The sequence below is a fragment of the Cupriavidus sp. 2SB genome (genome assembly GCF_005503625.1).
Lineage (GTDB): Bacteria > Pseudomonadota > Gammaproteobacteria > Burkholderiales > Burkholderiaceae > Cupriavidus.
Genome location: NZ_SCMX01000012.1, coordinates 1 through 114,201 on the forward strand (window position 1 = coordinate 1; position 114,201 = coordinate 114,201).

A 114,201-nucleotide genomic window follows, 5' to 3' on the forward strand; every position below is an offset into this window, starting at 1 on the left:
TGATGGAGGAGGGCATCCACCACGGTCTTGTCACCTTGGACGACATTGAACACGCCGTCGGGCAGTCCCGCTTCCTTGAGCAGGCGCGCCATGAAGAGCGATGCGGAGGGATCGCGCTCGCTCGGCTTGAGGATGAAGCAATTGCCCGTTGCGATCGCAACCGGGAACATCCAGCACGGGACCATGCACGGGAAGTTGAACGGCGTGATACCTGCAACCACGCCGAGCGGCTGGCGCAGCGTCCAGTTATCCATGCCGGTCGACACCTGATCCGTGAAGTCGCCCTTCAGTAGTTGCGGCACGCCACAGGCGAATTCGATGATGTCGATGCCACGGCTGACTTCGCCCGCTGCGTCGCTGAGGACCTTGCCGTGCTCGGCGGTGATGATCGCCGCAAGCTCGTCTTTGTGCTGATTCATAAGCTCCAAAAACTTCAGCATCACCCGGGCGCGTCGAATGGGCGGCGTATCTGCCCACTTGGGAAATGCCGCGACTGCCGAGGCGACTGCGGCGTCGACGTCTTCGACGGTCCCCAGGCGAACCTGCCGTGCTACCGCGCCGGTGGCGGGATTGAAGACGGCCTGCGACCGCTTGCCATTGCCTGCATACGGCTCGCCGGAAATGAAATGAATGACCTCGGACGTATTGGTATAGGGCGCAGTCATGGGCATCTCCTGTCAGTGCGGGGCGGGAGGAATCGTCCTCCGCGTTGTGGATGCCTGCAGTGTATGGACCGCCCTGAGCCCTCGGTAGTCCGGTGGCGCCGAACTTACTGTTCAGGAATTTGATCCGGTGGCATGCTACGGCTACGAAATATCGACCGAATATGTGCGGTTTAGGGAGCATGGGGATGCGCAAAGAGAACGTCGAAGAACTCTGGGAACACCTGCATTGGCTGGTTGTTCTGCAGCAGCAAGGCAGTTTCAGCAAGGCCGCCGCGCGTCTCGGCGTCAGCAAGGCGTCCATGAGCCAGCACATTACCGACCTTGAAAAGGCAACCGGCATCGCGCTGGTTCAGAGGACCACGCGCAGCGCGAGCCTGACCGATGCTGGTCGGCAACTGGTGGAGTCGATGCGCGGCGCCTTCGAGCAGATCGCCACGGGCTACGCCAATGTTCGAGACCTGGCCGGGGCGCCAAGGGGATTTCTGCGCGTGACCGCTCCCGTGGCATTTGCCAGACAACAGCTTGTGCCTCGTCTTCCGGAGTTCCTGCGGAAGTATCCCCAGATCCAGTTGGAACTGGATATGTCGGATCGCCTGCGGCCGCTGGCGCAAGAGGGCTTCGACATCGCAGTCCGACATACGTCAGCCCCGCCGGAAACCCACGTCGCCTGGACGCTGTCATCGACGCGCGCAATTCTGGTCGCGAGCAGGGCGTACTTGCGCACCCGAGGGTCTCCCGAAACGCCGCAAGCCTTGGTTGACCACGCCTGTTTGCACTATCCGAGGCGGCAAGGGGCGACTACCTGGACGTTCGTGCCGTCGGTGGCAAGTCCGGGGTCGAAGCATGCCGATCCGGTAACCGTCCCAGTCACCGGGCCGCTGACCGTGAACAATAGTGAAGCATTGCGTGATGCAGCGATCGAAGGGGTGGGCATCGCATTGCTTCCGGACTTCAGCGCCCAATCCGCTCTGGAGACCGGCCGCCTGGTCGAAGTGTTGCCGCAGTGGCGATCGACTGGGGCATTTGGCGATTGGTTGTACGCCATTCGCCCTTACTCTGCGCACGCTTCACGCGTGTCGCAGGTGTTTGTGGATTACCTGCGAGAGATCTATTCGGATGGTTTTGCATCCACGCCACCGGCGCTGATCTGAACCATGCAGAAACAAGTAGCGGACAGCACGAGCATCGCCAGATTCTGGATGCCATTGTGCGACGCGACGCTGACCGGGCAGAGCAACTCGGTGCATCGCATACCAATCTCGCGCGCAAACGCGTCACCGAATACATCTCGCAAAGCGCCATTGGCACAATGTCCTTGCAGGACATGACAGGAAATGCCGGTGTGGCCTTGAGCTTGCCTCTGTGAAGTAGGCGGATTCAGCGGCTTCTTCCTGTCTTCCTTGTTCAGTCAGACGACGAGAAAAGTGATGGGGTAAAATCTGATAAGAATTATCTACTTACGTAGACTTTGTCGCTGCATTCAACACATATTTTCGTCTTTTTTGGGGATGAAATATTCTATCGGTTCTACGCCGAAGATGTAATTGTGTGTCTTTTTCGGGAGCGACCGCAGCCGTTGTCATGCTGCCTATGTCTCCGCTGGCGTGTGAGCGCCGCCTACCCGCCCCTACCTCCCTTGAGCTTGCAGGCAAACGGCGAAAGCCTTGGTTCTGCGCTCTTGTCTCAGAGCTCCTAGTAATCGCCTGCAGTTCATGGAGTTCATTCCGCTCCACTCCACACATTGTCCCCGCAACCGAAAGTATTTTTTTGGGGAAAGTCCTTGGGTTTAAATGCGAATTTTGCGATTTTCTGATAATAAAAAATATTAAAATTATGCGCACTATGCAACCAGTTTCATAGGGTTACTGATACCGTTATCTACTCACAAAATTTTCTACCATATATTCTCCAAGACTCGCCGTTGTGACTCATCATGTATCACGCCGCAGACCAGCACAGATTGAGCCCGGCTGAATTTGTTAGAAATCCAAATCGCGGCCACGCGTCGGTCTATTTTTTTGATTCCCCAAAAAATGATCGTCGCTTTGGCATTTTCGGCGTGGTTGCATTTTCGCATTTATTGCTAGCCGAAGGAAATCCTGAAATACTGTCGTATCTTCCATCCAGGCCACCAAAAGAAAAATCTGAAAAAAAATACAAACAAACAGTTGATGTTTTATATCAGTCTGGCAAGACGGAGTGTTGGCACTTCAATCACTCTAGGAACGGGGAACCCACGCGACACAAGAATAGGATAACCAAGACCGAAGGCGAAATCCGAATGGCGCAATGGCTGCCCCATAATTGGATGTTGCTATGTTCCTATCGAACACGCGTTAGAGGAGCTATAGACCCGAATCCCAGGGCCCTCCCAGGATTAATTAGCGCCAGAAGTAGCTTCACGCTCCAGGAGGTTCTCGCACTAGAAGATTGTGATCCCGCACACTTACTTGCTAGTGTGGCGCGCTACTTGGCAAACGGGAAACTTAAAACCGAACTTCGTACTAGCGCATTTCACCGACGTTCCCTTCTAGAACGGGTTGAATAATGGGCGGGGGCGCGCGGAGATCGTTGATTCAACAATATCACGGTGAGCTTGTCGACTGGCCCCATCCCGATATCACCGTTCTTGACGATGCGACTCGTCGAACGTTTCTGAATCGAAAGCTTGCCGTTGAGTTATATGCTGCCGATATTCCCTACGGTGAGATTCAAGAACAGACAAAATTCTCGCCAAACGAAGTGAGGCGCTTGCTCCGACGATGCGTGGCATCAGCAGGGGAGGGGTGTATTGTAGGATTTTATGCGTTGCTTCCGAGTTTTCGCATTAAGCCTTACTTCAGAACGAAACCCATTATTGCGAAGCATCCATTGGCCGATCAACGCTCTAGTGGTTACGCTGGCGCGCTGGCGCAGTTATTCGAAAAGTTTCCTGATGTCAAGAAAGATTTAATACAAAAATTCTTTCTGCAGCCGGATAAACAAAAGAAGTCAAAAAATAGCCGTTCGCCGCAGTTAGGGCCGCAGCCTTATATTGAAATACATGGCGAGTTTCTTTCTGAATTACGGACAAAAGGGGTTGGAGAGAATGAATGGCCCTTCCTGACGGAAGACAAGGGTAGACGATCCCTTTTGCGCTTCCTTCATTCTTTGAAGAATGAAAGATCAGAGCGTGCGGTAAAAGCCAGAATGGGTGCTGAGGCGACTAACAATCTAGGACATGGTATGGGTCCTAATGCTCTCATATCGCCACTTCTCCCGTTTGCAGTCGTAGAGCTTGATTACACAGTTATTGATATTCCCACTCATGTTAGGGTGATTGATCCCAACGGTACAGGGCATTTGATACCTATATCTCGTTGGTATCTAGGGTTGCTGGTCGAGGTAAAAACAAGCGCAATTTTGGGCGCACATATCTCTCTGGAAGTTAACCCGAGCGCCGATTGTGCGTTGCAGACGATGTTGAGCAGTGTGCCTGTCGTGTTAGACGCACGGAATTCTGGTGACGTTCGCATTGAGGTACGTAGCACCAATATGGATTTTGTTGCACGCGGCCCCACCTTGATATGCTCGTTGATACCGCAGTTGGCAGGGCAAGCATTCAGTTTGCTTAGGGTGGATAACGGTTGGTGCAATATTGCAAATGATTTTGTAAATAACGTTATTGATGTATTTGGTTGTGCCATTGAGTTCGGCCCCCCACGTGCCTGGTGGGGAAGGTCGTTAGTCGAAAGGATCATTGGGGTTTCAAAAGAACGCGGAGAGCATCGCCTGAAGGCCACATACGCGTCGGGCCCCGACGATGTTCGCCGGCCCCCCGATGTCGAACAGCTCGGTTTAAATGACGGAATCGACCTTGATTTTGTGGTCGATATGTTGAATGCCGTTGTCCGTGAACATAATACTATCTCAACCGGTGATCGACTTAATGGTGCAACTGTAATTAATGTTCTGCAAAGATTCGTAGATAAGCATGAGCTTCTATGGGTTCCACAGCCTCTACCAAGATCTATCAATTCAAATGATCGACTCCTTATGCACCGACGAAAGGTGGAGGTTAGGGGAGAATGGGGCGTCCATACGCGTAGGCCGTACATTAATACGGCATACTGCCGATATACAAATCCTCGTATCGCTTCTGATTTTTCTATGATAGGAAGAAAAGTGTTTGTCTACATCAATCGTCTCGATGCGAGAGAGGCATGGGCAAGTGACGCGGAAACTGGCGAGAATTTGGGCAAGCTATACGGTGAGGAAAAATGGGAAAACTGGCGATGTGCATTGCGGGTCAGAGAACTGGTAGGCGCAAAAGCAAAGGGACGGCCCCGAGGCCGGAGCCCCGATATTTATGCTAGATCCGGAAAAGTAGATTATGAGTTTGTAACGAGCGAAAATAGCGGCGAAAATATCGGAAAAAAAACTGCGCTTGCGATAGCGAAAGTAGCTCGGGATAGCTTTACTGGTTCGAAATCAGCATCCCTAAAGCCGGCCGAAGAAGATAACCACAATAATAATGTTGGGAGTGATAACGATCTGCTTCCAAATATAAATCCGCGCGGAATATTCAAGCTGGATTCGGGGAATAAGAAATGATTGCGTGCGATCGTGGAGAAAGAAATGGATGAGGGTCATCTTCGAGCATTAATGCTGCAGCACCCGATTATATCCAAGAAGAGCAGAGCGGAATCACCATTATGGACACTCCCGATATCGAATTTTTATGACAACGCCAGAACTTTATTGTTTCTCAGGCAAAGTTTTTTCATAGAAGAGATCGCTGGCGAGGGAAAAACCATCATGATGAATGTCCTTCGTGAGCGGTTACCAAGAGATCTCAGCGAAATTCACGTACTCTCTTATAGAGGCTTAAATAGGGAAATATTTTCTCATGGTGGATTTGTGAGGGATTTGCTTTATACGGTTAATCATGCTGCTCTTGATGGAAATTCATACGAATTAAGTCGGAGATTGATTAATGACATTGTGGCTTCTGCACTGGAGACTAATTGGAAGCTAATTGTGATGCTGGTTGACGAAGCGCAGGCCCTTCGTCCTATAGATTTCGGTTTTATCAAAGATCTGCATAATGAATTAGAAGAGGTGAGGATTGATTTCGTCGTGATTTGTTGTGGCGAGTCTCCAAAAATTCGTGAATTATTCAGAACCTTATCCAGTGAGCAGCAAATAGGCTGCCTGGATCGGTATTTTAGGCATCGGCTGAGACTCAGCGGATATGGATTGGAAGAGCTGCAAGATCTGCTTGAGGTGATCGACGTGAAAAGATGGCCGACGGATTTTGGACCAACATGGACAGAATTTTGTTTTCCACTCGGATATGCCTCTGGCTTTCGCCTAGCTAATCAAGCCAGTTTATTTTGGCAGGCAATGAAGGAGGTACATCTTATAAGAGACGATAAAATATCAGAACCAAGTCAAAATGGAAAATTGCTTTCGAGGCGTATTTTCGATGCTCTTGGGTTTTTAGCGTTTAAGGGTATGGATAAAGATTGCCCAAACTTCGAGTTTCCAAAGGAAGATTGGCAGAGTGCCGCTAAGTTTGCAGCTAAATCGGCCTGGGATGAAAAACCGGATGCCACGGATAGACCAGACTGCTCTCAAGCTTAGGCATGAAAGACGCTCACTGGTGCGGTGGTGGATTAGATTCGATACCAAATGAGTCTTCATTCGGGTATTTTCATCGGTTGTGTTGGCTGAATGCAGTTGGCATGCAAGCCGCAATGAGGTTACTCGATGCTCCGAATTTTCCCACGCGCACGCAGACTTTTTTCGGCAAGCTGAAACGAATCCGCCATGTCATAGAGCGAGTTAACTTCAATAGTACTAGGTTTCCAGAGGAGCGTTCGCTGGTGGCTGGGGAGGTTTCAAATTTGTTGGGCGCCATTTTTACTAGTCGCCTTAGATTTTGTCCCGTTTGTTTGGAGTCCGGATATCACTCGATCTGGTTTCAGTGTAGCAAGTTAGCGCGATGCCCGATTCACAATGTTGATATACATGATCGTTGCATGAAGTGTAGTAGCCTTCTCTCCGATATAGGTATTTTGGAAAACTTCAGAGAGGCGCTTCATTGTCCGGTATGTCACTGTGCATTATCGGGGGCGCCCCTTAGTCCAGGAGTTTTTGTCGAAAGCTACCTCCACGAACATCGAACCCACGTAAAAATATATCGACAAGCATTCTCTACGTTGAATGAGTGGGTAGAGGATGTCTCCGCTCGCGGTGACAGTTGGATCGCCTACTCCAACGTCGAAATATGGGCCGCGGATGCGGAATGTGCCTTTGCGATTGCATGTGCGCTGGCAAAGCCTCCGGAGATATTGGAACGGCCATCATGCAACGGCGTAGCCCTGTTCTGGCAACGACATTTGGCGGGAAATATGTCATTCGTGCCTTTGTTTACTATTAGACGGCGCGAAGACGAGCTTATACGCGTTGTCTATTGCTGCACTTTGCGGCTTCTGCGTTCTTATGCTGCGGGTATTGCGAGCTCCGGGAGGGTTCCGCTGAAGCAATTTGTCGTCTTCAGGAAGGGCGACGGAATACAAGTCAGCACAGGGGATGCACGAGTACAGGCCTACCTGCTGCTACGCTATTTTGTGGAACAACCTGCCAATAGTGTTATCGCGCTTGATTCAGCAGTAGAACAGGTGTCGCCAAGTAGAGATTTGGGATGGTTTCTCTCCAGGGACGAGAACTCGAGAGCATCGACCCGAGCAGGAATTCTATTGGCGTATGCGACAATGCATCGTGCGATTCGAGAAGCAGCGACCTCCGGATTTGTGAAATGGGATCGTCTGATCGAACTGGTACAAGGTGTCGTCATGGCCCATCAATACTCGGAGACTGTCGAGCGGGGAGTCGTAGTATTCCGGATGCCCGTGGGAATGCCTTTGGCTCCGTTTCGGCCTTTGCCGAATCTTCCCCGCATTTCTGCGTAAGAAATCTGAAATCGGGCATCGCACGGTGGTGGTCGGAGTCATGCGCCAACTCGCCAGCAGCGAAAGCACCTTGAAAGCGGGAAAGCCAGCACGCCCCTTATGATCCCGAGAGGGCGTGGTCGGACCTTCAACGGGCCGATATTTGAGGCTGTGTGGCCGAAGGAAGCACAGTTTAGACGTCCGGCCGTTTCTCATGAACTCGCCGGGCTTTGCGTCAGTGCCGCTGCAGCGTTTCGAGCTTCCTTGGCGGGTATCCGCCATCACTTTGTTTTCGTTGGAGGCAGGCTGGAACGAAAACTAGTTCCGGAGGTAGCGAATGTCACCCGATCGGCAGCGATGTCTTGCCTCGAACTGTTATGGATTCTGTGCGGGCCAGCTTCTCCAGGGCATACCGACCAGTAGGCCGAGTGCCCGATCAACTCTCGGCAACTGACCCAACGTTGGACATTGATCGGCGCTTTCAATGGCTGGAACGCCGCCGCACGCTCCAATACGAGTGATTCTAAGAAAGCTGACGGTACATGCGACGTGAGCCACTCCGCGTACGCGCTGGTTGCGCTAGCGTAATTCGTATTGTGCAGAGCCGGTCCAACCCTGTGCATGGGAGCACGTGCGATACAACTTGTTGCCTCGGATTTCATATTGAGGAACTGCGCTCCAGCTGTCTGCATGCGACACGGTACGGTACACCTTATCGCCACGGATCTCATACTGAGGCAGGCCAGTTCAACCGCTAACATGGGACACCGCCCGGTAGACCTTGTTGTCGCGAATCTCGTATTGCGGGAGGCCAGTCCAGCCATCGACGTGGCTCACCGTTCGGTAGCTTTTTGCCATCACTTTCGCCAGATATGTCCCACACCAAAGCCACATCGGCCCAGTCATTCGGCAATGCCTGACGCGCGTGCTAGGTCGGGAGCGTCAGGGAGGCTTGATAGCCGCCGCCAAACGCGCCCTCGAAGTCATACTCATACAAGGTTGTTCGTCCCATACCCGGCTGACGCTGGCCCAGGAAGAACGTAAAGGCGTTGGGCGCCGCAATAAAAATATGCATTGGAGGTTTCACGTCCTTCCGCTCCATATTGATGCGCTGAACCAAGGCTTCGGCGAGTTCGAAAGCGTGCCTGCCGCTTGCGACCGACTGCGCTCCCGATCCGCACGACGGTTTCGCGACTAATAGCTTGCTGACGCCAGGCAAGGCGGTGGCAATATAGCCGCGCACCGCGTCGGGAATATCGTGGGTGAGCGCAACAGCCACGGCCATCTCTCCTGACTCTGACGTCAAGTCTTCCACTTCAAAGTTCCACGTCGGCCAGTCTGGATTGGTGAAAGTGTCCGTCGCGCTCCAGCTTTGCCGGTCGATCGTACGCTGCTCGATTTCCACGTGCCGTCCAGACTTGATGTTGACGACGGACCCAGCGGCAAACGCCAGCGTCAAGTGGGCGTCTAGCGCCAGGAGTAACGGTTGCGGTTCGCGCGCCGCGTCAATGAGAAAGCGCTTGAGCGCGGGGTACAGGTTGCCGGTCCAATCTTGCTGGTCGCGAATGGCCCGATCGTTGAAATACGGTATCAAGTCCAGGACGGTGCTGCATCGTTCCTCTAGTCGGTCGAACGCGTGCTCGAACGACTTGACACCCACTAGTGTCCTTGGAGAGTTCCTTTTCGCAAACAGATTCTCGCGCTGGCAGGCGTCCCGAAAGGTGTCCCGCGTGAACTCGAGGCGACCCTGGGCGAGCCATTGGAAGACGATGTCGTCATACCGGAAGCTACTCTCGTTCAGCGGTATGCGAAGCAGTCCCCGGTTCTCGAAGTGCATGTCCAACAGTTCGCGGAGGTCATCCAGCGATGTGGAGTCGGTGTCGAGCGAAAGCGTGCGGGCCAGTAGACGCAATTCGGCATCGTCGATGCCCAGATGTTCCCGCCACAGTTTCCGGATCCGGCCTGTCGCCGACGCATCGGTCTTCGTGCCAAACAACTGCTCCAGGCGAATGGCTTTGTGACGCTGATGGATAAGGGGTCGGAGCGGGTCGGTCTGCGCGATCCGCCAGTTGGTTAGCAATTTGAATCGGACCCCGATCCCGTCTTTCGCGTGGGCGTGCTGAGCATTTCGGGCCCGCTGAAGAAAGGAAAAACGATTGGCGTTGATCCACTCGGGATCTATGAGGTCGCTATGTCCGAAGTCGCTTACCGAAACGTGCCACTTGCATTGCGTGTACTCCCGCAGGATTGGTTTTCCTTCTGGGTCATTTGGTGCACGGCTGGGGTCATATTCCACCCATACGTCGTCGAAGCCTTTGGGACCGGATTCGAAACCCACGCGAATGACGGGGCTGTTAGGGTCAAGCAGGCAAACGGCCTTGCGCCAGAAAATCCGGGCCTGGAAGTTGTCGCCGTCCCGACGCACAGGCGCTTTAGTTATCGGCAGTCGATAGCTGACGCGCGGCGGGACATGCATCCGCATCGATGCCGTAGCCCAGCAAATGCAGGGCCGCGGCATGGATCGACGCGTGTTCGTTCGATATAGCTCCCGCGAAGCTTCCATAATTGCGAACTTACGATAATTTCGATTATGGAAGGGCTTCCATAATCGAAAGGCATGGCTCTTCGCAGACACCGTGGCCGGCGCCAAGGCAAGCGCCATGATCTATAGCCTGATGCTGACGTGCCGGGCCTGTGACGTCGAGCCATATGCCTATCTGCTCCACGTGCTCACAGAGTTGCCACAGCGAACGCCAGACGCCGACATCAGCGACCTGTTGCCGTTCAGCTTCGCCCCGCCGAAAGCCGCCCCGCCGCATCCTGCCTGAATACGCTCGTCGCACTCAAGGTGTGCCGAAACTGGCGCTTACGATGGGCAAGCCCTTTCGATGCCGGGCGCCATAGTTGACCAACGTAGACGCGTTGCTCCGCAGGTACCCGCAGACCTTATCTAGATTCCACCACAGCGTACTGAATTCATACCCCGCTCTGGTCAGGAGCTGCGCGTCCAATGCCTTGATGCGCTCCAACGCTTTGCGGCCCTTGCCATGCCACGCGAGCCACTTGGCGTGCGTGATTTCGGTCTCTATCGACTCTCGTTCCAGTGAATCGATAACCTTACTGCCGAACACGGAACGCTGCGCCGCTTTGAACTTCATAGCGATGTGGAACCAATCGAGAATCCTGCCGCGTGCGAGCTGACTGCCCCGGATGGTCTTCTCAAATTCACCGGCGTCGTCGCTGATCACGGTAACGCGCTCGTCGGTCGCCACACCGTTTCGAGTGAGAAATTGATCCAGCCGCGCTACTGCCGAGGTAACTTCCCGGTGCACATAGGCATAGAACTTTGGCGGCCTGTCGGTGAACGTCGCTCGTCCAGCGATGAGGTTGACATGTCGGCCAAGGCCCCTCACCGAGTCGCAATGCCGCAACCACGCCGAGTCAACGCTCACGGTCGCGACATGGCTGGATTCGCGAACCTGGACGCCTCCGTCGAAAGGGGGCAGCTTCGCAATATCACGCTCGATGTCAGCGTCGAGTTGCTTTCCGATAGCACGAATCCGATTTCGAGTGCCGCTGAACGAAATGCCCTTGTCCAGAGGCAGTATTTCCTTCAGCATCGCCGTGGCCTGCCGATATGGCAGATGGCTTGCCCACTTCGCCTGGAGGTATTCCAGCTCTGGCGTGGCGCGATTAGTCAGCGCTTTAGACAAGGGATGGATCACGGATCGTGGCGTCGGCACAGTCCGTTGGCAAGCACACGACCACAGCCTCGGACTGTTCACCATCACCTTGCCATACACCGTGCGCACCACCGTCGAGCGCTGGTCCTTGTGGCTCAAAGCCGCCCCGCAACTCCTGCAATGAGTCTGGCCCGAAAGCCATCCCGCGACTTGTTTCGAAACCAGCTCGGTCTGAACCTTGGCCAACAGCGAGCGGCCCTCCGCGAGGGTCAGGCCCAGATCCGCAAGACTACCGTCACGGCGCTCGATCACTGCCAAAACGCCCTCACCGGCATGGCCAATATCGCTGCCCTCGTCCGCCAACCTGGCTTCGATGATCAACCGCATGGCTTGCTCCCACCGTTGCGATACCGATCAGCCTAGTTCACATACAACCGGCGCGGTGCCTAAGCGGCACTTTCTTGGTGTCCTCCCCAACCTTTGCACGCTCTCCAACGGATAGCGAGAAGATGTTGTTCGAGCGTGAGAAACGCAAATACAATGCGATGCATAGGCCAGTCTGTTCTGGTTGTCGTGTGGCGCCTGGAAAACATCGCACGATATCAGAGCAGTACTGGCCTTCCTTATGTCCGTTGCGTCTCGCGCTGATTGCGGAGATGTTCAGAAAATCGCCCCAGCCGTTCGCGGGATAAACGGCCCTCCCCAAACCTCAGATTGCGCGGGACGTAACAACCCGCAGCCGCAGAAGCTCGATATTGGCGCGGCCATACATTTGGCGCTTGAGGAGCTTGAGCCTGTTGACATGACCCTCCGTCTGGCCATTGCTCCATTGCAGCCTGACACGCGCGGTGGAGCCTGCATGCCCCCATGCCCTTCATGTCGCCTGTTTGGAAGCACAATCCGTTTCTGCCGCGGGAAGAACACTCTCGGAGACGCTGCGCAGCTTGTGAAGCAAGGCAACAGAGTCGCGCTCAATTCGCTTACGCAAAACCAGCCGATCAGCCATGCGGGCCACCACACTGGAAAACCGATACTCCAGCGTCCGCACGAAGCGCGTGCCAGTGGCTGTGCCGATGCACTCATACGTGACGAACATCTCAAGACCCCGGTTGCCACGGGCCCGGGTTCGCCAGAGCCGATCCGGAAGACTTTCCACGACTTCCCACTGCAACTTGCCTGCACGGCCGCCGACGTACGCAAAGTGGCTCCCAACCGGCAGCGACCCTCCCTGCCCGGTGATCGCTACGTGGTAAGGATGCCACTCGTGCCAACGAAGCGGAGTACTCACGTAGGCCAGTACCTGGCTTGGCGTCCGGGCGATATCAATGGAATGCTGCATCTTGACGGTGGGGACCAGGCTCTCGCTTGCTTCTTCGGGCTCCCAATGAAGGGTTCCATAGATCCAGTCCCACAGTGGAAACACTACGGCGAAGTTCTTGGTCTGCATCAGGTCACGGCGGTGATGCAACTCATGCAACCGCCGCATGTGGCGAATCCACGGCAGGCGACAGATCGGATTCTGCGGCGGGAGGTGCTCGCAGGCATGAAAGATCTCGTAGCTGAGATAGCCGCCCAGTAGCGTGGCGGCAAACAGCGCAGCGACGTTCGCATTGACCAGGCCGATGATCGACCAAGCGAGCAGCGCGCCAATGCTGTAGACAACGATCAGCCATGCCGGGAACAGAATCACCCGCCAGTCCTTGGCGAACTCGTAGCGCATCTGGTCATCTGCGAAAAAACTATGATGGTCGCCCGTGTGGCGCTGGTAGAACGCCTTCGCGAATCGCTTCTTGTTGTGCCCGAGACCCTTATGGGTGCGGTACTCGCCACTGCTGTAGAAAATTAAGGTGGCCGGCACAGTTAGCCACTCCACCGCGCTGACGTGGTCCAACTTGTTCAGCAAGAAGAGGATCAAGGTCACGCCGAAAACAAGAACGAAGCCAGCATGCAGCCAGGGGTTGTAGTAAGGCGAAATGTTCGCCCGGTATTTCTTCCGGAAGGTTTGGGTATCAAAAGACATGATCGGCTCTCAAAGACTGTTGCGCTGTCGGGCTCGCGATACGTGGCCAGTTCCGCCAAGCCCCCGCGGACCTTTCTGACGTCTGGCGCCAGTAGGTCGCTTGGTGTTGTAGTCTATTGGTGCGATCATTTTCATTCCAATGGATATTGATGATGAGAATTATTGATGAATCAGAATTTGCAGCAGATTGATCTCAATCTCCTCTTCGTGTTCGACATGCTGATGCAGGAGCGCAACCTGTCACGCGCGGCCGAGCGACTGCACAAGAGCCAGCCGGCGGTGAGCAATGCGCTCAGTCGTCTGCGCGAGCAACTGGGGCAACCTCTTTTCCGCCGTACCGCTAAGGGACTCGAGCCCACTGCCGGGGCGATGACGCTGCACGTGCCGGTACGGCAAGCCCTGCGCTTGCTGCAGGCAGGGCTTGCCGTTCAAGAGAGTTTTCAGCCGGACACGGAGCGAACCTTCCGACTGTCGATGAATGACTATGGGCAGCTACGGCTGTTACCGAGCCTGATGACCCGGCTGATGGCGCTGGCGCCGCAGGTGAAGCTGCAGGTACTGTCGGACGAAGGTGCCCTGATCCCGCAGCGACTGGCCAGCGGAGATCTGGACTTGGCGATTGATTACCTGTACTTCGACGACGCCGATTTGCTCTACCAACCGATTCACGAAGAGCGCCTCGCAGTTATCGGCCGACCGGGCCACCCTGCATTCAGGGAAGGCCTCGACAAGACGGCGTATCTGGCCGCACAGCACGTCTCGCTCTTGCCGCGAGCCGGCCGCGGCAGTCCGCTCGAGATCGTCCTGGGCTCGGCCAAAGTGCAGCGCCATGTGCAGTTGCAAGTTCCGCACTACCTGACCATTCCAGCCATCGTCGCCAGCACCGATTTGCTGGGTACCGTGCCCTGGCACTTGGCCAGGCATTTCGTGCACAACTATGGCTTGCAGCTCGCGGAGCTTCCTTTCGAAACGCCTGCGGTGCAGGTCAGCTTGATATGGCACCGTCAACAACAACACATGTCTGGTCTGCAATGGCTGAAGGAGCAAATTGCGCAAGTTGCACAGACCGAATCGAGCTGATGTGGCGGGCCTCATTGGGCTGCCTGCGCGATGGATCTTTGAATCCATAGTGGCGCTGCCTGCGCTGTGTCGGGAAATCGGGCGGCGCGTTCGAGCCCTGCAGCCGCACCAATAAAATCAAGGGTTTACAGGGGTTTTCCTGTAAACCCTTGTGCATTTTGCGGTCTATGTAACCGCCATGTAACCCGATTGGATCGCCGCGATCCATCTGGAACCATGTCCTGCCTGCGCCTACAGTTGCTTCGTGCCCCATTTGCTCGTGTGGCACATAGGTCTCGCGCGATAAAATCCTACCCACTGCATCAAAGGGGACCGGGGTCGTGTCACAAGCAACAACGCCACAAGAATGCGTCGCTGCCGCAAGGCAGCTTTATGCCGTTTTGAAAGGGCATCTCGATCGTCCAACTTGCACCAGCAGGATGTGCGGAATTCCCTCGTGAGGCGATGGGCCTCGATGGAAGACCGTTCAACGTCATCGACCGTCAGACCAAGGCTCGCGAAATCATGCGGCTATGGGAAGCCTTGGGACGATCAGGACAGTAATGCATGATGGCAAGGTGTTGCACTTTTGATTTGAGGCCGCCATTTATTGTCGAGGTGGCGCAGTACTTTCGCGAATTACTAGGTCAGGCTCGAACTCGGTCTGGATGTTTTTGGCTCCTCCTTCGATCTGCTCAATCAAGTTGCGCGAAGTAAGCTCGCCAATCAGAACGGGATTCGAGTGCACTGTCGTTAGCGCGGGTGTTACCAGTTCCGCCATCTGCCAGTCGCCGAAGCCTGTGACAGAGATGTCGCTCGGAACCGAAAGTCCCAATGTGCGGCACTCCGCGATCGCCGCCACAGCAATGAAGTCATTGATGCATATCAGGGCGGTCGGCTGTTCCCGATGCAACAGCAAGTCCTTGCGCTGCAGGCAGACGCGCACCGCTTGTCGCACAGCAGATGCATCGTAAGGGGTCGGAAAAATGCGGTTATCGGGTAAGGAAATGTCGTTCTCGCTGAGGACGTCTCGGATCCCCAGAAGCCGTTGAGACGATAGAAACTGAGTTTCGAGAGGACCTGGGAGCACTGCAAACTGCCGGTGTCCTTGTTTGACTAAGTAGGTGGTTAGCCTGCGCATAGCCAAGCGGTTGTCATACCCCACCGTCGGATGCATCCCTTCGCGGTCCACGGCCCACATTAGTACATACGGGATAGCGTGCTTGTGTATCAGCGAGAAGACTTCGGGATGATGTTGTGAACCGATTATTGCGATCCCGTCCACTCTACGCTCCAATAGGGCGCGGGCGCAGCGCAATTCGGTCTCACTGTCGTCCCGATGGCAAGTCAACAGAACGGTATATCCAAGCCGGTCGAGCTGGGCCTCCAAGGTATCTACTGCTTTGGCGTAAAGTTCATTCATCAGTGTCGGCGCAATTATGCCCACCGATCGCGTGCGCCCCTGACGTAGTTCGCGAGCCGCCGAGAAGGGAACGTAGTTGAGGCTTGCAATAGCGTTCTGCACTCGCTCCAGCGTGTCAGGTCGCAGCCTATCCGGCGATGTCAGTGCACGGGAGACTGTTGCCGAGGAAACGCCGGCGAGGAGGGCGACTTGCTTGACATTCACCATATCGGGTCAGATGTTATCTTCAGCCGGAATGACGGCCGTCTGCCATCCATTGTAACGATTGGTAGTCGAAAGCAGTTCCCGTCGTTGGAGGGTTCCCGAAGACGGATCGACATCCCTGGTGAGGCTAGTCGAGCCGGACCTTTGCTGAATCTGCCACTCGCTTCCACTTCGAAACTTCGGCGCGAAGCAACGCATTGAACGCCTCAGGCGTGCCGCCTGCGATCTGCGCTCCTTGAGCCATCAGCTTGTCGCGGACCTCCGGATCCTGAAGGGCTTTGTTGAACTCGCTGTTCATCTTAGCAATGATGGCCTGTGATGTCCCGCTCGGGACCATGAACCCGCCCCAGGAAACGGCTTCGTAGCCGTTTATCCCGAGTGCTTCATCTACCGTGGGCACATCGGGCAGTGACGGTAATCGAGTCTTGCTCGTGACCGCGAGCGCCCTGAGCTTTCCACTCTTGACTTGCGGCATTCCCGCGAGCGAGGTGGGAAGGGCAACATTGATCTGCTGACCGAGCACGTCTGTGAGCGAAGGCGCGTCTCCCTTATAGGGAACGTGGTTCATCTTGACGCCAGCCATGGTACTAAGGAGTTCCCCGGCCAGATGGCTGCCCGAACCATTGCCGGCGCATCCAAAGGTGATCTGCCCTGGCCTAGCCTTTGCCATCGAGACTAGTTGGCGCAGGTCCTTTATTGGCGAATTTGCTGCTGTGACGATAATGAGCGGCACCGTTGTCACTAAGGAATTGCTGATCAATGAGGTTTGCGCTTGATGTTGCACAAGCCAAGGACTTCAGCTTTCGCAATCCGGGAGAGATGGGCCGATTCAAGCCGTCTTTCTCGCGTTTCGCACCTTTCCTGGTCGCGCTTTTGCGCGCTCAGGACGGATTGCTCCCCTCTAAGGACAACAACAGCCTCCTGGCGAACACCAGATTCGCCAAACCAAACAGGCTGAACAACTGCGCCGTGTTCTTGAACAGGCCCTTGTAGCGAACCTTGCGATGACCAAACAGATTCTTGATAACGTGGAACGGATGCTCAACCCGCGACCGAATCTGTGCCTTGACCCGCTCGACGGCGATCAGCAAGTCCTTGACGGCTCCGTCACACATCGCCTTGATCTTGCCGCGCTTGACGGCCACCTGCCACTTCACGGTCTTGCCTTGCATCTCCTCGCGCTTGTCCACGCCCGTGTAGCCCGCGTCGCCAAACGCATGCTCCTCGTGGCCATGCAGCAAGGCATGGGCCTGCGACACGTCCGACTCTTGGCCGCTGTGCCCACCACGCTATGCACCAGCCCAGAGGCCGCATCCACGCCGACGTCGGGTAGCAGCGGCGCATTTCTGCGCCACTGCCCCCTAAGGTAGGGTCGAGAACTGGCGCGCGCACCTTCAGGTGCCGGTGGTGATTCCACCGCTTTCGCGATGGCCCGCAATCCGGCGACCATAGTCACGTTTCCAACTCCCGCCACGTCAAACGCAGCATGCGGTTTTCCCGCACTACGCTTTCCTGTTTGCTTCATGTCAAGGTATATGGGACCTATCATGCCGGGGCCGCTTTCGTCGATGGTCGACGACGAACCCGATAGCCGTTGAACAGCTTCAGTTCGTCATAGAGCCACCGCCTACTCCACGTCTTCCAGCCGAAGCCCCGACGATTCCGGGAGCGCTCCAGATGGCGCCTGACCTTCTTTTCCACCCAGTCCTGGATGAAGCTGAAGCACTCACTGGAGTGTCCGACCGCGAAGTAGTTCACCCAGCCACGTAGCACCGGATTTATCAGTTGCACCACCCGATCCACCGGCTGCGACTGGTATCGCCTGAACACCTCCTTGAGTTTGCGCAGCAACGCCGTGCGTTTCTTCAACTTGGGCGTATAGTGCGCTCGCCACACCTGTCTCTTTATGCTGCGCAATCGACGGAAGTCGAATCCCAGAAAGCCAAAGCTCTCACCGCAGTCCAAATCCACCGTGCGACTCTTCTCTTCATTGACCTCGACCTGCAACTTGGCAAACTCTTCCCGAAGCCGTCGGCTTTCGCGTCAGTTCATGCTCGACGAGCAGGCGGCGAAACTTCAGCAGCGTGGTCGCGTCTGGCACCGCCTCGACTGCCAGGTCGATCCCGGCAAACGCCCGCATCGCCATGCTGTCGTACAGCGCGTCTTCCAGTGCCTCGTCCGACAGCCCGTACCACTGCAGGAGGAAGTAAATGCGCAGCATCCGCTCAAGGCCGATCGGCGGCCGGCCACGTTTGCCCTTGGGGTAGTACGGCTCGACCGCCGCAATCAGGCGCGCCCACGGCACCACGCTCTCCATCTCCGACAGGAAGCGCTGGCGGCGCGTCACACGCTTCTTGCCGTGACTTTCCGCTTCCGCAAAACTGATCTGTCGCTTCATCACAGGACCTGAATCATGGACACGCTCATGACAACGCGCTCACCCAATGCCTCGATGACTCGCGCACTGATTTAATCAGATGGTATGGACGCCTCCCCCCGGCAACGGGGCGCCGCTTACCTGCAAGAGTAACTGTAAGGGTCCTCGCTGCCATGGCATCCCTATGCCAAAGTGGAGGTGTCGATTGCAAACGACCCTGATCGGGACGATCCAAAATGAAGCTTACCGTCATCGGCATGGATATTGCCAAGCATGTCTTCCAACTTCATGCGGTGAATGCCAACACCGGTGAAATCGAGCGCATCAAGTTGAAGCGGAGCCAGGTCACCGACTTCCTTGCTCAGCGGGAGCGTTCACTCATTGCCATCGAAGCTTGCGGCAGCGCCCACCGTTGGGCACGAGAACTGCAGAAGCTCGGCCACGAAGTGAAGCTCATCTCTGTGCGATCGGTTCGTCCCTTTGTGTTGCGTAATAAAACCGACGCTGCCGATGCCAGAGCTATCTGGACAGCAGTCCAGCAGCCCGAGGCGCGGTTTGTTGCGATCAAGAGCGAGCAGCAACAGACCATTCTGGCGCTGCACCGCATCCGGGCTCAACTGATGAAGTTCCGGATCATGCAGACGAACGCATTGCGCGGCTTACTCTATGAGTTTGGTGAAGTCCTTCCGGAAGGATCTCGGGAATTTGCCGAAAAAATTTCTGGTGCGCTTGCCAAGATCGCGAATCGCTTGCCAGCCATACTGATCGACAGCCTACGAGAGCAATGGGCACGCGTGCAGGCAACCGACAAGGAAATCGCTGTGCTGGAACGTCGGCTCAAGGTTGCGCTTTGCGACAATCAGGAATGCCAGAAGATCGCTGAAATTCCTGGCGTGGGGCTGCTAACCGCCACGGCTGCGGTGGCTGCGATCGGCGATGCCAAAACGTTTCGCTCCGGGCGTGAGTTCGCTGCCTGGTTAGGCTTGGTACCGAAACAAACGGGCACCGGTGGTCACGTGCGCCAGCTTGGCATTAGCAAGCGAGGTGACACCTACCTGCGCACCCTACTCATACACGGCGCCAGATCGGGTGATCATCAAAGGCGCATGAACCGCCTGGCTCGACGGATTGCTTCAGCGACGTCCTTTCAATGTAGTGGTGGCTGCCGTAGCCAACAAACTCGCCCGGACCATCTGGGCGGTGCTAGCAAGGGATACGAGATACACGGCACCCGCCATGGCTGCATAGCCAGGTGCGTGGCCCGCCTGAACTGACTTCTTCTCAAGGAGCGCAAGCATTGATCGCATGATGGCTAACAGGTTGGACCGGGGCGAGGAAAACCCGATAGGGAATGTGAGCAGCAACGCTCGATGATCAGATGAGGACCTCGCCAGCGAATTCCATATGGGCCAGCAGGCTGAGCGGCCTGCACAAAAGGGCCGGACATAGGCGTGCTGCCTTCACCTGTCGACCACCATGTCAATCGGCTTGCAATCCGGGAGGCGTCCACATAAGGCGATTCCCTAGTGACGGATCGCGCCGCAGCAACTATGACAGTTGTGCATCGCCAGAACACCGGGTTGTCGCGCCATCATCAGTACGAGCACGCTGACAACCAAGGTGGCCGCATTGATCTGGAGTATCGGATGCGGGCTCAAAGTACTGGCTACTGAGCGGCCCCAGATCTCAATGCCTTTACGTTGACCGCCAGCCAAAGCGGCAGTGTCGCAGACACCACGCATCAGAACAGCTTCGAAGATTGATCCTGCCCGGCAACTTTCATGTCGCAGAATCGTCTGCGTAGCTAGGTACGCCTCCGCTACTCCCAAATTAGGGCGTCATCTCCTGGATGCAGCTTGATGCGGGTTTCAACGTGCGTTCCTTCGGCGCGAGTATGCCTGCGGACGGTCCATTCTCGATCGTCTGTTGCGAAGATATTGGCGCCAACATGGGCGTTGCCGTACGGGGCGTTAGTATGCGCAAGTGATCTGCTAATGCGATTTCCAGCGTCCCATTGCCAGTTGCAGCTAGTAGAACGACCACGCCTGGGTTACGGTGAAATGGGAAGCGCTGATCATCCAAGAAATCAGAATCGTGCGTCAGTATGATGCGTCGCGTTTCACAAGCCGTCGCGAAACTGGCCTCGTCGGCGTGTCCAATGAGCGCCATGCTAGGGTAAGCCGCCTACTTTTCCGATGAGAGTAAGGCGTCCGGGCCAGCCCTTGCGCCCGCAGCGCTCGTGCCGCCGTGATGCCGTGATGCCGTGATGCCGGCGGCGGGTGTCCCGACGACTACGATGTGCTCACGGGAAATCATCAGAGATCCTCGTGAACCTCGATTGCAAGCGCCGGACAGATCCCAGCGGCCAAGCGGGCAGATTCGTGTTGATCAGTCGACGGTTCCGCACCCGGGGCGATGAGCGAACTCCCTACGCTGGCCCCATCCCAACAAGCCTTGAGACCATCGCTGCGGCATTCTGAAGTGTTGGAATGATTTCATTCTCGATCCTTTCGGGTGTCGCCTCGGCTGGCGATGTGGAAATCCCGATAGCCAGCTGGCGGTTGCCAACCCGAGCAAGCGGGACTGCAACTGAGATCTGATTGCTCTCTGGATACTCGACCATCGCCCATTCACCGACCCCGAGGGTCAACGCCTGTGTGAGCGCGCTACTTGGAGGCAGGATGCTTCCAACCCGGAGATTCATCACCACGAGGCGACGGCGTTCCGCGAGTGCCATCGCCCTTCCAATAATGATCACCCCGTCGGGGTTCGCTTCACCCAGGTTGGATGTTCCTGCGTACGTGTCAGCCAGTTGCTGGAGCATCTGCTGAACCGAGTCTGTCACTCCCAAACTTTCCAAAGCAGCAAAGCCGATTTCGAAGACTCGGGTAGTCAAGCGCCATTGGTTGCCCTCGCGCGCGACATATCCCTCCTCCTCCAAAGTCAATAGAAAGCGCAGAACGGTCGGGTGCGGCAGGTCTACGGCACGCGACAACTCCGCCAACGTAGGTCGCCCGTTCTCTCGGAAAGCGCGCAGCACCGCTAGACAGCGTTGGATCGATCTATTATTCTTCATTCGTACACCCTGTGTACCGCTAGTTCACCTAGTGAACATCATAAACCAGGTGCCCTTGAGATGCAACCTGCTTCTTGAGGTCAGGAGACAACGAATGAAACGATGGATATTGGGCTTTAGCGCCGCTGTGGTGGGGTGCTGGGCAGCGACCGGTCAATCTGTTGCGAACGCCAGCGAGTCCTGGCCGAGTCGCCCGATCAAGTGGGTCGTGCCGTATCCGCCGGGCGGCACCACTGACATGCTGGCACGTATCGTCGGTGCCAAGCTCTCTGAACGACTCGGGCAGCCCGTGGTGATCGAGAACAAGCCAGGCGCTGGGGGCGATGTTGGCACGGCCTATGTTGCGAAACAGCCCGCTGATGGATACACCATCGTTATGGGCAATATTGGTCCTATTGCCATCAACCCCACGCTTACTCCCGACGCTCGCTTTTCTCCCACGCGAGATCTCGCGCCGGTGACGCTCCTGGCGGAGGTTCCCAACCTGCTGGTGGTCAACCCGCAACTGCCGGTCAAATCGGTGAAGGAACTCGTTCAGTACGCGAAGCAACAGCCCAATCCCTTGTCGTACGCAACGCCTGGCAACGGAACATCTTTGCACTTGGCGGGTGAACTGTTCGCTTCGACAGCGGGCCTGCGCATGGTTCATGTGCCATACCGCGGTAGCGGCCCCGGCCTGAACGACACGATGGCAGGCCATGTACCGATCATGTTTGACAACATGCCTTCGGCATTGAATCTCGTAAAAGGCGGAAAGGTTCGCGCACTCGCCATCACGAGTGCTGTCCGTTCCCCGTTGCTGCCGGACGTCCCAACGATGACTGAAGCTGGTCTGAGCAACTATCAGATCACTGGTTGGTTCGGCGTCTTGGTACCTGCCGCAACGCCGAAGCCGATCGTCACCCGTTTGGATGCCGAAATTCAAGCTGTACTCAAGATGCCTGACGTCCGCAGCAAGATTGGCGACATCGGCGGAATCATCTCTGGCGCAGGACGAGATGAGTTCGGCCGATTCATCCAGCAGGAGTCGGCGAAATGGCAAAAGCTCATTCGTACCGCGCACATCACCGTGCAGTAGGTCAGTTACTTTAAGGAAGAAGCAATGTTGAACTCGGTTGACAGAATCCTCGTTGCGGTGCGCGACCTCGATCAAGCAGAGCAGAACTACAGGGAAGTACTTGGGGCGCAGTATCTTGATGAGCTTGCAAGCGACCATCTGAATGCCCGTGGCCGTAGCCTGGTAATCGGCGAAAGCACGGTCGAACTTTGGACCCCGCGGGGAGCAGGGGTCGTAAGTGATCATCTTGATAGCTTCGGGGAAGGCCTCTTCTTTGGAGGGGTCTCGACAGCTAGCCTGGCTGAATGCCAGAGGTTCCTTGCCGAGCAAGGTATCCGATTTGCTGAAGCCGACGGCCGTCTCTATTTGAACGCGGGCGGCCTCTATGGCATGCCACTCGTTGTCAGCGAAGCGGCAGCGCGGGTTCGAGCGAATGGTCCTGTGTCGTTTCTGTACGAGCTCACCATGGTTCTCAGCACCGACTGGCGAGAAGTCGCGGATTGCTACGCGCGAAAACTGGGCCTGCAGCGCGACAAGGCAGTAGACATCACGTTCGCGCGATTTGGCTATGAAGGCACGCTGCTGATGTTCGCGCCGGATCGTCTCGATCGCATCGAATTGGCTGAAGCGCATGATCCCGCCTTTGCCATGGGCAGGTTTTCGGGCAAGCGAGGTGACGCACTTTACATGTGCTACATCGAAACGCATGATTTGGCGGACGTAATCAGGCGACTCGAATCGCGCAACGCAAAGTGGACCCGAAGGACCGACACGGGCAAGCCCGAGCAGGACGGCCTCTGGATCCATCCGAGCGCGCTGAATGGCGTCCTACTTGGTGTATCCCGAACCTCGTTGGCGTGGGGATGGTCCGGTAGCCCCGAGAAAGTCGAAGAGATTTCAGAGGTGCAGTCGTGATGCCGGAGATCTTCGATCAGCAATACATCGGGGGATCGTGGCGCCGTGCTTCTGGCACACAGCTCATCGACGTAGAGGACCCGAATACTGGCCTGGTATCGGCCCAAATTCTTCCAGGTACCGAGGAGGACGTCGGTCTCGCCTTGGGTGCCGCGCAGAACGCATTGGCCAGCTGGTCCGCAACATCCGTGTCGGACAAATGCGCAATTCTTAATCGCCTAAAAGACCAACTCACAAATCGGCAGGAGTCGTTGGCCGATGCTATCGCGGCTGAGGTTGGCACGCCCTTGAAGATCTCACGCATCGTTCAAGTCGACTCGCCCATTCGGAACATTGGGAACTTCGTAAAGCTGGCGGAAGGATTTCCATGGCAATCGCGAACGGGCCCATCTGTCATCGTCCGGGAGCCATTCGGCGTCGTGGCATGTATCACGCCATGGAATTTCCCGCTTCATCAGATCATTCTGAAGGTGGTGCCCGCGCTTCTGGCCGGGAACACAGTCGTGCTCAAACCAAGTGAATTGACGCCCCGAACAACGCGCCTTATCTGCGATGCCATCAATGACGCAGGCTTTCCTTCGGGCGTGGTGAACGTTGTGAACGGCTTGGGTGCGGTAGTGGGCGCAGCGTTGGCGCGAGCTGACGGCGTGGACATGGTTAGCTTCACAGGATCCACGGAAGCGGGTCGTGCAGTGTCTTGCTTGGCCGCGTCGACCATTAAGAAGGTGACGCTGGAATTGGGCGGCAAGTCGCCTTCCTTGGTATTGCCGGGTGCGGACCTGACTGTGGCCGTCAAGGGAACGCTCGCTTCCTGCTTCCTCAACAACGGTCAGACTTGCAGCGCGCTGACCAGGTTGATTGTTCACTCGCGTGATGTGTCGGCCGTCGAAGCCCTGGTGAAGCAAGAACTCGCCAAGTTCTCTGTCGGATCCAGCCTCGTCGAAGGCCATCGGATCGGCCCGCTCATTTCTGGCAAGCAGCGTGACCGCGTGCAGGAACTAGCGGAAAAAGGGGTAGCGGAGGGCGCCACGCTCATCGCGTCAGGCCAGGATGTTCCGCCTGCAGGATTCTTCGTCAGCCCGAAGGTGTTTCTCACAGATCAACATAACTATCTGGCCAAGGAAGAGGTGTTTGGCCCCGTGCTCTGCGTGATTCCCTACGACGAAATCGACGACGGCATCCGCATCGCCAACGCAACGGTGTATGGCCTGGCGGCGGCCGTTTGGGGCGATCCTGACCTCGCACTCGACGCCGCTAAGAAGATTCGTGCAGGACAGGTCGATATTAACGGCGCCCGATTCAACCCCGTAGCGCCCTTCGGCGGCTTCAAACAAAGCGGTGTTGGCCGGGAGGCGGGTCACGTCGGTTTGGATGAGTTCCTCGAGTACAAATCTATCCAAATGAACGAGGGATGACGGGATGTCTCTTATGCAGAAACAAGCTCTAGGGAACATTCGCGTATTGGATATGACGCGAGTGCTCGCAGGGCCATGGTGTACCCAGATGCTGGGCGACATGGGAGCCGATGTCATCAAGATTGAGCACCCATCGCGAGGGGATGATACGCGGCAGTGGGGGCCGCCGTATGCGATGACGAGTGAAGCGGAAGTGCTTGAGGATTCCACCTACTTCGCTTCCGCAAATCGGAACAAACGATCGGTTGGCGTGGACATCGCCAACCCAGACGGTGCGGATCTGATCCGTAAGCTCGTTCTTGAGTGCGACATCTTTGTAGAGAACTTTAAGGTTGGTGATCTGGCTCGTCGAGGGCTTGACTACGACAGTCTGAAAAAGATCAATCCGCGCCTGATCTATTGCTCTATCACCGGGTACGGCCAATCCGGGCCGTACGCTGACCGCCCCGGCTACGACTTCGTTTTCCAGGGGGAAAGCGGGCTGATGAGCATAACGGGCGAGCGTGATGACGAGCCTGGTGGTGGGCCACAGAAGGTCGGGATCGCCATTGCTGATCTGACGACGGGACTGTATGCGACGGTCGCGATCCTCGCCGCGTTGAACCACAGGAATGTCACGGGAGAAGGTCAGCACATCGATTTGGCACTGCTCGATTGTCTGGTTGGCTTGTCGTCGAATCAGGGATTGTCGTGCCTGATCAATGGCGCCGAACCGCACCGGTGGGGGAACGCGCATCCGTCTCTCGTACCGTATCAAGTCTTTGATACGGCAGACGGTAAGGTGGTAGTTGCTGTGGGGAACGATTCCCAGTGGCAACGCTTTTGCCAAGCGATCGACGCCAAAGAACTGGCCCGGGATTCGACGTTCTATTCCGCATCCGGACGCATTCGGAATCGAGAGGCGCTAATTGCGCAGGTGTCGTCGGTTCTTGCGGCGCGCCAAACCGAGCATTGGCTTGCCGCGTTCTCCGCAGCGGATATCCCGCACGGTCGTATCAATACCTACAAGGAAGCCTTTGCTCACCCACAGGTCATCCACCGTCAGATGGCGATCGACGTGCCGGTTGACAAAGGTATCGGCTCGGTACGGGGCATCGCCAATCCCATCAAATTCAGTAAAACGCCGGTGCACTACGTTCGGGCGCCCGCGAAACTCGGTCAGCACACAGAAGACGTGCTTTCCGACTTGCTAGAACTTTCCGCGGACCACATCGCCGGTCTCGAAGAACGTGGGGTGATTAGTTGCCAAACGTCAAAAAAGACACTTCAGGAGCAATCATGAGCATCCAAGCTAATAATGTCGGAAACGTCCTGGAGATTTGCATTGCGCGTCCAGAAAAGCGCAATGCGATCAGCGCCGCGATGTACCAGGAACTGACCCGTCTTCTGGATGAGGCCAACGCGGACAAGGAATGTGCCGCAGTCATCGTGCATGGTGCGGGCGGACACTTCACTGTCGGTGCCGATATCAATGATTTCCAGACCCGGCGGGGTAATGAAGATTCCCCTGCTGTCACGCTTCTCCGGAAGATGGCCGCGATCGATGTGCCGCTAATCGCAGCAGTCGAGGGACTGGCGATTGGAATCGGCGCCACGATGCTGCAACACGTCGATTTTGCCTACGCATCCCAAGATGCGCGCTTCCGCATGCCGTTCGTATCGCTGGGTCTGTGCCCCGAGGGCGCATCCAGCTACCTGCTCGAATCGCTGGTAGGTGTCCGGAAGGCACGTGAGTGGTTGATGCTTGGAAAGTTCTTTGATGCAGAAGAAGCTTTCGATGCCGGGCTTCTGACGTCGCTGACGCAGGACGGGGAAGCCCTTGCACGGGCGCGCGAAACGGCTGCCGAACTGGCAAAGCTTCCCAAGGCTTCGGTACGCGCGACAAAGCGGATGTTGAACCACGAGAATCGTGCCGCTGTGGGTTCTGCGCTCGACCTGGAAGTGAAGATGTTCGCCGAACTCTTGAATACCGAAGCCACTCAGGAAATCTTCAAATCCTTCCTGAACAAGAAGCGTTAAGAACGCCATGGCCGAGTTGATAAAAATCGAATCAGAAAATTTCGTCCGGGTCATTACGATGAATCGGCCGGATAAGAGAAACGCGCTGAACTCGGAAATGTGCGACGCGTTGCACGACGCGTGGCAAGACTTCGCGGGCTCAGAGGATCGCGTTGCCCTGCTACGTGCAGAGGGGTCGGTGTTTACGGCAGGCCTCGACACGAACGATCCACCGGATTCCTTTTGGCATGCCATTCCCAATGTCGCATTTGACATTGGAAAGCCGGTTATTGCAGCGGTTAATGGCCCCGTGATAGCGGCGGGCGTATCGATGCTTGCATTCTGCGATCTTTGTGTAGCGACTTCGGCAACGACCTTCGTTTATCCCGAAGGTCGCCTAGGCATGGCAGCCGGCTTGATTAGCTCGCTGGTCGGTCGGATTCCCCACAAGATCGCGATGGAGCTCATGTTGACCGGGCGCCCGGTATCCGCCCAACGGGCCTATGAAGTCGGATTCGTAAACGAACTCTGTGAACCAGGAAGCGAAACAGAGGCAGCTCTAGTGACAGCGCGTCAGATTGCGAGCGCAGCGCCGCTGGTACTGCGTTTCCTCAAACAGGCGGCGAGACACTCGATTCCGGTAGGACTGGTTGAGGCAGGCTATAGCGCCCAGTACCAAGCTCAGATGCTGGCCAGGAGTGAAGACGCCCGGGAAGGGGCGTTGGCGGCCAAGGAGCGTCGCGCTCCCGTTTTCGTGGGCCGCTAGGACTAACTAACACAGTAGGGGACTGAGAAATGGATCTGAATTTCACAGAAGAAGAGCAGGAATTTAGAAAAGAGGTACATGCGTGGATCGACGCCCATTTGCCGAAGGAGATCTCGCACAAGGTGCACAACGGACTGCAGCTATCCCGCACCGATATGCAGCGTTGGCACCAAATTCTGGGGAAAAAGGGTTGGCTGACGTATAAGTGGCCAGTCGAGTTCGGCGGCACGGGCTGGACACCAGTGCAGCGGCACATATTCGAGGAAGAGTGCGCGTTGGCAGGAGCACCGCGACTCGTGCCCTATGGGCCTGTCATGGTGGCACCAGTCATCATGGCATTTGGTAACGCTGAGCAACAGGCGCGCTTCTTGCCCGGCATTGTGACGGGCGATGTTTGGTGGAGCCAGGGTTACAGCGAGCCGGGATCGGGTTCCGACCTGGCTTCGCTCAAGACACGAGCGGAGCGAAAGGGAGACAAGTACATAGTCAATGGTCAAAAGATCTGGACCACGTTGGCTCAGTACGGGGAGTGGATTTTCTGTCTCGTCCGGACCAATACAGAAGGGAAGCCGCAGGCAGGGATCAGTTTCCTGCTCATTGACATGCGTTCGCCTGGCGTCACGGTTCGGCCCATTAAGCTGCTGGACGGCGAGTGCGAGGTCAATGAGGTCTGGTTCGACAATGTTGAGGTCCCCGTTGAGAACCTGATTGGCGAAGAAAATAAGGGCTGGACCTATGCCAAACACCTTCTCAGTCACGAACGCTCGAACATTGCAGAAGTCGGGCGTGCCAAGCGTGAGCTCCGACGCCTGAAGCGAATCGCGGCTGCAGAAGGCATGATGGACGACCCTCGTTTCAAAGACGAGGTTTCGAAGCTCGAGGTAGATATTATCGCGCTCGAAATGCTGGTTCTTCGCGTTATCTCGGCAGAAAAATCCGGGAAGAATCCATTGGATATCGCAGGCCTACTGAAAATCCGAGGCAGTGAGATTCAACAGCGCTACAGTGAATTGATGATGCTGGCTGCAGGTCCCTATAGCCTCCCATTTATTCAAGACGCTATGTTGACGGAGTGGGATGGCGAGTTCCCAGGTGGAGAGCGACGGAACGCTCCGCTTGCCGCGACATATTTTAATCTGCGGAAAACCACTATCTACGGTGGCTCCAATGAAGTGCAGCGTAACATTGTTTCGCAAGTGGTCCTCGGATAAAGGAGTAGAGCATGGATTTCGAATTCACTGACGACCAGGACCAACTGCGAGATGCAGTAAGAAAGTGGGTAAAGCGTAGCTATACGTTTGAGCACCGTCGCAGTTCCGAGAGCAGCGGCGGATTTTCCCCGGACGCGTATTCGGAGCTTGCGGAGCTTGGGCTGACTGGACTTTACGTCCCAGAAGAGTATGGCGGCGTCGGTATGGGGCCGGTCGACGTTATGGTGGTTATGGAGGAACTGGGGCGGGGCATCGTACTCGAACCGCTGGCGCAAGTTCTACTTGCGGGTGCAGTGCTGTCGAACTACGCCGAAGCAAGCGTACGTGCGGCGTGGCTGCCTACGATCGCTTCTGGAGAAAGTCTGGTCGTACTGGCCCAGCAGGAGCGCGCGAATCGTTATCGCATCGATACGTGCGAGACGCGAGCAGTCGAGACGGCGGAAGGTTGGGAGCTTACTGGGAGTAAGAGCCTCGTGCCGGTTGGCGATCATGCTGCTGCGTACATTGTACCCGCCATGATTGCTGACACTCTCGGAGCGTTCCTTGTGGAGCGCTCCGCCCCAGGTGTATTGGTACACCCTTATCAAACTGTCGACGGCTCGCGCGCCGCGGAGCTGACGTTGTCGAAGGCGCCGGGCACGCTAGTCACCCGCGAAGGCCAGGATTGCCTGTCGTATGCCGTGGATCTTGGCATTGCAATGACGTGTGCAGAGGCCGTGGGCGTGATGGACGTAACCCTGGAGGCTCTGGTGGATTACATGAAGACGCGCAAGCAGTTCGGCGTCGCTATCGCGAGCTTCCAAGCGTTGCGTCACCGCGTCGCAGATATGAAGATGAGTCTAGAGCTCGCGAGGTCTATGAGCTACTACGCCTCGCTCAACGTCAACGCGCCGGCGAACCAGAGACGTCGCGCCATGGCACAAGCGAAATATCAGTTGGGCGGGTCGATGCGATTCGTCGGCCAGCAGGCCGTGCAATTGCACGGTGGGATTGGAATGACGGATGAGTATATCGTCAGCCACTATTTTAGACGCCTTACCCAAATGGAATCGGTGTTCGGAGATACGCTGCATCATCTGGCGCAGATGTCGGACTCCATGCATCCCGAGCTTGACAAGGCTGCCTAAGGCGCCGCGAAGAGTAAGTGCTCGATGAATTGCGATGGCGGGTGACCCTCATCGTTTCCGGCAGCGCGGTGGTACATCCTCGCGCTGCTCATAGTATCGGACCGGGATAGTAGCGTAATTGATGCAGACGCAACTTCAGTCACGAAGCCAAGTCGGGATCCATGATATTTTTCTTCCAATTCCAATGAAAGTGACTTCGTTGAGTGGCGAGCAGATAATCATCCGACAAGGCTATTCACGCGTAATTAAAGAGGGGAAGTTCGTGAAGCTCCCCGCTTTTTCTCCTGCGAGTCTGTTCTTGGGCGGCTCTATTTTTAAGAGCTCGCATTGCAGCTTCGATCTGGATGTAACTAGTTATTCTGTGGTGCGTGATCAACCAATGCACGATCTGTGGGATTCCAGGCCGCTTTGGGAGGCAATTTCATTGTCGGTGTTTATGAATCCAAAGGAAGCTTGGAATATTGCAGATATAGCGGATAGTTTGCAGACAACATCCTCGAGAGTCAGGCGGACCCTCTTCAGCCAGGGCAATTGCTTCACGGAAATATGTAACACGCAGCGGCTTATGCGTTCGCTGTTCGAATTGGCAGGACTGGAAAGATCTATACCGGATATTTCGAACAGAATTGGGTGGAGCCAATCCTATGACTTTGAGTCATCTTTCTATAATAGATTTAAAGTTTCGGCAGATGTTATTTGCGGAATGAAATTTTATGCCCGCTAGGCGATCTATTTAGAGGAGCTCTACTGAACGTTTGCCAGCCATCAACCGCTTCGAAAGAGATGGGCGGCCGTTGGGCAGGCCGCCCTCTTTTGCGATGGAAGTACCATCCGCCCCAGCCTCGCGCGCGCAGGCTGCTCGTGCCGCCGTGATGCCGGCGGCCGTTGCCCCGATGACTACGATTTGCTTAGGGGAATCATCAGAGAGCCTCGTGAATCTCGATTGCCAACGCCGGACAGATCCCAGCAGCCAAGCGTGCAGATTTTGTATTGATCGGCCGACGGATCGGCATTCAAAAGAATGACGATTCCGTCATCCTTTTGGTCGAACAGATCCGGCGCATTGACGACGCATTGGCCGGAACCGCAGCATTTTTCGGGATAGATTGTGATTTTCATCGTGATTCGCCGTAGTGGATTTACCAGCTAACGGGCAGTGCCCTAACACCATACATGAGCGAATCGCTCTTGAACGCGAGGCTCTCGATGGGCACGGCCAGCCGAAGATTCGGCAGGCGCTTCAGTAGGGCGGTGAACATGATCTGCATTTCGACTCTGGCGAGAACTTGTCCCATGCACTGATGCGGGCCGTATCCGAATGCGATCTGTGTCCGGGCATCACGGCGGAGGTCAAAGACGTGGGGATCTTTGAACTGCTCCTGGTCGCGATTTGCGGAAATACTAAGCACGACAACGGGATCACCGGCTCGGATCAATTGCCCATTCACGACAACGTCCTCCAGTGCGACACGTCGCGTCCCGGACTGTATGACATCCAGGAAGCGTAGCATCTCCTCCACCGCGTTTGGAACGAGGCTTGGATTCTGGCGAAGCTCTTCCCAGATGTCCGGCCTCTGAAGTAGGAAGAGCACCCCCATCGACGTCGTATTTGCCGTCGTCTCGTGCCCGGCAATCAGCAGAAGCCTTCCAAGCGAGACCACGTCTGTTTCAGTGATATCGCCCTTCCGTACATGATTAACGATAAGGCGACTGAGGATGTCCTCCCCGGGGCTTTCGGATCTCTTCGCCACCAGTTCACGCAGGTATTCGCACAACGCTTGATTCGCGGCGCTAGCCTCTTCCCTCGTCGCGGTGCTCGACGTCATGATCATCGCCTGTTCTTGGAAGAAGTCGTGATCGTCGTATGGAACACCAAGCAACTCTGAGATAGCCAATGCTGGTGTCGCCAATGTAAAGGCGCTAACCAGGTCAGAAGGCTGCGGCCCCATCGCAAAATCTTCCAAGAGCTTGTCCACGATGGCCTGAAGTCGCGGCCGCAGATTCTCGATCTTTCGGATCGTGAATTCGCTGGTCAGCATCCGCCGTTGCTCTGAATGCTTGGGTTCATCCATGGTAATGAAGGTCCGGTTACTACTCCGAACAACCTTTACTGCGGCGCTGGAAGAGGGAAATCCCGGATGTGAGACGTCGGAGCTAAAGCGAGAGTCCGACAAGACAGCGCGAACATCGTCATAACGCGTGACAAGCCAAGCGATCTTTCCGTCCCAAAGCTTACCTTGTGCCAATTCGCCCTTCTGTTGCATCTGGAAGAACACCGGCGGCGGCGCCAAGGGATCTACGCGCTTAGGGGGGAAATCTGGGATTCCGCCGCTGTCGCCCTCAGCGTGAAAAGGACACGCTGATTTCGGCTCGTTCGCAGCCGCATCAAAAGGACAGCGCCCTTCTACCGCGGAAGATGGGTTGGAGGAAGGGGTGGGAGCAGGCGACTCCGTCATGGAAATATCTCCGAGGGCGATTGGTGGCTAATGTTAGGTAGCCTACCTATGTGGCGCAAAGGGGGGTTTACCCTCAACAACAGAATCGAAGGTCGACCCGTAGACATCAGAAGAAAGCGGAGAACCCATATGTGGCGATATGCCCGCCGACGTTGGAGTGCTTGCCCGCCCGCAACACCATCGCCATGGCATTCCAGCGCGCCATGGCGGCCAGTCGGCGCTCGATCGAGGTGTCGCCTGGGTACGGCTGCTCGCCCGATTCGGCAATCGTATTGACGTAGGGCGTCGTGATTGCGCCATGGAAATCCCCGTGTCGGGCCGCGTCCGATTCATGCAGGCGGCCGATCAGGTAGTGGGCGCGTTCGCGGCCTTCCACTTCGGTCACGGCGGCCAGGGCCTCAATCCATTCCTGGGTTTCCTGCGGGTCCACATCCAGCGGCAATACGTGTAGCGGCAACACCGGGGCATTCATCTCTGTCTCCATGGGATTGACGGGGCTTCGGTTCGCATCAGGCCCGGTCGGATAGGCGTGGCCATTGCGCTTCAAATAAATTGCAGTTGCAATCGTCTGGGCATTGTGAGCGCTCTGCGGCATAATTGCAACTGCAACTATTGGAGATACCATGTCGACTGAGAAGCCGGATTTGTGGTTTTCGTTTGTACGGTCGCACCGGGCCTTGATACGTGAGGTGGATCGGCGTCTTGCCGAGGCTGGACTGCCTGTCTACGCGTGGTACGACGTGCTGTGGGGGATTGAAAGCGGGCCGGAGGAAAGCCGCCGGATGCATGAGCTGGCCGATGTGCTTGCCATCGAGCGGTACAACCTGACTCGCCTGATTGACCGGCTGGAGCGTGAAGAGCTGGTGACCCGTATCCGGTCAGAGGAAGACGGCCGCGCCGCGTTCGTGTCCGTCACACGGCAAGGTAAGGCCTTGCGCAAGAAGATGTGGGGCATCTACGAGGCGGCGGTCAAAGAACTGTTTCTGGCCGAGTTCCGGCCGGAAGACATCGGGCGATTTTCTCGTGCGCTGGATGCGGCGGCAGCCAAAGCGGGGTGGCCGAAATAGGTTCGAACTCCCTTTTCGTGCGGTGACGCTTCTGGCTCGCGCCGGAGGGGACGAATGTGTCCGCTTTTTGGGACACGTTCGACTTAGTTGGCAACGGCGGTACCCTGACGCCTCAATCAAAGGTCAGTGGCATGACCGGCGCTTACCGGCCCACCCTAAGCGGACATCAGGATGGAGCAGAGACTGATATCCATTAGGCGCCCCGCATGACTGAAGAATTCCCTCAGAACGTTGTCTGCAACGCTTCATTTAATAGCTGGACAACGTATGCTTCGACCGCTTTGTGCCCGGTGAGGGCCTAGCTAGAGCGACGGCTGAGTTCCGTCCGTAGCGACAAAACGTAGTTTGGCTCACCAACTATTGGGGCGGCGCCGTACTTTCGCGAACTACAAGGTCAGGCTCGAACTCGGTCTGAATGCGTTTGGACCCGCCTTCAATCTGATCAACCAGGTTACGAGAAGTAAGTTCGCCAATCAGAACGGGATTCGAGTGTACGGTCGTGAGTGCGGGCGTCATCAGTTCCGCCATCTGCCAGTCGCCGAAGCCTGTAACTGAGATGTCGCTCGGAACCGATAGTCCCAATGTGCGGCACTCCGCGATCGCTGCCACAGCAACGAAGTCATTGATGCATATCAGGGCAGTCGGCTGTTCCTGATGCGGCAGCGAGTCATTACGCTCGAGACAGGTCCGAACCGCTTGCCGGACGGCAGATGCTTCGTACGGTGTCGGGAGAATGCGGTCGTCGGGTATCGAAATGCCGTTCTCACTGAGGACGTCTTGGATGCCCAGAAGTCGTTGAGAGGAGAGAAATTGAGTCTCTAGTGGCCCTGGGAGGACGGCAAACTTTCGATGTCCCTGTTTGACCAAATAGCTCGTCAACCTGCGCATCGCCAAGCGATTGTCATATCCCACCGTGGGATGCATACCCTCACGATCGACGGCCCACATTAGGACATACGGAATGGCATGCTTGTGGATTAGCGAGAAGACGTCAGGGTGATGCTGTGACCCGATAATGGCGATTCCGTCGACTCTGCGCTCCAAAAGCGCGCGCGCGCAGCGTAGTTCTGTCTCACTGTCGTCCCGGTGGCACGTCAATAAAACGGTGTATCCGAGCCGATCGAGCTGCGCCTCTAAGGTATCGACCGCTTTCGCGTAAAGCTCGTTCATCAGTGTCGGCGCAATGATGCCGACCGATCGCGTGCGCCCTTGACGCAGGTCCCGAGCCGAGGAAGACGGGACGTAGTTGAGGCTTGCGATGGCGTTCTGCACGCGCTCCAGCGTGTCAGGTCGCAGCCGATCCGGCGATGTCAGTGCACGGGAGACTGTTGCCGAGGAAACGCCGGCGAGGAGGGCGACTTGCTTGACATTCACCATATCGGATCAGCGGTTATCTTCAGCCTGGGATATCGGCCGACTGCCGTCATTGTAACGACCTTGGTAGTCCACAGGCAGTTTCCGTCGTCGGGGGGTATCCCGACGACGGACCGGCATTCCCGGTGAGGGCTAGTCGAGCCGGACCTTTGCTGAATCAGCCACGCGCTTCCATTTCGTAACTTCGGTGCGCAGAAACGCATCGAATGCTTCCGGGGTGCCGCCTGCGATCTGCGCGCCTTGAGCCATCAGCTTGTCGCGGACCTCCGGATCCTGAAGGGCTTTGTTGAACTGGCTGTTCATCTTAGCAACGATGGCTGGTGAGGTCCCGGTCGGCACCATAAATCCACCCCAAGAAACGGCTTCGTATCCGCTTATCCCGAGCGCTTCATCTACCGTCGGCACATCGGGCAGTGCCGGCAATCGAGTCTTGCTCGTGACCGCAAGAGCCCTGAGTTTTCCACTCTTGACATGTGGCATTCCAGCAAGCGCGGTGGGAAGGGCAACATTGATCTGCTGACCGAGCACGTCTGTGAGCGAAGGCGCGTCTCCCTTATAGGGAACGTGGTTCATCTTGACGCCAGCCATGGTACTAAGGAGTTCCCCGGCCAGATGGCTGCCCGAACCGTTGCCTGCAGATCCAAAGGTAATCTGTCCTGGCTTGGCCTTTGCTAATGAGACCAGTTGGCGCAGGTCCTTCACCGGCGAATTTGCTGCCGTGACGATAATGAGCGGCACCTTTGTCACCAAGACAACTGGCGTAAAGTCTTTCAGCGTGTCATAAGGAAGTCTCCCGTATACGGCCGGGTTGATGGCATTCGGCCCAAGGTTGGCCATCAGCACGGTGTAGCCGTCAGGCTGCGCCTTCGCAACGGCTTCATTAGCGATGATGCCGTTTGCGCCAGGCCGGTTCTCCACAACAACAGACTCTCCCCATGCCTGGCTAAGCTTAGCGCTTAGGAGCCTGGCGGTCACGTCTGAGGCGCCGCCAGGGGGATATGGAAGAACGACCCGAATCGGCTGGACCGGCCATTCCTTAGCGTGGGCGGCGGCCAGACCGATGGTCAGTGTCACTCCGCAAACGGCTAATGCCCCCGCAATTCGTAGCAATCGATGCATGTCTGTCTCCTTTGAACGTGATCTTTATGGTGATCACTGTGGTCGGGCGGATTACACGTCAGATCGTCCCATCGCGGCGCATTGCCTCAATTTGCTCCACAGACTTCCCGAGCTCATTTTTCAGGATGGTTTCAGTGTGTTCGCCCAGCGCTGGGGGCGCGCGAAGGTAGTCGATACTGCTGCGAGAGAACTTGATAGGGTTCGCAACCTGGGGCGCGCTTGCACCGCTGCTGTGGGGCAAAGAGAAAACCATTTCACGCGCCCGGATATGGGGATCCTCCAGTGCTTCTGGAATGCTCTGGATCGGGCCACAAGGTACGCCGACCGATTCCAGCAGTTTGAGCCACGTGTCTCTCTCTTCTTCTTCAAAGCGAGCCGAGAGCACCTCCACAAGACTTTCACGGTTCTTTAGACGATCCGCATTGCGTCGATAGCGGTCATCATCCGGAAGATTGATTAAACCCAGCGCTTCGCACATGGCTCGGAACTGCCGGTCATTACCGACTGCTACGATCAGAGAGCCATCGCTTGCAGGGAATGACTGATAAGGTGCGAGATTGGGGTGCGCGTTGCCCCAACGACGCGGGTGGCTCCCGCCCACCAAATAGTTCGAGGCCTGGTTTGCCAGCCACGCCACCTGCGTATCCAGCAGGCTCATATCGATGTACTGCCCGCGGCCACTGCCGACTCGCTCAAATAGCGCGCTGACAATTGCAACGCTTGCATACATGCCAGTCATCAAGTCCGATATGGGCACCCCGCATTTTTGCGGGCCGCCACCGGGGACGCCGTCGCGCTCGCCTGTGATGCTCATCAGCCCGCCCATGGCTTGCACCACGAAATCGTATCCAGCCCGCTTGCGGTATGGGCCCGTCTGCCCGAAGCCGGTGATGGAGCAGTAGACGAGCCGAGGATTGATCTCACTCAGGGTCTTGAAGTCCAACCCGTAACGTTGCATATCGCCGAACTTGTAGTTCTCAACGAAGACGTCGCAATCTTTGACTAGCTCGTGCAGCAAATCCTGACCGACCTTGCTGCTGACATCCAGAGTGATCGAACGCTTCCCGCGATTGGCGCAAAGGAAGTACGCCGACTCTTCCGTCGTCGTGCCATCCTCACGAGTAAGGAACGGCGGGCCCCAAGCTCGCGTGTCATCGCCGGTGCCGGGACGCTCAACCTTCATCACGTCAGCGCCCAGGTCGGACAATAGTTGCGTGCTCCAGGGTCCAGCAAGGATCCGGCTCAAGTCTAGGACCTTGATACCTGCAAGGGGGCCTGCCATATCTCCTACTCCTCTTTTTTGAGTTTCTAACTAATTAGCTCGGGTCGAACAGCACGCCAGGGTTCAAGACCTGGTGCGGATCAAAGGCCTGCTTGGCGGCCTTTAGCGCGGTGCAGAACAGCTCCGGCCGTTCCTTGTCGTACCAAGGGCGATGGTCCCGACCAAGCGCATGGTGGTGGGTCACCGTACCGCCTGCGTCCACCATGGCTTGCTCTCCAATGCGTTTGATCGCTTGGAACTGCTCGGGCAATCGAGCCTTATCGCCATAGGCAAACCACGTGAAATATGGCGCAGGGCCATCAGGGTAGAGGTGGGTAAAGCGGCAAGTCACCGAACCCGGGCGGCCGGTAACTTCGCGAATGGCCCGATGCGTTTCTGCCTTGACGTGCGCGTGAAGAGCGGCGAACTTGTCCCACGTGCACGCGGTTTCCATGGTCTCGCGCATGACGCCGCGAGCAATGGCGTACTCGCGCAGGTATGGGCCGCGCAGGAACTTGTTTCGCCAGCTCGATGTCGCAGCGTCCGCACCACCTTGGTTTCCGCTGACCGGATCATCGTCCCATTCGCCGCCGCACTCCGCGCAAATTTCCAGTGCTCGCTTCAGGCGTGCCTCGACCGGGTGGTCGGCGGACTCGAATCCCAGCACGAGAATGTCATAGCTGCCGTCGCTCGAACCCGTGTACAAGGCTTCTTCGCGTTCCACAAGGCGGGCATTGGCAGGGTTCAGTCCAGATTGAGACAGTACCCGTGTGGCCTCGACAGCGCGCGCATAGTCACGGAAACGTACGGTCACCTGCTTGCGGAAGACCGGCCGGCGGTGAAGCTTGACCCACGCCTCGGTAATGATGCCCAGTGCGCCTTCGGAGCCGAGGAAAAGTCGATCCGGATTGGGCCCCGAGCCGGACACCGGGAAACGGCGGGATTCGATGGCACCTTGGGGTGTTACGACCCGCATGCTCTCGATATGGTCGTCGATTTGAGTGAACGCCGTTGCAAAGTGGCCTGCTGCCCGTGTTGCGATCCAACCCCCCAGCGACGAAAACTCCCACGCTTGCAGGAAGAATCGCATGGTCAGGCCGGTGGGCTTGAGCTGTCGCTCCAGATCCGGGCCAAGGACGCCCGCTTGAATGCGGGCGGCCTGCGATGCCTGATCTACTTCCAGCACCTTGTCGAAGTGCTTCATGTCGATGGAAACTACGCCGCGGTAACGATCGTGCTCCGGCGGATTGACTCCGGCCACGACACTGGTGCCGCCGCCGTACGGAACTGCAGCAACGTTCTGGCGCCCGCACCAGTCGAACAGGTCCACGATGTCCTGCTCAGTGCGCGGGTAGGCGATGACGTCCGGCGGGTTGGAAAATTCCCGGCGCATTGCGCGCGCAACATCCATGGTGCCCGCGCCGTAGGTGTGATACAGGCGGTCGTAATGATCGCTTGTGCAGATTTCGCGAAGCGACGCGGGCAGCTGTACGCGAGGTTTGCGCAGCGAAATTTCTTCGGGCGTCGGAAAAGGTGTCGCTTCGAAGTGCTCGACACCCAGCAAGCGTGTCCACGCTGCCTCGAACTCCCGGATTTCGTCCGGCGTGACGGTGTCACCCTCATAGCCCCACCCGTAAAACTTACGACGACGTTCCTGCATTGTTGCCTCCTGTGTGATGTGGTAATCGATTACATACGTTACGGTAACCTGCATCAGAGACTGTAAATAACCAATGCCAGTACGGTGATGAGGCGAAAACAGCACTGCGTGCAATCGATTACATAAGTTTAGATTGGTGCGGCATAATGTCAAGCAGTTAACGCAGTCGCGGCCATGGGTTGGAGCAGGAGTCGACGAAGAGATCGGATCGCTAAGAGACCTTCCCGCGGCGAGGTCACTGTGGGTTGGAGAGCGACTTACTTGGTGGTCTTCCCTTGCAGGGCGTCACGTACGTCCTTGCCTGAGGACCCAGTGAGTCGATCCTGAGCAAGCAATCTGGGGGCGCTTGCTCGTTGCAGCGTTGGCATGGTGCTCGAGCGACAGAGCAGCAAGAAGTGTGGCCGCTCCCTAGGCCTCAAGCGATGACATGCGGCATATCCGCCCTGGGTAGCCCACCAAACGGAGAGAAGATATGGCCCTGCAACACATCCCGCCCATTCAATGTCTTGTCACCTTCGAGACGGTTGCAAGGCTTCGGAGCGCCACACGTGCCGCCGACGAGTTGTGTGTAACAACCAGCGCCGTGAGTCATCGAATCCGCCAGCTTGAATCTCACCTCGGTGTTGAACTCTTCGGGCGGAGTGACTTCACGCTTTCTGCACATGGTGCAGCGTACCTGGCGAATGTCCGAAGCGGCCTCGCTGCGCTACAGCAGATGCCGGTCAAAAATGGAAAAGCCTCTTCCACGCGACTGCGGGTCGCGGTGACCCCAACTTTCTCCAGGCAGTTCCTGATGCCCAAACTGGAACTGTTCCGCAACAAGTATCCGGACATCGACCTTATCTTGCAGGTCTCCATCCCATTCCTGGACGTCACAGCCGAGCCATCCGATTTGGAAATCCGGTACGGCGCCGGCGGATATGCGGACGTCGATCATCGCGTCGTTCTCTCGGAGGAGGTGGCGCCGGCTTGCAGCCCTACCTATCTCAACGAGTTCGGCCCCTTCGAAGGCTTCGAAATGGCGGGTGAAATCGACCAGGCGCGTCTGATACGTAGCCCGCTTGAGCCTTGGACGACATGGTTCTCCTCATGTGGATTGACGAGAACGGAGCCGCATGTGGGCGCTCAATTCAACGATCTAGGGCTTCTCTATGACGCAGCCGCGTGCGGGTTCGGCGTGGCACTAGTGAGGACCCGTATGGCGCAGTCATGGCTAGAGGGGGGGCGACTCATCCGCATATCGGATCGATCCGTGCCTTCACCGATGGCGCACTACTTATGCTGGGAACCTGGGGCCCTGGAGAGATGGGAGTGCGCCGCCTTTATGGAGTGGCTCACCGACTCGCTAAGTTGAGCGGCCCAAACACGGCAATCAAGTTTTCTGCAACTCAACCGCAAATAACTCTCAACCTGCTATATCGCGTGATTGTCTACAGTCAAGTCATGGCGTCTCGTCGACGCCTTTGACAGAAGTGTATTAGAACCTCCCCACACAATGCATCGCATTCATCGCTCAACGTTTGAGCCTCAGCGCCCGGAAGCAACGCTCCGCCTTGGAGCTGCAGCATCCGTCCAGGCTGATTGCGCGGTTCGCCGGCTCGCTACGGTCGCGCCGTCGCTCCGCACTGATTATCCAATAGACCGGCACAGCACGACGCAGCTTCATCGCACCAGGAGGGCAAAGTCATGAATGCGACGCGTGACGGCTGGTTGGCACATCCTACTGACGCTGAGCGGAGGGAAGCCCGGCGTGCGGAAGTGGTTTCCGCGCTAGAAGGCGTGCTGCCTAGGGACCTTATCCTGTCGCAGCGCGAGGACACCCAGCCATTTGAATGCGATGGCCTTACGGCCTATCGGGCGCAGCCGCTCGTCGTGGTGCTTCCCGAAACAGAAGAGCAGGTTGTTGCCATTCTGCGAACGTGCAAGACGCTCGGTGCGCCCGTCGTGGCTCGGGGCGCAGGCACGGGATTGTCAGGCGGTGCGCTCCCACATGAGATGGGCGTGCTCCTTTCGCTCGCTCGTTTTAACCGGATCGTCAGGGTAGATCCTGTGAGTTGTACCGCAGTGGTCCAATGCGGTGTACGCAACGCCGCAATCAGTGAGGCAGCCGCTACGTATGGGCTGTACTACGCCCCCGATCCGTCCAGCCAGATTGCCTGCACGATCGGTGGAAACGTGGCCGAGAATTCCGGAGGCGTCCATTGCCTCAAGTACGGACTCACGTTGCAGAACGTAATGAAAGTACGGGGATACACCATTCAGGGCGAGGCGATAGAGTTTGGATCGGAAGCCCTTGATGTCCCTGGGCTCGATTTGCTCGGCGTCGTTGTAGGCAGTGAAGGGATGCTCGCAGTGACATTGGAAGTCACCGTCAAGTTAATTCCTAAGCCAGAACTTGCGCGATGCATCGTTGCAAGCTTCGACACCGTCGAAGCCGCTGGTGACGCCGTAGCCAACGTCATCGCGGCCGGCATCATCCCAGCCGGCCTGGAACTGATGGACAAGCCGATGACCGCCGCCGTAGAGGACTTCGTGCATGCTGGCTATGACCTGGACGCGGCCGCAATCCTATTGTGCGAGAGTGATGGGACGGCGTTGGAGGTCGAGGACGAGATTGTGAAGATGAATGCCGTCCTCACCGCCAGCGGGGCCACTCGTCTTGAAGCAAGTCAGGACGAGGCGCAGCGTCTTCGTTTCTGGAGCGGGCGAAAGAATGCATTTCCCGCGACGGGGCGCATGAGCCCGGATTACCTGTGCATGGATTCCACGATTCCTCGCAAGAGTCTCGCTGCGATCCTTCGAGCAATCAGCGAGATGGAGGTGCGCTATGGGCTTCGCTGCGTGAACGTGTTCCACGCCGGCGACGGGAATCTACATCCGCTGATCCTTTTCGACGCCAACAATCCCGAAGAACTGCACCAGGCGGAGCAATTCGGCGCTGAGATTCTGGAAACAAGCGTCACGCTTGGCGGGACGGTGACCGGAGAGCACGGTGTGGGCGTGGAGAAGCTGAACTCAATGTGCGTTCAGTTCTCAGGCGCAGAGCGAGAACAAATGTTTGCGCTGAAACGTGCATTCGATCCGCAATCGCTCTTGAATCCTGGGAAGGTAATTCCGACGCTGCATCGATGTGCCGAATATGGTCGCATGACTGTTCGGCGTGGGATGCTGCCGCATCCAGAAATCCCGAGGTTCTAGAATGACGACGATCCCCACGGAAGTGTCTCATCTGATTGAGACAGTCCTGCATGCAAGAAAAACGAAGACCTCTCTCAACATCGTTGGCGGCGGTACGAAATGCTTCTACGGTGAAGAGCCGTCGGGTGAACCGTGTGATGTCCGGCGCCTCAGCGGAATTTGCAGCTATGAACCGTCTGAGCTGGTTGTCACCGCTCGTGCAGGCACACCGCTAGAAGAACTTGAGGCCGTGCTGGCCGAGCACAATCAGTACCTTGCCTTTGAGCCGCCACGCTTTGCTAAAGGAAGTACTGTCGGAGGAGCGGTCGCGGCAGGTCTGAGCGGGCCAGCACGCGTCGGGGTAGGGTCCATTCGGGACTTCGTTCTCGGCGCGACCATGATTAACGGCAAAGGCGAGCTTCTGACATTCGGCGGGCAAGTGATGAAGAACGTTGCCGGTTATGACGTTTCGCGTCTCCTGGCGGGCTCAATGGGAACACTCGGTGTTATCTGTGAGGTCTCGCTGAAGGTTCTGCCCATTCATTCATCGAGGATCACCCTGTTCATTGAACGCGACGAAGCAGGGGCGTTGTCTCTCTTAAACGGGCTGACTCGGCAAGCATTGCCAGTCAATGCGAGTGCCTGGCACGACGGAAAGCTGTTCCTCCGACTGAGTGGTGCAGCCTCTGCTGTCACGGAAGCCAGAAAGCGTTTGGGCGGGACTGAGCTGGAACCAGACGAAGCGTTGTCCTGGTGGGATGCCGTCCGCGACCACCGCCACGACTTCTTTTCACAGAGCGACGCGCCTCTCTGGCGTGTTTCCGTTCCGGCAGTCTCCCAACCCTTCTTGGCCGCGAATCAGCTTATTGAATGGGGTGGTGCATTGAGATGGCTATACACCGACGATCCCATCGAGGACGTTCGGGAAATGGCGTCATCGCTTGGTGGTCACGCCACGCTGTTCAGGGATCCGCATCATAGGAGCGGCGTGTTCACGCCACCGAGCGATGCGCTCTTCGAGATTCATCGCAATCTCAAGCAAGCGTTTGATCCCGATGGCATCTTCAATGTTGGTCGACTCTACCCCGGCCTGTAAGGGGCTCCATATGCAGACAAAACTAAGTCATGAGTTTGCCAACACTCCAGAAGGGGCGGAGGCCGAAGAGATTCTGCGCAAGTGCGTGCATTGCGGCTTTTGTACGGCAACGTGTCCGACTTACCTGCTTCTGGGCGATGAACGTAACGGACCCCGGGGACGCATCTACTTGATGAAGCAGTTGCTTGAGGGGGAAGAGGTCACAGCAAGCACCCAACAGAATCTAGACCGCTGCTTGACGTGCCGGAACTGTGAAAGCACCTGTCCCAGCGGTGTCGAGTACGGCAAGCTAGTTCACATTGGGCGGAAGCTAGTCGATGAGCGAATTCCTCGTCCGCCAAAAGACCGCGCGGTGCGTTGGCTGCTGCGTGAGGGGCTAACTTCGCCATTGTTCTTGCCGGCCATGAAGATTGGCCGAATGGTTCGGCCGCTACTTCCTTCCAAGCTCGCCAACAAGCTTACGCCGAGCAGACCTGCGGGTCAGCGCCCAACGCGCCGCCACGCCAGGAAAGTGCTCATGCTCGAAGGTTGTGTGCAGCCGGCGATGATGCCGAACATCAATTCTGCGACCGCGCGGGTACTCGATGCAGCCGACTTTCAGGTTGTAAGTGTTCCTCGAGCCGGTTGCTGTGGCGCGATCCGGCTGCACACCGGAGATCACAAGGGCGGCCTCGATGATATGCGCAGAAACATCGACGCCTGGTGGCCGGCGATTTCCAGCGGTGAAGTCGAGGCAATTGTCATGAACGCGTCCGGCTGCGGCGCGACCGTGAAGGACTACGCCGACTTGCTAAAGCATGACGCGGAGTACGCCGAGAAGGCAGCTCGGGTTAGCGAGTTGACCCGCGACCTGAGCGAATTGCTTCCTGAACTTCTGCCAAGACTGCGCGGCAAAGTCAAAGCGTGCGACAAGCCGGCCTTGGCGTTCCATCCGCCGTGCACGCTGCAACACGGCCAGAAGCTGCGGGGAGTGGTGGAGGAGCATCTGGGACAGTTGGGCTTTTCCGTTCATCGTGCCAGCGTGGAGAGTCACCTTTGTTGCGGCTCAGCCGGCACCTACTCCGTTCTGCAGCCCGAAATTTCACTCCAGCTCAGAGACCGCAAGATCGAGCATCTGAGCGAGAAGCAACCTGACTGCATCGTGTCCGCGAACATCGGTTGCATCCAGCATTTGCAAAGTGGAACGCCCACGCCAGTAAAGCACTGGATCGAGGTACTGGATGATGCAATCGAGCCGGCAGTCCAACCAGAGGAACAAGTATTTATCTAGCGGCAGGGCAAGAAACGGCGTCGAAGTCGGCACGGGCTGCGAGAGCGGCCCATGCAGTAGTGTTTCGCCTCCTGCAAGTAACGCGGTCGGCGAAAAGTTAGTCACATCAAGATAAGAGGAGCATTTTGTGGCGATCTATCGAATTGGAGAGAAAGAACCGACAATTCATCCGAGCTCGTATGTATCCGAGCATGCGGTAATCATCGGCGACGTGGAAATCGCCGAAGACGTGTCCATCTGGCCCGGCGCTGTGATCCGCGGCGACAATGAAAAGATCACGATTAGGCGAGGCGTGAACGTCCAGGAGGGGGCTGTGTTGCACACCGATCCTGGCTTTCCCGTCGAGGTAGGCGAGATGGTCTCCATTGGACACCAGGCGATGCTTCACGGTTGCAAGGTCGGAGCACGTAGTCTGGTCGGCATTCAGGCTGTGATCCTGAATGGATCCGAACTCGGACAACAATGCCTCGTGGGGGCCGGATCCTTGATCGGCGAGCGCAAGAACTTCCCGGCAGGAGGCTTGGTCATGGGCACACCTGCAAAGCAGGTACGTGAACTAACGGAGGAAGTCAAAGCTGCGATCGAGAAGAACGCTGACGACTACATTAACAAGGCGAAGACGTACAAGAAGGACCTGGTCAAGCTGAGTTAGCAAGCTCCGCGCGTCGGCGGATCAAGCGTCGACGCCTTGAGACGAGAGCGCCAGCCAGCGCCTCGTCTCGTCATCCCTCTCCATCAAGATTGGTGCTCCGGCCATCGCGAACGAACGCGACAAGGCCCGGCCTTGAGTTGCTACCCGGCCACAGGCACAGAACCCCTTCACGCGCCGCCGCTGTCTGCGTGGTCGCTACCCTCACCAGTCGGACCATATCGACTCGGTGCCTCCAGGTACTTCGCGCGATCATTCTTCACTGAATCGTTATATCATCTGCTCAGTGATTGCCCCCTTTTTGTAGACATGACAGAACCTACGGTTGAAATGCTTGCGGACGAACTTAGACCCCGCTTGATGCGGATCGTTGTAGCGCTGCGGCGGGAAATGAGAGCGGCGCACGTGCCCCCCGCGCAGAGCGCTGTTCTTAGTGCATTGCTCGTAAGAGGGCCGATGCGAGTTAGCGATCTGGCCAGGAATGAAGGCGTCAGATTGCCTACGATGACGCAGATTGTCGGGCGGATGGTCGACGCCGAGTTAATCGCGCGCTCCGCACCCGTCGGCTCGTACAACAACATGATTCAGATTACTGATGAAGGCCGGGCTGTGGCCGGCAAATTGGCCGCACAGCGGACGGCGGCACTGGGCAAGCGCATGGAGGGATTGACGCCCGAGGAGTTGCAGACGGTGATCGCGATGTTCCCCATCATCGATAAGATGTTCAAAAGAGAACCGTGGCTGGACCACGAGTAATACCAACGAAATCTTCCTGGAAGACGACACGATTCGAGAAGGCTTATCGCTAGCCGGCCGCGCTTGCGCTGCAACTGCGGAGCCATGCAGGGAGTTGTCAGAGTCGCCGAGAGCAACCGCATCGCCCAATATGGGGCGCACTGCCGCGACCTATACGCTAATAAAAAAGGCGCCTAACACTCACTTAGGCGCCAAAACCTGACTGGGAACGTAGCTTCGGGGGAAAGGGCGACGTATCGCCCTTTGCGGCCCCCGATCTACACTTGAGTTACAAATTTCGTGACGAGATAGCCGTCGAACGTCTCGGTCCCACCCTCACTCCCGATACCGCTATCTTTAATGCCTCCAAACGGTGTTTCGGCGAGAGCGCTTCCAAAGTGGTTGATGTTGACCATGCCGGCCTCAAGGCGGGTAGAGACAGCATGCGCTGTCTTCGCTGACTCGGTAAACACGTAAGACGACAGGCCGTAAGTCAGTTTGTTCGCCCGTGCCAGCACCTCATCCAGATCGTCGAACGCTACAACCGGGGCGACAGGGCCGAATGGCTCGCAAGTCATGAGCATGGAGTCGTCTGAAATGTCTATAACGACGCTGGGCGCGAAGAAATGTCCTGTGTCGCTGCACCTGGTCCCTCCCACGACAACCTTTCCGCCGCGCGCTTTGGAGTCGGCAATCAACCCTTCCATTGCAGCAACACGGCGTTGGTTTGCGAGCGGTCCCATCTGTGTCGAGCTGTCTATACCGTTGCCGACCCGCACTGCGCCAATGACGTCCGTAAAACGCCTGAGGAACCTATCGTAAGCCCCGCGCTGGACGAAGAAGCGGGAGGGCGAGACGCATACCTGACCAGCGTTTCGCAGCTTGTAGTTTGCAAGCATCTCGGCGGCGGTATGGACATCCGCATCGTCGAAGACGATTGCAGGGGAGTGACCACCAAGCTCCATAGTGATTCGCTTCATATGGGATCCTGCTAGAGCTGCTAGTTGTTTGCCAACAGCAGTGGACCCCGTAAAGGAGATCTTCTGGACCAGCGGAGATGCAATGAGGTGTGCTGACACCTCCGCCGGGACGCCAAATACAATGTTTAAGCAACCAGGAGGAAGGCCCGCATCATGGAACAGTTGAGCGATCGCCAGCACGGCACTCGGTGTCTCTTCTGGTCCCTTCAGAATGATCGTACAGCCTGCGCCAAGCGCGGCAGAGATTTTCCGGATCGCCTGATTGAAGGGAAAATTCCAAGGGGTGAAGGCTGCGCAGACTCCGACCGGCTGACGTAGCACGAGCTGGCGGACGTTAGGGTTGCGGCTGGGGATCACGCGGCCGTAGATCCGCCGAGCCTCTTCTGCATGCCAGTCCGCATGCTCTGCACAAACCGTTACTTCGCCCACGGCTTCGTGCAGAGGCTTCCCCTGGTCAATGGTCATGTTGCGGCCGATTTCCGGCGCCCTTTGACGGGCGAGCTCCGCAACTTTACGCAAGATTGCACTGCGTTCCAAAGGCGATGAGTCGCGCCACGTCAGGAAAGCTCGATGAGCCGCCTCGACGGCGGTGTCGAGGTCCTCGCGGGTGGCGAGCGGCAGTCGCCCAACGACCTCCTCCGTCGCAGGATTGACTACGTCCTGGTGTCGCCGGCCTTCAATGCCGAGAAATTCGCCATTGATGTAAAGGGATAATTCTGGATACACAGCGTGTACTCCAATGACTAAGAGGTTAGCTACGAAATTCTGTGCTTGTGACGGAGGTCGATCTATTCGAGCTTAAAATCACCGACCTTAATTACTGCATCAATGCTCTTCTTGCGCTGCTTAAGGTAGCCCTCGAAATCCTCCGGGGACTGCGTAATGACTTCCATTCCAGTGCCTTGCATCCGCGTGCGAAGCTCGCCGTTCTTCAAAATCGTAGCGACATCGCTCTGCATTTTTTTGATTGCGTTCTGGGGCATCTTGGCAGGCGCATACAGGGCGATGGTTCCCGTAAGCTGGACGTCAATCCCCGCTTCCTTGAATGTAGGGACGTTTGGCAGCATAGGCGAGCGTTCTGGCGTCGACACGGCAAAGGCCTTCACTTTTCCAGCCTTAACGAGTTGCGCGATCGGTGCCATATCGATCATGAGCATATCGATCTCGCCTGAAACGATAGCGGGGACACTTTGCCCAGCACTCTTGTAGCCGACTGGGGTCATCTTTACCCCGGTCTTTTGCGCGAACTCCTCCATACCGACACGCATGCCCAAGTTGGCCCATCCGTACGTGAACTTCCCGTTGGCCGCACGAGCTGCCTTAATGAGGTCAGCGAGGTTGTTGTATGGCGCGGAAGCCGGGGTCACCACAACGAGTGGGGTTGCGGCTAGCCCGCTCACAAGGGTGAGTTCCTTGGTGGGATCGACAGCAACAGTGGGGCGCAAGTTTGCGTCGATGATCAACGTGGACGGGGGCATGACCAGAAGGATCGAACCGTCCGGTTCAGCTCGCGCGACAGCCTTGCTGGCGATCGCCCCGTTTGCGCCTGGCCGATTTTCGACGATTACGGGCCGATTCCAGATTTTTGCCAGCTCTTCGCCAACTGCGCGTGCAACTACGTCGGTGCCACCGCCCGGTCCGTAGCCAACAAAGAGCCGGACCGGCAACGGGCCAGATTGCTGGGCGTACAGGATGGAGGGCAGGGCCAGGGAGCAGAGTAGGACTGCTCTGCGGATAGCCGAAGCGGGTTTTGTCATGTTGTCTCCTCTTTTATTATGAAATACAGCCTTAACCTGCTACCGCAGCTGGAGCGTGGCTCTTCGTCCACTCCTCCTTCAACAGCTTGATGTGCTCACGCGCTTTTCTACTGGCGTTCCAACTAAGAACGCCCATCAAAACGTCTCCCTGGTAGTAGCGAAAGATGCAGGAGTCGTCTTTCAGTTGATCCCCTTCGACAACTTCAACGGTGTATTGAGGGCCGATGCGTCCGTAGCTGTGGATTTGGACCTGGTACTGATCCGACCAGAAGAACGGCAGCGGAGCGTATTCAACGCGAGAGCCGAGCATGTTCTTTGCCGCGGCCATCGCCTGTTCGCTTGCATTCGTCCGGTGTTCAATACGCATGTGCTCGCCGTAGCCTTTGTGAAACCACTCTGCAGCATCGCCGGCGGCATATACGTTCGGGGCTGCTTCACAGTATTCATTGCAGACTACGCCGCTGCGGATGTTTAATCCGCTGCACCACTGCACGCTGGGAACTGCGCCGATAGCCACAACAATTACGTCGCAAGCAATCACAACCCCAGTGTCCAAGCGGACTTCGGTAATGGTGCGGTCACGCCATTTCACCTCCCTGAGTTCGCAGTCGTTGTGGAAAACCACGCCGTTGGCTTCATGGAGTTTTTCGATCCGCTTCCCAACGATATCCCCGACTCGCGCCCCGAGAGGAACTTTCGACTTGTCGATGACGGTCACCTCACAGCCGCTGGTCTTTGCAATCGCCGCTAACTCTGTGCCGATGAAGCCCGCGCCGACTACTAGTGCCCGCTTTCCGGCAGTCAGATGTTCCCGAATCGCCAGCGCGTCGTTTAAGTTGCGCAGGCTGTAGCAGTTCGCCGCCTGGCTGAGGTTGGGAATCACTCGAGCGTCCGCGCCCGTGGCGATCAGCAAGCGATCATATTGAAGTGTGGAGCCGTTGCTGAGTTGCAGTGAACTGGCGTCCGTATCGAGGCCGGTGGCCGATGTCCCGTCCAGGTAGTGCAGGTTCAGCGCCTTCATGCCGTCTTCGGACACAAGGTTGAGCGCCTCTACCGGACATTCTCCTGCCATCAGCCGCTTTGAAAGAGGAGGGCGGTCATAGGGCATGCCGCCTTCCTTTCCAATCAGCGTGAGCCGCCCTCCCCAGCCCTGTGCGCGCAGCGCTCGTGCTGCCGTGATGCCGGCGGCCGAGGCGCCGACAACGACGATGTGCTCGGGGGAGTTCATCACTGATCCTCGTGAATCTCGATGGCGAGCGCTGGGCAGATGCCAGCCGCCAGGCGTGCTGATTCGAATTGGTCAGCCGACGGCTCTGCGTTCAAGAGAATGACGATGCCATTGTCCTTTTGGTCGAACAGATCCGGCGCGTTGACGACACATTGACCAGAACCGCAGCACTTTTCGGGGTAGATTGTGATTTTCATGATGCTTCTCATTTAAGTCGGGATTACCAGCGAACAGGGAGTTCCTTGACGCCATACATGAGTGAATCGCCCTTGAACTCAAGGCTTTCCACGGGAACAGCAAGCTCGAGGTTCGGAAACCGCTCCAGCAAGGCGGTGAACATGATCTGCATTTCGAGCCGTGCGAGGGGTTGACCGATGCACTGATGCGGGCCGTATCCGAACGAGACCTGCGTCCTTGAATCTCGGCGAAGGTCGAACACATTCGGATCTTCAAATTTCGAGCTGTCGCGATTGGCCGAGACACTCAGCACTACAACGGGGTCGCCCGCCTGGATCATTTGTCCGTTCACGACAATGTCCTCGGTCGCGACACGACGCTTTCCTGAATGTGTGACATCCAGATAGCGCAGAATTTCTTCCACCGCATTTGGAACGAGGCTTGTGTCTTGTCGAAGCTCATTCCAGATATCCGGTCGTTGCAGGAGGAAAAGCACTCCCATTGCGGTCGTATTCGCCGTGGTCTCGTGGCCGGCAATCAGCAAGAGCCTTGCAAGGGAAACAACGTCCGTTTCGGTGATATCGCCCTTTCGTACGTGATTGACGATGAGGCGGCTGAGGATATCTTCCCCGGGGTTCTCCGATCTCTTCGCCACCAGGCCCTTCAGGTACACCTCGCACAACTCATGATTTGCGGCGATGGCCTCCTCAAGCGTCGCACTACTCGACGTCAGGACCATCGCCAGTTCCTGAAAGAAGTCATGGTCTTCGTACGGAACGCCAAGCAACTCTGAGATCGCCAATGCCGGCGTAGCCAACGTAAAGGCGCTAACCAGGTCGGAGGGTTGAGGCTTTGTTGCGAAGTCGTCCAGCAGCTTGTCTACGATCGCCTGAATCCGCGGGCGAAGGGCCTCGATTTTGCGGATCGAGAATTCACCTGTCAGCATGCGCCGATGCTCTGCATGCTTGGGTGCATCCATGGTGATGAAGGTCCGGTTACTACCCCGGGCAACTTTCATTGCAGCACTGACAGTGGGATAGCCGGGATTCGTAATGTCAGAACTAAAGCGAGGGTCAGACAGGACCGAGCGGACGTCGTCATAGCGCGTAATCAGCCAGGCGATCTTTCCGTCCCAGAGCCTAGCTTGCCCCAAGCCGCTTCCTTGCTGCATCTGGAAGTACACCGGCGGCGGCGACAAAGGATCGACCCGTTCGGGCGGAAAGTCGGGGATGCCGCTGTCCCCGCCAGCGTGCATCGGACACGTGGACTGCGCAGGTGAGGCCGCGTGAAACGGGCAGCCAGTCGACTGCGTGGGGGTTTGGGGGGCGGTCATGAATATGTCTCCGATGGGAAATTGTGAGTACATATTAGGTAGCCTACCTACTATATGCAAAAGGGGTTTACCCTAATCGGTGCAGAGGATTGACCTCGCGTCACAAATCTCGAGCGGGACCAGGGGTGGGAGAGGAGGGCGTGGCTAGACTGGGGGAGCCCAGTTGGCCTGAAGGCGGGCGACCGCCGATTTCAGTGGTCAAGATATGCCGCCGGTGACCCACTGGGTATGCGCGAGGACTGTTTGCCTTCTGGTTGTTATAGCTCGTCCCAGGGTAGATATGCGGTCCGGCCGGGCTGGCTGACGACAGAGGTCGGTACCGAGTGAGGCGCGGCCGGAGGCCCGCTTGGGACCTGCTGGAGGCCACCTTTGACGCCGGGACCTTCCGTAAGGTCGGGATCGCAGGGCTTCGGTTCTTACCTATGCATAGGCGTGAAAAAACACCCGCATGGACGTGGGGTTAGAAGTGCGCGATCGCCACCACTCGCTGACCAAGGGGGCAGCCTCACGACGCGTTGTTAAAGAGGCGCGGGGGGACAGTGAAGCCGGTGCAAGAAGGCAAGCGAGAAAGCCGAAGCGACCTCGCTTTGGCAGCCTACAAATCAAATAAATAGGCTCCAGCTCTCCCCTAACTCGGCACTGAGGTACTCGAACATCGACATGAATCGAAAGCGCTCCCATTGATTGAACGCCTCGCGTACCGCTGCCATCAGTGACATAGCTACCTCCGGGGTGATCGACTTTAGTTAGGGGGGCCACCGCAAGAAAAAAGCAGGTCTTTCAACACTCGTTCGCATCGGCGCATAGCCCATTCCACGATGCAATCGATTACATAGAGCGTAGGTCGCCACGATGGTCTGTCAAGATAAAGCGTAAAAGTGTCATTTGCGGCTCAAAATCAGCCACCTGACTTCGTTGATGGGAGGGTAAACGCCTATTTGATTGTAATAGGTAGGCTACCTAATATTTACCACAAATAAGAGTAAGCGCGCTTCGGTTTTTCAAACATTGCTTATAGAAGTGGAGACAAAATCAATGCAACATCATCCCCGAAGAGGTTCGACCCCCACCCCCCAGCGGGTCCGGGATGTTCTCAAGCCGATCTCCGGTGCCGCCGTGGGAAACATGCTGGAGTGGTTTGACTACTCGTTGTATGGCTATCTTTCCGCCACCCTGGCGAAGGTGTTCTTCCCAAGCAGCGACCCGATCGTTAGCCTGATAGCGGCTTTCGCGGCATTCTCCGTCGCATTCGTTACCCGACCACTCGGCGCTCTGTTTTTTGGATCGCTGGGAGACCGGCTTGGACGGCGCGATACGCTCGCGATTGTCGTTGGTTTGATCAGCGTTTCGACGGGGTTGGTCGGTGTCCTACCGGGATACGAGGCGATTGGCATCGCCGCTCCTTTGCTGCTGGTAGCCCTACGCATGATTCAGGGATTTTCCGCGGGAGGCGAAGCAGGTGGAGCACTCGCATTCCTTGCCGAGTACGCCCCGACACGCCGGCGTGGCGTTGTGATCGGGTTCTTCGGTATGTCGGCTGGAATTGGTGCGTTGAGCGGATCCGGTCTTGTTCTGGCGATCACCAGCATTTTTGGTCAGACGGCAGTTGAGGCATGGGCCTGGCGATTGCCCTTCCTGATCGCTGGTCCGATTGGGTTGGGTGCGTTCTGGCTGCGGCTGCGCATCGAGGAAACACCGGCATTCCGGTTGCACTTGGAACGCGAGGGCGCGGCACAAGCACCATTGCGCGAAGCCCTTCGTGACGACTGGCGAAGCATTGTCAAATGTCTTGGCGTAGCGATCTCACACGGCATCCCTTACTACTTGATCCTGGCGTATCTCCCGTCTTATCTCGTGTCAACTGGACGGTTGAGTAGCGGGCAAGCTCTAGCGGCGTCCGGCCTGGCCTTTCTGGGTTCAGTGATTGTGATCCCATTCGCTGCAGCGCTATCCGACCGCGTGGGTCGACGACCCGTCGCCTTTACGGCGGCATTGGCATACCTCGTCGTTGCGCTTCCTTTGTTCCGGATCGTCGTGGGCTCGACACCAGAGGTGGTAATTGCCACGATGGCTAGCGTCGGGGTATTGATGGGGATGTATGGCAGCGCGCCGTTCTGCATGATGACGGAGTTGTTTCCGACACGCACACGCTACAGCGCCATGTCGGTAGGCTACAACGTGGCCATGGTGCTATTTGGCGGCACCGCTCCTTTAATCAGCGCTTCTCTGACGAAGCTGACCGGAAACCCTTCATCACCCGCCTATTTCATGATGGGGGGCGCAGTGTTGTCTATTTTTGCCATCTTGGCGTCTCCTGAAACGTCACGAGTACCGATTGATGAGCTCGGACAGTCGGACGAGCACATTCGCCGCGTGCGCATGGCGCTCAAGGCATCGGCTCGCGTTGAGTGATCTCCTGATTATGAAAACCGCTACATACGACTACATTGTTATCGGCGCCGGCTCGGCAGGGTGTGTTCTCGCTTCTCGGCTGAGTGAAGATCCCAGCGTCAAGGTACTGCTGATAGAGGCGGGCGCTCCCGCGTCATCCATCTTTGTTCAGATGCCGGCAGGGATCCGGGTTCTCTATAAGAGCCAAAAATTCAACTGGCGCTATTGGACGGAGCCCCAGACACAACTGGACAATCGGAATATTTATATACCCCGGGGCAAGGTGGTGGGCGGTTCATCCTCGATCAATTCCATGATTGCTATCCGGGGGAACCGATCCGATTACGACAACTGGGCATCTCAGGGCCTGTCGGGCTGGGACTATGAATCCCTTCGTCCGTACTTTCGAAAGATTGAGGATGCATCACTGGTAACGAAGGCGAGGAATGACGATCGCGGGTACGCGGGTCCGATTCGCCTGTCATACGGCACGCAGCAAAACGCCATATCGACTGCGTTCATAGAGAGCGCAGTATCGGCCGGTATGCCGGAGAACAACGGATTCAATGGGGCGTCGCAGGTAGGCGCAGGATTCTACGAGCTTACGATTGCCGAGGGAAAGCGATCCGGTGCTTATCGTTACCTGGATCGAGCAGGTAACCGATCCAATCTGACATTGATGGCGAACTGTAAAGTCCGCAGGATTCTCCTTGCCGGAAAGCGAGCGCAAGGCGTAGTGATTGAGGATGGATGGGAGGAGGTGGAGCTTCGCGCGGACCGCGAAGTGATTCTGACAGCAGGGGCCATTGCCTCACCGCAACTCCTGATGCTTTCGGGGATCGGACCGGCCAAACATCTGCAGTCGATTGGTATCGCTCCCGTGGTCGATCTGCAAGGCGTCGGTGAGAACCTTCAGGACCATCTTGATTGCGCGATTCGCTTAGAAGCGTCGCAGCCCAATACGCTCACGCCCTATATCGGCCTGGTAAGAGGCGGAATGGCAGGAGCTCGCTATCTTCTTTCAGGAGGCGGGCCGGCTTCCTCTCAAGGCGTTGAGGCAGGAGCATTTTACAACTCCGACAGAAATCCGGATCTGCCTGAGTGGCAGGCCCATCTGATCATTGCGCTGCGCAATCCACCGCCTAACGAAAAAGTTCCCCACGGATTTGCAGTCCGCGTATGCCAGCTGCGTCCAAAAAGTAGAGGCGTGCTGCGACTGCGTTCTTCAGATCCGTCCGATTCTCCCCGAATCGACCCTCGCTTCCTCTCAGACGAGTCTGACCTGGAGAGTTTGGTGCGCGGCGTGGAACGCACGTGCGAGATTGTCGACCAGCCGGCGCTCCGGAAGTACATCAAACGAAGGCTCGACATCGATGCTTTCTCCACCGGTGCAGCCCGTAAGGCATGGATACGCTCGCATGCGGAAACCATCTATCACCCGGTTGGCACGTGTCGCATGGGAGTCGACGACAACGCTGTTGTTGACGAGGAGTTGAAAGTGCGCGGGGTTGAGAACTTGAGAGTAATTGATGGATCTGTGATGCCAACGATCATCAGTGGGAACACGAACCTTCCCATTATGGCCATGGCAGAGAAGGCCGCAGACTTGATACGAAATTCACGCACATCCGCTCGTTGAAGTTTTCGGAGAACTCTGTTCACTGGCGTTTCGAGCTTGCTCCGTCGCCTTCTTCCCGGTTGTCCCCTTACACGGGGACGAAAGGTTGCAGCATAGATTTCCCAGCATCGAATGGGAACGTCTACGGGCTTGCGTCGTTTGATGGAAGCGTTGGGCCACACCCTTTCTCTCAAGCGCCGAAACCGCCGGAATGCCAAAGCGCGGGTTCCAGCAAAGAGGACCACGTGAACAAGGGACTCGCCAGTCAACACATACCCATCACGGGCGCGTCACAGGGCATCGGCCGCTGGACATTCCCTGTACTTCAATAACCTTAAGGAGATAAGAATGGTCAAGTTCACCTATCTGGTACTCACGAACGCGGTTCCGGGGCGTGAAGAAGAGTTCAATCGCTGGTATACCGAGCAGCACCTTCCAGACGTGTTGCGCGTACCGGGCGTGGTGAGCGCACAGCGCTTCAGTCGCACGGAGCAGCAGCGAAAAGCGGGGCCTCATCCGTGGCAGTACCTGGCACTCTATAACTGCGAGGCCGCTGACCCGCAGGTCGTCACAGATGGGATCCAGGCTCGCGTCAACACAGCGGAGATGCAAATGAGTGACACGGTGGGCGATGTCAAATATGGTTGCTATTTCGAGCCAATCACCGAGGTGATTCGCAGTAAGTAGACGGCATGGAAGTACCTGCTTTCCCGTCGTCTCAAAGATGAGTCGGGTAGAAGCTCAACAGCTTCTCCGCCACGTGAGGCGACGGGCCAGGGCGGGTCGCTTACTCCGCCGTAGCGGCGATGGAAGGCCATGCAACCCGGTGCGAGAGCTTGGGACTTGGGCCGAGGAGGCCAGCCTAAAACCTTCAGCGCTGCAATCACATGGGCGACTGCGCTGTTGCCCGTAGCGGATCACGCATCCATTTCGCGGCGCCAGGCTTGCGGGCTCTGCGATGTCCATCTCCGGAATGCGCGAGTAAATGCACTGTGCTCCGAGTACCCAAGTATCCAGGCCACCTCAGCGAGCGAAAGCCGTGGATCTTTTAGGTAATTCTCTGCAATCCGGCGTCTCGTGTCGTCACGTAGCTCGCGAAATTTCAGACCCAGTTTGTCGAGTCGCCGCTGCAACGTGCGGGGGGTCATGTGCATGGAGGAAGCCACTGTTTCAAGGCTCACTTCGCCTTGACGCGCGAGCCCGGCTACCGCTTGCCTGATGGCATGTTCCATGTCATCCATCTTCGGCATGGCACCCAGCAGAGCCTGTACCTGAAGCTCCATGATTCGCAGTAGCGCTTCATCAGGTTGACGCAGAGGCGCCTGCAAAAGGTCGACGGGGAAGCGCAGACTCGTCTCCGGTTGGTCGAACTTCACCGGGCAGCCGAAGTATGCAAGATAAGGGGTGGTGTCTTGAGGTGTTGCGTTAACAAAGCACACCTCCTCCAGCCTCACATCACCATCTGTCATGGCTCGCGTGAAACGGGTCATCGCAGCCAAGGCCGTTTCGTCAACGAGCGGCCCCGTTGGTTCCGTCGAACGGGGCCACGTCATCACGACGGACTTACCTTCGGTTCTTAGCTCCGCCGGCGTAACGTTTGCAACCACACGGTCGTACTGTTGCCAGCGTTGCAAGACAGCCCCGACGTCAGGGCAAGCCCCAAGTGCGTATCCAAGCACGCCGAGATGCGCAGGCGCAATGCGCTGGCCAACGTGCAATCCGAGGAGCGGATCATTGCAAACCTCGGCGGCACGCTCAAGCAAACGCCGCCAGTGATCGAGCGCGTAGAGTCGCACTTCCTGGCAATTAGGGCTGGATTCCCCCAGCACATGCACGGCATCCAGCCCTTGGTCCTGCAAGTAGTCGAAAAGCAGGTTCACGTAGGTGCTGGCGTAGTAAGCGGTGGGCGCGGACATGGGATGACAATGAACAATGTCGCGAAGTGTCAAGAAAGTGTCGAGGACTGTCAATGCGGAGGGTCACCAGTTTGATCAAACTGTCGGCAAGCCAAGCGAACAGGAGTCTAAATTGCCGTCCGATATGATGAACTGGCTGCATTCCATATTTGGGAAGTCCGTGGATTGGAAGCAGGCGTTCATGCTCAGCATGGTTCCTCTCTTCATCATTGCATTCAGTCTCGAGACCCTGATCAATCGAAGGCGTAGAGCCGAATCGACACTGAACTGGAAAGAGGTGTGGGCGAACATCGCATTGGGCACCACTTACCAGATCATGGAGCCCCTGGGAGTGGCTCTTGTGACAGGATCCATCTATGCGTGGGTATATTCAAAACGTTTGTTTGATATCCCGGTGGACGGTTGGACCATTCTCCCAATCATTCTGTCGGTCGAGTTCTGCTACTACTGGTTTCATCGCGCCAGCCATCGAATCCGCTGGTTTTGGGCGGCGCACGTCGTTCATCATACCGGCGAGAACATGAACTTCACTACGGCGGCACGACAATCGATGCTCAATGTGGTCGCTGGGAGTTTCATCTTTTTCCTTCCTCCCGTGCTCCTCGGTGTGCCGCCGGCCGCAGTCGCACTCATCCTGGCCGTGAATCTGTCCTATCAGTATTTCATTCATACCGAACTGATCCGCCGCCTTCCTGGCTGGATTGAGTACATCTTCAATACACCGTCCCATCACCGTGCCCATCATGGCCGAAACGACCAATATATCGACAAGAACTACGGTGGCATGTTGATCATTTTCGATCGCATGTTTGGCACTTTCGAAGAAGAACGGGAGACGGTGCAATACGGCATCACCCAACAGATTAAGTCCTACAATATCCTGGTGCTGAATCTCCACGAGTTTGTCGACATGTGGCGTGACGTGATGTCACCGGGGCCCGTGTGGCAGCGACTGCAACACCTGTGGCGGCCGCCGGAATGGGTGCGCCGTGGTCATGAACCCATCCACACATGGACGGTGGACAGGAACGAGCCGACCGGCAGTGAGTCGACACCCACTCCGTCAACGTCCGCTACCTGAGAGCCAACTCATGCATCGCCTCTCTCAAATATACCTGGCCGTTTCGGCACTGGCTTTCCTGCTAATTGGCTTGCATACGTTTCACGACCCCGCTACGGCAATGGCGGGCCTCGATATGCAACCCCATTCGGTGAATGCCTTCAATGAGATCCGTGCCAACTACGGTGGCATGCATCTCGGTATCAGTCTGTTGCTGGCCCTGGGTCTACTCTCGAAGGCGTGGCGAAAGCCCTCGATGTGGATCAACGTCGTGTTCACCAGCGGCCTGGTGCTCGGGCGGCTGGTCAGCATTTCCGCTGACGGGTGGCCAAATGATCTCGTTCGAATGTTGCTTGGAATCGAAGCAGCAGCGGCATTCACCGGCCTAGCGCTGTTGTGCTTCCTCAACAAACATGATGCGCGCTCTTCCATGAGATGAGCGCTCACTTTGAGCGCCCGCGACGCGTGGACATGAGGTCATCGTTCACCCAGTCCTATCAAGTTAAACTCGCACCGATCAACCTCCACCTGTCCTGATACCGGTCTTGCGGACAACGCGCGAGATATCCGCGTTGACGGGCTTCACCGCTTTCTAAGCATCCTTTCATCGCGACGGGTCCGACGCAGCGAAGAGAACGCTAGCTCTCCCGAGAGCAGTCAAGGTGTTGGGGCCTGGCCCCAGTAGAGACTACGGAGGTTGCGTCCAGGACCGTAGTGTTCGGTCTCTTCTGGGGTCTTTCGATGCCGTGTCTGCAATTGCCACCCTCTGCGAAGTGCTTATTAGCAGGCGCAGATCTTTGCCGGCATCCGGCCGCCATTGTGAGAGTATAATTTCACGATAGTGAAACAACACAGAAAACCGCTCTCCACGCTGGTGTTCCTTTTGCAAGAACGACCTCCATGCCACGACCACTACCTGATCCGAAGCCACCGTCGCGTGCGACGATTCGCACCATTCACCAACTGGGCGACCGCATTCGAGCAACGCGGGCAGGGAAAAGGATGCCCATTGACCAGGCGGCAAGACATTGCGGGGTCTCGGTCGGCATGCTGTCCAAGCTCGAGAACGGCAAGGGCGTCAATCTCGAGCACGCCCTGCGTGCGTTGGACGGACTGGGTTTGGCGATGCTGGTCGTTCCCAGGGCGCATGCGCCTTGGCTTGAACAGGCAGCGGCCCATACGGCCAAGATCGGCGAGGACGCGGCCAGGCGACAGCACGCCTGGCTGGAAGAGTAGTAGAGGCCTGCGATCAGGCTGGGCATCAATCTCTGATGCGATCCCAGATCGGTGCGGAAATGCACTTCGCTTGGTGTGCTGACGCGCCTTATGCTTTCCTGATCCATCCGATGCGGTGCCGCTCCTGCGTGGCCTCGTGCCGCGCATCCTCTTCGCTGTGCAGATAGCCGCTCGTCGTCGACAGCGAGCTGTGCCCAAAGTTGTCGCGCACATAACGCAGGTCGACCTGCTGGTCGGTCATATGCGAGCCGGCGGTGTGGCGCAGCCAGTGGGCCGAGGCGCTGGCCAGCACCGCGGCCTGCGCCCCCCACTCGGGCCCGCGCGCCCGCAGGCGCTCCGCGGCCATGCCAAACACCTCTTTCAGGATCAGGTGCAGCGCGCCGCGTGACAGGGGTTTCTCGCCACCCTCTCTGCCAATCACCGGCAGCACCAGTGGCCGCGTCTCCCCGAACTGCGGGGTAGGCGGCAGGTCGTGGGCGCGACGGTAGCGCGCGAGTTCGGCAATCAGTTCGTCGGTCGCCGGCACCAGCCGGGTCTTGTTGCCTTTGCCGGTCACCTCGAGCCACCAGCGCTCGATGCCCTGGCCATCGCGCCGGCAGAAGAACGCGCCCATGGGGGTCGCCGTCAGCTCGGAGGCGCGCAGGCCGCCCAGATAGAGCACGGTCAGCACCCACCGGCAGCGCGCGGCGTGCCGGCGTTCCCGCGCGGTCTCGGTCGGCATGGCCGCGACGGTGTCTTTGACCGTTTCCCACAGGTCGTGGCTCAGATAGCGGGTGATGCGCGCTCGGGTGGGGGCGCGCCGGCGGCGGGCGAGGGCAAGCGGGTTGCCGGCCAGGTAGCCCGCCTCGGTCAGCCAGGCGAACAGCGCGTTCAGGATCACCATCGCGTGGCGCACGCTGGACGGCGACAGCGGCCCGGCAAACGGGCGCCAGTCGGGGTGGCCGCGTGCAAGCTTCTTGCTGCCGGCCAGCACCCAGCGCGCGGCGGGTTGCGGATCGGCGAGGAAGCGCTCGTAGGCGAGCAGGTCTTCGTGCGTCAGCGAGGACAAGGGCTTGCCCACCTGGAGCACGGTCCACAGGATCAGCCGCTCCACCTCGCGGCGATAAGTGGTGAGCGTCGCGGTGCTGTCGGCATAGCGCGCGAGCCAGGCGGTGACGGCGGCCAGGTCGTCGGCCGCGGCGATCCGCGTGGCGCTGGCGGGCGCGCGGTTGCTGCCGGCCGCGCCGGACAGCGCCGGGGTCAGGCGCAGGCGCTCCAGCGGGGTGGGAAGCGGGGCGGCCAGGCCATCCAAAGGTTTAATCGGGAGCAGTTCCATGGTGTATCGGCCTAAGCGTCGGTTTGCACAAATTTGTTCCCGCTGGTCGCACGCCAGCAAGCCGATTGCAGGGCGATGGTAACAATATTGCGTCGAGAAACGCTGCAAGAAATTGTTCCCCCAGCCGACACTTGAAGCAATTTTGTACCTTCCCCCAACGCATCGGTCCGTCGTCAGCCTTCACCCCGCCGACGGCGCGGGGCGATCCGATGGACGGGATTCAGCTGCGCAAAGCGATGACGTTCGCCGTCAGGCGTGCCACGCAAGCTAGCCGAGTCACGCCGCGCCTGCCGCCGGTGCGTGCGCTCCAGCGCGCCAGCCAGGCGTGCCCATGGGGGTCGGGAACAAAATTCTGCAAAAAGAGGGCACAAATTTATGCATACCGACAGGGGCAGCGTGGGGAGGCGATTCGAGCCAATATTATAGACATAAGCGTACTTATGTCTAAACTTTTACACGAATCTTGTTATCCACTACGTATTACGTAGTAATATTTAACTCTGAATGTCCAAAAAGGTGCTCGACCATGACGCCAGACGCTGTAGATCCCCTTCGCCTCGAAGCCGAGGTCGAGCAGTTGCGGCACCTTCACGCCGACACGCGCACGCTCTACCGCGAGGTGTGCGGGCTGCTGTTCTTTCGCTACGGCATCACGCCCACCACCAACAAGCTCTATCAACTGGTGCGCAAGGGCAGCATGGGCACGCCGGCCCAGGCGCTGCAGCAGTTCTGGCAAGACCTGCGCGCCCGTTCGCGGGTCACGATTGACCATCCCGATCTCCCCGACAGCCTGAAGCAGGTGGCTGCCGACGCCGTCCAGACCATCTGGCGCGCCGCCGGCGAAGCCGTCTTGGCCGAACTCGCCGCGACGCGCCAAGACATAGAGGCGCAGGAGCAAGTCGTCGCGGCCGAGCGGGATGCCGCGCAGATGGCTTTCGCCGACGCTCAAGCCGCGCTCACCGCGCTCGAGCGCGAGCGCGAGGCGTTGCGGGCTGAATGCCGCCAGTTGCAGGAGCAGGTGGCGCAGGCGCGCGGCGCCGAAGCAGCCGCATCGACGCACCGGGAGGCCTTGCAGAGCGAACTGCTGGCGGCGCGCGAGCAGGCGGGCGCCGCGCGCAGTGATTTCCTGGCGGAGCTGGAGCGCATGCGCGAGCAACTCGAAGCGATGGAGGCGCGCGGGGACGCTGCCGTGCGGCGTGCCCAACTGGAATTGGACCAGGAACGCACGGCGCGGCGCCAGAGTGACCGGGGACTCGATGCGGCGCGGGTGGAGGTGGATCGCTTGCGCGACATGCAGCGGCAGGAAGCGGTGGCCGCGGCCGAAGCGCTGGGTAGTTGGCAAGCCCAGGCGCAGGCGGCGCAGGTACGTTGCGCGGCGCTGCAGGACGCGCAGGAGAGCGGACAGCAACAACTGGGTGCCGCCCAGGAGGCCTTGGCAGAAATGACCCGGCGGGCCGAGCGTGCCGAGACTGAACGGGACCTGTCGCGCGAGTTGCTGGGCAATTGGCGCGACGGCGCCAAGGTGCGATCCGGGGCACGGCGCAAGGCCGCCGCCTAACCGCTTCGAGCCACCGCCCATGCACGCGCCCCATGAGATTGCCCGCGCCGACGCCATTCGCTGGGTGCGTATCAAGATGGCGCAATCGGGCCTGACACTGGCCGATTTATTGGCGGCCGGCTGTTTCGCGCCCACAGCGGCACGGCCACGCTACCGCAAAATGCCGAGGGGCAAACCTGGGATGGGCGAGGGGAGCGTCCCGACTGGTTTCAGCGGGCCATCAACGCCGGACAGCAGCCGGAATTCTTTCAGATCGACTGAGGAATCTGCGCCAAACGCCCCTGGCTCAATGACGCGGGGCGCGCTTGCGCGGGGGCGTCACGTCTGGCACGCGAAACAGTTCCGCGACCGGGACTTCCAGGGCGAGCGCCAGCCGTTCAATGACGTCGATCGACAAATTGCGGGCCGCCCTTTCGACGTGTGCCAGAAACGAACGGTCCATGTCCGCTTGCCAGGCCAGATCTTCCTGCGTCCATGCATAGGCCGCGCGCAGTCGCCGAATATTCAGGGCGAGCAATTCACGAGCGGAGGGCTGATGGACACGGGACATGCGTCCATATTGCGGACCGTTCCCTTATCTGTCAGTGGTCGTTGAGTCACAATATTTTCCTGCTATATAAGCTCGCCGTTTCCATGAAAGACAAGGCTTTCCGAACATATTCTTGCGTCAAGGTCTTCTCATTCTGTAGTCGTTGAGACACAATGCCGCCTTTGCAGCGGCCCTTAACCAAGGGCTTCGCGCGGCGTCACACTGCTGCGCACACCGATCGCCGCCCCGCGCGCATAGCACCGAGAGGGCCTGCCGCCGAACGGCGGATCTGGGGCGGCAGGCACGAGCGGCTACGCATTGCCCTGCGTCAGCGCAACGACACGATGCACGATGATTTTGTTTCTGGACTACGACGGTGTTCTGCACCCCGATGCGGCCTATCTGGTCAATGGCCGGCCTCAATTGCGTGCGGCAGGCTCGCTGTTCATGTGGGCGCCGATTCTCGTGGAAGCTCTCGCCCCCTATCCCCAGGTCCAGATTGTTCTCTCCACGTCGTGGGTGCGCGTGCTCAAGAGCTTCAGCCGAACCCAAGCCTATCTGCCCGCTGCGTTGCAGGCGCGCGTGATCGGCGCTACTTGGCATTCGGCCATGGCGCGACACCATGAGGGTGCGCACCGCATCGACGCGAGCTGGTTCAGCGAACTCACGCGGTATGCCCAGATCGCGCGATACGTTGCGCGATCTGGGCTGCGGGCCGAACATTGGCTGGCCATCGACGACGACAGCGAGGGCTGGCCCGTCGCGCTGCGCGACCACTTGGTCGAGACGGATGGGGCGCTGGGGCTTGCGAGCGCGTCGACACGGTGCGACCTGACCCAGCGACTGCAGGGGATGGCCGCAAGCACGCTCAGCGGGAAGTGAACACCATGCTACGCGTGACCGTGGAACTCATTCCAGACGGACAGGAAGACTGCCGCCGAACACTTGGGCAGCTTGAGATCGAGAACATCGCGGGCGATTCGCTGGTGACCGGTGCCTACCGAATCGTCATGGACGAGTTCGATGCGCGGGGCCCGGGGCCGCGCACAACGTTCCGGACCATCGCATCGCTAGACAATGTGGAACGGGACCTCGTTCGCCCAATGCAATTGGTCGGCATGGCGCTTAGCGTCGTGGCACCGGTTAAGCGCACGATGCATCGTTCGGAGGACGTGCCGCAGGGCACCGTGCTATCGCGCGAGTCGATCTAAGACGGTTTCGAGTTGCTGGGAGGGGTACCATGGCTGAAAAATTTGTATTCCGAGACCTGGCGTTTCGCGCGGGTGCACACCTATGGTCCAACCCCAAACTGCGCGGCACCCCGGCGGAAATCCCTATCATCCTCGCGCGTCCGACCCTGTTTGATGTGGTCCAACTCGCCCAACGCTACCCGCTGGAAACGTTGTACCGGGCGAATCGCCGGCTCCGGGCGACCCGGGAGATTTCCGAGCGCCAGTTTCTTCGCACGCAGGAGATTCTGCGCAACATCCAACGCGCAAAGAATGATGGTGCGCTCAGTTGCGAAGATTGCGTGACGGCGGTGACCGTAGGTTACGAAGATCCTCCGAGGGAGGAACGAACGTCGACACCAGCGCAACGACACTGCGCATTGGCGAATTGGTTGCCGGGCGGACTGCAAACCATCAAATCTGAACCCGAAGAATACATCCGCCTTGACGACGTGCCGTCGGAGTTCACGGTGCCTCTCCGTCGATGGCTACGGTGGCAACTCGATTGCGCGCCGGGCCAGTCGTCGGGGTGGCTGATCGATACGCCTGACGGCCAGGGTCTCTCACACGGCGGATGGTGCGCTTTCCTGTCCTGGCTAACCGACGCCTTGCTTTGTCGATTAGATCAAATCGAAGTTGGTATGTGACGAGCATCGCTCCGCCGCCGCTTCGACAACTTTCATGTAGCCGTCCGATGCAAAACTCTCTCGTTGTTCTTTCCCTTCCGGGCGCGTGGGTCTCCCGTGCCGAATTTCTATCCGCGCTAAGTTCTCAAGCGCCAAAGTATCGTCTTGTTGACGGCATGCTCACGGATTTGCACACGGGGGAGAGCGTCCTCATCGAGTTTCGGAAAGGACGTCGTAGGAATACCGTGCTGGATTTTTGGTGTTTTGGTCTGCACTGGCACGACACCAGCGAGATGCGTGCAGTGAGGCAGCACGCGTCGTGCGTCATTATCAAGGGCGCGGGGGGCAGTTTGCATCGGATGATGCATCTGATGGCTGCGGCAAGCGCTGTGGTTCAAGCTGGGGCGCTGGGTGTGCTCGTCGAGCACGTCGGCATTGCCCATACGCCGCAAAAATGGCTGGACTTCGCGAGCGAGGGCGTCGATGGGATTCTTCGGGCGTTTGTCGTGACGGTCGATGGGGCCGGCAGCGGTGCCTATAGTTGCGGTATGCATAATTTTGGGATGAAGGAAGTCAGTGCCCCGGCCGAAATCCCAAACTGTGCGAATGTTGTCGGAATCATTACCCGGCATTTGTTGGTGAAGGGCGCGAGCATTGCCCGCGGACAAACTATCGCCATCGGCGGGAAGGCAGACCGGTATCAATTTTGGGATGTGCGATCTGCGGTGGCTCCCGATGGGGCCGTATTCGACCACCAAATTGGCACGTGGAAGCTGCTGCGTGCCGAGGCCATCCATTAGAGTTCGAGGCAGCGCTGTGGACTGACGAGAACGGCCGTAGGAGGCGCCCTTCACCGACGTCAAATGCCGCCGTCCCGTACGACACTCTTGGTCGCTCATCATTCATGCGCCGAGAGTCCAGTTCGTGACTGAAAGGCGGTGCAACTCCCAACAGTCCCGGAAATCGATGTGTTTTACCGCTTTGTAAGCAGGACGGAAAATCAGCGTTCATGAACACTGGGCCGGGCAGTTAAGCGCTTAGCGGTCTCCTCCCCGAAGTCATTGTCGGGTGCTGATTCCGGGAGCCCGGCGAACGAAATCGTGGTTCGCAATTTGATCAAACATGAATTTGGCCAAGTCTTCACGGGCGACCGTCAGCGAATGCTTGGCGTGACCATACAAGCCGACGTTGAGTTGCTCCGCGGCGTGGCGATTCTTCAATACAGCCGCTCGAACCATTGTCCAATCAAGCGACGAGATACGGATCGCTCTTGCAAGTCCGATCATATCTTCGTAAGCACTTGGCATCGCGAACTTGATGATTGCGGCAGGCAGCCAGATCTTGAGGTCGAAATCATCGCCAGGATCAGCGGCTGTCCCGGTCGAGACCGCGATGAACCGCTTCACCTGCTCGCGTTCCATCGCTGAGATGATTGCCCGGGTCGCCGTAGTGATTGGCATACCTTTCGGGTGTGGCTGCCTGGCAGGGCCCAGCGCCGAAAGCACCGCATCTGATCCACGGATTGCGTCTCGCAACAAGTCAATATCGGTAAACTCGCCTCGGACAATCTGCACATTGGCGTTCTCAAACTTACTGCTGGAACGTGCAAAGACGGTGAGTTCGAAGCCGCGCTGCAGGCCCTCGTTTACAAGGGATGGCCCGGTTTTCCCGGTCGCTCCGAAAAGGGTAACTTTCATCTCTCTCTCAATTGCCGCTTCACAGCCTCAGGTGCTAGTGGCCCGATCAAATTTGATAGCATTGCATACGTGTTCGAACCACGGACAGTTGCTCCGAGCTATCGAGCGCTGTCGATGATCGAGCCGCCGTCGGGGGTAAGGCTGTATCCGGTCAAAAACTGGGCATCCTTACTCGCCAAGAACAGGACGACAGGCGCAATATCGTCTTCCGGCGAACCATAGCGGCCGAGCGGGTTGGTCGGCGGAGGGACGTTGGTTTCCGGACCCCATGTCTCGGCCACCGGCAGTACATTATTCACCGTGATCTTGTCGGGGCCCCACTCACGGGCAGCGGTGCGGGTGAGAGCGCGCACTGCCTCTTTGGCCATGTTGTACGGACCATATCCCACCAAGCCCAGGACACCAGCCATTGAGCCGAAGTTGATGACACGTCCTTCACCGCTCGCCTTGAGGTAGGGGTACGCCGCCTGCATCGTCCGCAGATACGCAATCGGTCCCATCTCGAAATTGCGCTGCAACTGTTCCGTCGACAGATCGGTAATGGAAGAGAACGGCGCGGATGAGTCGAAGGCATTGTTGACGAGGATGTCGATCCCGCCATAGGTAGCGACGACTTTATCCACCGCTGCCTTAATCTCGCCGGCATTGGCGATGTCGCAAAGCGCGCCGATTGCCGTTCCGCCATCAGCGCGAATGTCGGCAACGACCGCATCCACATTGGCCAGGGTGCGCGAAAGAACGGCCACTTTGGCGCCTTCTGCGGCAAACAGTTTTGCGATGCCGCGGCTGGCACCAGTGATGATCGCGACTTTTCCGTTGAGTCGAGCCATGGTTGATCTCCGTTAGTTGAGGGATGTTTGGCGCTCCGCAAATGGAGCGTAGGGGGACGGGGTCTCGCGAGCGATGTTCTGTGTTGCGAACGACGAAACGAGCAGCACAACGCCGACTACCGCAGGCAGCGCACCTCTCAGTTCACGGACGCCAAGGTGAGCCAAACCAGACAGCAGCAGGTGATAAAACATGCCGGCGTAGGCCAGGTCGCTTAGCGGCGCGCTGACGCGCGCCAAAATGGCGGCCACGCCCAGGAGCTTTACCGCAGTGAGAAACGGTACGAGATAGCCGGGATAGCCAAGGTCTGTAAGTGCCTGGACAACCCAAGCCCGTTTGGCTAAATACATCGTCGCGGAAGCGAGATAGAGCAAGGAGAGCAGCGCCGTGCTGATCCAGTACACGTAACTTTGAGTCATGAGGTTTCCTAAAGCTGGGGGATTGCATCGACACGCAACAGAATGTCGTCTAAGCTAAAAGTCAGCAAGTAGGATGAAAAACTGGTGGTTAGTATGGAAAAGAAGACTAATGGCGGCGATGAGATCAACATGCACGAGGAAATGCGCCGGGCATTTGCGCTACTGTCGGGAAAGTGGAAGCTGGAAATCATGTGGCTGCTCAACCAGCGGATCTATCGCTTTGGGGAACTGCGCAAGGCCATACCGGGGATCACTCAGCACATGTTGACGGCACAGCTTCGTGAATTGGAGGCGGATGGCCTAATATCGCGCACGGTGTTTGCTGAGGTGCCGCCGCGCGTCGAGTACGAGATCACGGCAAAGGCGCGCGGCTTGGGGGCCACGATGGAGGCGCTGACAGCGTGGTGGAATGAGTATGGGAGAAGTGTGCCGGCGAAGCCGACGTCGCGCGGGCGCAGGGCAAAGGGGAGTTAGCGCATCCGGCATGAGACTGCGTTTGCCCCGGCACCGGTTCGCATCACGCTCGCCAAGCGCAGGGGTGAGCATCGTCAACCCGCTAGTGAGGGAGAGTCTTAACGTGCCAGGAATTACACAAACTCCCGTCAACGGCGACCTGGAGTTCTCGTGCTTCGCATTGCGCGCCCCCATACGCCGGCACAACATGCAGTCAGAGGGCTATACCGCTGCTTGCCGTTGACCATCCCCAGCGACGAGCGGCTCAGAGCCGCAGCGGGCTCAATGAAAGCCGTAATCGATCAGTTGCCTGCCCGCGACGAAGCGCCCATCGTTGGAGGGTGCGCCGAGAACCACAGCGAAAACACGTCGCATCGCTTTGCCCTTGGCCACCGAGCGCTTTGCCGTGACCGCCAGGCAATAGCCTGCCTTGGCAGTATGGCCCGTCTTCAGGCCATCGATAGTTGGATCGTCCAGCAGCCGATTCTTGTTGTGTCTGGTGAAGCTGCCATAGCTGAAATCCCGCTGAGCGGAGAAGGCCAGGTAGACCGGAAAATCCTCCGTCAAGCGCACCGACAGGTGGGCAATGTCTCGGGCAGTCGAGTAGTGGTTTGGCGTGGTAATGCCGGAAGGGGTGGCGAAGTGACTGGCACTCAGCCCTAGACGATTGGCGTAATCGTTCATTTTCCCTAGAAATGCGTCCTCCGACCCGGCGACCGTACGGGCCAGGACCATTGCCGCATCGTTTGCTGAGACAACAATGAGACCCGTCAGTAGGTCCTGAATGCTGATGATCTGGCCGGCCTGGAGGCGCATGGTTGCCTCGTCGCCGCCCACATGAGCAAGGTCGCTGGCCTCCACACGCACCAACTGTTCCCACTTGATCGTGCTCGCCTTCAGGGCGTCAAGCACGACGTAGGCTGTCATCATTTTAGTTAGCGACGCGGGCTGTAGACGCTCGTCAGCATTCTTCTCGAGCATGACGCGATGCGAGCCGCTGTCGAGCAAAATGTAAGAGCGTGCTGCAATCTGTGGAGCCTGCGCGGCCGTTGCGGGGAGGGGGAGGGCGCCGAAAGCAAATGCCGAGGCGGCAAGAAAACGAGTGAAGCGCAAAAAAGGCATCAATGAACTGTCGTGCGTGGGCCGAGGCGTGAGGCCGCCTCGAGGAGAGCATTGTGTAGGTGACTACGCCTGGGCGGAGGACGCTAGCTGGACGCACCGTTTTGCAAGGACATCAGTTGGGTCCACTAGTGCGACGCTCGCGCTTCCGACCGGGAAGCTGTCGGTCTGCGAGAAAACGAGCGGGAGTTCGGTGCAGCCGAGGATCTGGACTTGCGCACCCTTATTTTGGAGGTGCTCGATGGCTGCCCGAAGCGACGCTGCACAGTGCCCCTGCGTGTAGCCAGCCTTCACGCCTGTCGGGCCATAGATTGCCTCCATCACCATCGCCTGGAAGTCGGGCGACGGTGTGATCAGTTCTAGCTGCCCTGCGGCAGCATCGTGATATACCCGACTCTCCACCGTGCCCGACGTCGCAAGAAGTCCAACTTTCGTTCCCTTTCCATACTTGCCGACGATGTGTCCGATGGTTTCCGTCAGCATGTTGACGATCGGAATCGAGAGATGCGGCTGAATCCGCTCAACATACGCATGGGCGGTATTGCAGGGGATCGCAATGGCGTTTGCCCCCTCAGATTCCAGACGTTTGCAGGTTGCGTAGAGTGCAACTGTCGGGTCCGCTTCGTGGCGCAGCAGATTTGCCGTGCGATCCGGGATTTGCGGATTCTGCTCCACGACCATCTTAATGTGATCCTGGTCCTTGGACGCGAGATTGGGTCGCCAGTGATCGGGAAGTTCTCCAGTGCCCTCAGCGTATGAATGCCGTAGTACGCGTCTGCCGGCACCTCGCGGTAGCCAAGCAAGTCATGCTCGCGCCGCGTTCCCTTGAAATCTTGTTGAATAGCCATCGCATTCCTCATCAGTGCGCCTTGTTTGCCAACCGGATTCTAGGAGCGCAATGGAATCCACTTTATGAGGATGTAAATTGAAACTATTCCATACCAGAATAGTTTTGCTTGGAGCGCCACATAGCGCACTTTATGCTGTACTTTGATGATCAGGATTCGCTTATTTCTTGCGTTTTCGGTCCATACATGGGGTTTACGTGGGCGTTCGGCTGCCCACTTGGGTACGTGTGACCCTCAGCGGCAAAGAGGTGCCAAATGCAACTGAAGTGGATCGAAGATCTTTTGGCGATCGAACAGACGCACAGCTTCTCCCGGGCCTCAGAGCTCCGATTTGTTACGCAATCAGCACTTTCTCGACGCGTAAAGTCGCTGGAAGATTGGGTTGGCGTCGAATTGGTAGACCGAGGCACCTACCCGGTCGAATTGACGCCTGCTGGCCGCAGGTTCTGCGAGCAAAGCAAAGAATCCGTCGGTGCCATTACGGAACTGCGTTCGGAACTGCGCCAGGAGGCAAAGATGCCAGGCCGTTCCATCCAGATCGCCGCCGGCCATACGCTCTCGTTGACGTTCTTGCCAAGGTGGTTGAAGCAGTTCCACCAACAAACCGGTGATTTCAATGCGCGAGTCGTCGCAGCGAACGTTCACGATGCCGTCGTCGCATTGGCTGAAGGCAGTTGCGACTTGATGATCGGCTATCACCATCCACTCGTGCCGATCCTGCTCGACCGCGACAAGTTCGCCGGCATCACGTTAGGCCATGAGGATTTCATCCCTGTATCTGCGCCAGACGACCGCGGCAAACCGATCTTTTCGCTGCCGGGCACGACCGACGCTCCGCTCCCGTACCTCGCGTACACGGCCACGACATTCATGGGACGCGTTGTCGATATGATCTTGAACAGCGCCGACGCACCGTACCATCTGCGTAGCTGCTACGAGGCGGACATGGCGATGTTGCTGATGAAGATGGTGGTCGAGCGATACGGCGTTGCGTGGTTACCGGTAAGCGCGGTTGCGGAGGAGATCGCAGCGGGACGCCTCGTCCAGGCGGGCCACGACACCTGGACTGCTCAATTGGAAATCAGGTGCTACCGGGCGATTGCCAACGCCAACCCTACGCTGCAAGACCTGTGGCAGTCATTGGACAATACTTCATCGTGTGAACACGTCGAAGATGATGCTCCAGTCTGAACAAGCGGCGAAGGGAAGGGGAGTCGCTGGGACCTGTTGGCAGAATGCGGGGAAGCAATGACCGCGGAATGGTTGCAAGGGTCATCCGTCGACACAGAACTAGAAAGGCCTACAGAATGCGCGCGTTCGAGATCGAGATCTCAAAGCCAACGAATGCTGACAGCTTCGAAAACATGTGCACGGATGTCTACGGTGTCGTGTTCGACGATCCGACTCCAAAGAGGAACGGCAGATCAGGGCAGAAGCAGGGCGGTGTAGACATTTTCGTTACATCAAGAGCCGGTCGAATTGGCATCCAGTGCAAGCGGTATGTCGATGGCGGGGTGACCACCAAGACAATTGATGATGAGGTTGCCGCGGCCGACGCGGCGGGTTGGAAGATTGTCCGCCTCATAATTGCCACGACAGCTGCAAGCGACACGGCGCTCGTCAAGCACGCACAGGAAGTCAGCGACCTTCGGCAGGCCAATGGCCAATTCTTGGTCGAAGTGGAATCGTGGACCGAGATATGCAACCACATCCAACGATACGACGCATTGCATCCGAAATACTCCCCAAACAGCGCGGGCGGTGCCATTGCGGTGCTACGTGAGCAGGGAGAAAGGACTGGGGCGCAGATCGCTGCCATGCCTGCGACGATGGAAGCAACATTCAAGGCGGCACTATTGCAGATGTTGCCTACAGGTCGGACAGATTCACCGAATGGGCTTGTGACGAGGCAGCTTGACAAGGTGAACGACCTGCTGCGCGGCCTGAAATTTCAGGCTGCGCAGGAGTTGCTTGCCACTCTCGAAACCGAGATCGCGAGCTTCGACAGACATCAGAAGGCGCGCTGGACTCTTCAGAATGGCATTGCACACTGGCAACAGAATCGTGAGGAGGTCGCTGCTGAGTGGTTTCTACGTGCCTATGACCTGTTTTGGGATGACGAGCGCATCGCCGCTAACAAAATCCGAGCGCATATCATCCAGGGAGACCTCAAGCTTGCCAACGCTGAAGGGGCACGCCTGCTAGGCCTATTCCCGCTTTCGCTCCATGTTTGGCTAGCGGCTACCAATGCTCGAATCTGCGAGAACGAGGACTTGACGGAAGCCGAATTGCCGGCGCGCTTCAGAGAAGAAGCAGATGCGCTGCAAATGATGGCCTACGCCTTTTATCGGCAACAGAGCGACTTGGCGGTAACCTACGCACGGCGAGCTTTACGCGCAAAGGATGCAGGCCTTTTCACCCGCAAAGGGGCCGCAGGCATCATCGTTAGCGTCGCAGGAAAGGACGGGATTTCCGCGGACTTCGACGCCTACGCCGAAGATTTGCGTGAGGGTCTCGATGAGGTAATCGCCGCGTTCGAGCCTGCGGCAACAGAACTATGGCGGATCGAAAATAGCCAGCACAGGGCCGAAGCTGCCTCGCACGTGGCGCTTGCCCACATGCTAACCGGCAAGCCTGGCGTGGCGCTCGCCATATGCGAGCGAATCGAAACGGAAATTCCTGAGTATGCCGATAACGTGGCCGCCCTACACATCGGATCCTTGCTCTTCCTCCGCCGGCACGAGGATCTTGTTAAATTTTCCATAGCCCACCTCAATGCGCTGGACGAAGACGGATTGCTCCTTGCGGCCGAAACGGCCGCAAACCGAGGCGAGTCCGAGGCATTTGCTCGCATCACTCACGCATTGCGCGAGCATGCGCCGGACGAGAAACCGGTTGTCAAGCTGCTTGAAATGGTGTGCGCGTGCAACTCCGGCCAATCCGAAAAGGTGGTCAAGGAAGTCAGTGAGACGCCCGCTGATGGCCTTGATCTGATTACACTCAGCGCCTTTGCGGGGCTGATGCTCAATGCCGGCCGTGACAGCGAAGCGCTCCGGTTTGTCGAGGTCATAAAGAAGCGAGTCTCCACCCATTCGAGTTCGCGCGAGCGTCTGATCGTCGCGGATATTTTGATTCGCGCCGATCAGTTCTCCGACGCCGTCGGCCTCTTGGAGTCGGTGGACCCCAGCGGCCGCAGCCTACCAATTCAGACGCGACGACTGCGTGCCCTATTGTTTGGTGGGTACCGGCGAAAGTCAAAAGACCTCCTGGAAAAAGTGCCACCCGAATGGCTTTCAGATGACGCCTTCCGCCGCCTAGCGATGGGCGTCGCACAAGAAGCCAATGACTGGAGCCAGCTCGAACTGCTTGCGAGACTGCATCGCGAGGCCCATCCAGAGCGGGCGGAAGCATGGGTCTTTTGGTACCAAGTTGTTCTTCATACCAGACCACCCGCACAAATCCGAAACGCCTTCAGCGAGGCGCCCGAGCGTCTTACGGGGACCCTGAAGCAGATCGCGCACTTGGCGGCGGCAGAGTTGCAGTATGGCAAGCCAGAGGTCGGGTACGCGCGGCTTTATCGCATGTTCCGCTCGAACATGGACGACGTCAGTGCCGCCTCCTCCTATCTAATGGGAGTTTTGATCGGTCACCGAGCCAGACACGGTAGAACACACTTTCCGGAGGTGAGGCCTGGCTCCATGGTGACGCTTGAGGGCGCGGACAGGAGCATCGTAAAAATCGTGATCGATCCTGCAGGCATGACGGATCTGCCGAAATCTGCGAGATTCCTTGCTGCGGACAGCCCGCTGGCGAAAACGATGCTAGGACTGGCATGCGGCGACACCGTTGACATCGAGGGAACGTTCGATGTTCGCAATTTCACGATTCGTGAGATCAGTGATGCTCATCAAGGACTGGGCGAGTACGCGCACGAACTCTTGTCGAAATCGCTAGAACCCGCGCCTGGTCTGCAGCTCTTCAGCCTGACCGAGAAAGAGGATGGGAACCTGGATGTCTCGCCCATCCATGACCGACTCAAGGCGCAAACGCAACGTAGCAAATCGGTAATGGAGCAATACGCCGAGAGCAAGCTTCCGCTTGGCTTGTGTGCGCAAATGCTCGGCGCCGACGGCATGCAAATGGTCTTCAGTTGGGACCAGCGCAACCCTCCGCTCGCAAGTGGTGTCACCACAGCGCCAGAGCTTGAGGCCGCAAGTGCATTGTTGCTCGACCAATCGTTCCCCGTTGTGATGGACGCGCTCACGCTGGCTGAACTTGTCCGCTTTGGACAGGGTGATCTTCTCTCAGTGTTGCCACGGGTGTATGTTTGCCGGGGGACCTACGATCGATTCAAACAAGCGGAAGTCGAGGCGTTGGATTCTCGCGCAGAGGGACATGCGGCCGATATAGATGGGCAGTTCGCATTCTTGCCTATCACGGAAGAGGCTCGCAAGTGGAAGGCAAGCCAATATACCGAAGCATTGAGGCTAATGGACGAACACTGCGAAGTTTGCCCGGTGTATGGGCCGGAGCAAATGCCTCACGAACTCATCCTTCTAAAGGATCTTCTCGATACAGATACCTATGACGCGCTCGCGTTGTGCCTCGAAAAGGGGGCAGCCTTGTTCTCGGTGGATGAACGCCTTAGGAACTGGGTCTATGGAGTGTTTGGTATCAAGGGTGTGTTCCCCTATCTCGTGGCGATGAAGGGCTTGCAGGACGGCAAGATCTCACGTGGTGATCACGCAGAGTTCGCCCTCAACTCGGCGCTGCACAATCGCACCGTTTTCGCCCTTCATGCAGATGACGTCTTTTGGGGACTCCAGCAGCCGCAGATGGCGGCGCGGACGCTTGAATTTGTTGCCACCCACCTCGCAACCGCGCTCAATCGCCGGTACGCGATCGGCCTAGCGCGCGACCTGATTCAAGGAATGCCAAACGTGTCCATGCAGTACGGCGCAGTTGTAGAGTTCGTGAAATTTATCGCCAATGGCTTGTTTCGCAGAAAGGATAACGTCACAGGAATGCGCGAGGGCTTTGCCCGATGGTTGCGGCAAGTAGCGGACATGTTGTTTGCTTATACCTCGCCGTATCCCGCTACACGAGAGATTCCCAGGGAAGACAAGGCTGAATTTCTCAACGTGCTGGAGCATGGCTTAGAAACGGGAATTGCATTGGCCGGGGAGGGCGGCGCGATAGAGCCGCCCGCGATCGGAGCGCTCTATTGCAGAACCGGCTTCGTCGTTCATCAGCCAAATGCGAAAGCGCTCACAAACGTCACGGTGTCACCGGCAACGGCAAGCTAATAGGACGGCGACGGGTCAACGCGTAGGGCAGGGCAGGCCAGCTTTCGTCGCATCACCTATACGTTGCGCATGAATGACGCACGTGCATTTGGCAATCCGCTGATATCGTGGCAGCAATGCGTGGCTAGTAGTCAATCATAAGCGTTCTGCTCGCGTCCACCGACGCTTTGCCGTGACCGCCAGGCAATTGGCTGCCTTGGCAGTGCGGCCCATCTTCAGGCTATCGGCGGCAGTTGGAATCTGCCCCCGTCTGCGAGATAGATGAAGCCCTGCTTCGCGATGGCATAATGGAAGCAGGCCTAGCCTACGAGGCCACCCCAATGTCTCATTGGTGGCCGCCAAAAGCCCGCGCAAGCGGGCTTTTGTTCGTCTCTATGGCTCAGAATTGCGCTGAAGGCGAACCTGAGCACTCGAGCGTGGCGCGATGTGTGAACGAGAAATAGCAGTTAGAGGATTTTCAGATTCAGCGCTAGTTGGCGGCGGCACAACACTCCACAGGCTCGTATAGCCGGTAACCCAGCCAGTGACAACGATGCCGAGACTATTCGCGTATCCATATGCCGAATGGTGGTGCCCTGGGCGGGTGCAGCGGTGCCGATATGCCGTAAGCTAAGCACTCATCCTTGGGATTGCGTAGACATTTTGCCGAGAATCTACGTTCATTCGACGATACGTGACCCTCAACCAATGGGGAGTTGCCTTCCTAAAACGGGCAGCTTCATCCGGATTTTTGTGTTCGATCCTGTCGGCAACGAGGTTCACGGCGTTTTTTACTATTCCATAGATTGAGTCCCGGCCTAAAGGAACAGCTTGCTCGTCTCCGTGGAGCCGGGATACCAAGGGCGTTGCTGACGGAGGAGGAGGAATGTGGATACCACGTGCCGCCAAGTATCTGTAAATGGCATACTTGGCCGAAGGATTCAGGACAATCTTCCTTGCCTGCTGCCCGCTCGCGTTCCTTAAAGAAAGCGACCACGTTTCATCTCCGGAGCTTGGTGACTTGTAGCAAAACAAATCGGACAGGCGGATACAGGCCAACTCCTCCCCGCGGATGCCAGTGTTTCCCATGAACCGAATTACGAAGAGCATCCGCTCGGCCTCGTCATGCGCTGGATGTCCGACTGGAAACTTCTCGCACTCTAACTCGAGCTCTCGGAGTAATCGAACAAACGACAAAAGGGGCAGGGATCTCGAGGGCTTTGTGGATCCCATGGCACTTTTCTTCCGACGGATTCGTCGCTCGCGGAAGAGGTTATATTGGATGTGCCGGAAATCGACCAGAAACGAAAATAAACTTTCCAAGACGCGAAATGCGAATGAGCAGCTCGCGTCCGACAAAGCTCCCTCGAACGGCCGCCAATCTCCGGCAGTACGACGCCGATTGCGCATTCCGCACCAGGAGTCTGGAGGATCCCGGAGAAATGCATCATAGAAGTCTAGGTCTGACGGGGTGATTTCGGCCAACAGCTTTCGATCGATGAAGAGCGCCCAGCAGTAAAACCTATGGACTTCCTTCTCATAGGCACGCTCCGTAGCATGGGTAGCAAATCCAGACAGCCACTGCAGTACAGTCCCCAGCTCCTGATACGCGCCATCATGTAAAGCGCGATCGACGGGATCGCAAGGATGCCCTGGTTGGCATAGAGTTCGGAGATCCCTCAGGGAAGAAGGAAACGGTGAGATGCTTAGCCCATCTTCTTGAGCGGCCATGTAAACTCCTGCGGCACGTATGCGTTGGACATCATCGCACGGGTCGAAGGCATTCGGCCGATAACAAAACTGTGGGCAGTAAGGGATGCAAATGAAAAAGTATGTTTGTTTTGGCGCGTATGAGCCGAAGAGCATTCGGACACGTATTTACGTCGCGATCAAACATAGTTTTGCGTCTTTCGACTTGTTCGACCAGCCAATCCCGAAATTACGAAAAAACGAAAACTGTTATTTAACATAACACTAATTATGCTCACAACAGGTGTAGCAGCTAAGTTGTAGTGTCGTACCTAGGCTAGATTGAAATGTCGTACCTCACGGCCACGCTGGAGCACGACATGACACGACCGGACACCATCACCATGAGCCTGCGGGAACTGGATCGCTGCAAGATCATCGAGGCTGTCGTGCGGGACGGCCTGATGGTCTGGCGCGCGGCCGAGAAGCTCGGTCTCAGCCGGCGCCAGGTTGAGCGGCTCGCGCAGCGCTACCGGCTGGACGGCCCACAGGGTCTGGTCTCCCGCCGCTGGGGCCACTCTGGTCACAACCAGCTCCCGCCAGGCGTCGAGGCGCGCGTGCGCGGCCTGATCCGTGACAGCTATGCAGACTTTGGCCCGACGCTCGCCGCCGAAAAGCTGCGTGAACGGCACGGCATCCACCTGGCCAAGGAGACGGTACGCCGGATCATGATCGACGCGGGCTTCTGGGTGCCACGCAGGCAACGGCCGCCCAGGATCCATCAGCCGCGCAATCGCCGGTCCTGTCTGGGCGAACTGGTGCAGATCGACGGCAGCGATCACGCGTGGTTCGAGGACCGGGCGCCGGCCTGCACGCTGCTGGTCTTCGTGGACGATGCCACGGGCCGCCTGCTGCAATTGCTGTTCGTGCCGACAGAGTCGACGCTGGCCTATTTCGCCGCCACGCGCGCCTACATCGAGCGCCATGGCAAGCCCCAGGCGTTCTATTCCGACAAGGCTGGCGTCTTTCGAGTCAATGCGAAGGACAATGCCGAAGGCCGCGGTTATACACAGTTCGGCCGGGCGTTATACGAGCTCAACATCGATATCGTGTGCGCCAACACAAGTCAGGCCAAGGGCCGTGTCGAACGGATGAACGGTACCCTGCAGGACCGTCTGGTCAAGGAGCTGCGGCTGCACGGTATCACGTCGATGGAAGCGGCGAACAGGTTCGCGCCCATTTTCATGGCCGACTTCAACGCTCGCTTTGGCAAAACGCCGCGCAGTGAGTTCGATGCGCACCGGCCGTTGCGCGGCGATGAGAATCTGGCACGGATCTTCAGTTGGCGGGAGTGGCGCAAGGTATCACAGAGCCTGACGCTGCAGTACGCCAAGGTGTTGTACATGCTTGAGGATCTTCCCGAGCACCGGGGGGTTGATCCACCACTATATGGAGGTCGCCGAGTATCCCGATGGGCATGTCGAGTTGTGGGCGAATGGCGGCCCCCTCCCCTACACCACTTACGATCGCTTTCCGGAGGTGGACCAGGGCGCGATCGTCGACAACAAGCGGCTGGGCCGGACACTGGCTATCGCCGCCGAGGTGCAGGCATTGCGTGACAATCGCCGCTTCGCAGCCCCCTCACGGACGCCGCACGGCGAGCCACCGCGGCCCGCCAAGGTGCCGCTGAACGTCAAGCGACAGCGATTGGTAAATCGGCTCGATCTTGAACAGGCGATGCGAAACCATCCTCTCTTTGCATCGACCGACGACTCAGTCGATGGCCCTCCCAGGCCGCCCACGACTTAGATGGCGCTTTCCGACCCTTCTCGGTCGCTCGTTCTTTCCTCTTGAATGACCGTTTGCTGCCCGCCAACGGCCCTCGACAAGAAGATCGAGTTGTCCAATCCGCATTCGCGGCAACAAAATCTTCAGATCCTCATGCTCGATCAATACGGTCGCGAAGATAGTGGCTTACGGCCTACCCAATCGCCATATGCTAATGACTCAGCATCAAAAAAATGACCCGTCATTCCCGAGGATAACGGGCCTCGAGGACAACGGGCCTCAACTGGCGGGAAAGTCGTAAGCAGGGGTGGCTTACAACTGCTAAAACTATACTGATTGACGGCGGCGCTTGAGAACCACCACTCAGTAGGGCCAATTCCATCGTATCGACGCAATGTTGTCGCAATGTTCGACAGGAAAAAAGACCGCTACTACGATTCAATCGCTTGCATCAAATATCCGAGGCCGCGAATGACGTGTATCTCCACGCGCGCACCGGCTGCATGCAGGGATTTCCTGAGTTTAGAAATATGAGCATCCATAGCATTCGATTGGATATGTTCGTCAAATCCATATACGGACTCAAATAACTTCTCCCTCGTGACAGTCCGTCCGACACGCAGCGCCAACGTCTCCAGAACAAGCAATTGTCTGCGAGGCAAAGGCAATCGTTGCTCGTCGACAAAGGCTTGGCGTGCAACGAAATCAAACGAAAGATTACCAACCGTGAGGGTCGCCATCGGAATCTGAGCCGGTCGCCTTGCAATTGCTCGGATACGAGCGAGCAACTCGTCCATCGCAAATGGCTTAGTAAGATAATCATCCGCTCCGAGATCCAGGCCGACGACACGATCGGCGATGGCTTGCTTTGCAGTCAACATGATGATGGGCAGGTCGGGATAAAGTCCTCGAGCAAACGGAATAAGTTCCGCGCCATCGCCATCTGGCAACTGTCTATCCAGCAGGATCATTCGATAACTATTGAGTTCAAGCGCCGCCTTCGCTAAGACTTTTGATCCAACGATGTCGACAACCATGCCCTGGTCCCGTAAATTTGTGGCCAGAGCATCTGCCATATCCGTGTCGTCTTCTACCACCAGGAGACGCATTTCTAAAACTCCTTTGCAACCGGCAAGCTAACAATAAACGCCGCACCTCCCTTCGGCGCGTCAGAGATTCGTATTGTGCCTCCCAGTGCCAAGATAGTTTCGCGAGCGAGATGCAATCCGAGACCACTTCCGCCGCCTGTCGCATTGAGCCGGTAGAAGGGCTGAAAAACGTTCGTCCGTTCCGCAGGCGGAATGCCTGGGCCGCAATCCATAACTCGAATGACCCCGAACTTGTCGATGCCGATTGTAACCTCGCCAGTTCCACCGCCATGTATCATCGCGTTATGGAGAAGACTGATCATAAGCCTCCTCAATGAACCCGAATCCGCAAGAACACAGATCGCCTTATCGTGGATTTCAACAGAGAATAGGTAACCTGCTTCGACAATGAGCGGAGCCATATCGGACGCAACTTCCCTGCAAATCTCGGTCAGATCCACAATTTTCCGATCTCGGAGGGTCTGTCCTATTCGTTGAAGATCGAGCAACTGCTCTGCCAAATTCTCAAGTCTAGACAAATCTAGCTTCAGACGGTTCTTACCCTCGCTTGGTGGAAAGCTGCTAAGCCTCGTGCCAAGTACTGCGATTGGCATTCGCAACTCATGAGCGGCATCAGCCAGAAAACGCTCTCTCTCATCAGCCGCTTGCCACACTCGCTGCAAAGCCTCGTTGAAGGCGGAGACCAACGGCTGAATCTCGGCAGGAACCGTGGAAATGTCCAGAGTCTTACCCTTGCGTGAAAGGTCAATAGTAAATGCCTCTTCGGCAATCGCCCGCGTGCCGCGTAAGCTTCGATGGATGATCCATGGCGTAACGACCCCTATTGTTATGAAAAGAGGCACGCCAATCCACCCGCCGAAAAGCCGAAGGAGAAAGTAGTAGATTTCGAGAAATCCGCCTTGCGGCACGCCTCCCACCAACGTATGTGTAGTGCCCCACGAGTGTTCTTTGACGACAAGTCGGCTAACCAGGTCGAATGAGCTCATTTTTGTGCTCACTTCCAACTGTCCCAGATTATTTAGCGTCGCACCCAGTACCCGATAGGCATTTGGTACGGGTCCAAATTCCACGGTGCGATGCTTATCGTCTACGGCGATTAACCACGCGCTCCTGCTTTGAGTGAACTCGGCCGGAGCGGCGTTTTGATCGAACACGATTTCACCGCCATTCTCGTGTATTGCTGAAGCGACATCGTCAGCCAGAGATTCCGACATTCGGTATACCGACTTATCAACGAGGACAATGCACATTAATAGCATTGCTGTCGCAAATACTAATGCCTGAGACAAGGATACCTGTGCCGCAAGGCGCACACTCAAATACGGGCTTAATTTCATTTTCAATCGGACTAACTTTGACCCAAAATAACTAATATTCTCGGAATGTCATGACATTACCATAGGCTTGGTTCAATCTCCACGACGAGAAATTTTTCCCGTGCGCAATGTAGCGGCAATGTCGGCAATTTACGATGACTCTGTTTGATGAGCGTCGCACGATGTGATACGTCGCCTCATTTATTCGTCTCAGCAACTCAACACATCAAACTCGGCACATGAGTACATTTTCGAGCACAGCAGCCATGCGTTTGCTGCTGGCCGCTGCAGTCGGCGGCATATTCACGGTTGCGTCACAATCCGCGACAGCAATGACCGAATCTGAGCGTCGGACGGTTGTTGGAGCAGCGATTGGCGCACTAGGAGGTGCACTTGTCTCCGGCGGTGACCTCTGGGCAACCGCAGGCGGCGCGGTAGCTGGCGGGACGATTGGAAACATAACGACGCCCGAGCGGCCTCGCCCCTCTAGATTCCATCAAGACCATGGTCCACATGAATCATGGCATCCAGGTTATCGACCACGGCATCGATACTAACGCCTTGGTTTTTGGCTAACGCATCGACGTTCGCATTATCTCTCCCTCAATCTGATAGAGCCAATGAAAGTAAAACTTCTTTTTCTAGCTATATCGTCTATCGTCACAGCATCGGCGAATGCATTAACGAGCGACCACAGCTCATTTGTCGATAGTGCATTCGCTGCCATGGACACGAACAAGAATGGAAGCATAAGCCGTACGGAATTCTCTGCCGCAATGAAGGCTCGCTTGGATAAACAATCAACCTTGTTCGATCGGGCTTTTTCCGTCGCTGATGCCAACGGTGACGGATTCATCAGCAGAGATGAGGCGAAAGTTAATCCCCAACTAGCGGAGCATTTCGACGAGATCGACGTCGATCGTGATGGACAAGTGTCCAAGCAAGAATTGCGGGCGACGATTCGCGCCGCTCAGTTGAATGAGCTAAAAAATACGAAATAGGGGAAGAGCGGCCTGGTATGTTTAATACGCGGGCTGCTCCCCACTGAATACCAGCGTCTTAGAAGCTATACGACGCTAGCAATGCGCCGCTAAACTGGTTTTGGTTTGCCACTATAGGGCTTTCCGAGACTTTATCTGACAGACGCGAAACTGATGCCCGCGCAGCTAGACTCCAATTTGAGGAAATGGTGTATATGGCACCGACGGAGAAGCCTACCTCAGTCAGTCCAGACCCTGGAGAAAACAGCGGACGTCCTGAATTCAAATGTTGCGAATCGTTGATACCGAACATTGTCTGATTTGCCTGACTCGTACCCCATGTTGCGCTCGGACCAATGGTGATGATGGTCTTGGCGAATGGCGAAAATCTGGCGTCTGCCCCGATACGGAACTGGCTACCCTGGTGTTTTCCGCCGACATCGGAAGTTACAGTGCCAAACGCCGAGTATCTATCGATCGTGTATCTTACGGCTAGGGCCGCACGAGCCGTCTTTTCAATATCTCCCAGACCAGCCAGTCGCGGATCCAACGACTCTTTGCGAAGACTGTAGAGGTCATACGATCCAGCAACAACGACCTGAAGATTATCGCCTCGATAGAGGCGCCAACCGATTCCAAATGGCACGGTGGGCACGGTATCCACAGCGCCCAGGAGAAACCGTCCCTTGGTGGCGCTTATGACTGGAACTACAAGCGCACGTTGACTGTCAGCGCCGGGGTATCTTGTCGTCGAAATTCCGCCTAGGCCAATACTGCCATGCCAAGCATCATCTGCGACTGCGGGTTGTTGCTCGGAGGCATGCACGTAGGGGGCGAAGCCTACGAACGAGGAGATAACGAACGCGGCTGCGGTCTTCTTATGCCAACCATTCATATTGGGATGTTCCGGAAAATTGAGCTGGTAATTCTCACTATCGCCATTGACACATGGCCCTTTAACGATAGGCGTGAGCCCAAGCATGCATCCTGAACATTGTGTAAACATTGCCAGCCATTGCGTGCATTTGTCGAATGCAGCCAATGTATTCACAATACGGGGAGTACTAGATCGGGATTAGTTCTGCTGTCGGAGAACCGCGGAGGCCGGGGCGGAAACTGCGAGCCTTCGTGGAAGACCACAGATCCGCGTGCATACGTCGGTGTCACTTTCAGCATCTCGACGCGTTGCTGTAGATACGTGTCACGACGGCTCGACCTTCCTGCAGCACATTATCGAGAAAGGACAGGACCAGCGCCCCCTCGCCATCCATGACAGCTTCAAAAGGCGTTCTTCCGCTCAGGCTGTCTATTTTGCTATCAGTAATCCAGCGAAATACTACGCTCTGGTCTGGTTCGATGGCAGACGCAAGATCTGCCACTTGCCGCATAATCCGGGCGGACATCGTAGTTCCTACTTTTTTTGAAAATGTGACGGGGTGTAGATCAGTGCGATCCTGTCAGGCATCTTCAATCAAGGACATTGCCGGAACATTACCCCCCGACTCACACTTTCAGATAGCTCACATGCTACGCACGACTCGCTCGCTGTTCAGAGGTAGCTCGGACAGTGCATCTCCGTCAAACTTGATAGGACTTACCCTTGGTGTGGCGACTAATCACTGCGGCACACCGCGATCTAAGTAACGGCTAACTCAGTTGCTCTTCAGCAGCCTAAGCGCCAGAGTAGACTTCCTCTCCCATCACGCCAGGAGGTCGCTGAATCTGACGCAAAGGAACATGCCCGTCGAGAATGAGCAGGTTAGGGACGAGTGATTGAGGACATTCCTCTGCAGCGAACTTCCACCCCGTGCAGCCAGAGCGAAAGCAACTCGTCGAGATCCGCAGGGCTGATTGAACGCCAACAACAAGGTGAGTTGCGAGTCGATCGCCGTGCCGGCACGACGGCGGACATTGAGCAACGTGGGCCAAGGCTGTTCGGATACTTCTAGGATCAGGCGCGTGTCCGGACGAGTTGGCCTTTGCACGAACGATGTGTCCACGCTGGTTCCGGACGCACGCCTAGAGAGTGAGACTGCCAGCGTTAACTGGAACTACCAACGATGGTCACCGCGTCGATCGTGACGATCTGAGTCAGCACTAACAACTCCGACCGTGGCGCCTGCAGCCGCTCCAATCGCAGCTCCTTTCGCCGGATCTCCCCCAGCGAGAGCACTAAGGGCGGCGCCACCCGCCGCACCAATCAACGCCCCTTTGACACCGGCCCTCGCTTCATGGCGATCAACCGCACATCCCGATAGCAAGCCGACGGCGATAGCTATTGCATACAACGCCTTCATGAACTCTCCCAATAGTTGGCGTCTCAATGATCCGCACATAAGTTGCCGACCGCATCAGGCCTTTGTAATTCCACCTTAAAGGACCAAACCGATGCGGCTTCGTAGGCAATTTAGCGGCAGAACGTTGCCTTAACATTGCGCGAGGACGGAGAGTTGATGAGCGTTCGATGCGCATCCCAGTGGCCTAGGCCTAGATGCGCTCCAACGCGTGAGGCACTAGCGTGTGCAGCGCGTATTCCGAGAGAAGTAGCCGGAAGACGCGCGTCGACTGAGCCGGCACAAACGCTGGATGCGTCGAAAAATGATGGCTCCCAGCCGAACCGGTAGGTCATGCGCGACTTCGGCGAGGCCATCCGCCGCGGCGTCAACGACATCGTCCTGACCCCGGAATACCTCCGCAGACGTCCAAGCACGCACTTAGCCCCGCCTGGGCCAGGTGCGTGCTGTTGTGTCACGGAGTCGGTCGCATCAGGAATCCCCGGTGCGTTCGTGGGGGGCTCTGGATGAGAGATCCTTGGGATAATCTAATGTCCGCTGTTGGTCACCAATCCGCCATTCGGTACCGTTTTGGCCAGAGACCGCTTCTGGCCGGTAGCAGCCCGTGGCCACCATGCGATACTCCAATCCGCCAGTCTGATGGGTCTATGTCCCAGAACGGCCAGGAGCGGTCAAACACGCGGGCCATCCACAGCCGCCGGTCGACTACCCGACTCGGCCACGCTCATCACAACGATGTGTGTGGCAAACTACACCCGCGTAGACTCGTTCTGCTTGGCATGCGAAGATTCTTCCGCATTCTCCGGTATATCGAAGCTAATCGACAACTTGAGGGTGCCTGGAGTGCGACCTCTGCTCATTGTGGCGGCTTTTTATAAACGTATTCGCGGGTAATTCCATGAACGGATTGTCCGTCCATCGATCTGAGCGAAAGCCTCATGAACACGGTTCTCTCTGCCGTCGCTTCCGCCTTTGCCGGAATAATGACGTTGACTTTACGTTCCTCTACCTTACCAGGCACAACCATTACATCGGTCAAATGTCGTTCGTAAGATGGAATCTTTCCTTCTGATGCGACGGTTGTCAAAGCCAGATCCATTTGAACGACCTTGGCAGTTTCGTTCTTGATGGATATCGGGACCGTGGCAACATCCCCCTTGGCAACAATCGTACCGATGTCTACGGAAAGCTTTCCAGATTTCAAGTCCTCAAGGACACCGGGCGATGTCCGGAAACTATAGGAAGGAACAACCCAGCCCTGGATCGTTCGCTCGTCGCCTTCACTCGTAATCCCTATCGGATCCTCGATTTTCCGGATCGCATAGTTCAGACCCTGATAGCCCAGATATGCCATCACCGGAATGGCAACAAAGAACGCAATGAGCGAAACCCGCTGCGCTGCAGTGGGTGGGACCTCTTCAAGCTTCGAAACCGTCCGGCCCTTGGTTTCCTTGGAAAGGATCTGAATAATGTCGTCCTTCTTGAAGATACCGTGCTCGACGATAATGAGTGCCGTCACCTCGTCCGATGGGCCGATTCGTGCGACCTTGATACGGTTCTTTTCCGCCACGACGTCCTGGCTGTTCGAGCCCAGAAGTTCGTACGAGTAGGCCGGATTCAACGTGACATCGATCGCTTCTTCGGTTTTGAAGCTGCGATTGAAGATGCTGATCTCAACCAATTGCCCTTTGTCGGTAATATGAGAATAGGAGAACGTGCGGGGGACCAGTGCTACCAGACGAGGTTTTCTAATCCATCCCAGCAGCCCGGCGAGAGTCAAGCCACCTACAATGGTTAGCAAGAAGGAAAGTGGATTAATTTCCGGCATGGGATGTCAGCGTTCCTGAGGAGCCACACAGTATGGCATAAGCGACCATGCCGCCATCGAGTATCCCGCGAACGTCCGCTTTTCACATTGCCGACAGACCGCTTAGGGTCGGGTGCCGCCGGCCAGCGCGAAAATGCGCGGGCCAGAAGCTCAAAATGCTGTGAGTTATCCGACTGTCGCATACGACAGAGTCTTGGGTGTTCGAACGATCACCTCAGGCTCGTCACCCACAATGACCGTGTCATCCAGCCTGAAGCCGCCTAACCCATACACGTATAGCCCCGGCTCGGATGAATAGACCTCGCCCGCCAGCAGGGCCCGCGTATTGAATGCCATGTCTTCCGGATACTCATGCAGCATCAGACCCACCGCGTGGCCCGTCCGGTGGAAAACAAACTCGCCGCAATCAGCAGCTTCGATCACCGCTTGCGCGGCTGCGTCCATATCGCAGACGCGACGACCCACCACAGCAGCGGCTACCGCGGCATCCGTCGCCTGCGCTGCGACGCGGTAGAACTTTGCCTGTTCGTCGGAAGGCTGCCCGCAGAACCACGTCCGCTCATTTTCGACGTAGAGCCCATTCAACCTGGGCAGCACCAGATTGACGATTGTGTCGCCCTTCGCAATACGCGCGGCGCAAGATGCACCGTCTCCATGCGGAGAAGCCGACGCTGCACCCGTCAAGGTCCAGCATTTCAGGATTTCGAAGTCCTCGCCCGGAAACCGCTTGGCCGCTTCTTCGACCATCAGCGCTGCCATGGCGTGGTCCAACTCCTGGACCAGGCGACCAGGACGGATGTTCTCCCTGTACCTGTCCTGCACCCAATCGGTCAGACTCGCCAAGGCCCGCATGTTCTGCAATTCCTCGTCCTGTTTCACCCACCTCAGGCTGCGCATTTCCGCCAGAGCCGGGCGCAATGTCAGCTCGGGAAGGTGGCGCTGAGCCCCGGCAAGAATCGGATGGTTGACGTCCACAGCAATCCGCGACATCCCAAGCCCCTTCTGGCTCAGTAACCCCGCAACCACCTCTGGCAATTGCGATGGGAGCGCTAGCCGGTTGGTCACGCGTGGATGTTCGGTGTAGTAAGTCACATCGGAGAGCCAGACGGTGCCTTTCTCTGCCGCGAACCGCATGTGGTTGGTGGAAAGCTCGTTCATCACGGCGAATGTCTCGCCATTGCGTGGCACGACAACAAAGACCGGCCGCTCCCACGGCCATACATCGAGCTGGAAGTTGGTGGCGTACTGAAAAAAATCTGGCGTACCAAAAACGAGGGCATCGACGCGCAGCCGGTCCATCAGGCGGCGCATCGCCAAAAGACGGTGTTCGTGAACAGCTTTCGTAAGATGAGGCATGGCGTGGTTCAGAGAGAGATGTTGAGGCGGCGAATGATGGGTCCCCATGCGTCGGCGTCCCGCTTCATGTAACGGCCCACTTCAGACGGCGGCCCCTTGATGGCTTCCAGAAACTGGAAGCTCAGTTTTTCCTTGAATTGCGGATCGTCGAGGACGTGGTTGATGTCCGCGTTGATCTTTTGGATGAGTTCCGGGGGTGTCCCAGCCCGTGCCACGATCGCATACCAGCCGGGTACCTCAACGTCGTAACCCAACTCCTTGAACGTCGGTACCGACGGCAAAGCCGCCAGGCGCTTCTCGCCGGTCACGGCCAGCGGGAGCAGCTTCTTGCCTGCGATGAAGGGCCGTACGCCGGCCACGACATTCATCATCACGGGCGTTTGCCCGTTCATCAGGCTGGTCGATCCACCGGTCCCGTTGAACGGTACGTGCTGCATCTGCACGCCGGTGCGTTCGGCAACGAGCTCCATCGCCAGATGAGTGGAGTTTCCTATGCCTCCCGATGCGAAGCTGATCTCTCCCGGGTGCGACTTGGCCTGCCGTACGAAATCTTGGAACGTCTGCACGTGCAGCGATGGCGACGCGACAAAGACGAACGGCGAGTTGGCGAGCATCGCCACTCCGGTCAGATCTTTGGTCGGCGAGTACGGCAGTTTCAGATAGAGAAAGGGATTGAAACTGAGGTTGGACACGCCGGCAAAGAACAGCGTGTAGCCGTCAGCCGGCTGTCCCAGCACGTAAGAGACGGCTAAGGTGCCATTGGCACCCGGCTTGTTCTCCACCACTACTGGCTGTTTCCAGGTCTGCCCGAGCTTCTCGGCCAAAGCGCGCGCCAGTACGTCGTTGCCTGTGCCGCCAGCCTGCGGAACCACTAGTCGGATCGGCTTCGTTGGAAATCCCTGCGCGCAGGCTGCTGCCGTCAGCGCCAGCGACGCCACTGCCACCGCCCATCTGCAAATTTGTTGCACGTTCATATCCCACCTGAGTCGTCATGTCGCCGCTACCAATAGCCACGATGGCGATTAATGTACCATGTGGTACACGATACGGCGAAATTGGGGTTTACGCGAAAGCGTGGGCGAAATCCGAGGCGGGAATGTGACGGGCAGCGGAACCTATATGACTCGGCTACGCTCGGCAAAGGCGCGCTTCGAGACCAAACGATGGGGAAGCACTCGGCGTCTGCACGATGACTATCGCGACAACGGGCCGGTCACCCAGAGCTATTTTTTCTTCGTCGACTTGCTGGGTGCGGCCATCTTGCTAGCGAAATACTTTAGCGCTGCCGTAGTGCCCTTGCGGTCGCCAGTTGTGATCAGGTCGAGCAGCAGACCGCGAATCGTGGCCACTTCGACGCGCGCGAACAACCGCGCCTCGTCCGCGTCGATCTCCATGGCCTGCTGCAATCGCTCGGCAATCACCGCCGTCCAACTGCCGATGACATCATCCAGGAAGTCACTGAAGCGTTCGCGATCCCGGATGGCTCTGCCATAGATCTCAAACAGCAACTGCATGATCGGGAGGTAGTTCGACGCGGAATAGCGGTCCCATGCCCCAACCATGGCAGCCTCTGCGTCCAGCCCCTCGACCAGCATTTTCTCGCGCGCTTGCTGCTCTGCATGGCGCACGCGAAACAGCAACATCTGCCAAAAGCCGTCGGCAGAGCCAAAATAGTAGATCAACATGCGATGGCTGGTACCGAGGGCATCCGCTACGCTTCGCAACGACAGATCGCCTAGGCCGTTCTCGAGAACATGGGCAGTTGCCGCATCCAGCAATTGGAGGGCTTGCTCGCTGGTCGAGCGGTCAGTCGCCGTGCCTTTGGTTCTTGGCATGCTTCGCTTTGGGTGTCAGGAAACACTGGAAAGCTCAGAATGTACCACGCAGTACAGTGACAAAAGCGCGTGGTTGTTCGGCAGCATTCGGGTGTCCGCCATTGAGCCATCGATCTAGAATGCCGATTTTCCGCATCCGGCTGGCGGAGTCTGGAATCCACCATGAAACTCCATCAATTGCGCGCTCTTGCCGCGGTTGCCGAGACCGGCAGCATCCAAGAGGCTTCCCGCGTGTTGCATGTCACCCAACCCGCGTTAAGCAAGGCCATCAAAGAGCTTGAGGCCAGTGTCGGAGCCACACTTTTCGTGCGCAGCAGCAAAGGGGTTCAACTTACCCCAACTGGTCAACGGCTGGTAACTCACGCCCGATTGATCGGCGAGAACGTGCGCCGGGCACGCCAGGATATCGAGGACATGCAAGGGGTCGTCGCTAGTGACATCGTCGTCGGCGTGACACCGGTGACCGCCCTGCTGCGCTCAGTGGGTGCCTGCCTGACCGCGTTCCGACGCGACCATCCGCACGCGCGGCTTCGGGTTCTCGAAATGCGCCCCGCCCAGTTGCTCGAACAACTCCGCGAAGGCACGCTCGACTTCACTCTTACCTCGCAGTCGCTGCCGGTGGATCGCGGACTTGATTGTACCGAGGCCTGCCGCGTGCCGACACTCATTGGCGGTCGCAAGGGCCATGCGCTTCGCGCGGTGCGATCGCTACGAGACCTCCTCGATGCAGACTGGATGGTGCTCGATCCTCTTGGCGACCCACATAGTCCTCTACACCGACTCTTTACCGAAAATGGCCTGCCGTTGCCAGAACGCGTGGTCGAATGCAACTCGATGACCCTGGCCCTCGAGATGAGCCGGCTCGATGACACCCTGCTGTTGCTTTCAGAAGAATCTCGCCGCAGCCGTTTCCTGGTAGAGACGATGGATTTTCTCGACGTCGTCGAACCGATGCCAGACCGCACCATTTCCCTAGTGGCACGTGATCGGCACACACTGACTTTTGCTGCCTCGCGCCTGCACGATGCCCTGTTAACGGCGCTACGCGCCGACTTTCCACCGTCCTCCTGAGCTCTCCGGGGTATGCGCCGCGGCGATTACCAAAGTTTATACCCATGAAAAAAAGCGGCGTGCTTTGTGGCGTCGCGGCTCCTAACATCGTCCGAACCAGCACATAACGATGACAAAAGGCGGCGCACTTGCGACCGCCGGGACGCAGTACCACGAGGAGCCTCATGAACGAAGCCAGTCTTCCGCTGGGCAGCGATGCCACGGCGGGCCCCCACACGTCCTCTGCTCAGGTCACTGGCACGCGCAAGCATCGCGCCGTCGTGGCCGCCGCCATCGGCAACGGCCTCGAAATCTATGATTTCACGGTCTACAGCTTCTTCGCCGCCATCATAGGTCGGTTGTTCTTTCCGACGAGCAGTCCGATGGCGTCGTTGCTGCTGTCGTTCGCCACGTTTGGCATTGGATTTGTCATGCGACCGTTGGGTGCTGTGCTGATCGGCGGCATGGCAGACAAGCGGGGTCGCAAAGCCGCGCTGACGCTCACCATTGGCTTGATGACCGTGGGTACCGCACTGATCGCCTTTACACCCTCGTACGCCAGTATTGGCGTGAGCGCCACCGTGCTCGTGGTCCTTGGGCGGCTGCTGCAGGGCCTGTCGGCTGGCGGAGAGGTCGGCGCGGCGTCGGCCTTGCTGATGGAGTCAGCCAATCAAGGCCGGCGTTGCTTCTTGGCGAGCTGGCAGGCCGCGACGCAAGGGGCCGCCGCGTTGCTCGGCGCCCTGACGGGGGCGGCAGTCTCGGGATCGCTGAGTGCCGAGGCACTGCAGTCTTGGGGCTGGCGGGTACCGTTCATCATTGGGCTGCTGATTGCCCCAGTGGGAATCTACATCCGTCGCCACCTCGAAGAAACCCACACGGAAACACGCGAGCACGCGAGCTTGCGCGCCGTGATCCGCGAACATGGTCGCACCCTCCTGCTGGGCATCTTGCTGATGACCAGCAGCACCTCGTCGATGTACATCATGGTGTTCTACATGCCGACGTACCTCGTCAACACCTTGCACATGCCGCAAGTCACTGCATTTCTTGCCGCATGCGTGGCGGGGGCGACCATGCTGATCATGGCGCCGCTGTTCGGCCGCCTGGCAGACCGCCTGCCGCGTCGCAAGCCGCTGCTGATTGCCAATAGCATCGTATCGATGTGCCTGTTGATTCCGAACTTCGCACTCCTCTCGTCGGGGCCGGGGCTAGCGCTGACGCTGTGTTGCATTGCACTGTCGGTCACGATCGGTTCGGTGGGCAGCGGCGCCGGCGCTGCGATGATGATGGAGGCGCTTCCCCGCCATCACCGCGCGACAGGCATGTCGATCATGTACAGCGTGGGTGTGACCGTCTTCGGTGGCTTTGCCCCTCTGATTGTCACATGGTTGATCGCCACCACAGGGAGCCCCCTGGCGCCAGCAGGTTATTTATTCTGCGCCATTGTCATCAGCTTTGTCGCCTTGCTGCTGTTCCCGAGCCATCCCAACCGCGAATAAGCACACGATGAACCAGAACACTTTGAACTCCATGGCCGACGCTGCTTCTCTCTCCGTATCCAGCGCGCTGGCAGATGCCGCCGAGCGTTTCTCGCGCCTGCGTCAAGACATTCATGCGCACCCAGAGTTGGGGGCCGACGTGCCGCGAACCGCCGGCATCGTCGCAAACTTGTTGCGCGAGTGGGGATACGACGTTTATACCGGCATTGGCGGCCACGGTATCGTCGCGCAGTTGAAAGTCGGCGACGGCAAGCGAAGCATCGGCATGCGCGCGGATATGGATGCCCTACCGCTCCAGGAACGCACGGGGCTGCCTTATGCAAGTCAGATACCCGGCCATATGCATGCATGCGGTCACGACGGCCACACGGCCACACTCCTGGCGGCGGCCGAGTATCTGGCGACAACGCGGCAGTTTGATGGCACACTGAACTTGATCTTCCAACCCGATGAAGAAGGCATGACTGGCGCGCTGTCGATGATGGAAGATGGTCTGTTCGACCGATTTCCCTGCGACGCCATCTACGCGTATCACAACGCACCGGGACTGCCCGTGGGTATGGCCGTCGTGCAACCCGGCCCCCAAGGCGGATCGTCGGACCGTGTGACGGTGACGTTCCGAGGAAAAGGCGGTCACGGCGCGATCCCGCACCGCGCCACGGATCCCACTCTCGCGTTGGCGTTGACGGTAGTGGCGCTGCAGGGAATCGTGTCACGCAACGTGGCGCCTGTCGATGCCGGGGTGATTAGCGTCGGACAAATCGAAGCGGGTACCACTTACAACATCATCCCGGAATTCGCTACACTGAAGTTGAGTGTGCGGGCTACTGTCCCTGCTGTGCGGGAGCTGCTCGAGCAGCGCATCCGCGAAGTGGTTACGTACCAGGCGGCGTCGTGCGGCGTGACCGCAGAGATCGAGTACCAGCACCTGGTACCGGCCATCTGCAATGCGCAGACCGAAGCAGCGATCGCTCGCGCGGCGGTGGCGAGTGTGCTAGGGGCGGACAAAGTCATTCAAGTTCCACCGTCGACGCAAATGGGCAGCGAAGACTTCGCATGGATGCTGGAGAAAGTACCAGGCTGCTACTTCGTGCTCGGCAACGGCACCGGACAGTGGGTCGGGTGCTCAGTGCACAACGATGGCTATGATTTCAACGACGCGTTGATACCCTTGGGCGCGGCGTGTTGGGTAGCACTCGTGCAGGGGTATCTCATCACAGACGATACCTGAGTTGCCTATCCACGGCGATACGTTCAGGTGGTGTTATGCAAGGCGCTAAGGGTCGTTAGTCGAATCAGCCCCCTGGCAAATCTCTGGCCGCGTACGCCCAAGGCAGAGATCGGCCACTCTCTGTCATTTCTGCCCCTTGAGCGAGCGTCTGCTATACAACGTCTGAGCGACATTGACACGGACTATGCGCAGCCTCAGCATGCCCGCTCTCCAGCGACATTGATTGCGTAGTGCCACCGAAAATTCGTCGGAAAGCCACGATACATCGGCTCGAAACGTACCGTGTCATGCCGCGGTGAAGGCTTCGGTCTAGCTGCCAGCACCCCGCCTACTTGCCCTGAACGGTCTTCAACGCCCGTCGAAGTGAAAGTTCAACAGACGTTCGGAATGCTGCCGCTTGCGGAGACAGCCGTTTTGCAGGATTGCTTACGATCCCGATCGTCCTGGCGAGCGCGAAGTCCGACAGTTTTAGCACCCTGATATTCGTATTGCGTGTTGGCATGGCGAGTCTTGGCAACAGCGCGATGCCCAGGCCTGCCTCGACGAGTGCCAGAAGCGAGGCGATATGCGCTGCCTCATGTGTATATGGGAGGTAGATCCCGAGATCCGCCAGCGCGCGATTGACTAGCTGTCGATTTCCGCTAGTCCTTCCTAGCGCAATCCAGTTTTCGTTGCCAAGAGATGCCAGGCGAACGCTCCGCCGCCTGGCAAGGTTATGGCTTCTGACGACGACCAGAACGAAGGGATCCTCAACTACCGGATCGAAGACAAGCTCGGCAATAGGTTCCGGCAGGAAAGCGACGCCAAAATCCGCCTCGCCGTCCCGGACCTTGGCAATGGCGATCGTTGCCGAATCGTCGATCACGCGCACCTTGATTCCAGGAAGGCTTTCTTCGGCGGCATGCAGCGCGTCAGGAATTACCCCTAACGCCACAGAAGGAATGCAGGACACGGTAATTCGTTCGGACGATCCCGCCGCATTTCGTGCCACCTGGAATGCCGCCGCATCGAGGTCGTCCAAGGCTGCCTGGGCCCTGTCCCTGAATGAAGCCCCTATCTCCGTCAGTCGCACCGAGCGCGACGTGCGCTCGAGCAGCCGCGCGCCCAGACGCTCTTCCAGGAGCTCCACCCGTCGGCTTAGCGCCGGAGCGGAGAGGCAGAGCTCTTCCGCTGCCCGTCGAAAGCTCGATCTGTCGGCAACCTCGAGAAATGCCCGAAGCTGATTCAAATCCAGATCATTTTGTTTCATGGAATGATCCTTGCAAAGATTGCAATAGTCAAAACGGCGATGTGCGGCGAGTATAGATGGCGCCCAAAACCTTGCCATAGAGATGAGATGAAACAGAACCTCACATCGCGCCCGGACCACCGGACCGCCGCCCGGATCACCGGCGCCATGCTCACAGGAGTCGCACTCCTCCTGCCCAGCCTCGCACATGCAAGCGGCCTTCTCGCCGTTACGTCCGGAGGATTCGCCGAGGCGTCCAAGGAGCTTTCCAGTCGCTACAACAAAGAGAACCCCTCTGCTCCAGTGACGCTCTCCTTCGGACCCTCCATGGGCAAGACCGACAACGCGATCCCGGCACGTTTGGCACGTGAGGAACCGATCGACGTTGTCATCATGGTTGGTGGCGCACTGGACAAGTTGATGGATAGCGGCAAGCTCGAACCCGGCAGCAAAGTCGTTCTCGCCAATTCGAAAATTGCGTGTGCCGTGCCCGCCGGCAAGCCCCGCCCCGATCTCCGCACCGTAGCATCCGTGCGTCAGGCCTTTCTCGACGCACCCTCCATCGCATGGTCCGATAGTGCGAGCGGTGAATACATTCAAGGCGAGCTGCTCTCTCGCCTTGGCATCGAGACGGAAGTAAAAAGGAAAGGCAAGCAAATCCCCGCAACGCCGGTGGGAGAGATCCTGGCCAAGGGGGAAGCCTCGTTTGGATGCCAGCAACACAGTGAATTGCAGCCCGTGCATGGCATCGACATCGTCGGTGAACTGCCAGACGAACTTCAGCGCGTCACACCCTACGCTGCCGCTATCGTGAAGGGCAGCAAGCACAGTGCCGAGGCCACGGCATTCATCCAGTATCTGGCAGCGCCATCCAACGGAAAATTCATCAAGGCCAGTGGACTGACACCGCTTGCCGAAAAATGACGCTTTGCAGCGCGCTCGACCGCCGGCTAGAACGGCGCGGCGTGTCGGCCCGGTCGAACGGGACAGCGGAGACCTGTCCTAAGCGCAAAGCGGTTGCAGCTTGGGCTGTGCAATCCGCGGAGTTCAACACGATCGACGTCTAGGCGACCGGCGTTGAATGCAATTTCGCTGACGCTGTCAGTCAGTTGCGGGTCCACGATCAAATCAATCCGGGAGGAGAAGGTGAACGGCGGGATGGCGCCGATGACGCACCCGGTCTCCCGCTGCGCTTCTTCTGCAGACGCCAGCGTCGCCTTCTTGAAGAATGTTCGCCATGCGGCCATTGTTGTTACGGCCCGAACATGAAGCGCAGTCGAATGGCTGGAGCACGTCAGATGGTTGCCATCGATCGAGGCATTGCCGAGCGTCGCAGAAGGGTCGGTCAGAGCCGGCGGGCCGTGACTGCCATCATCCGACAGGCCGAGTCCGGCCATGAGCGCTCACCCGGAATGCGCACTTGAATGACTGCTTCGAGTTGGGTGCATGGCACCTCACTGTGCAAACCGCCTTGCTAACGGTGAAGCGACAGCCTCGCGCATTCCAGACGCGTTCGAGAGCCCGCCACTCAGTCCAACTGAGGCCTTCCATTAGCTTCGGCGTTCGGCCAACATGTGGCATGCCGCGCAGTACGGAAAATTTGACAATATGAAGAAACGAGCCATCGCCGGAGCCACAGTCTCTCTTGCTCTCCTAACGTCGGCCAGTGCCACAACATCACAGGACAGCATTCATTACGAATCACCATGGGAGTTGGTCGGTGCTGCCCTGATTCGACCGAGAGCGGTGGAGAAGATCCTCGTAGATACCGGCACCACTTGCGCGAAGCTAAAACCAACCTTGGCGCCGCTCGCGGCTGAGGCGTTAGAGGGCTGGCATTCGCGGAACGGCCCGTATCTTCTCCGCTCCGCGCACTACCGCAAGGATCTCCAGAAAACGATCGAAGCCAAGCCCGACTCGGAGCAGAGCCGTGGGCTACGGCAGCTCGTCGGTCCTGAGGTCGATAGCATTGTGCTGTCCCTTGCAGACAGAACCGTGGGCGGCTTCAAGAAAGACCTCGACGACAACCCGGCCGCCGGCGAGCAGTTGTGCAGGGGGTATCTCGGAGGGGCGAAGGATGGAAAGCTGGATCTCAAAATTCGCGACCCAGAGGTAGCCCAGTTTCTAGACAAAGTTTCGGTTCAGCCCAGCCCTTCGACGGGGCAGCAATGACAAGACGCCATCCATGCGAGATTTCACCCTCCCGCTTTTCCTGGCTCTTCTGTGGGAGGGCTTTGGCTCAGAACGTTCACGCGCTACGAATCGCAGGGTGAGATGAATGGCGCGGCGCAGTCGGGTCAGCTCAGTTATCCACTGGGGCTCCGTCGACCGCCCCTCGGGTCGATGGCGGCCTTACGCAGTGCAGGATGAATCGTGGATCTCCGGCCAATACAGGAGCGTTGATTGCTACCCCTTATATTCTTACCCGCCATGCCATGCGACGAACGTATGTATTCCGCGCAGGTTTCTGGTCTATCAGACCTGACAGAGTGCAGAGTCATGGTGGTAGCGGCTCCATCGTTTGACGCGAGTGCAGAACACTTGCTGGCCAGTATCAACGGCAGATTTATCATCGCCGGCACTGCCTATGGTGGGTGCCTTGCGATTGAGACCGCCATTCGCGCCCCAGAGCGCGTCGCTGGGTTGTGGTTGATGAATTGCAATCCGGGCGCGCACCCTGACCTCAATGCAGTTCGACAGACCAGCCTTCGGCTTCGAAGCGGGCATCTAGATCAGGTGCTGGAAGAGTTCGCCACTGCGGCGATACCGGATACAGCAGCGCATTGCCGTACCGCGTTTATGGAGATGGGAAGAGACATCGGCGCGGACGTGTTCGCTCGTCAGTCAGATGCTGCCCTTACCCGAAGGGATCACTGGGATAAGCTGAGTTCCATCGCCGCCCCGACCCTTCTTATATGGGGAATGGCGGATAAGTTTCTCCACAGCGAGATTGGAGAGAAGATGGCGACGCTTATGCCGAACGCCCAACTCGAGCTGTTGGAAGGATGTGGTCATTTCCCTTCTCTGGAGCAGCCCCGGCTGACGACCGCGCTGGCTCGAAACTGGCTGCTAAGACACCAACAAACGTTGACATGATCCATTTGGTCAGATCGAAGGCAGCGATCGGCCAGAAGGCGACACTGCCATGTTGGGTGACGGACGGCCGGAACCCGGCCCATTTCTGCCCTCAATCGCTGGAAAAATTCGCCCTTTGAAACGGTCGGCAATCTATTGCTTTAGGCAGTGGCAACGTTCGACGACTTCGCTATCGGATGTCTAGCGAAAAAAGTGAATAGTGTTGCCAAGGGGGCATTCAGTGGGCGTGAGCCCATGCAATGCCCTCCGGTCGTCCAACCACGATTCGCCTTGTTTCTTCAAGCGTTTCCAGTACGGCTCCTGTCTTCACACTGACGACACGCCCCTGAAGAGCAGGTAGGCGGGTAAACCCCATGTCATACAAATCTCGACTTTTTGATATTTTGTCGCCAAAATAGATTGCATCGTTTGGCACAGAATATTCCATGTCCACTACAAGCCTTAGCCCCAAAAGTCAGACGCTGGCCGTCTTCGAATCGATTCGTGGAGAAATCCTGGATGCCCGCGTGGAGCCAGGGAGTCGGCTGCACGTGGCATCGCTGGTGGATCGTTACGGTGTGAGTCAAAGCGCGGTGCGAGAGGCGTTGTCCCGCCTCGTCGCCGACGGGTTGGCGATTGCGCTGGACCAGAAAGGTTTTCGGGTCGCGCCTGTCTCCATTGCCGACCTTCATGACCTGACCGAATCGCGGATCGAGATGGAATGCGTGTCTCTACGCCGGTCGATCGAGCGAGGGGATGCCGCCTGGGAGGCGCGCGTACTGGCGGCCTATCACGAACTGTCGAGGTCGACGCCCGTTGCCGTGGCGGAGTTGCAAGGCACCATGCTTCCATGGGCTGTCCTTCATCGCAGGTTCCATAACGCGCTTGTGAGTGCTGCCGGATCGGATTGGCTGGAGCGCTTCCGGGAGATCATGTTCGACCAGTCAGAGCGATATCGCATGCTTTCCGTCTCGCATCCCGTGGGGCCGCGCGATGTGAACGCCGAACACCGTGCCCTGATGGACGCTGCGTTGGAGCGCAACGTCGACAAGGTCAACGAACTCGTGGCCGCCCATTTCCGCGAGACCGCCAACGTGGTTACCGCGGCGATGGAACAACGGGCGAAGGATGCTGAATGAGCCAGATAACGCTCACCTTCGACAACGGTCCGACCGAAGCCGTCACGCCTTGGGTACTAGATGTACTCGCGAAGTACGACATCCGATCCACGTTCTTCGTGCTCGGCAAGAACATCGAAGAGCCAAGCAATCGTGCCCTGATGCACAGGGCACGCGAAGAAGGACACTGGATCGGCAATCACACCTTCACGCACGAGGTGCCGCTGGGGAAGTCCACCGTCGAGTCCGTCTGCGACGACGAGATCGGCAGGACGCAATCGTTGATCGGCGGCGCTGCACATCCTGACAAGTTGTTCCGGCCTTTCGGCGGCGGCGGCATCCTCGGACCTCATTTGCTGAGTCCGGCTGCCTGCACGTATCTCGAAGCAGGCGGCTACACCTGCGTGCTCTGGAATTCGATTTCACGCGACTGGGAGGATCCGGACGGATGGGTGGACACCGCTCTGCAGCAATGCGCGCACCTTGAAAACGCTCTAACGGTCCTCCACGACTACGAAACCGGTGCGATGCGCATTCTCGAGCGCTTCATCGTACGGGCACTCGAAAGAGGTGACTCGTTCCAGCAGGCATTCCCACCTGCCTGTGTGCCGATGCACCGGGGTGTCCGGATGCTTCCCATGGATTCATTTGTCTGTACGCCGGTGCGAGCCACCGAAGGAGATCATCAATGAGCACCGAACAAATGACGGGCGGAATCATCGTGACGCCCGATGAAGCGACGCCCATCCAGCCGTTCGGCCTTGATATGCGCGTACTGCTAAGTAGCGAAGCCACCGGCGGCACGATCTCGGTCATCATGGCATCCCACAAGCCCGGTGAGGGCCCTCCCGACCACCTGCATCACATGCAGGAAGAGTGTTTCTTCATTGTCGAAGGCACCTATGAACTGACAGCGGGAGACGTCACGCGCACGGTCGGACCCGGCACGATCGTGTACCTGCCGCGCGGTGTTGTGCACAGCTTCAAGAATGTCGGTACGACAGTTGCCCGAATGCTCGACTGGAGTGTTCCAGGCGGACAGGATCGTTACTTCACCGAGATTTCCAACCGGGCCGGAACAGGCTTCGCTGGCGCAAATATCGCGCAAATCAGCGAGAAGCACGACACCCACTTCCCGGCCTCGCACTAATCCTCCTCACGATTTAATTCTCGCCCCCGGAGACACTGATCGTGTGTCCGGGCGGGAAAACTCACGCCCAGAAAATAGGAAAGCTCATGCGATTCGTCACTTTCAAGACACGCACAAATGCACGACCGTCCCTTGCCGTGCGTACTCCGGAAGGCTTGCGCGCCCTCAATGGTTTCGATGCCCCTCGCGTCCCCCAATGTCTCCAGACCCTACTCGCCCTGGGCCCCTCCGCAATGCGCGAGGCGGCTGCAGTCATCGCTCAGTTGGGCGAGCCGGTCGACATGGACCAGATCGTCTATCTCTCTCCGATACTCGCGCCGTCGAAGATCATCTGCGTGGGCCTTAACTATCTTGACCACACGAAGGAAAGCAACTTCGAGCAACCCGCCTACCCCACCCTTTTTCTTCGTGTCGCGTCGAGCTTTGTTGGGCACGACGACGCATTGATCAGACCCAGGTGCTCCGAGCAGTTCGACTACGAAGGGGAATTGGTCGCATTCATCGGGAAGGCGGGCAAGCACATCCCGAAATCGTCGGCTCTTGATCATGTCGCCGGTTACGCCGTGTCAAATGAAGGGTCGGTGCGCGACTATCAATTCAAATCGCCGCAGTGGACGGTAGGCAAGAACTTCGATAGGTCCGGCTCGATTGGGCCCGAGTTCGTTTCCGCAGATGAAGTGCCCCTGGGCGGCGCCGGGCTGAGAATCGAAACGCGACTCAATGGAAAGACGGTGCAATCGTCAAATACTTCGGACATGGTCTTCGACACGGCGACGGTCATCTCGCTCGTCAGCGAGGCAATGTCACTGGCGCCTGGCGACACCATCCTGATGGGCACGCCGGCCGGCGTCGGCCTTGCGCGCAAGCCTCCGCTGTACATGAAGCCTGGAGATATCGCCGAAGTCGAAGTGGAAGGTGTCGGCCTGCTGCGTAACGCTGTGGCCGACGAGGAATAGTCGCCATGGCCGAACGGCTTCAAGTCAAGCTGCTAGTCGGTAGCCTGCGCGAATCCTCGATCAATCGCCGCCTTGCAACGGCGTTGATGAACCTGCTCGCGCCGGACATGGACTGTGCCATCGTGGAAATCGGAGCCCTTCCACACTACAACGAGGACGATGAATCGCGGGCAGACCCTGACGTACTGACGTTCCGAAGCGCTTGCAGTGCGGCCGACGCGTTCATCTTCGTCACGCCGGAGTACAACCGGTCAATCCCTGGCGTTCTTAAGAACGCCATCGATTACGGTTCCCGACCCAAGGACAACAGTGTCTGGAAGGGGTTGCCCTGCGCGGTCATCGGTGCGTCTCCAGGTGTACTCGGAACGTGCATGGCCCAGCAGCATCTGCGAAACATTCTTGCCGCGTTGGATATGGCAGTGATGGCCCATCAGGAAGCCTATATACATGCCAGGCCAGGACTGCTCCGGGACGACGGCCTCGTAACGGACGAAGCCGTTGCGCAGTTTCTTGCACGCTGGTGCAGTTCCTTCCGCGACTGGACACATTTGATCGGCCGCAACCGGTCGCCATGACCCGCGGGCGGCCCGACAACAAGTATCAAAAACAGACAGCCGGCCCGACCGGCGCTCGGAGACCATATGAAACCCGCTATTGTTGTTCGTAAGCTCGTTGTGGCGGCGTCCCTCGCCTGTGCCAGCGCGGTAGCGCTCGCACAAGTGTGGCCTGCCAGACCTGTCAAGGTCGTGATCGGCGTGCCCGCCGGAATTGCCGCTGACGTCATTGCCAGGCTCTACTGCGAGAAGCTTTCCAAGGCACTGGGACAGCCAGTAGTCGTCGACAACAAGCCTGGAGCCACGGGCAACATCGCCCAGGACGTGGTAGCGAAAGCGCCGGGGGACGGATACACACTGTTGTACGCCGTATCGAACTCGTTCGTGAGCAACCCGTTTGCCTTCAAGAAACTACCGTTCCGCGTGGACACGGATTTCGTGCCGGTTGCTCAGACGGTGCGCAATGGCCTCTATCTGGTCACGAGCAAGGACTTTCCCGCCAAGACCGTGCCGGATCTCGCCGCACTCGTACGCGCTCATCCTGGCAAGTACAACTACGCCTCCTACGGGATCGGCGGCTTTCCGCATCTGGTGATGGAGCTTGTGCTTAACCAGGAACGCATGGACATGGTGCACGTCCCTTACAAAGGGGGCGCGCTGCAGGAGGTGGTGGGCGGCTCGGTGCCGATGGTCTGGGAGCCTGCGGCGAACGCCGTGCCATTCATCCGCGAGGGACGCGTCCAGGCACTCGCAGTGTGGGGCTATGGAAAACGCAATCCAGCGACACCAACCGTGCCGAACATCGCCGAGTTGGTTCCCGGCACGGATGTGGGGAGCTTTCAAGGATTCTGGGCACCGGCTGGTACACCACGCGATATCGTCATGCGCCTGAATCAGGAGATCACGAAGGCCAGTCGAAACCCCGACCTGATCGAGAAAATCCGGATCGCGTATGCGGAGCCGGTGACGTCGACGCCCGAAGACATGGCCGCCGAGATCAAGCGTGAATCGGTGAGGTGGGCGCAATTGATCAAGGCCAGGAACATCCGCCTCGACTAACTGCAGAACACACAGGGAGCGCTTATGGATGATGCAACGATGGCGATCATGCTGGCCGAGTGGAGCTGCACGAAGGCCATTCACAGATACGCGAAAGCGGCCGACGGTAACGACGTTGACGCGTTTCTCGACGCCTTTACCCCCGACGGGATCTGGCTGCGCCCCGATGGGCAAGCCGTAAAAGGGCATGCGGCGCTGCGCGCGTTCTATGTGGCGCGGCCGCAAAACTACTCGCGACACATCATTTCGAACATCGTGGTCGATGTAAGCGATGTGGAGCATGCTACTGCGACGTCAATAGGCGTCGTCGTAAAGGCCATGGCACCTGTCACGTTCCCCCTGACGGTGCTCCCTCAACTGCTGCTCGCCGATTACGAAGACAGCTTTCGTCGTTGCGACGATGGTCATTGGCGTATTTCGCACCGTCGCGTGACATTGCAAGCCGATACCCGGTCCTCTTGACTTAGAGGGGCGAGGCCGCGCCTCCACCTGCGTAAATCCCACCACTGAAGCACCCCATTCGCGCCACGACCCTGTCGCGTGCTCGCGACGACTGCGTTCGTCCGAACGCAGCCGATTGCAGAAAAAATTACATAAAAATGGAGGAGACCATGCAAGGTTCGAAATGGATTTTCGGCGCGCTGGCGGTTCTGCCCAGCGTCGCGTCTGCACAATCGTCGGTCACGCTCTACGGGCTGATCGATAACGGCGTCGAGTACATCAACCACGTAGGCGCGGCAAGTACTGGCGTGGTACGGATGCCCAAATTTACGGGCACGGTGCCCTCGCGCTGGGGCATGCGCGGCACGGAAGATCTCGGGAGAGGAATCAAGTCCATGTTCGTACTGGAGTCCGGATTTGCACCGGAGTCCGGAACATCTGCCCAGGGCGGACGTCTGTTTGGCCGCCAGGCGTACGTGGGCCTGAGCAGCGATCGCTGGGGCCAGCTCACGTTTGGCAGACAGTTCACGATGCAGTTCTGGGCGACGCTCGACTCCGACATCCTGACCTCGAACGTGTACGGCGGCAACGTGGTGGATTCCTATCGGGCGAACCCTCGCGCTGACAATGCTATTGGCTACCGCGGAAAGTTTGGCAACATCACCATCGCCGGTACCTACAGTCTTGGGCGTGATGTTGTCAGTGCACCTGCAGGCGCCAACTGCGCGGGCGAGAACCCTGCAGACAACCAAGCCTGCCGCGGATGGTCGGCGATGATTGCCTACGACACGAACACGTGGGGCGTTTCCACAGCCTACGAGTCGTTGCGCGGCGGCGCGGACGCCACCGGTGGGCTCACGAGCAGCGGGCTCAAGGACAACCGGCTTATCTTCGGCGCATATTCGCTGATGAACAACGTCAAGGTGGGCATAGGAGGAACGATTCGCGACAACGACGGCAGTACGACGCCGCATAGCCAGCTCTATTACGTCGGCGCAGCATATGACCTCACGCCGGCACTTAACCTCGCGGCGCAGATCTATTGGCTACGCTACAGCCATAGCCCGAACAAGGCATGGCTGGAAGCGGTGCGCGTGACCTATTCGTTCTCAAAGCGCACGTCGGCGTATGTGACAGCGGGTTTCATCGATAACCGTGGCGATCTGGCGTTGTCGGTAAGCAGCGGCGACAACACCAACACATCCCCGACGCCCGGGGGCAACCAGTTCGGGACGATGGTGGGATTGAAGCATGTGTTCTGACACACCGGGCTACGTGACGCTTTAAAAGCCTGGGGTAATTCGAAAAATTTCCACGCTTCCGTCTCTCGCGCGACCGTTTACGAACAATGAACGGACCTTTAATTTAGCCCGCCGATAGTCCGTGTTGGGTCGTTCTGCGACGGTCACAGCGTCGGACAACTTCGGCGGCCGGTCTCCCCGCCAGTAACTGGTAGCTACCAGCTATCCCTCGACGGCAGTTGCCGCGGCCAATCTGCATGCGCCCCACCCTGCATCCGGACTCGACCGCTACCGGCCAGCACCACCGCCTTACCGGAGACCCTTCAAAGACATGGCTCCGCCACAAACCGCACGCCCGTGCCGACATCTGAAAATAGCCAGCCCTACGACATTTGAGCAAAGCCTAGACATTCTGTTGTAAGGGCCAAACCAGAATGTCCGCTTCCAGCCAGATCAGAATGTCCTCTGGCAAGACCTAACGCCGTGAGACACGCTAGGCCGTCGTGAAATCAACAACTGTTTTCCACAGCACGAGCGCGCCAATGTTCAGGACCACTGTCGCCCAGAAGACCATCTGAAATGCCTGCTTCCGATTCTTATGCCGAAGCAGGTGTTGCGCAGCCAGCGCGCCTGGCCATCCTCCGCATAGTGCAACGAGATGCAGATTGGCCTCCGGAATACGCCAGGCCTTCCGATTTGCCCGGGCCTTGTCGTCAGCGTACGCGATGAAGGCGATGACACTGGCCGCCACGCTGACAATGCCGACGAATCGAGGAAGATAGCCGCCCAGTGCTCCCAGGACGATTGCGACCAACGCCATTACTCCGACTAGCGCCGGTATCCAGTTCGCCCCGGCGCCACTGCCTGACTTTGGGGCGCCCGCGATGGCGACGTTTAACGCCTGCATTCGACCATCCTTGCCTTTGGCAAGTTCGAAGCTCACGCGGTCGCCCACCTTCGGCTGAACAGCGCGCGTGCGCAGCGCAGTCACATGAAAGAACACGTCCTTGAGATCCGCGTGGATGTCGATGAAGCCATAGCCCCTGTCGGCATGCCAGGATTTGATCCGCCCTGCTCTCTTCATGTTCTTTGGCTTGGTGTTTTGGGTTGGTATTGCTGGAGGCACGCAGTGTACGCTTTTGGTGACGTGTCCCCACGTAAATCGATCGAAAGCTATATAAGTCGAAATCGCACGGTTTGTGGGTGAAAGGCCAGGCTCGCCGGCGGCGCCAAGTCTCGCGTGCGCCGCCTCACCGATGCAACCGATTGCGTCGGCCCCCACTCCCTCAGCAGGTACAACATCGCGCCGACCTTCGCGCCGGGGCGGCTTGGTGGACGCTGGCGCGTGCCTTGCATGAGTCTCTCTACTGTCAGCGATCTTCGATACAGAATTGGGGAGCCCATCATGCCCACGCTAGCCGCCGATCATGTCGACATGCTGCGCCACGCCGTGCGCGGCAAGGTGCTGTTGCCGAACGACCCTGGATACGACATCGCGCGTACCGTCTGGAATGCCACCGTCGACCGCCGGCCGGCGGTCATTGTGCAGTGCACCGGTACGGCGGACGTCATGCAGGCCGTCAATTTCGCGCGCGATCATGGCTTGTCGATTGCCGTGCGCGGCGGCGGGCACAACATCGCCGGCAGCGCCATCTGCAACGACGGGCTGGTGGTGGACCTGTCGCAGCTGCGCAGCGTCCATATCGATCCCCGGGACCGTGTGGCCTGGGTCAGCCCGGGCGCCACGCTGGGCGATTTCGACCACGAGGCGCAGGCATTGGGCCTGGCCACGCCGCTCGGCATCAATTCCACCACGGGCGTGGCCGGACTGACGCTGGGCGGTGGGTTTGGCTGGCTCACGCGGCAGTACGGCATGACCGTCGACAACCTGCTGGGCTGCGAAGTGGTCACGGCCGACGGCCAGCGCCATTGGGCCGATACCACGCACGAGCCGGAGCTGTTCTGGGCGGTGCGCGGTGGTGGCGGCAATTTTGGCGTGGTGACGCTGTTCCAGTTCCGGTTGCATCAGGTGGGCCCGATGGTCACGGCCGGGCTGATCGTGTTCCCGGCGGTGGAAGGCAAGTCGGTACTGCGCCAGTACCGTGCCTTTACGGAAACGGCGATGCCCGACAACATGAACGTCTGGGTGGTATTGCGCCGTGCACCCGCTGCCTTTCCTGCCGTCGTCGGCGCATGGCGCCAATGTGGTGGTGCTGGCCGTCTTCCACACGGGCGACGCGGCTACCGCCGACAAGGACATCGCGCCACTTCGCACGTTTGGCCAGGCCGTGGGCGAGCACGTGGGCCCGGTGCCCTACGCGGCGTGGCAGCAGGCATTCGATCCGCTGCTGACGCCGGGCGCGCGCAACTACTGGAAATCTCACAACTTCGCACGGCTCGACGACGCGGCCATCGACCTGATGACCGACTTCGCCGCGCGCGGGCCGTCGGCCAATGCCGAGATCTTCATCGGCCAGGTGGGCGGGGTGGCCAACCGCGTGTCGCCCGATGCCACGGCGTACCACCACCGCGACGCGCGATATGTGATGAATGTGCATTCGCGCTGGGACCGGACCGACGAGGATGCCGCCTGCATCGGCTGGGCGCGCGACTTTTTCAACGCGGCGGCGCCGTATGCCACGGGTGGCGTCTACGTGAATTTCATGACGGAGGACGAGACCGCGCGCGTCAACGCCGCGTATGGACACAACTTCGACCGGCTGGCCAAGGCCAAGCGCATCTACGACCCGCAAAACCTGTTCTGCACGAACCAGAACATCAAGCCGGCGCCGTGACGCGTGCCGGCACACACCGTCGCGCCATGCGTTGCCATGGATGCCTCGCATGGCCGACGACTTTCACATTTCCCACCACCGCAGTCAACGGTTGATCTGTTGGACTGCGCGTTGGCGCTGGGTCTCGGCATCCTTCAGCAGCCGATAGGATACGTAGTACTTGTAGATATTCCGTACGTAAGTTGTCGTCTCCGTTCCAATCTTTTCCGCCACGACAATCTCAACGTTGTTGAACCATACGTCGGGATTCAATCCACGCTCCGTCGCGAGCCTGCGCATTTTCGCTATGTTTCCGGGTCCCGCGTTATAGCTGGCAAACGCGAACAGCGGCCGGTCAACGTCGGAAAACCTCGCATCCTGAAAGTAGCGTGTCATGAGCTGATCCAGGTATTTGGTGCCCGCGTGGATGTTTGACTCGGCCAACCTGATGTCACCTACATTGAGTTCCTTGCCCGTTGCGGGCATCAATTGCATGATCCCGATTGCGCCAACCCGGCTCTTGGCATCCTGTTTGAGTTGGGATTCCTGAAAGCCTTGCGCAGCGAGCATTAGCGGATCGAAACTGTACTGTTGGCCATATTTCTCGAATATCGTCACGGTCTGCGCAAACCGCTTGAGTTCGGTGCTTTCTGCGTTGCTATGGATCTGCTTGATTCCCTGCATGTACTGCTTCAGACGTATCTCCGCGATGCTCTGTTTCTTGATGTAGTTGTCATAGAAGTTGCTGAGAGCCGCCTGCAACTGGGGACTTTGCTTTCGCATGGCCCAGCCAACATGGCCCCCTTCGCGCACGGAAATGCTCTCGTGGACCGTGACATTCGGCAGCATCTGCGCCCACATGCGCGCCTTCCAGTCGTCCACGACGATGATCTGCAGGAGGCCAACATTCATCATCTCCATCGCATCCTCGTCCTCCAGCGCGTCTGGCAGTAGCACGATCTTCATGGGCGGCTTGGCCGCCTGGCGGAAGCGGCCATTGAGCGCGTTCAGGCTCTCGTAATAGCTGCTGTAGCGGCGAACGTGCACCGTCTTCCCGCTCAGATCGTCGAGGTTTGAGAGTGCCGGTGACTTTGGCCCCGTCAGGACCAGCTCCCGGGAGGGCTTCCGCGCGCTGGCGGTCACGAAGTCGACCTGTTTCAGTCGCTCATCGGTGACCGTCAGATTACCGGCGGCGATATCGCCGAGGCCATCGTTGAGGGCCGGTAGCAAGCGGTCACGCGTCGTCGGGATCATCACCACGGTCACGGGACGCTTGTCTAGCCTGCTCGCGTATGTCTTGTTGATGTACCGCTCGAAGTCGCGCACGAAATCCGCAGTCAGGCCGCGCTCCTGCCCCCGGTCATTGAAGTACAACGTGCGGCTGAATGGCACGAGCACCCGAATCACGCGTCGTTCCAGCATCGCGTCGAAGTCGCCGCGCCAGGGCTTCACCGTGAGGTCCAGTTTCCTGGCAGGGTCTGCTGCAGGCGGTGCTGACGCAGGTGCGGAGGGAGGCGCGCACCATACCGTTCCGACAAGCGCGCCCGATAACCACAAAGCCACCGAGAGAAGGCCGGTCCCAAGCCACGCGCGCGCAGATTGCATCACATGCACCATTCGGTTGGAGTCCTGCCGGCCGAAATTTATTAAACGCGTTCTTATGAGAATGGCGGCACTGGCGGCGACTCATTTACAGAATAGGCCATTGGTCCAATAGATGACTGACATGCTTGGGTCTACTTTCCAGAAACACGTCAATTGTGACGGCGATTCTGCAGGCAGAGAGGGAGAACTTGCATGTCGTCTGTCAATTCGTCGCAAGAGGAGTCCGCTGAAAAGCGAGGGCCGACTCTCGATATCGTCGATCGCGTATCCGAGACGTGCTTCGGGCTCTTCATGGCGCTGACATTCGTCGGCGCAGTTTCCTCCGCTACCGCCGGCCCCGATGCCGGCCGCACCATGTTGAGCACAGCCATAGGTTGCAACCTCGCCTGGGGACTGGTCGATGCCATCATGTACCTGGTGCGGACGCTGGCAGGACGCGGCATGCTGCAGAAGCTCGTCGTCATTACCAGACGCGACGATCCTGCATCCGGCATCGATGCGATTCGAGACGCACTGCCGCCAGCCATGAATGCCCATGTTTCTGATGAGGATCTCGAACCGTTGCGGCGGCGGTTCCTCAACGGCGCGGCAGTGCCCGCGCGTCCCAGGTTGCGGAGTGGCGACTTGCTGGCAGCCTTTCGGATCTTCTGTATCGTCGTGCTGGCGACCTTCCCCGTCGCATTACCCTTTGTCATTTGGGACGACGTCACAACGGCCCTCGTCGTTTCCCGGGTTCTGACCCTGATCATGCTCTTCGCGAGTGGCGCGGCATTGGGACATTACGGCGGCATCAGCCCGTGGCGTGCCGGCCTCGGCATGATGGCGCTCGGTGTTGCCCTGACTGCGGCGGTCATCGCATTAGGGGGATGACGTGCGTGCATTGTTGGCAGGCGCTGGAATTGGCCTGGTTTTCCAGTGCGCATACGCCCAGGAAATCGACGTGGCCCAGGCGGATGCCAGCGCGCCACCGCCGGCCTGGAGCTTCTTGGCCACTGGCTTCTGGAACATGCCACGACATGAGGGTAGCTACGGCTCGGGCATCTTCACTGCCGATCATGGTTCGCTTCATCTGGAGGCACGCGTCAACTACGAAGCGATACATGCCCAATCCGCCTTTATCGGCTGGTCGTTTTCCGGTGGCGAGACCGTGCAGTACAAAATCACTCCCATCGTCGGCTTTGTCGCAGGCAGCGCGCACGGCCCCATCGTCGGCGCGGAAGCAAGCCTGGCGATCAGCAAATTCGATTACTACATCGAAGCCGAGTATCTGCCCGGCACAGGCTCCACCACGCCCTACACCTATGCCTGGAGCGAACTCGGATACCGCCCCTTGCCGTGGCTGCGCTTAGGGCTCGTTGCACAGCGCACGCGAATCTATGGAGGAGATCGCGAATTCCAGCGCGGCGGATTGCTGCAACTCACGTTCGGCAAAGTCACAGGCAGCGTCTATTGGTTCAACCCGGCATCCCAGGACCAAGTGGTCATCGCTGCCGTGAGCCTGGCGTTTTAAGGGCAAGATCCACGCCGCAAGCACAGCCAGACATGCAAGATGTGGAAAAGACCGAATCTGTTGGTAGCGGCTTTAGGTGCGTTGCTGCGAAAGGTAGAAGCAAGCCATGTTGAAGGACGTTGAACTCGTTGGCTCCGGGACCATGTCAGTCTGATACGACGATCGCGTTAGGCAGCCGACATTGCTATAGGACGTGTACGAGTCCTCGTGGATGCTGGATCGGGAGGAAAGCCACCAAGCCCCGCTCCCGAAACCCGCGCCTGTAACTTACTTGGCTGCGGTCTTGACCGGCATACCGGTATAGCTCAGCGAAGACAGTTCTTCCTTCGCTTTTTCGGGCGTCTCGAGTTCGAGCACGACACGGCCCACCATCAGGCCCATCGACGGCGAGCTACGCACGTATTTCGTTTCGCCGGCATCAAGCACGAAGCTGAGCGTCTTCTCGGTTTCCGTGGCAGCCGCGGCAACATACTTGCCAGCCGGACGATCGACGAAGAAAAAGCCACCTGGCTTGGATTCGCCAACAACTTCGTTGTTCAGACGGATTTCGGGCTGAATGGCAGCGCCGAACATCGATGCGGAGCGCATGAAGTAGACGCGCCCTTCTCCCGCCTTCACCGTCGGCATCGATGCAGCCATCTCGCTATGCTTGACTCCAGAGGCACAGCCAGCCAGCAGCGACGTAATGGCTACTGCGGCAAACATCATGCGTGCGACCCGTTTCATTGTATTTCTCCTGTTGTAATGGGAACTGCAGTGGAAAGGGGTGAGTAGCTCTGCTCACCCGGAAGGTAGAAGCCGACAAGCCGTTTGTCCTGAATGACGAGATACGCCTCGTGGACCTGCCGGCCTTCGATCGTGAACACTGTGTCTGCGGGCCGATACACGGTTCCCTGCGCCAAGCGCCCGGCCGGTTTCCAGACCGAGCTCTGCGCAAGGGTGCGCGTGTAGCCGGTATCGAGACGAACTTCCGCGTTGCTTTCAAAGCGGACGGCTCGCACGGATGCGCCATCGGCGAGCGGTTTGAGTTGCACCGGGGCGGTCTGGACCATCGGGGCACAACCCGCCAGTGCCAGCAGGGCGAGTATTAAAATTCGCATCTTCATCGATCGGCTACCGTGATGTCCTGCGACAGATCGCGCAGGTGTCTGTGAATGACATGCCGGTGAAGATAGCAAATCGCACCACTGCATAAAATGCCGTCACCTCCAACCGACGGAATTCGTATGAAAAGCGCAACGCGTGCCGAGCCTGAGCGGGCACACTCTATTTGCGAGCGCTTTCAAGCATTAATCGCCACAGGCAGGCATAGACCCGTGCCTCAAAGCCTTATGACGTCCCTCGATCTAAAGATATCCCGTCATGACGCCGATATATGTTTCTAATGAGGGCAATTCCTGGGCCGCACGCATTTTGTACTTTCTTCAGCGTCCCCTTCCGAAGCAGGGTTGGCGGTGTCGGCGAACTAGCAAACACAGGTTTGGGGATGATTTAGGCTAATCAGCCTCGGCCTGACTCCCTGCAAGAAGGCGGTCAGGCCGTACATCGGCAAGACGACTGAACGTCTCGCGTCATCTACCTCAATCGATCTTGGCCCCCGACACCTTCACGGCCTGCCCCCAGCGCTTCTGTTCGTTGACGATGGTCGCCGCAAAGGCTTCCGGCGACTGCCACGCAGGTTCGGCGCCCTGGGCCTCGAACTTGGCTTTCGTATCCGGGTCCGCCAGCACGGTACGCAGCGCACCCGACAGCTTGTCGACGATGTCCTTCGGCGTGCCTGCCGGTGCCAGCACGCCGTAGAAGCCCACTACCTCGAAGCCCTTGAGGCCGGATTCTTCCATCGTCGGCACATCGGGCAGTGCCGGCGATCGTTTGGCCGACGTCACCGCCAGCGCGCGCACCTTGCCGCCCTTGATGTATTGGGTGAATAGCGGAATGGAGTCGGCCATCATCTGCGCCTGGCCGCCCATCACGTCCGTCAGCGCCGGGGCGCTACCCTTGTAGGGAATGTGAACGATGAACGTGCCCGACGCCTGCTTGAACATTTCCGGCATCAGGTGCGAAATGCCGCCGTTGCCGCCCGATGCAAAGTTCAGCTTGCCCGGATTCGCCTTGGCATAAGCGATGAATTCCTTCAGGTTCTTCGCGGGCACGTTATTGTTGACGACCATCACCAGTGGAATCAGCGCGGTACGTGCCACCGGGGCAAAGTCCTTCGGCATGCCATACGGCAGCTTGGGATAGAGCGAATTGTTGATTGCCATCTGGCCGGTATTGGCAATCAGCAACGTATAGCCATCGGGCGCGGACTTGGCCACATTGTCCGATCCGATACTGCCGGCGGCGCCAGCCTTGTAGTCAAGCACGATCGACTGGCCGAGAATGGGCTGCAGTTTCTCTGAAAGGATGCGCGCGTGCGTATCCACCGGACCGCCTGGCGGAAAGCCCACCACCAGCCGGATCGGCTTCTCGGGCCAGGCCCCATGCGCGGCTCCTGTGGCGAACGCCAGCGGAGTCAGGGCCAGGGCTGCCAGGGTATGCACAAATCCACGGGAAACACGGCGGGCAACGGACTTTGTCATCTTCTCTCTCCAGATACGGCCACGCTCTGTGCGGCGTGGATCAGTCCGGTATTGTGACTTTTTTATGACATTCTTGTGAAGTCCCTGAGAATCAACATGAGATCCAACAAGGCCATCCAGCGAAGGAGTAGAAATTGAAAGTCAAACGTGTCGTTGCCAATGTGAAAGCCGTTGACCTGACGCGGGCTCGCGCCTTCTACCAGGATGTCCTTGGCCTTGAACTATTGATGGACCATGGGTGGATTCGCACCTACGGCTCGCCATCAGAAATGACCGTTCAAGTCAGCTTTGCATCGGAGGGCGGGTCCGGGACGCCCGTGCCGGACCTGTCGATCGAAGTGGATGATGTAGACGAGGCGCACCGGCGCATGAGCGATGCAGGCTTTCCGACTGAATATGGCCCAGCCGACGAACCATGGGGCGTGCGCCGGTTCTTCGTCCGCGATCCATTCGGAAAGCTGGTCAATATCCTGGCTCACGCGTAGCGTGCCATGCGTCAGAACACGGAGCGGATCGTGCCGCCGTCGACGCGGATCGTGGCGCCGCTCATGTAGTCGGCATAGGGGCTGGCCAGATAGGCGACTGCTGCCGCGATCTCGTCGGGACGGCCCAGACGGCCGATGTCGTTCGGGACCATGTCACGCACACAGCCACGCTCGATGTCCTCCCATGTATCGCCCCATCCGTGCTGCGGCGCGATTGTCTCCAGCAGCTCCCGGACCGCTGGCACCAGAATCGCGCCGGGCGCCACGATGTTCGATGTCACGCCGGAGTCCTTGAGATCGCGCGCCAGCGAAACGGCCAGGTTGTGTCGCGCAGCGAGCGAAGCGTTGTAGTCGGGCTGCATCGGGATCGGCTGCCCGGCGAGTCCTCCGCCGATCTGGATCACGCGGCCCCATCGGGCTTCGCGCATGGCAGGCACCAGTCGCTGAATCATGCGCACGGCGGACAAGACGTTGACGTCATAGGTCTCGATCCACTTGTCGGGCGAGGCCGTCTTCCAGTTCAGATGATGGTAGTAGCCCGCGTTGTTGACCAGGATGTCGACATGACCGCCCTCTTGCGCCGTGGCGGCCACGGCGTCGGCGCCAGCATCTGTCGCCAGGTCGCCCAAGGCGATTTCAACCAGACCACCCGCCTCCGCAATGTCTGCCGCAACGGCCTTTGCACGATCGTTGCTGCGGCCATTGACGATCACGGTCGCGCCCTCCGCCGCCAGAAACTTCGCAATCGCCTCGCCCAGTCCGGCAGTCGATCCGGTGACCAGGGCGCGCTTTCCTTTCAGTTGAAGATCCATGTGGATGATTCCTCGATGACACCAAACCTCTACGAGTGTATACTTCACAAATCAAAAAATCTACGACTGTTTGATTTATGAAGACACTCGGCAAGAAAGGGGCTGCCACGCGTCAGGCCATTCTCACGTCAGCGCGCCAGGCGTTCACGGAATCGGGCTATGACATTGGCGTACGAGATATCGCGGAGAAAGCGGGGGTGACCGCGATGCTGGTCAATCGCTATTTCGGATCGAAGGAG

The 114,201-nt window shown here is 57.9% G+C and carries 100 protein-coding genes and 9 pseudogenes (1 of these 109 only partly in view); 60 read left to right on the forward strand and 49 right to left on the reverse strand.

The window, feature by feature from the left end; translation table 11 throughout:
• The coding region (locus FFS21_RS08000; protein ID WP_137924356.1) for an aldehyde dehydrogenase family protein at positions 1-665 on the reverse strand (665 nt) is incomplete at its 3' end.
• A gap of 185 nt (positions 666-850) precedes the next feature.
• On the opposite strand from FFS21_RS08000, the gene FFS21_RS08005 reads away from it, so the two are divergent.
• From FFS21_RS08005 to FFS21_RS08025, 5 genes are all read left to right on the forward strand, one after another.
• On the forward strand, positions 851-1,816 hold the full coding sequence (locus FFS21_RS08005) for a LysR family transcriptional regulator (protein ID WP_137924394.1): 966 nt from the start codon (positions 851-853) through the stop codon (positions 1,814-1,816).
• A complete protein-coding gene (locus FFS21_RS32865) occupies positions 1,813-2,031 on the forward strand; it encodes an FCD domain-containing protein (RefSeq protein WP_502705157.1) in 219 nt (72 codons plus the stop codon). Before FFS21_RS08005 ends, FFS21_RS32865 begins: the two co-directional genes overlap by 4 nt.
• 1,205 nt (positions 2,032-3,236) lie before the next feature.
• Positions 3,237-5,258, forward strand: coding sequence for a hypothetical protein (locus FFS21_RS08015; protein WP_124684261.1), 2,022 nt, complete (start codon positions 3,237-3,239; stop codon positions 5,256-5,258).
• A gap of 24 nt (positions 5,259-5,282) precedes the next feature.
• Positions 5,283-6,290 (forward strand): ATP-binding protein, encoded by a 1,008-nt coding sequence (locus tag FFS21_RS08020; protein ID WP_124684262.1) that lies wholly within the window; start codon positions 5,283-5,285, stop codon positions 6,288-6,290.
• Positions 6,291-6,868: 578 nt separating this feature from the next.
• Positions 6,869-7,621: a hypothetical protein gene (locus FFS21_RS08025; protein ID WP_137924358.1), complete on the forward strand. Its 753-nt coding sequence runs from the start codon at positions 6,869-6,871 to the stop codon at positions 7,619-7,621.
• 907 nt (positions 7,622-8,528) lie between these two features.
• Here FFS21_RS08025 and FFS21_RS08035 read toward each other — a convergent pair.
• Positions 8,529-10,262 carry an SAVED domain-containing protein gene (locus FFS21_RS08035; protein ID WP_224039289.1) on the reverse strand — a complete coding sequence of 578 codons (1,734 nt, stop codon included), beginning with the start codon at positions 10,260-10,262 and terminating at the stop codon, positions 8,529-8,531.
• Here FFS21_RS08035 and FFS21_RS08040 point away from each other — a divergent pair.
• Positions 10,210-10,428: pseudogene (locus FFS21_RS08040) on the forward strand (transposase domain-containing protein); the annotation flags it as partial. The gene FFS21_RS08035 and the pseudogene FFS21_RS08040 sit on opposite strands and share 53 nt — an antisense overlap.
• Before the next feature lie 15 nt (positions 10,429-10,443).
• Here FFS21_RS08040 and FFS21_RS08045 read toward each other — a convergent pair.
• From FFS21_RS08045 to FFS21_RS32875, 3 genes and pseudogenes are all read right to left on the reverse strand, one after another.
• Positions 10,444-11,670 carry a hypothetical protein gene (locus FFS21_RS08045; protein WP_043355374.1) on the reverse strand — a complete coding sequence of 409 codons (1,227 nt, stop codon included), beginning with the start codon at positions 11,668-11,670 and terminating at the stop codon, positions 10,444-10,446.
• A 322-nt stretch (positions 11,671-11,992) separates the two neighbouring features.
• Positions 11,993-12,115, reverse strand: a pseudogene (locus FFS21_RS32870) (hypothetical protein); the annotation flags it as partial.
• Positions 12,116-12,157: 42 nt separating this feature from the next.
• A complete protein-coding gene (locus FFS21_RS32875) occupies positions 12,158-13,303 on the reverse strand; it encodes a sterol desaturase/SRPBCC family protein (RefSeq protein WP_043355372.1) in 1,146 nt (381 codons plus the stop codon).
• A gap of 165 nt (positions 13,304-13,468) precedes the next feature.
• Here FFS21_RS32875 and bsrA point away from each other — a divergent pair, with 165 nt between their 5' ends.
• On the forward strand, positions 13,469-14,383 hold the full coding sequence (gene bsrA, locus FFS21_RS08060; protein ID WP_043355370.1) for a LysR family transcriptional regulator BsrA: 915 nt from the start codon (positions 13,469-13,471) through the stop codon (positions 14,381-14,383).
• A gap of 586 nt (positions 14,384-14,969) precedes the next feature.
• Here the strand turns inward: bsrA and FFS21_RS08065 are convergent.
• The 5 genes and pseudogenes from FFS21_RS08065 to FFS21_RS08085 all read right to left on the reverse strand — a co-directional run.
• Positions 14,970-15,992 (reverse strand): LacI family DNA-binding transcriptional regulator, encoded by a 1,023-nt coding sequence (locus FFS21_RS08065; RefSeq protein WP_043355368.1) that lies wholly within the window; start codon positions 15,990-15,992, stop codon positions 14,970-14,972.
• A 124-nt stretch (positions 15,993-16,116) separates the two neighbouring features.
• Positions 16,117-16,749, reverse strand: coding sequence for a tripartite tricarboxylate transporter substrate-binding protein (locus FFS21_RS08070; protein WP_231108945.1), 633 nt, complete (start codon positions 16,747-16,749; stop codon positions 16,117-16,119).
• 121 nt (positions 16,750-16,870) lie between these two features.
• Positions 16,871-17,313, reverse strand: a pseudogene (locus tag FFS21_RS08075) (transposase); the annotation flags it as partial.
• 221 nt (positions 17,314-17,534) lie between these two features.
• A complete protein-coding gene (locus FFS21_RS08080; protein ID WP_237380917.1) occupies positions 17,535-17,858 on the reverse strand; it encodes a group II intron maturase-specific domain-containing protein in 324 nt (107 codons plus the stop codon).
• 166 nt (positions 17,859-18,024) lie between these two features.
• A pseudogene (locus FFS21_RS08085) lies at positions 18,025-18,387 on the reverse strand (IS5/IS1182 family transposase); the annotation flags it as partial.
• Positions 18,388-18,602: 215 nt separating this feature from the next.
• On the opposite strand from FFS21_RS08085, the pseudogene FFS21_RS08090 reads away from it, so the two are divergent.
• Positions 18,603-19,614, forward strand: a pseudogene (locus FFS21_RS08090) (IS110 family RNA-guided transposase).
• A gap of 582 nt (positions 19,615-20,196) precedes the next feature.
• Here FFS21_RS08090 and FFS21_RS32880 read toward each other — a convergent pair.
• Entirely contained in the window at positions 20,197-20,535 is a 339-nt protein-coding gene (locus tag FFS21_RS32880; RefSeq protein ID WP_373424146.1) for a DUF5615 family PIN-like protein, read from the reverse strand.
• 259 nt (positions 20,536-20,794) lie between these two features.
• Positions 20,795-21,442: an IclR family transcriptional regulator gene (locus tag FFS21_RS08095; RefSeq protein WP_043355366.1), complete on the reverse strand. Its 648-nt coding sequence runs from the start codon at positions 21,440-21,442 to the stop codon at positions 20,795-20,797.
• 94 nt (positions 21,443-21,536) lie between these two features.
• Between FFS21_RS08095 and FFS21_RS08100 the strand changes: the two genes are divergently transcribed.
• The 9 genes from FFS21_RS08100 (at position 21,537) to FFS21_RS08140 (ending at position 30,655) form a co-directional block, all read left to right on the forward strand.
• Positions 21,537-22,520 carry a Bug family tripartite tricarboxylate transporter substrate binding protein gene (locus FFS21_RS08100; RefSeq protein ID WP_043355363.1) on the forward strand — a complete coding sequence of 328 codons (984 nt, stop codon included), beginning with the start codon at positions 21,537-21,539 and terminating at the stop codon, positions 22,518-22,520.
• 24 nt (positions 22,521-22,544) lie between these two features.
• Positions 22,545-23,414 carry a VOC family protein gene (locus tag FFS21_RS08105; protein ID WP_052495072.1) on the forward strand — a complete coding sequence of 290 codons (870 nt, stop codon included), beginning with the start codon at positions 22,545-22,547 and terminating at the stop codon, positions 23,412-23,414.
• Positions 23,414-24,829, forward strand: a complete 1,416-nt coding sequence (locus tag FFS21_RS08110) for an aldehyde dehydrogenase family protein (RefSeq protein ID WP_043355360.1) — start codon at positions 23,414-23,416, stop codon at positions 24,827-24,829. The genes FFS21_RS08105 and FFS21_RS08110 overlap by 1 nt, the downstream gene beginning before the upstream one ends.
• A gap of 13 nt (positions 24,830-24,842) precedes the next feature.
• Positions 24,843-26,111 carry a CaiB/BaiF CoA transferase family protein gene (locus FFS21_RS08115; RefSeq protein WP_043358200.1) on the forward strand — a complete coding sequence of 423 codons (1,269 nt, stop codon included), beginning with the start codon at positions 24,843-24,845 and terminating at the stop codon, positions 26,109-26,111.
• Positions 26,108-26,848 (forward strand): enoyl-CoA hydratase/isomerase family protein, encoded by a 741-nt coding sequence (locus tag FFS21_RS08120; protein ID WP_043355358.1) that lies wholly within the window; start codon positions 26,108-26,110, stop codon positions 26,846-26,848. Before FFS21_RS08115 ends, FFS21_RS08120 begins: the two co-directional genes overlap by 4 nt.
• 7 nt (positions 26,849-26,855) lie before the next feature.
• Entirely contained in the window at positions 26,856-27,593 is a 738-nt protein-coding gene (locus FFS21_RS08125; protein ID WP_043355356.1) for an enoyl-CoA hydratase/isomerase family protein, read from the forward strand.
• Between the two features lie 29 nt (positions 27,594-27,622).
• Positions 27,623-28,804 (forward strand): acyl-CoA dehydrogenase family protein, encoded by a 1,182-nt coding sequence (locus tag FFS21_RS08130; RefSeq protein WP_043355354.1) that lies wholly within the window; start codon positions 27,623-27,625, stop codon positions 28,802-28,804.
• An 11-nt stretch (positions 28,805-28,815) separates the two neighbouring features.
• The gene (locus tag FFS21_RS08135; protein WP_043355352.1) at positions 28,816-29,931 is read left to right on the forward strand and encodes an acyl-CoA dehydrogenase family protein; all 1,116 of its coding nucleotides are present in this window, start codon (positions 28,816-28,818) and stop codon (positions 29,929-29,931) included.
• A 121-nt stretch (positions 29,932-30,052) separates the two neighbouring features.
• Positions 30,053-30,655, forward strand: coding sequence for a helix-turn-helix transcriptional regulator (locus FFS21_RS08140; RefSeq protein ID WP_124684263.1), 603 nt, complete (start codon positions 30,053-30,055; stop codon positions 30,653-30,655).
• 173 nt (positions 30,656-30,828) lie between these two features.
• Here FFS21_RS08140 and FFS21_RS08145 read toward each other — a convergent pair whose 3' ends face one another.
• From FFS21_RS08145 to FFS21_RS08155, 3 genes and pseudogenes are all read right to left on the reverse strand, one after another.
• Complete coding sequence (locus tag FFS21_RS08145) at positions 30,829-31,050, reverse strand: ferredoxin (RefSeq protein WP_196765233.1); 222 nt, start codon at positions 31,048-31,050, stop codon at positions 30,829-30,831.
• A 20-nt stretch (positions 31,051-31,070) separates the two neighbouring features.
• Positions 31,071-32,387 (reverse strand): cytochrome P450, encoded by a 1,317-nt coding sequence (locus FFS21_RS08150; RefSeq protein ID WP_081201625.1) that lies wholly within the window; start codon positions 32,385-32,387, stop codon positions 31,071-31,073.
• Between the two features lie 109 nt (positions 32,388-32,496).
• Positions 32,497-32,859, reverse strand: a pseudogene (locus tag FFS21_RS08155) (pyruvate dehydrogenase E1 component-related protein); the annotation flags it as partial.
• Positions 32,860-33,010: 151 nt separating this feature from the next.
• Here FFS21_RS08155 and FFS21_RS08160 point away from each other — a divergent pair.
• Positions 33,011-33,454, forward strand: a complete 444-nt coding sequence (locus FFS21_RS08160; protein ID WP_043355349.1) for a MarR family winged helix-turn-helix transcriptional regulator — start codon at positions 33,011-33,013, stop codon at positions 33,452-33,454.
• A 357-nt stretch (positions 33,455-33,811) separates the two neighbouring features.
• Here the strand turns inward: FFS21_RS08160 and FFS21_RS08165 are convergent, their stop codons facing one another.
• The 4 genes from FFS21_RS08165 to FFS21_RS08180 form a co-directional block, all read right to left on the reverse strand.
• Positions 33,812-34,831 carry a LacI family DNA-binding transcriptional regulator gene (locus tag FFS21_RS08165; protein WP_043355348.1) on the reverse strand — a complete coding sequence of 340 codons (1,020 nt, stop codon included), beginning with the start codon at positions 34,829-34,831 and terminating at the stop codon, positions 33,812-33,814.
• Between the two features lie 129 nt (positions 34,832-34,960).
• Positions 34,961-35,947, reverse strand: coding sequence for a Bug family tripartite tricarboxylate transporter substrate binding protein (locus FFS21_RS08170; RefSeq protein WP_043355346.1), 987 nt, complete (start codon positions 35,945-35,947; stop codon positions 34,961-34,963).
• A gap of 58 nt (positions 35,948-36,005) precedes the next feature.
• Entirely contained in the window at positions 36,006-37,229 is a 1,224-nt protein-coding gene (locus tag FFS21_RS08175) for a CaiB/BaiF CoA transferase family protein (RefSeq protein ID WP_043355344.1), read from the reverse strand.
• A gap of 34 nt (positions 37,230-37,263) precedes the next feature.
• Complete coding sequence (locus FFS21_RS08180; protein WP_137924359.1) at positions 37,264-38,868, reverse strand: FAD-binding oxidoreductase; 1,605 nt, start codon at positions 38,866-38,868, stop codon at positions 37,264-37,266.
• 472 nt (positions 38,869-39,340) lie between these two features.
• Here FFS21_RS08180 and FFS21_RS08185 point away from each other — a divergent pair, with 472 nt between their 5' ends.
• From FFS21_RS08185 to FFS21_RS32435, 6 genes are all read left to right on the forward strand, one after another.
• A complete protein-coding gene (locus tag FFS21_RS08185) occupies positions 39,341-40,222 on the forward strand; it encodes a LysR substrate-binding domain-containing protein (RefSeq protein ID WP_043355340.1) in 882 nt (293 codons plus the stop codon).
• 332 nt (positions 40,223-40,554) lie between these two features.
• Positions 40,555-42,066 (forward strand): FAD-linked oxidase C-terminal domain-containing protein, encoded by a 1,512-nt coding sequence (locus FFS21_RS08190; RefSeq protein WP_043355338.1) that lies wholly within the window; start codon positions 40,555-40,557, stop codon positions 42,064-42,066.
• 1 nt (position 42,067) lies between these two features.
• A complete protein-coding gene (glcE, locus tag FFS21_RS08195) occupies positions 42,068-43,141 on the forward strand; it encodes a glycolate oxidase subunit GlcE (RefSeq protein ID WP_062794395.1) in 1,074 nt (357 codons plus the stop codon).
• Between the two features lie 10 nt (positions 43,142-43,151).
• Positions 43,152-44,411 carry a glycolate oxidase subunit GlcF gene (gene glcF / locus FFS21_RS08200; protein ID WP_043358198.1) on the forward strand — a complete coding sequence of 420 codons (1,260 nt, stop codon included), beginning with the start codon at positions 43,152-43,154 and terminating at the stop codon, positions 44,409-44,411.
• Between the two features lie 127 nt (positions 44,412-44,538).
• Positions 44,539-45,063, forward strand: coding sequence for a gamma carbonic anhydrase family protein (locus FFS21_RS08205; RefSeq protein ID WP_043355330.1), 525 nt, complete (start codon positions 44,539-44,541; stop codon positions 45,061-45,063).
• 387 nt (positions 45,064-45,450) lie between these two features.
• Positions 45,451-45,816 (forward strand): MarR family transcriptional regulator, encoded by a 366-nt coding sequence (locus FFS21_RS32435; protein WP_224040759.1) that lies wholly within the window; start codon positions 45,451-45,453, stop codon positions 45,814-45,816.
• 257 nt (positions 45,817-46,073) lie between these two features.
• Here the strand turns inward: FFS21_RS32435 and FFS21_RS08215 are convergent, their stop codons facing one another.
• The 5 genes from FFS21_RS08215 to FFS21_RS08235 all read right to left on the reverse strand — a co-directional run bounded on the left by FFS21_RS08215 (position 46,074) and on the right by FFS21_RS08235 (position 51,270).
• Positions 46,074-47,501, reverse strand: a complete 1,428-nt coding sequence (locus FFS21_RS08215; protein WP_062794397.1) for an NAD-dependent succinate-semialdehyde dehydrogenase — start codon at positions 47,499-47,501, stop codon at positions 46,074-46,076.
• Between the two features lie 62 nt (positions 47,502-47,563).
• The gene (locus tag FFS21_RS08220; RefSeq protein ID WP_043355327.1) at positions 47,564-48,532 is read right to left on the reverse strand and encodes a Bug family tripartite tricarboxylate transporter substrate binding protein; all 969 of its coding nucleotides are present in this window, start codon (positions 48,530-48,532) and stop codon (positions 47,564-47,566) included.
• A gap of 31 nt (positions 48,533-48,563) precedes the next feature.
• Positions 48,564-49,760 carry an NAD(P)/FAD-dependent oxidoreductase gene (locus tag FFS21_RS08225; protein WP_062794398.1) on the reverse strand — a complete coding sequence of 399 codons (1,197 nt, stop codon included), beginning with the start codon at positions 49,758-49,760 and terminating at the stop codon, positions 48,564-48,566.
• Positions 49,760-49,957 (reverse strand): ferredoxin, encoded by a 198-nt coding sequence (locus FFS21_RS08230; RefSeq protein ID WP_043355325.1) that lies wholly within the window; start codon positions 49,955-49,957, stop codon positions 49,760-49,762. Before FFS21_RS08230 ends, FFS21_RS08225 begins: the two co-directional genes overlap by 1 nt.
• A gap of 23 nt (positions 49,958-49,980) precedes the next feature.
• On the reverse strand, positions 49,981-51,270 hold the full coding sequence (locus tag FFS21_RS08235; protein ID WP_196765234.1) for a cytochrome P450: 1,290 nt from the start codon (positions 51,268-51,270) through the stop codon (positions 49,981-49,983).
• A 1,035-nt stretch (positions 51,271-52,305) separates the two neighbouring features.
• Between FFS21_RS08235 and FFS21_RS08240 the strand changes: the two genes are divergently transcribed.
• The 3 genes from FFS21_RS08240 (at position 52,306) to FFS21_RS08250 (ending at position 55,966) form a co-directional block, all read left to right on the forward strand.
• A complete protein-coding gene (locus tag FFS21_RS08240; RefSeq protein WP_063778466.1) occupies positions 52,306-53,682 on the forward strand; it encodes an MFS transporter in 1,377 nt (458 codons plus the stop codon).
• Positions 53,675-55,300, forward strand: a complete 1,626-nt coding sequence (locus tag FFS21_RS08245; RefSeq protein ID WP_196765235.1) for a GMC family oxidoreductase — start codon at positions 53,675-53,677, stop codon at positions 55,298-55,300. Before FFS21_RS08240 ends, FFS21_RS08245 begins: the two co-directional genes overlap by 8 nt.
• A 327-nt stretch (positions 55,301-55,627) precedes the next feature.
• Complete coding sequence (locus tag FFS21_RS08250; protein ID WP_052495067.1) at positions 55,628-55,966, forward strand: EthD domain-containing protein; 339 nt, start codon at positions 55,628-55,630, stop codon at positions 55,964-55,966.
• 230 nt (positions 55,967-56,196) lie between these two features.
• Here the strand turns inward: FFS21_RS08250 and FFS21_RS08255 are convergent, their stop codons facing one another.
• Entirely contained in the window at positions 56,197-57,195 is a 999-nt protein-coding gene (locus tag FFS21_RS08255; protein WP_043355323.1) for an AraC family transcriptional regulator, read from the reverse strand.
• A gap of 16 nt (positions 57,196-57,211) precedes the next feature.
• Between FFS21_RS08255 and FFS21_RS08260 the strand changes: the two genes are divergently transcribed.
• The 3 genes from FFS21_RS08260 to FFS21_RS08270 all read left to right on the forward strand — a co-directional run bounded on the left by FFS21_RS08260 (position 57,212) and on the right by FFS21_RS08270 (position 59,491).
• Entirely contained in the window at positions 57,212-58,276 is a 1,065-nt protein-coding gene (locus FFS21_RS08260) for a sterol desaturase family protein (RefSeq protein WP_306418434.1), read from the forward strand.
• 10 nt (positions 58,277-58,286) lie between these two features.
• Positions 58,287-58,694, forward strand: a complete 408-nt coding sequence (locus FFS21_RS08265; protein WP_043355321.1) for a DUF4345 domain-containing protein — start codon at positions 58,287-58,289, stop codon at positions 58,692-58,694.
• Between the two features lie 461 nt (positions 58,695-59,155).
• Entirely contained in the window at positions 59,156-59,491 is a 336-nt protein-coding gene (locus FFS21_RS08270) for a helix-turn-helix domain-containing protein (RefSeq protein ID WP_043355318.1), read from the forward strand.
• Positions 59,492-59,579: 88 nt separating this feature from the next.
• Here the strand turns inward: FFS21_RS08270 and FFS21_RS08275 are convergent, their stop codons facing one another.
• Complete coding sequence (locus FFS21_RS08275) at positions 59,580-60,806, reverse strand: tyrosine-type recombinase/integrase (RefSeq protein ID WP_043355303.1); 1,227 nt, start codon at positions 60,804-60,806, stop codon at positions 59,580-59,582.
• Between the two features lie 526 nt (positions 60,807-61,332).
• On the opposite strand from FFS21_RS08275, the gene FFS21_RS08280 reads away from it, so the two are divergent.
• Both FFS21_RS08280 and FFS21_RS32885 read left to right on the forward strand, forming a co-directional pair.
• Positions 61,333-62,364 (forward strand): DNA-binding protein, encoded by a 1,032-nt coding sequence (locus tag FFS21_RS08280; protein WP_043358190.1) that lies wholly within the window; start codon positions 61,333-61,335, stop codon positions 62,362-62,364.
• 120 nt (positions 62,365-62,484) lie between these two features.
• The gene (locus FFS21_RS32885; protein WP_370459387.1) at positions 62,485-62,625 is read left to right on the forward strand and encodes an H-NS family nucleoid-associated regulatory protein; all 141 of its coding nucleotides are present in this window, start codon (positions 62,485-62,487) and stop codon (positions 62,623-62,625) included.
• A 25-nt stretch (positions 62,626-62,650) separates the two neighbouring features.
• Here the strand turns inward: FFS21_RS32885 and FFS21_RS08290 are convergent, their stop codons facing one another.
• Positions 62,651-62,914 (reverse strand): helix-turn-helix domain-containing protein, encoded by a 264-nt coding sequence (locus FFS21_RS08290; protein WP_043355301.1) that lies wholly within the window; start codon positions 62,912-62,914, stop codon positions 62,651-62,653.
• A gap of 330 nt (positions 62,915-63,244) precedes the next feature.
• Between FFS21_RS08290 and FFS21_RS08295 the strand changes: the two genes are divergently transcribed.
• Genes FFS21_RS08295 through FFS21_RS08310 form a run of 4 tightly spaced genes read left to right on the forward strand, consistent with a single transcriptional unit; the run spans position 63,245 to position 65,548 of the window.
• Positions 63,245-63,775 carry an HAD domain-containing protein gene (locus FFS21_RS08295; RefSeq protein WP_043355300.1) on the forward strand — a complete coding sequence of 177 codons (531 nt, stop codon included), beginning with the start codon at positions 63,245-63,247 and terminating at the stop codon, positions 63,773-63,775.
• Complete coding sequence (locus FFS21_RS08300; RefSeq protein ID WP_043355298.1) at positions 63,772-64,104, forward strand: hypothetical protein; 333 nt, start codon at positions 63,772-63,774, stop codon at positions 64,102-64,104. The genes FFS21_RS08295 and FFS21_RS08300 overlap by 4 nt, the downstream gene beginning before the upstream one ends.
• Before the next feature lie 29 nt (positions 64,105-64,133).
• Complete coding sequence (locus FFS21_RS08305) at positions 64,134-64,769, forward strand: hypothetical protein (RefSeq protein ID WP_043355296.1); 636 nt, start codon at positions 64,134-64,136, stop codon at positions 64,767-64,769.
• Between the two features lie 47 nt (positions 64,770-64,816).
• Positions 64,817-65,548, forward strand: a complete 732-nt coding sequence (locus tag FFS21_RS08310) for a hypothetical protein (RefSeq protein ID WP_066735637.1) — start codon at positions 64,817-64,819, stop codon at positions 65,546-65,548.
• A gap of 258 nt (positions 65,549-65,806) precedes the next feature.
• Here FFS21_RS08310 and FFS21_RS08315 read toward each other — a convergent pair whose 3' ends face one another.
• The 3 genes from FFS21_RS08315 to FFS21_RS08325 all read right to left on the reverse strand — a co-directional run bounded on the left by FFS21_RS08315 (position 65,807) and on the right by FFS21_RS08325 (position 67,692).
• Positions 65,807-66,445 carry an NAD(P)-dependent oxidoreductase gene (locus FFS21_RS08315; protein ID WP_043355292.1) on the reverse strand — a complete coding sequence of 213 codons (639 nt, stop codon included), beginning with the start codon at positions 66,443-66,445 and terminating at the stop codon, positions 65,807-65,809.
• 98 nt (positions 66,446-66,543) lie between these two features.
• Positions 66,544-67,275 carry an SDR family NAD(P)-dependent oxidoreductase gene (locus tag FFS21_RS08320; protein WP_043355291.1) on the reverse strand — a complete coding sequence of 244 codons (732 nt, stop codon included), beginning with the start codon at positions 67,273-67,275 and terminating at the stop codon, positions 66,544-66,546.
• Positions 67,276-67,287: 12 nt separating this feature from the next.
• Positions 67,288-67,692: a DoxX family protein gene (locus FFS21_RS08325; protein ID WP_043355290.1), complete on the reverse strand. Its 405-nt coding sequence runs from the start codon at positions 67,690-67,692 to the stop codon at positions 67,288-67,290.
• 93 nt (positions 67,693-67,785) lie between these two features.
• On the opposite strand from FFS21_RS08325, the gene FFS21_RS08330 reads away from it, so the two are divergent.
• Positions 67,786-68,166, forward strand: coding sequence for a winged helix-turn-helix transcriptional regulator (locus tag FFS21_RS08330; protein WP_043355288.1), 381 nt, complete (start codon positions 67,786-67,788; stop codon positions 68,164-68,166).
• Positions 68,167-68,427: 261 nt separating this feature from the next.
• On the opposite strand, the gene FFS21_RS08335 is transcribed toward FFS21_RS08330, so the two are convergent.
• Entirely contained in the window at positions 68,428-69,267 is an 840-nt protein-coding gene (locus tag FFS21_RS08335; RefSeq protein ID WP_052495066.1) for a D-alanyl-D-alanine carboxypeptidase family protein, read from the reverse strand.
• Positions 69,268-69,330: 63 nt separating this feature from the next.
• Positions 69,331-69,957, reverse strand: a pseudogene (locus tag FFS21_RS08340) (aspartate/glutamate racemase family protein); the annotation flags it as partial.
• A gap of 410 nt (positions 69,958-70,367) precedes the next feature.
• On the opposite strand from FFS21_RS08340, the gene FFS21_RS08345 reads away from it, so the two are divergent.
• The 3 genes and pseudogenes from FFS21_RS08345 (at position 70,368) to FFS21_RS08355 (ending at position 78,895) form a co-directional block, all read left to right on the forward strand.
• A complete protein-coding gene (locus FFS21_RS08345) occupies positions 70,368-71,303 on the forward strand; it encodes a LysR substrate-binding domain-containing protein (RefSeq protein WP_052495059.1) in 936 nt (311 codons plus the stop codon).
• Positions 71,304-71,419: 116 nt separating this feature from the next.
• Positions 71,420-75,418 (forward strand): PIN domain-containing protein, encoded by a 3,999-nt coding sequence (locus FFS21_RS08350; protein WP_043355224.1) that lies wholly within the window; start codon positions 71,420-71,422, stop codon positions 75,416-75,418.
• Between the two features lie 2,048 nt (positions 75,419-77,466).
• A pseudogene (locus tag FFS21_RS08355) lies at positions 77,467-78,895 on the forward strand (ISNCY family transposase).
• 410 nt (positions 78,896-79,305) lie between these two features.
• Here FFS21_RS08355 and FFS21_RS08360 read toward each other — a convergent pair.
• Together FFS21_RS08360 and FFS21_RS08365 are read right to left on the reverse strand one after the other, a co-directional pair.
• Positions 79,306-79,983 carry a response regulator transcription factor gene (locus FFS21_RS08360; protein WP_137924360.1) on the reverse strand — a complete coding sequence of 226 codons (678 nt, stop codon included), beginning with the start codon at positions 79,981-79,983 and terminating at the stop codon, positions 79,306-79,308.
• A gap of 2 nt (positions 79,984-79,985) precedes the next feature.
• A complete protein-coding gene (locus tag FFS21_RS08365; protein ID WP_137924361.1) occupies positions 79,986-81,320 on the reverse strand; it encodes a sensor histidine kinase in 1,335 nt (444 codons plus the stop codon).
• A gap of 599 nt (positions 81,321-81,919) precedes the next feature.
• On the opposite strand from FFS21_RS08365, the gene FFS21_RS08370 reads away from it, so the two are divergent.
• On the forward strand, positions 81,920-82,300 hold the full coding sequence (locus FFS21_RS08370; protein ID WP_137924362.1) for an EF-hand domain-containing protein: 381 nt from the start codon (positions 81,920-81,922) through the stop codon (positions 82,298-82,300).
• A gap of 58 nt (positions 82,301-82,358) precedes the next feature.
• On the opposite strand, the gene FFS21_RS08375 is transcribed toward FFS21_RS08370, so the two are convergent.
• The 7 genes from FFS21_RS08375 to FFS21_RS08405 all read right to left on the reverse strand — a co-directional run bounded on the left by FFS21_RS08375 (position 82,359) and on the right by FFS21_RS08405 (position 89,592).
• Entirely contained in the window at positions 82,359-83,321 is a 963-nt protein-coding gene (locus tag FFS21_RS08375) for a MipA/OmpV family protein (RefSeq protein ID WP_137924363.1), read from the reverse strand.
• 127 nt (positions 83,322-83,448) lie between these two features.
• Positions 83,449-83,682, reverse strand: a complete 234-nt coding sequence (locus tag FFS21_RS08380) for a hypothetical protein (protein WP_137924364.1) — start codon at positions 83,680-83,682, stop codon at positions 83,449-83,451.
• 648 nt (positions 83,683-84,330) lie between these two features.
• The gene (locus tag FFS21_RS08385; protein ID WP_346813000.1) at positions 84,331-84,615 is read right to left on the reverse strand and encodes a YMGG-like glycine zipper-containing protein; all 285 of its coding nucleotides are present in this window, start codon (positions 84,613-84,615) and stop codon (positions 84,331-84,333) included.
• Positions 84,616-85,429: 814 nt separating this feature from the next.
• Positions 85,430-86,401, reverse strand: coding sequence for a hypothetical protein (locus tag FFS21_RS08390; RefSeq protein WP_137924366.1), 972 nt, complete (start codon positions 86,399-86,401; stop codon positions 85,430-85,432).
• 165 nt (positions 86,402-86,566) lie between these two features.
• On the reverse strand, positions 86,567-87,757 hold the full coding sequence (locus FFS21_RS08395; protein ID WP_137924367.1) for a M24 family metallopeptidase: 1,191 nt from the start codon (positions 87,755-87,757) through the stop codon (positions 86,567-86,569).
• 8 nt (positions 87,758-87,765) lie between these two features.
• On the reverse strand, positions 87,766-88,731 hold the full coding sequence (locus FFS21_RS08400; RefSeq protein ID WP_137924368.1) for a Bug family tripartite tricarboxylate transporter substrate binding protein: 966 nt from the start codon (positions 88,729-88,731) through the stop codon (positions 87,766-87,768).
• 249 nt (positions 88,732-88,980) lie between these two features.
• Positions 88,981-89,592, reverse strand: coding sequence for a TetR/AcrR family transcriptional regulator (locus FFS21_RS08405; RefSeq protein WP_137924369.1), 612 nt, complete (start codon positions 89,590-89,592; stop codon positions 88,981-88,983).
• Between the two features lie 162 nt (positions 89,593-89,754).
• Here FFS21_RS08405 and FFS21_RS08410 point away from each other — a divergent pair, with 162 nt between their 5' ends.
• From FFS21_RS08410 to FFS21_RS08420, 3 genes are all read left to right on the forward strand, one after another.
• Entirely contained in the window at positions 89,755-90,663 is a 909-nt protein-coding gene (locus FFS21_RS08410; protein ID WP_137924370.1) for a LysR substrate-binding domain-containing protein, read from the forward strand.
• A 164-nt stretch (positions 90,664-90,827) separates the two neighbouring features.
• Positions 90,828-92,141 carry an MFS transporter gene (locus tag FFS21_RS08415; protein WP_137924371.1) on the forward strand — a complete coding sequence of 438 codons (1,314 nt, stop codon included), beginning with the start codon at positions 90,828-90,830 and terminating at the stop codon, positions 92,139-92,141.
• 31 nt (positions 92,142-92,172) lie between these two features.
• Positions 92,173-93,372, forward strand: a complete 1,200-nt coding sequence (locus tag FFS21_RS08420; protein ID WP_137924395.1) for a M20 aminoacylase family protein — start codon at positions 92,173-92,175, stop codon at positions 93,370-93,372.
• A gap of 328 nt (positions 93,373-93,700) precedes the next feature.
• Here the strand turns inward: FFS21_RS08420 and FFS21_RS08425 are convergent, their stop codons facing one another.
• Positions 93,701-94,621, reverse strand: coding sequence for a LysR family transcriptional regulator (locus FFS21_RS08425; RefSeq protein ID WP_171020349.1), 921 nt, complete (start codon positions 94,619-94,621; stop codon positions 93,701-93,703).
• Between the two features lie 87 nt (positions 94,622-94,708).
• Here FFS21_RS08425 and FFS21_RS08430 point away from each other — a divergent pair, with 87 nt between their 5' ends.
• Positions 94,709-95,524, forward strand: a complete 816-nt coding sequence (locus FFS21_RS08430) for a substrate-binding domain-containing protein (RefSeq protein WP_212745222.1) — start codon at positions 94,709-94,711, stop codon at positions 95,522-95,524.
• A gap of 26 nt (positions 95,525-95,550) precedes the next feature.
• On the opposite strand, the gene FFS21_RS08435 is transcribed toward FFS21_RS08430, so the two are convergent.
• On the reverse strand, positions 95,551-95,997 hold the full coding sequence (locus FFS21_RS08435) for a YbaK/EbsC family protein (protein WP_171020350.1): 447 nt from the start codon (positions 95,995-95,997) through the stop codon (positions 95,551-95,553).
• A gap of 211 nt (positions 95,998-96,208) precedes the next feature.
• Between FFS21_RS08435 and FFS21_RS08440 the strand changes: the two genes are divergently transcribed.
• The 10 genes from FFS21_RS08440 (at position 96,209) to FFS21_RS08485 (ending at position 104,215) form a co-directional block, all read left to right on the forward strand.
• On the forward strand, positions 96,209-96,772 hold the full coding sequence (locus tag FFS21_RS08440) for a hypothetical protein (protein ID WP_137924374.1): 564 nt from the start codon (positions 96,209-96,211) through the stop codon (positions 96,770-96,772).
• Between the two features lie 276 nt (positions 96,773-97,048).
• Positions 97,049-97,696 carry an alpha/beta fold hydrolase gene (locus tag FFS21_RS08445; protein WP_249359222.1) on the forward strand — a complete coding sequence of 216 codons (648 nt, stop codon included), beginning with the start codon at positions 97,049-97,051 and terminating at the stop codon, positions 97,694-97,696.
• A 425-nt stretch (positions 97,697-98,121) separates the two neighbouring features.
• Positions 98,122-98,814: a GntR family transcriptional regulator gene (locus FFS21_RS08450; protein WP_137924376.1), complete on the forward strand. Its 693-nt coding sequence runs from the start codon at positions 98,122-98,124 to the stop codon at positions 98,812-98,814.
• Complete coding sequence (locus FFS21_RS08455; RefSeq protein ID WP_137924377.1) at positions 98,811-99,485, forward strand: polysaccharide deacetylase family protein; 675 nt, start codon at positions 98,811-98,813, stop codon at positions 99,483-99,485. Before FFS21_RS08450 ends, FFS21_RS08455 begins: the two co-directional genes overlap by 4 nt.
• Complete coding sequence (locus FFS21_RS08460) at positions 99,482-99,943, forward strand: cupin domain-containing protein (protein WP_137924378.1); 462 nt, start codon at positions 99,482-99,484, stop codon at positions 99,941-99,943. Before FFS21_RS08455 ends, FFS21_RS08460 begins: the two co-directional genes overlap by 4 nt.
• A gap of 86 nt (positions 99,944-100,029) precedes the next feature.
• Complete coding sequence (locus tag FFS21_RS08465; protein WP_137924379.1) at positions 100,030-100,899, forward strand: fumarylacetoacetate hydrolase family protein; 870 nt, start codon at positions 100,030-100,032, stop codon at positions 100,897-100,899.
• A gap of 5 nt (positions 100,900-100,904) precedes the next feature.
• Entirely contained in the window at positions 100,905-101,474 is a 570-nt protein-coding gene (locus FFS21_RS08470) for an NADPH-dependent FMN reductase (RefSeq protein ID WP_137924380.1), read from the forward strand.
• A 66-nt stretch (positions 101,475-101,540) separates the two neighbouring features.
• Positions 101,541-102,512, forward strand: a complete 972-nt coding sequence (locus FFS21_RS08475; RefSeq protein WP_137924381.1) for a Bug family tripartite tricarboxylate transporter substrate binding protein — start codon at positions 101,541-101,543, stop codon at positions 102,510-102,512.
• Positions 102,513-102,536: 24 nt separating this feature from the next.
• Positions 102,537-102,974, forward strand: a complete 438-nt coding sequence (locus tag FFS21_RS08480; RefSeq protein WP_137924382.1) for a nuclear transport factor 2 family protein — start codon at positions 102,537-102,539, stop codon at positions 102,972-102,974.
• Between the two features lie 149 nt (positions 102,975-103,123).
• Positions 103,124-104,215 (forward strand): porin, encoded by a 1,092-nt coding sequence (locus FFS21_RS08485; RefSeq protein ID WP_137924383.1) that lies wholly within the window; start codon positions 103,124-103,126, stop codon positions 104,213-104,215.
• A gap of 472 nt (positions 104,216-104,687) precedes the next feature.
• Here FFS21_RS08485 and FFS21_RS08490 read toward each other — a convergent pair whose 3' ends face one another.
• The gene (locus FFS21_RS08490) at positions 104,688-105,278 is read right to left on the reverse strand and encodes a DUF1294 domain-containing protein (RefSeq protein ID WP_137924384.1); all 591 of its coding nucleotides are present in this window, start codon (positions 105,276-105,278) and stop codon (positions 104,688-104,690) included.
• A 321-nt stretch (positions 105,279-105,599) separates the two neighbouring features.
• Between FFS21_RS08490 and FFS21_RS08495 the strand changes: the two are divergent.
• A pseudogene (locus FFS21_RS08495) lies at positions 105,600-106,989 on the forward strand (FAD-binding oxidoreductase).
• Positions 106,990-107,073: 84 nt separating this feature from the next.
• On the opposite strand, the gene FFS21_RS08500 reads toward FFS21_RS08495, so the two are convergent.
• Positions 107,074-108,573, reverse strand: a complete 1,500-nt coding sequence (locus FFS21_RS08500) for an MltF family protein (RefSeq protein WP_137924396.1) — start codon at positions 108,571-108,573, stop codon at positions 107,074-107,076.
• Between the two features lie 192 nt (positions 108,574-108,765).
• On the opposite strand from FFS21_RS08500, the gene FFS21_RS08505 reads away from it, so the two are divergent.
• Together FFS21_RS08505 and FFS21_RS08510 are read left to right on the forward strand one after the other, a co-directional pair.
• On the forward strand, positions 108,766-109,443 hold the full coding sequence (locus FFS21_RS08505) for a VIT1/CCC1 transporter family protein (RefSeq protein ID WP_137924385.1): 678 nt from the start codon (positions 108,766-108,768) through the stop codon (positions 109,441-109,443).
• Between the two features lies 1 nt (position 109,444).
• Positions 109,445-110,083: a hypothetical protein gene (locus FFS21_RS08510; protein ID WP_137924386.1), complete on the forward strand. Its 639-nt coding sequence runs from the start codon at positions 109,445-109,447 to the stop codon at positions 110,081-110,083.
• Positions 110,084-110,350: 267 nt separating this feature from the next.
• On the opposite strand, the gene FFS21_RS08515 is transcribed toward FFS21_RS08510, so the two are convergent.
• From FFS21_RS08515 to FFS21_RS08525, 3 genes are all read right to left on the reverse strand, one after another.
• Positions 110,351-110,809, reverse strand: coding sequence for a DUF2846 domain-containing protein (locus FFS21_RS08515; RefSeq protein ID WP_137924387.1), 459 nt, complete (start codon positions 110,807-110,809; stop codon positions 110,351-110,353).
• A complete protein-coding gene (locus FFS21_RS08520) occupies positions 110,806-111,189 on the reverse strand; it encodes a hypothetical protein (RefSeq protein WP_137924388.1) in 384 nt (127 codons plus the stop codon). The genes FFS21_RS08515 and FFS21_RS08520 overlap by 4 nt, the downstream gene beginning before the upstream one ends.
• Positions 111,190-111,663: 474 nt before the next feature.
• Positions 111,664-112,665 (reverse strand): Bug family tripartite tricarboxylate transporter substrate binding protein, encoded by a 1,002-nt coding sequence (locus tag FFS21_RS08525; protein ID WP_137924389.1) that lies wholly within the window; start codon positions 112,663-112,665, stop codon positions 111,664-111,666.
• 134 nt (positions 112,666-112,799) lie between these two features.
• Here FFS21_RS08525 and FFS21_RS08530 point away from each other — a divergent pair, with 134 nt between their 5' ends.
• Positions 112,800-113,150, forward strand: a complete 351-nt coding sequence (locus FFS21_RS08530; RefSeq protein WP_137924390.1) for a glyoxalase superfamily protein — start codon at positions 112,800-112,802, stop codon at positions 113,148-113,150.
• Positions 113,151-113,161: 11 nt separating this feature from the next.
• Here the strand turns inward: FFS21_RS08530 and FFS21_RS08535 are convergent, their stop codons facing one another.
• Positions 113,162-113,962, reverse strand: a complete 801-nt coding sequence (locus tag FFS21_RS08535) for an SDR family NAD(P)-dependent oxidoreductase (protein ID WP_137924391.1) — start codon at positions 113,960-113,962, stop codon at positions 113,162-113,164.
• Between the two features lie 77 nt (positions 113,963-114,039).
• On the opposite strand from FFS21_RS08535, the gene FFS21_RS08540 reads away from it, so the two are divergent.
• Positions 114,040-114,201, forward strand: the 5' end (the start) of a protein-coding gene (locus FFS21_RS08540; RefSeq protein WP_137924392.1) for a TetR/AcrR family transcriptional regulator. The gene runs 432 nt beyond the window's last position; the window shows 162 of its 594 coding nt (coding positions 1-162); its start codon is at positions 114,040-114,042; its stop codon lies off the right edge, out of view.

What these genes read in the sequence shown, in the direction of transcription:
- FFS21_RS08005 (WP_137924394.1), top strand. Translation starts at nt 851, where the DNA reads ATGCGCAAAGAGAACGTCGAAGAACTCTGGGAACACCTGCATTGGCTG.
- FFS21_RS08020 (WP_124684262.1), top strand. Translation starts at nt 5,283, where the DNA reads ATGGATGAGGGTCATCTTCGAGCATTAATGCTGCAGCACCCGATTATA.
- FFS21_RS08035 (WP_224039289.1), bottom strand. Translation starts at nt 10,262, where the DNA reads ATGGCGCTTGCCTTGGCGCCGGCCACGGTGTCTGCGAAGAGCCATGCC.
- FFS21_RS08045 (WP_043355374.1), bottom strand. Translation starts at nt 11,670, where the DNA reads ATGCGGTTGATCATCGAAGCCAGGTTGGCGGACGAGGGCAGCGATATT.
- FFS21_RS32875 (WP_043355372.1), bottom strand. Translation starts at nt 13,303, where the DNA reads ATGTCTTTTGATACCCAAACCTTCCGGAAGAAATACCGGGCGAACATT.
- bsrA (WP_043355370.1), top strand. Translation starts at nt 13,469, where the DNA reads ATGAATCAGAATTTGCAGCAGATTGATCTCAATCTCCTCTTCGTGTTC.
- FFS21_RS08065 (WP_043355368.1), bottom strand. Translation starts at nt 15,992, where the DNA reads ATGGTGAATGTCAAGCAAGTCGCCCTCCTCGCCGGCGTTTCCTCGGCA.
- FFS21_RS32880 (WP_373424146.1), bottom strand. Translation starts at nt 20,535, where the DNA reads ATGGCGCTCATTGGACACGCCGACGAGGCCAGTTTCGCGACGGCTTGT.
- FFS21_RS08095 (WP_043355366.1), bottom strand. Translation starts at nt 21,442, where the DNA reads ATGAAGAATAATAGATCGATCCAACGCTGTCTAGCGGTGCTGCGCGCT.
- FFS21_RS08100 (WP_043355363.1), top strand. Translation starts at nt 21,537, where the DNA reads ATGAAACGATGGATATTGGGCTTTAGCGCCGCTGTGGTGGGGTGCTGG.
- FFS21_RS08105 (WP_052495072.1), top strand. Translation starts at nt 22,545, where the DNA reads ATGTTGAACTCGGTTGACAGAATCCTCGTTGCGGTGCGCGACCTCGAT.
- FFS21_RS08110 (WP_043355360.1), top strand. Translation starts at nt 23,414, where the DNA reads ATGCCGGAGATCTTCGATCAGCAATACATCGGGGGATCGTGGCGCCGT.
- FFS21_RS08115 (WP_043358200.1), top strand. Translation starts at nt 24,843, where the DNA reads ATGCAGAAACAAGCTCTAGGGAACATTCGCGTATTGGATATGACGCGA.
- FFS21_RS08120 (WP_043355358.1), top strand. Translation starts at nt 26,108, where the DNA reads ATGAGCATCCAAGCTAATAATGTCGGAAACGTCCTGGAGATTTGCATT.
- FFS21_RS08125 (WP_043355356.1), top strand. Translation starts at nt 26,856, where the DNA reads ATGGCCGAGTTGATAAAAATCGAATCAGAAAATTTCGTCCGGGTCATT.
- FFS21_RS08130 (WP_043355354.1), top strand. Translation starts at nt 27,623, where the DNA reads ATGGATCTGAATTTCACAGAAGAAGAGCAGGAATTTAGAAAAGAGGTA.
- FFS21_RS08135 (WP_043355352.1), top strand. Translation starts at nt 28,816, where the DNA reads ATGGATTTCGAATTCACTGACGACCAGGACCAACTGCGAGATGCAGTA.
- FFS21_RS08140 (WP_124684263.1), top strand. Translation starts at nt 30,053, where the DNA reads ATGCAGACGCAACTTCAGTCACGAAGCCAAGTCGGGATCCATGATATT.
- FFS21_RS08145 (WP_196765233.1), bottom strand. Translation starts at nt 31,050, where the DNA reads ATGAAAATCACAATCTATCCCGAAAAATGCTGCGGTTCCGGCCAATGC.
- FFS21_RS08150 (WP_081201625.1), bottom strand. Translation starts at nt 32,387, where the DNA reads ATGACGGAGTCGCCTGCTCCCACCCCTTCCTCCAACCCATCTTCCGCG.
- FFS21_RS08160 (WP_043355349.1), top strand. Translation starts at nt 33,011, where the DNA reads ATGTCGACTGAGAAGCCGGATTTGTGGTTTTCGTTTGTACGGTCGCAC.
- FFS21_RS08165 (WP_043355348.1), bottom strand. Translation starts at nt 34,831, where the DNA reads ATGGTGAATGTCAAGCAAGTCGCCCTCCTCGCCGGCGTTTCCTCGGCA.
- FFS21_RS08170 (WP_043355346.1), bottom strand. Translation starts at nt 35,947, where the DNA reads ATGCATCGATTGCTACGAATTGCGGGGGCATTAGCCGTTTGCGGAGTG.
- FFS21_RS08175 (WP_043355344.1), bottom strand. Translation starts at nt 37,229, where the DNA reads ATGGCAGGCCCCCTTGCAGGTATCAAGGTCCTAGACTTGAGCCGGATC.
- FFS21_RS08180 (WP_137924359.1), bottom strand. Translation starts at nt 38,868, where the DNA reads ATGCAGGAACGTCGTCGTAAGTTTTACGGGTGGGGCTATGAGGGTGAC.
- FFS21_RS08185 (WP_043355340.1), top strand. Translation starts at nt 39,341, where the DNA reads ATGGCCCTGCAACACATCCCGCCCATTCAATGTCTTGTCACCTTCGAG.
- FFS21_RS08190 (WP_043355338.1), top strand. Translation starts at nt 40,555, where the DNA reads ATGAATGCGACGCGTGACGGCTGGTTGGCACATCCTACTGACGCTGAG.
- glcE (WP_062794395.1), top strand. Translation starts at nt 42,068, where the DNA reads ATGACGACGATCCCCACGGAAGTGTCTCATCTGATTGAGACAGTCCTG.
- glcF (WP_043358198.1), top strand. Translation starts at nt 43,152, where the DNA reads ATGCAGACAAAACTAAGTCATGAGTTTGCCAACACTCCAGAAGGGGCG.
- FFS21_RS32435 (WP_224040759.1), top strand. Translation starts at nt 45,451, where the DNA reads ATGAGAGCGGCGCACGTGCCCCCCGCGCAGAGCGCTGTTCTTAGTGCA.
- FFS21_RS08220 (WP_043355327.1), bottom strand. Translation starts at nt 48,532, where the DNA reads ATGACAAAACCCGCTTCGGCTATCCGCAGAGCAGTCCTACTCTGCTCC.
- FFS21_RS08225 (WP_062794398.1), bottom strand. Translation starts at nt 49,760, where the DNA reads ATGAACTCCCCCGAGCACATCGTCGTTGTCGGCGCCTCGGCCGCCGGC.
- FFS21_RS08230 (WP_043355325.1), bottom strand. Translation starts at nt 49,957, where the DNA reads ATGAAAATCACAATCTACCCCGAAAAGTGCTGCGGTTCTGGTCAATGT.
- FFS21_RS08235 (WP_196765234.1), bottom strand. Translation starts at nt 51,270, where the DNA reads ATGACCGCCCCCCAAACCCCCACGCAGTCGACTGGCTGCCCGTTTCAC.
- FFS21_RS08240 (WP_063778466.1), top strand. Translation starts at nt 52,306, where the DNA reads ATGCAACATCATCCCCGAAGAGGTTCGACCCCCACCCCCCAGCGGGTC.
- FFS21_RS08250 (WP_052495067.1), top strand. Translation starts at nt 55,628, where the DNA reads ATGGTCAAGTTCACCTATCTGGTACTCACGAACGCGGTTCCGGGGCGT.
- FFS21_RS08255 (WP_043355323.1), bottom strand. Translation starts at nt 57,195, where the DNA reads ATGTCCGCGCCCACCGCTTACTACGCCAGCACCTACGTGAACCTGCTT.
- FFS21_RS08260 (WP_306418434.1), top strand. Translation starts at nt 57,212, where the DNA reads ATGTCGCGAAGTGTCAAGAAAGTGTCGAGGACTGTCAATGCGGAGGGT.
- FFS21_RS08265 (WP_043355321.1), top strand. Translation starts at nt 58,287, where the DNA reads ATGCATCGCCTCTCTCAAATATACCTGGCCGTTTCGGCACTGGCTTTC.
- FFS21_RS08270 (WP_043355318.1), top strand. Translation starts at nt 59,156, where the DNA reads ATGCCACGACCACTACCTGATCCGAAGCCACCGTCGCGTGCGACGATT.
- FFS21_RS08275 (WP_043355303.1), bottom strand. Translation starts at nt 60,806, where the DNA reads ATGGAACTGCTCCCGATTAAACCTTTGGATGGCCTGGCCGCCCCGCTT.
- FFS21_RS08280 (WP_043358190.1), top strand. Translation starts at nt 61,333, where the DNA reads ATGACGCCAGACGCTGTAGATCCCCTTCGCCTCGAAGCCGAGGTCGAG.
- FFS21_RS08290 (WP_043355301.1), bottom strand. Translation starts at nt 62,914, where the DNA reads ATGTCCCGTGTCCATCAGCCCTCCGCTCGTGAATTGCTCGCCCTGAAT.
- FFS21_RS08295 (WP_043355300.1), top strand. Translation starts at nt 63,245, where the DNA reads ATGATTTTGTTTCTGGACTACGACGGTGTTCTGCACCCCGATGCGGCC.
- FFS21_RS08305 (WP_043355296.1), top strand. Translation starts at nt 64,134, where the DNA reads ATGGCTGAAAAATTTGTATTCCGAGACCTGGCGTTTCGCGCGGGTGCA.
- FFS21_RS08310 (WP_066735637.1), top strand. Translation starts at nt 64,817, where the DNA reads ATGCAAAACTCTCTCGTTGTTCTTTCCCTTCCGGGCGCGTGGGTCTCC.
- FFS21_RS08315 (WP_043355292.1), bottom strand. Translation starts at nt 66,445, where the DNA reads ATGAAAGTTACCCTTTTCGGAGCGACCGGGAAAACCGGGCCATCCCTT.
- FFS21_RS08320 (WP_043355291.1), bottom strand. Translation starts at nt 67,275, where the DNA reads ATGGCTCGACTCAACGGAAAAGTCGCGATCATCACTGGTGCCAGCCGC.
- FFS21_RS08325 (WP_043355290.1), bottom strand. Translation starts at nt 67,692, where the DNA reads ATGACTCAAAGTTACGTGTACTGGATCAGCACGGCGCTGCTCTCCTTG.
- FFS21_RS08330 (WP_043355288.1), top strand. Translation starts at nt 67,786, where the DNA reads ATGGAAAAGAAGACTAATGGCGGCGATGAGATCAACATGCACGAGGAA.
- FFS21_RS08335 (WP_052495066.1), bottom strand. Translation starts at nt 69,267, where the DNA reads ATGCCTTTTTTGCGCTTCACTCGTTTTCTTGCCGCCTCGGCATTTGCT.
- FFS21_RS08345 (WP_052495059.1), top strand. Translation starts at nt 70,368, where the DNA reads ATGCAACTGAAGTGGATCGAAGATCTTTTGGCGATCGAACAGACGCAC.
- FFS21_RS08350 (WP_043355224.1), top strand. Translation starts at nt 71,420, where the DNA reads ATGCGCGCGTTCGAGATCGAGATCTCAAAGCCAACGAATGCTGACAGC.
- FFS21_RS08360 (WP_137924360.1), bottom strand. Translation starts at nt 79,983, where the DNA reads ATGCGTCTCCTGGTGGTAGAAGACGACACGGATATGGCAGATGCTCTG.
- FFS21_RS08365 (WP_137924361.1), bottom strand. Translation starts at nt 81,320, where the DNA reads ATGAAATTAAGCCCGTATTTGAGTGTGCGCCTTGCGGCACAGGTATCC.
- FFS21_RS08370 (WP_137924362.1), top strand. Translation starts at nt 81,920, where the DNA reads ATGAAAGTAAAACTTCTTTTTCTAGCTATATCGTCTATCGTCACAGCA.
- FFS21_RS08380 (WP_137924364.1), bottom strand. Translation starts at nt 83,682, where the DNA reads ATGTCCGCCCGGATTATGCGGCAAGTGGCAGATCTTGCGTCTGCCATC.
- FFS21_RS08385 (WP_346813000.1), bottom strand. Translation starts at nt 84,615, where the DNA reads ATGTGCGGATCATTGAGACGCCAACTATTGGGAGAGTTCATGAAGGCG.
- FFS21_RS08390 (WP_137924366.1), bottom strand. Translation starts at nt 86,401, where the DNA reads ATGCCGGAAATTAATCCACTTTCCTTCTTGCTAACCATTGTAGGTGGC.
- FFS21_RS08395 (WP_137924367.1), bottom strand. Translation starts at nt 87,757, where the DNA reads ATGCCTCATCTTACGAAAGCTGTTCACGAACACCGTCTTTTGGCGATG.
- FFS21_RS08400 (WP_137924368.1), bottom strand. Translation starts at nt 88,731, where the DNA reads ATGAACGTGCAACAAATTTGCAGATGGGCGGTGGCAGTGGCGTCGCTG.
- FFS21_RS08405 (WP_137924369.1), bottom strand. Translation starts at nt 89,592, where the DNA reads ATGCCAAGAACCAAAGGCACGGCGACTGACCGCTCGACCAGCGAGCAA.
- FFS21_RS08410 (WP_137924370.1), top strand. Translation starts at nt 89,755, where the DNA reads ATGAAACTCCATCAATTGCGCGCTCTTGCCGCGGTTGCCGAGACCGGC.
- FFS21_RS08415 (WP_137924371.1), top strand. Translation starts at nt 90,828, where the DNA reads ATGAACGAAGCCAGTCTTCCGCTGGGCAGCGATGCCACGGCGGGCCCC.
- FFS21_RS08420 (WP_137924395.1), top strand. Translation starts at nt 92,173, where the DNA reads ATGGCCGACGCTGCTTCTCTCTCCGTATCCAGCGCGCTGGCAGATGCC.
- FFS21_RS08425 (WP_171020349.1), bottom strand. Translation starts at nt 94,621, where the DNA reads ATGAAACAAAATGATCTGGATTTGAATCAGCTTCGGGCATTTCTCGAG.
- FFS21_RS08430 (WP_212745222.1), top strand. Translation starts at nt 94,709, where the DNA reads ATGAAACAGAACCTCACATCGCGCCCGGACCACCGGACCGCCGCCCGG.
- FFS21_RS08435 (WP_171020350.1), bottom strand. Translation starts at nt 95,997, where the DNA reads ATGGCCGGACTCGGCCTGTCGGATGATGGCAGTCACGGCCCGCCGGCT.
- FFS21_RS08440 (WP_137924374.1), top strand. Translation starts at nt 96,209, where the DNA reads ATGAAGAAACGAGCCATCGCCGGAGCCACAGTCTCTCTTGCTCTCCTA.
- FFS21_RS08445 (WP_249359222.1), top strand. Translation starts at nt 97,049, where the DNA reads ATGTATTCCGCGCAGGTTTCTGGTCTATCAGACCTGACAGAGTGCAGA.
- FFS21_RS08450 (WP_137924376.1), top strand. Translation starts at nt 98,122, where the DNA reads ATGTCCACTACAAGCCTTAGCCCCAAAAGTCAGACGCTGGCCGTCTTC.
- FFS21_RS08455 (WP_137924377.1), top strand. Translation starts at nt 98,811, where the DNA reads ATGAGCCAGATAACGCTCACCTTCGACAACGGTCCGACCGAAGCCGTC.
- FFS21_RS08460 (WP_137924378.1), top strand. Translation starts at nt 99,482, where the DNA reads ATGAGCACCGAACAAATGACGGGCGGAATCATCGTGACGCCCGATGAA.
- FFS21_RS08465 (WP_137924379.1), top strand. Translation starts at nt 100,030, where the DNA reads ATGCGATTCGTCACTTTCAAGACACGCACAAATGCACGACCGTCCCTT.
- FFS21_RS08470 (WP_137924380.1), top strand. Translation starts at nt 100,905, where the DNA reads ATGGCCGAACGGCTTCAAGTCAAGCTGCTAGTCGGTAGCCTGCGCGAA.
- FFS21_RS08475 (WP_137924381.1), top strand. Translation starts at nt 101,541, where the DNA reads ATGAAACCCGCTATTGTTGTTCGTAAGCTCGTTGTGGCGGCGTCCCTC.
- FFS21_RS08480 (WP_137924382.1), top strand. Translation starts at nt 102,537, where the DNA reads ATGGATGATGCAACGATGGCGATCATGCTGGCCGAGTGGAGCTGCACG.
- FFS21_RS08485 (WP_137924383.1), top strand. Translation starts at nt 103,124, where the DNA reads ATGCAAGGTTCGAAATGGATTTTCGGCGCGCTGGCGGTTCTGCCCAGC.
- FFS21_RS08490 (WP_137924384.1), bottom strand. Translation starts at nt 105,278, where the DNA reads ATGAAGAGAGCAGGGCGGATCAAATCCTGGCATGCCGACAGGGGCTAT.
- FFS21_RS08500 (WP_137924396.1), bottom strand. Translation starts at nt 108,573, where the DNA reads ATGCAATCTGCGCGCGCGTGGCTTGGGACCGGCCTTCTCTCGGTGGCT.
- FFS21_RS08505 (WP_137924385.1), top strand. Translation starts at nt 108,766, where the DNA reads ATGTCGTCTGTCAATTCGTCGCAAGAGGAGTCCGCTGAAAAGCGAGGG.
- FFS21_RS08515 (WP_137924387.1), bottom strand. Translation starts at nt 110,809, where the DNA reads ATGAAACGGGTCGCACGCATGATGTTTGCCGCAGTAGCCATTACGTCG.
- FFS21_RS08520 (WP_137924388.1), bottom strand. Translation starts at nt 111,189, where the DNA reads ATGAAGATGCGAATTTTAATACTCGCCCTGCTGGCACTGGCGGGTTGT.
- FFS21_RS08525 (WP_137924389.1), bottom strand. Translation starts at nt 112,665, where the DNA reads ATGACAAAGTCCGTTGCCCGCCGTGTTTCCCGTGGATTTGTGCATACC.
- FFS21_RS08535 (WP_137924391.1), bottom strand. Translation starts at nt 113,962, where the DNA reads ATGGATCTTCAACTGAAAGGAAAGCGCGCCCTGGTCACCGGATCGACT.